The sequence below is a fragment of the Streptomyces sp. NPDC025638 genome, from assembly GCF_055558775.1.
This window is the reverse complement of record NZ_JBVHLX010000010.1, coordinates 1-112,326: the sequence shown is the minus strand read 5'-3', so window position 1 is coordinate 112,326 and position 112,326 is coordinate 1. Positions and strand designations below refer to the sequence as shown.

General features: G+C 70.5%; 102 protein-coding genes and 6 pseudogenes (1 of these 108 only partly in view). 59 read left to right on the top strand and 49 right to left on the bottom strand.

From position 1 onward, the window contains the following. Both ACZ4EG_RS25400 and ACZ4EG_RS25395 read right to left on the bottom strand, forming a co-directional pair. Positions 1-28 carry the beginning of a DUF3311 domain-containing protein gene (locus ACZ4EG_RS25400; protein WP_467792207.1) on the bottom strand. 245 nt of this gene lie to the left of the window's left edge, so the window shows 28 of its 273 coding nt (coding positions 1-28); it begins with the start codon at positions 26-28; its stop codon lies beyond the left edge, outside the window. 232 nt (positions 29-260) lie between these two features. Next, complete coding sequence (locus ACZ4EG_RS25395) at positions 261-1,025, bottom strand: GntR family transcriptional regulator (protein WP_390708826.1); 765 nt, start codon at positions 1,023-1,025, stop codon at positions 261-263. A gap of 408 nt (positions 1,026-1,433) precedes the next feature. Here ACZ4EG_RS25395 and ACZ4EG_RS25390 point away from each other — a divergent pair, with 408 nt between their 5' ends. From ACZ4EG_RS25390 to ACZ4EG_RS25375, 4 genes are all read left to right on the top strand, one after another. Continuing rightward, a complete protein-coding gene (locus ACZ4EG_RS25390) occupies positions 1,434-2,717 on the top strand; it encodes an extracellular solute-binding protein (protein ID WP_453553375.1) in 1,284 nt (427 codons plus the stop codon). Between the two features lie 74 nt (positions 2,718-2,791). Beyond that, positions 2,792-3,778, top strand: coding sequence for a carbohydrate ABC transporter permease (locus ACZ4EG_RS25385; protein WP_363294135.1), 987 nt, complete (start codon positions 2,792-2,794; stop codon positions 3,776-3,778). Beyond that, positions 3,775-4,617 (top strand): carbohydrate ABC transporter permease, encoded by an 843-nt coding sequence (locus ACZ4EG_RS25380; RefSeq protein ID WP_467792206.1) that lies wholly within the window; start codon positions 3,775-3,777, stop codon positions 4,615-4,617. The genes ACZ4EG_RS25385 and ACZ4EG_RS25380 overlap by 4 nt, the downstream gene beginning before the upstream one ends. 9 nt (positions 4,618-4,626) lie before the next feature. Continuing rightward, complete coding sequence (locus ACZ4EG_RS25375) at positions 4,627-6,132, top strand: glycoside hydrolase family 3 protein (RefSeq protein WP_467792205.1); 1,506 nt, start codon at positions 4,627-4,629, stop codon at positions 6,130-6,132. 83 nt (positions 6,133-6,215) lie between these two features. On the opposite strand, the gene nagB is transcribed toward ACZ4EG_RS25375, so the two are convergent. Next, positions 6,216-7,001 carry a glucosamine-6-phosphate deaminase gene (gene nagB, locus ACZ4EG_RS25370; RefSeq protein WP_467792204.1) on the bottom strand — a complete coding sequence of 262 codons (786 nt, stop codon included), beginning with the start codon at positions 6,999-7,001 and terminating at the stop codon, positions 6,216-6,218. A 219-nt stretch (positions 7,002-7,220) separates the two neighbouring features. Between nagB and ACZ4EG_RS25365 the strand changes: the two genes are divergently transcribed. Next, positions 7,221-8,243: an SIS domain-containing protein gene (locus tag ACZ4EG_RS25365; protein WP_467792361.1), complete on the top strand. Its 1,023-nt coding sequence runs from the start codon at positions 7,221-7,223 to the stop codon at positions 8,241-8,243. A gap of 32 nt (positions 8,244-8,275) precedes the next feature. Here ACZ4EG_RS25365 and ACZ4EG_RS25360 read toward each other — a convergent pair whose 3' ends face one another. Further along, positions 8,276-9,028: an SDR family oxidoreductase gene (locus ACZ4EG_RS25360; RefSeq protein ID WP_467792203.1), complete on the bottom strand. Its 753-nt coding sequence runs from the start codon at positions 9,026-9,028 to the stop codon at positions 8,276-8,278. Positions 9,029-9,125: 97 nt separating this feature from the next. Here ACZ4EG_RS25360 and ACZ4EG_RS25355 point away from each other — a divergent pair, with 97 nt between their 5' ends. After that, positions 9,126-9,758 carry a TetR/AcrR family transcriptional regulator gene (locus ACZ4EG_RS25355; RefSeq protein ID WP_467792202.1) on the top strand — a complete coding sequence of 211 codons (633 nt, stop codon included), beginning with the start codon at positions 9,126-9,128 and terminating at the stop codon, positions 9,756-9,758. 347 nt (positions 9,759-10,105) lie between these two features. Further along, entirely contained in the window at positions 10,106-11,572 is a 1,467-nt protein-coding gene (locus tag ACZ4EG_RS25350) for a sensor histidine kinase (protein ID WP_453553782.1), read from the top strand. 276 nt (positions 11,573-11,848) lie between these two features. Here ACZ4EG_RS25350 and ACZ4EG_RS25345 read toward each other — a convergent pair whose 3' ends face one another. Both ACZ4EG_RS25345 and ACZ4EG_RS25340 read right to left on the bottom strand, forming a co-directional pair. Then, complete coding sequence (locus ACZ4EG_RS25345) at positions 11,849-12,106, bottom strand: WhiB family transcriptional regulator (protein WP_003992873.1); 258 nt, start codon at positions 12,104-12,106, stop codon at positions 11,849-11,851. A 319-nt stretch (positions 12,107-12,425) separates the two neighbouring features. Continuing rightward, positions 12,426-13,394 carry a diacylglycerol/lipid kinase family protein gene (locus ACZ4EG_RS25340; RefSeq protein WP_467792201.1) on the bottom strand — a complete coding sequence of 323 codons (969 nt, stop codon included), beginning with the start codon at positions 13,392-13,394 and terminating at the stop codon, positions 12,426-12,428. 116 nt (positions 13,395-13,510) lie between these two features. Here ACZ4EG_RS25340 and ACZ4EG_RS25335 point away from each other — a divergent pair, with 116 nt between their 5' ends. After that, complete coding sequence (locus tag ACZ4EG_RS25335; protein ID WP_467792200.1) at positions 13,511-13,966, top strand: hypothetical protein; 456 nt, start codon at positions 13,511-13,513, stop codon at positions 13,964-13,966. Positions 13,967-14,574: 608 nt separating this feature from the next. On the opposite strand, the gene ACZ4EG_RS25330 is transcribed toward ACZ4EG_RS25335, so the two are convergent. The 3 genes from ACZ4EG_RS25330 to ACZ4EG_RS25320 form a co-directional block, all read right to left on the bottom strand. Next, a complete protein-coding gene (locus tag ACZ4EG_RS25330) occupies positions 14,575-15,648 on the bottom strand; it encodes an RNA polymerase sigma factor SigF (RefSeq protein ID WP_467792199.1) in 1,074 nt (357 codons plus the stop codon). 17 nt (positions 15,649-15,665) lie between these two features. After that, on the bottom strand, positions 15,666-16,079 hold the full coding sequence (locus tag ACZ4EG_RS25325; RefSeq protein WP_004925829.1) for an ATP-binding protein: 414 nt from the start codon (positions 16,077-16,079) through the stop codon (positions 15,666-15,668). A 251-nt stretch (positions 16,080-16,330) separates the two neighbouring features. Then, positions 16,331-16,591, bottom strand: a complete 261-nt coding sequence (locus ACZ4EG_RS25320; protein WP_363294146.1) for a UBP-type zinc finger domain-containing protein — start codon at positions 16,589-16,591, stop codon at positions 16,331-16,333. Between the two features lie 60 nt (positions 16,592-16,651). On the opposite strand from ACZ4EG_RS25320, the gene ACZ4EG_RS25315 reads away from it, so the two are divergent. Then, a complete protein-coding gene (locus ACZ4EG_RS25315; protein WP_453553357.1) occupies positions 16,652-18,247 on the top strand; it encodes a Na+/H+ antiporter in 1,596 nt (531 codons plus the stop codon). Positions 18,248-18,260: 13 nt separating this feature from the next. Here ACZ4EG_RS25315 and ACZ4EG_RS25310 read toward each other — a convergent pair whose 3' ends face one another. Further along, complete coding sequence (locus ACZ4EG_RS25310) at positions 18,261-19,175, bottom strand: 1-aminocyclopropane-1-carboxylate deaminase/D-cysteine desulfhydrase (RefSeq protein ID WP_467792198.1); 915 nt, start codon at positions 19,173-19,175, stop codon at positions 18,261-18,263. A 288-nt stretch (positions 19,176-19,463) separates the two neighbouring features. Between ACZ4EG_RS25310 and ACZ4EG_RS25305 the strand changes: the two genes are divergently transcribed. The 3 genes and pseudogenes from ACZ4EG_RS25305 (at position 19,464) to ACZ4EG_RS25295 (ending at position 22,145) form a co-directional block, all read left to right on the top strand. Beyond that, on the top strand, positions 19,464-20,870 hold the full coding sequence (locus tag ACZ4EG_RS25305) for a family 2B encapsulin nanocompartment shell protein (protein WP_467792197.1): 1,407 nt from the start codon (positions 19,464-19,466) through the stop codon (positions 20,868-20,870). A 112-nt stretch (positions 20,871-20,982) separates the two neighbouring features. Then, a pseudogene (locus ACZ4EG_RS25300) lies at positions 20,983-21,294 on the top strand (polyprenyl synthetase family protein); the annotation flags it as partial. Positions 21,295-21,557: 263 nt separating this feature from the next. Continuing rightward, entirely contained in the window at positions 21,558-22,145 is a 588-nt protein-coding gene (locus ACZ4EG_RS25295; RefSeq protein ID WP_467792196.1) for a GNAT family N-acetyltransferase, read from the top strand. A gap of 33 nt (positions 22,146-22,178) precedes the next feature. On the opposite strand, the gene ACZ4EG_RS25290 is transcribed toward ACZ4EG_RS25295, so the two are convergent. Beyond that, positions 22,179-22,769 (bottom strand): TetR/AcrR family transcriptional regulator, encoded by a 591-nt coding sequence (locus ACZ4EG_RS25290; protein WP_390708842.1) that lies wholly within the window; start codon positions 22,767-22,769, stop codon positions 22,179-22,181. Positions 22,770-22,893: 124 nt separating this feature from the next. On the opposite strand from ACZ4EG_RS25290, the gene ACZ4EG_RS25285 reads away from it, so the two are divergent. The 5 genes from ACZ4EG_RS25285 (at position 22,894) to ACZ4EG_RS25265 (ending at position 25,848) form a co-directional block, all read left to right on the top strand. Next, the gene (locus ACZ4EG_RS25285) at positions 22,894-23,478 is read left to right on the top strand and encodes a dihydrofolate reductase family protein (protein ID WP_467792195.1); all 585 of its coding nucleotides are present in this window, start codon (positions 22,894-22,896) and stop codon (positions 23,476-23,478) included. Between the two features lie 72 nt (positions 23,479-23,550). Beyond that, on the top strand, positions 23,551-23,748 hold the full coding sequence (locus tag ACZ4EG_RS25280; RefSeq protein ID WP_467792194.1) for a hypothetical protein: 198 nt from the start codon (positions 23,551-23,553) through the stop codon (positions 23,746-23,748). A gap of 85 nt (positions 23,749-23,833) precedes the next feature. Beyond that, positions 23,834-24,250 carry a YciI family protein gene (locus ACZ4EG_RS25275; protein WP_390708845.1) on the top strand — a complete coding sequence of 139 codons (417 nt, stop codon included), beginning with the start codon at positions 23,834-23,836 and terminating at the stop codon, positions 24,248-24,250. 47 nt (positions 24,251-24,297) lie between these two features. Beyond that, positions 24,298-25,506 carry an RNA polymerase sigma factor gene (locus tag ACZ4EG_RS25270; protein ID WP_467792193.1) on the top strand — a complete coding sequence of 403 codons (1,209 nt, stop codon included), beginning with the start codon at positions 24,298-24,300 and terminating at the stop codon, positions 25,504-25,506. A 9-nt stretch (positions 25,507-25,515) separates the two neighbouring features. Next, positions 25,516-25,848 carry a DUF952 domain-containing protein gene (locus ACZ4EG_RS25265; protein WP_467792192.1) on the top strand — a complete coding sequence of 111 codons (333 nt, stop codon included), beginning with the start codon at positions 25,516-25,518 and terminating at the stop codon, positions 25,846-25,848. Between the two features lie 30 nt (positions 25,849-25,878). On the opposite strand, the gene ACZ4EG_RS25260 is transcribed toward ACZ4EG_RS25265, so the two are convergent. The 6 genes from ACZ4EG_RS25260 to ACZ4EG_RS25235 all read right to left on the bottom strand — a co-directional run bounded on the left by ACZ4EG_RS25260 (position 25,879) and on the right by ACZ4EG_RS25235 (position 30,671). Beyond that, positions 25,879-26,637 carry a VOC family protein gene (locus ACZ4EG_RS25260; RefSeq protein ID WP_467792191.1) on the bottom strand — a complete coding sequence of 253 codons (759 nt, stop codon included), beginning with the start codon at positions 26,635-26,637 and terminating at the stop codon, positions 25,879-25,881. A 94-nt stretch (positions 26,638-26,731) separates the two neighbouring features. Further along, positions 26,732-27,148, bottom strand: coding sequence for a VOC family protein (locus ACZ4EG_RS25255; RefSeq protein ID WP_363294159.1), 417 nt, complete (start codon positions 27,146-27,148; stop codon positions 26,732-26,734). A gap of 37 nt (positions 27,149-27,185) precedes the next feature. After that, positions 27,186-28,499, bottom strand: a complete 1,314-nt coding sequence (locus tag ACZ4EG_RS25250) for a Clp protease N-terminal domain-containing protein (protein ID WP_467792190.1) — start codon at positions 28,497-28,499, stop codon at positions 27,186-27,188. Then, entirely contained in the window at positions 28,492-29,811 is a 1,320-nt protein-coding gene (locus ACZ4EG_RS25245) for a caspase family protein (protein WP_453553336.1), read from the bottom strand. Before ACZ4EG_RS25245 ends, ACZ4EG_RS25250 begins: the two co-directional genes overlap by 8 nt. Before the next feature lies 1 nt (position 29,812). Continuing rightward, positions 29,813-30,187 carry an effector-associated constant component EACC1 gene (locus tag ACZ4EG_RS25240; RefSeq protein WP_453553334.1) on the bottom strand — a complete coding sequence of 125 codons (375 nt, stop codon included), beginning with the start codon at positions 30,185-30,187 and terminating at the stop codon, positions 29,813-29,815. A gap of 85 nt (positions 30,188-30,272) precedes the next feature. Beyond that, positions 30,273-30,671 (bottom strand): helix-turn-helix transcriptional regulator, encoded by a 399-nt coding sequence (locus ACZ4EG_RS25235; protein WP_363294163.1) that lies wholly within the window; start codon positions 30,669-30,671, stop codon positions 30,273-30,275. 422 nt (positions 30,672-31,093) lie between these two features. Between ACZ4EG_RS25235 and ACZ4EG_RS25230 the strand changes: the two are divergent. The 5 genes and pseudogenes from ACZ4EG_RS25230 to ACZ4EG_RS25210 all read left to right on the top strand — a co-directional run. Further along, positions 31,094-31,330: pseudogene (locus tag ACZ4EG_RS25230) on the top strand (magnesium transporter); the annotation flags it as partial. Positions 31,331-31,499: 169 nt separating this feature from the next. Next, positions 31,500-31,781 carry a CorA family divalent cation transporter gene (locus ACZ4EG_RS25225; protein WP_467792189.1) on the top strand — a complete coding sequence of 94 codons (282 nt, stop codon included), beginning with the start codon at positions 31,500-31,502 and terminating at the stop codon, positions 31,779-31,781. A 193-nt stretch (positions 31,782-31,974) separates the two neighbouring features. Further along, a complete protein-coding gene (locus ACZ4EG_RS25220; RefSeq protein ID WP_467792188.1) occupies positions 31,975-32,523 on the top strand; it encodes a DUF5994 family protein in 549 nt (182 codons plus the stop codon). A gap of 251 nt (positions 32,524-32,774) precedes the next feature. Further along, positions 32,775-33,047, top strand: coding sequence for a hypothetical protein (locus ACZ4EG_RS25215; protein ID WP_453553780.1), 273 nt, complete (start codon positions 32,775-32,777; stop codon positions 33,045-33,047). A gap of 198 nt (positions 33,048-33,245) precedes the next feature. Next, on the top strand, positions 33,246-33,731 hold the full coding sequence (locus ACZ4EG_RS25210; RefSeq protein ID WP_467792187.1) for a DUF5994 family protein: 486 nt from the start codon (positions 33,246-33,248) through the stop codon (positions 33,729-33,731). A gap of 38 nt (positions 33,732-33,769) precedes the next feature. On the opposite strand, the gene ACZ4EG_RS25205 is transcribed toward ACZ4EG_RS25210, so the two are convergent. Then, a complete protein-coding gene (locus tag ACZ4EG_RS25205) occupies positions 33,770-34,030 on the bottom strand; it encodes a hypothetical protein (RefSeq protein ID WP_467792186.1) in 261 nt (86 codons plus the stop codon). A gap of 258 nt (positions 34,031-34,288) precedes the next feature. On the opposite strand from ACZ4EG_RS25205, the pseudogene ACZ4EG_RS25200 reads away from it, so the two are divergent. Continuing rightward, positions 34,289-34,615 (top strand): annotated as a pseudogene (locus tag ACZ4EG_RS25200) (tyrosine-type recombinase/integrase); the annotation flags it as partial. 7 nt (positions 34,616-34,622) lie between these two features. Here the strand turns inward: ACZ4EG_RS25200 and sodN are convergent. Further along, positions 34,623-35,018 carry a superoxide dismutase, Ni gene (sodN, locus tag ACZ4EG_RS25195; RefSeq protein ID WP_020136639.1) on the bottom strand — a complete coding sequence of 132 codons (396 nt, stop codon included), beginning with the start codon at positions 35,016-35,018 and terminating at the stop codon, positions 34,623-34,625. Positions 35,019-35,163: 145 nt separating this feature from the next. Here sodN and sodX point away from each other — a divergent pair, with 145 nt between their 5' ends. Then, the gene (sodX, locus tag ACZ4EG_RS25190) at positions 35,164-35,598 is read left to right on the top strand and encodes a nickel-type superoxide dismutase maturation protease (protein WP_390708988.1); all 435 of its coding nucleotides are present in this window, start codon (positions 35,164-35,166) and stop codon (positions 35,596-35,598) included. Here sodX and ACZ4EG_RS25185 read toward each other — a convergent pair. Then, positions 35,502-36,131, bottom strand: coding sequence for a CGNR zinc finger domain-containing protein (locus ACZ4EG_RS25185; RefSeq protein ID WP_453553324.1), 630 nt, complete (start codon positions 36,129-36,131; stop codon positions 35,502-35,504). The two genes, sodX and ACZ4EG_RS25185, sit on opposite strands and share 97 nt — an antisense overlap. Before the next feature lie 101 nt (positions 36,132-36,232). Between ACZ4EG_RS25185 and ACZ4EG_RS25180 the strand changes: the two genes are divergently transcribed. Then, positions 36,233-37,009, top strand: coding sequence for a class I SAM-dependent methyltransferase (locus tag ACZ4EG_RS25180; RefSeq protein WP_467792185.1), 777 nt, complete (start codon positions 36,233-36,235; stop codon positions 37,007-37,009). Between the two features lie 63 nt (positions 37,010-37,072). Here ACZ4EG_RS25180 and ACZ4EG_RS25175 read toward each other — a convergent pair whose 3' ends face one another. From ACZ4EG_RS25175 to ACZ4EG_RS25165, 3 genes are read right to left on the bottom strand one after another with little or no spacing between them, the layout of a single operon-like run. Continuing rightward, complete coding sequence (locus ACZ4EG_RS25175; RefSeq protein WP_467792184.1) at positions 37,073-37,873, bottom strand: amino acid ABC transporter ATP-binding protein; 801 nt, start codon at positions 37,871-37,873, stop codon at positions 37,073-37,075. Then, positions 37,870-38,799: an amino acid ABC transporter permease gene (locus ACZ4EG_RS25170; protein WP_453560042.1), complete on the bottom strand. Its 930-nt coding sequence runs from the start codon at positions 38,797-38,799 to the stop codon at positions 37,870-37,872. The genes ACZ4EG_RS25175 and ACZ4EG_RS25170 overlap by 4 nt, the downstream gene beginning before the upstream one ends. Positions 38,800-38,830: 31 nt before the next feature. Further along, positions 38,831-39,790: an ABC transporter substrate-binding protein gene (locus ACZ4EG_RS25165; RefSeq protein ID WP_453560039.1), complete on the bottom strand. Its 960-nt coding sequence runs from the start codon at positions 39,788-39,790 to the stop codon at positions 38,831-38,833. 557 nt (positions 39,791-40,347) lie between these two features. On the opposite strand from ACZ4EG_RS25165, the gene ACZ4EG_RS25160 reads away from it, so the two are divergent. The 4 genes from ACZ4EG_RS25160 to ACZ4EG_RS25145 all read left to right on the top strand — a co-directional run bounded on the left by ACZ4EG_RS25160 (position 40,348) and on the right by ACZ4EG_RS25145 (position 43,628). Beyond that, a complete protein-coding gene (locus ACZ4EG_RS25160; RefSeq protein ID WP_453560037.1) occupies positions 40,348-41,571 on the top strand; it encodes an NAD(P)-dependent malic enzyme in 1,224 nt (407 codons plus the stop codon). 189 nt (positions 41,572-41,760) lie between these two features. After that, the gene (locus ACZ4EG_RS25155; RefSeq protein ID WP_467792183.1) at positions 41,761-42,726 is read left to right on the top strand and encodes a zinc-binding dehydrogenase; all 966 of its coding nucleotides are present in this window, start codon (positions 41,761-41,763) and stop codon (positions 42,724-42,726) included. A 135-nt stretch (positions 42,727-42,861) separates the two neighbouring features. Then, the gene (locus ACZ4EG_RS25150; protein WP_018571396.1) at positions 42,862-43,071 is read left to right on the top strand and encodes a helix-turn-helix domain-containing protein; all 210 of its coding nucleotides are present in this window, start codon (positions 42,862-42,864) and stop codon (positions 43,069-43,071) included. Beyond that, positions 43,071-43,628 carry a Clp protease N-terminal domain-containing protein gene (locus ACZ4EG_RS25145; protein ID WP_467792182.1) on the top strand — a complete coding sequence of 186 codons (558 nt, stop codon included), beginning with the start codon at positions 43,071-43,073 and terminating at the stop codon, positions 43,626-43,628. The genes ACZ4EG_RS25150 and ACZ4EG_RS25145 overlap by 1 nt, the downstream gene beginning before the upstream one ends. A gap of 59 nt (positions 43,629-43,687) precedes the next feature. Here ACZ4EG_RS25145 and ACZ4EG_RS25140 read toward each other — a convergent pair whose 3' ends face one another. Together ACZ4EG_RS25140 and ACZ4EG_RS25135 are read right to left on the bottom strand one after the other, a co-directional pair. Continuing rightward, positions 43,688-44,752: a PadR family transcriptional regulator gene (locus ACZ4EG_RS25140; RefSeq protein ID WP_467792181.1), complete on the bottom strand. Its 1,065-nt coding sequence runs from the start codon at positions 44,750-44,752 to the stop codon at positions 43,688-43,690. Position 44,753: 1 nt separating this feature from the next. Then, the gene (locus ACZ4EG_RS25135; RefSeq protein WP_467792180.1) at positions 44,754-45,839 is read right to left on the bottom strand and encodes a DUF4097 family beta strand repeat-containing protein; all 1,086 of its coding nucleotides are present in this window, start codon (positions 45,837-45,839) and stop codon (positions 44,754-44,756) included. 152 nt (positions 45,840-45,991) lie between these two features. On the opposite strand from ACZ4EG_RS25135, the gene ACZ4EG_RS25130 reads away from it, so the two are divergent. Then, on the top strand, positions 45,992-46,849 hold the full coding sequence (locus tag ACZ4EG_RS25130; protein ID WP_467792179.1) for a hypothetical protein: 858 nt from the start codon (positions 45,992-45,994) through the stop codon (positions 46,847-46,849). A gap of 51 nt (positions 46,850-46,900) precedes the next feature. Here ACZ4EG_RS25130 and ACZ4EG_RS25125 read toward each other — a convergent pair whose 3' ends face one another. Continuing rightward, positions 46,901-47,080, bottom strand: coding sequence for a DUF6104 family protein (locus ACZ4EG_RS25125; protein WP_003992906.1), 180 nt, complete (start codon positions 47,078-47,080; stop codon positions 46,901-46,903). Between the two features lie 468 nt (positions 47,081-47,548). Here ACZ4EG_RS25125 and ACZ4EG_RS25120 point away from each other — a divergent pair. The 8 genes and pseudogenes from ACZ4EG_RS25120 to fxsT form a co-directional block, all read left to right on the top strand. Continuing rightward, positions 47,549-48,043 (top strand): annotated as a pseudogene (locus ACZ4EG_RS25120) (CU044_2847 family protein); the annotation flags it as partial. Between the two features lie 689 nt (positions 48,044-48,732). After that, positions 48,733-50,778, top strand: a complete 2,046-nt coding sequence (locus tag ACZ4EG_RS25115) for a VMAP-C domain-containing protein (protein ID WP_467792178.1) — start codon at positions 48,733-48,735, stop codon at positions 50,776-50,778. Between the two features lie 142 nt (positions 50,779-50,920). After that, positions 50,921-51,937, top strand: a complete 1,017-nt coding sequence (locus ACZ4EG_RS25110) for an AAA family ATPase (RefSeq protein ID WP_453560018.1) — start codon at positions 50,921-50,923, stop codon at positions 51,935-51,937. A 7-nt stretch (positions 51,938-51,944) separates the two neighbouring features. Beyond that, on the top strand, positions 51,945-55,343 hold the full coding sequence (locus tag ACZ4EG_RS25105) for an SAV_2336 N-terminal domain-related protein (RefSeq protein ID WP_467792177.1): 3,399 nt from the start codon (positions 51,945-51,947) through the stop codon (positions 55,341-55,343). Between the two features lie 41 nt (positions 55,344-55,384). After that, positions 55,385-55,585, top strand: a complete 201-nt coding sequence (gene fxsA, locus ACZ4EG_RS25100) for an FxSxx-COOH cyclophane-containing RiPP peptide (protein ID WP_467792176.1) — start codon at positions 55,385-55,387, stop codon at positions 55,583-55,585. Positions 55,586-55,724: 139 nt separating this feature from the next. After that, positions 55,725-56,921 (top strand): FxsB family cyclophane-forming radical SAM/SPASM peptide maturase, encoded by a 1,197-nt coding sequence (locus tag ACZ4EG_RS25095; protein WP_467792175.1) that lies wholly within the window; start codon positions 55,725-55,727, stop codon positions 56,919-56,921. Next, entirely contained in the window at positions 56,921-58,384 is a 1,464-nt protein-coding gene (locus tag ACZ4EG_RS25090; protein WP_467792360.1) for an aKG-HExxH-type peptide beta-hydroxylase, read from the top strand. The genes ACZ4EG_RS25095 and ACZ4EG_RS25090 overlap by 1 nt, the downstream gene beginning before the upstream one ends. 140 nt (positions 58,385-58,524) lie before the next feature. Continuing rightward, the gene (gene fxsT, locus ACZ4EG_RS25085) at positions 58,525-61,536 is read left to right on the top strand and encodes an FxSxx-COOH system tetratricopeptide repeat protein (protein WP_453560008.1); all 3,012 of its coding nucleotides are present in this window, start codon (positions 58,525-58,527) and stop codon (positions 61,534-61,536) included. Between the two features lie 86 nt (positions 61,537-61,622). Here fxsT and ACZ4EG_RS25080 read toward each other — a convergent pair whose 3' ends face one another. The 4 genes from ACZ4EG_RS25080 to ACZ4EG_RS25065 form a co-directional block, all read right to left on the bottom strand. Further along, positions 61,623-65,414 carry a multifunctional oxoglutarate decarboxylase/oxoglutarate dehydrogenase thiamine pyrophosphate-binding subunit/dihydrolipoyllysine-residue succinyltransferase subunit gene (locus tag ACZ4EG_RS25080; RefSeq protein WP_467792174.1) on the bottom strand — a complete coding sequence of 1,264 codons (3,792 nt, stop codon included), beginning with the start codon at positions 65,412-65,414 and terminating at the stop codon, positions 61,623-61,625. 281 nt (positions 65,415-65,695) lie between these two features. After that, on the bottom strand, positions 65,696-66,805 hold the full coding sequence (locus tag ACZ4EG_RS25075; RefSeq protein WP_390708871.1) for a sensor histidine kinase: 1,110 nt from the start codon (positions 66,803-66,805) through the stop codon (positions 65,696-65,698). Then, positions 66,802-67,542, bottom strand: a complete 741-nt coding sequence (locus ACZ4EG_RS25070; protein WP_263212538.1) for a response regulator transcription factor — start codon at positions 67,540-67,542, stop codon at positions 66,802-66,804. Before ACZ4EG_RS25070 ends, ACZ4EG_RS25075 begins: the two co-directional genes overlap by 4 nt. A 124-nt stretch (positions 67,543-67,666) precedes the next feature. After that, the gene (locus ACZ4EG_RS25065; RefSeq protein WP_467792173.1) at positions 67,667-68,344 is read right to left on the bottom strand and encodes a spermidine synthase family protein; all 678 of its coding nucleotides are present in this window, start codon (positions 68,342-68,344) and stop codon (positions 67,667-67,669) included. 232 nt (positions 68,345-68,576) lie between these two features. Between ACZ4EG_RS25065 and ACZ4EG_RS25060 the strand changes: the two genes are divergently transcribed. From ACZ4EG_RS25060 to ACZ4EG_RS25050, 3 genes are all read left to right on the top strand, one after another. Then, positions 68,577-69,503 (top strand): rhomboid-like protein, encoded by a 927-nt coding sequence (locus ACZ4EG_RS25060; protein ID WP_467792172.1) that lies wholly within the window; start codon positions 68,577-68,579, stop codon positions 69,501-69,503. 316 nt (positions 69,504-69,819) lie between these two features. After that, a complete protein-coding gene (gene lon / locus ACZ4EG_RS25055; RefSeq protein WP_467792171.1) occupies positions 69,820-72,252 on the top strand; it encodes an endopeptidase La in 2,433 nt (810 codons plus the stop codon). A gap of 210 nt (positions 72,253-72,462) precedes the next feature. Continuing rightward, a complete protein-coding gene (locus ACZ4EG_RS25050) occupies positions 72,463-74,544 on the top strand; it encodes a hypothetical protein (protein WP_467792170.1) in 2,082 nt (693 codons plus the stop codon). A gap of 68 nt (positions 74,545-74,612) precedes the next feature. On the opposite strand, the gene ACZ4EG_RS25045 is transcribed toward ACZ4EG_RS25050, so the two are convergent. Then, positions 74,613-75,437, bottom strand: coding sequence for a lysozyme (locus tag ACZ4EG_RS25045; protein WP_453559989.1), 825 nt, complete (start codon positions 75,435-75,437; stop codon positions 74,613-74,615). Between the two features lie 260 nt (positions 75,438-75,697). Between ACZ4EG_RS25045 and ACZ4EG_RS25040 the strand changes: the two genes are divergently transcribed. Beyond that, positions 75,698-76,189, top strand: coding sequence for a MarR family winged helix-turn-helix transcriptional regulator (locus ACZ4EG_RS25040; protein WP_390708877.1), 492 nt, complete (start codon positions 75,698-75,700; stop codon positions 76,187-76,189). Here the strand turns inward: ACZ4EG_RS25040 and ACZ4EG_RS25035 are convergent. After that, a complete protein-coding gene (locus ACZ4EG_RS25035) occupies positions 76,176-76,985 on the bottom strand; it encodes a protein phosphatase 2C domain-containing protein (RefSeq protein ID WP_467792169.1) in 810 nt (269 codons plus the stop codon). The genes ACZ4EG_RS25040 and ACZ4EG_RS25035 overlap by 14 nt on opposite strands. A 406-nt stretch (positions 76,986-77,391) precedes the next feature. Here ACZ4EG_RS25035 and ACZ4EG_RS25030 point away from each other — a divergent pair, with 406 nt between their 5' ends. From ACZ4EG_RS25030 to ACZ4EG_RS25010, 5 genes are read left to right on the top strand one after another with little or no spacing between them, the layout of a single operon-like run. Further along, entirely contained in the window at positions 77,392-80,535 is a 3,144-nt protein-coding gene (locus ACZ4EG_RS25030) for a sensor histidine kinase (RefSeq protein ID WP_467792168.1), read from the top strand. Beyond that, positions 80,532-81,071 carry a roadblock/LC7 domain-containing protein gene (locus tag ACZ4EG_RS25025; protein WP_467792167.1) on the top strand — a complete coding sequence of 180 codons (540 nt, stop codon included), beginning with the start codon at positions 80,532-80,534 and terminating at the stop codon, positions 81,069-81,071. Before ACZ4EG_RS25030 ends, ACZ4EG_RS25025 begins: the two co-directional genes overlap by 4 nt. After that, positions 81,068-81,493, top strand: coding sequence for a DUF742 domain-containing protein (locus ACZ4EG_RS25020; RefSeq protein WP_390708881.1), 426 nt, complete (start codon positions 81,068-81,070; stop codon positions 81,491-81,493). Before ACZ4EG_RS25025 ends, ACZ4EG_RS25020 begins: the two co-directional genes overlap by 4 nt. Beyond that, a complete protein-coding gene (locus ACZ4EG_RS25015; protein WP_453559978.1) occupies positions 81,474-82,121 on the top strand; it encodes a GTP-binding protein in 648 nt (215 codons plus the stop codon). The genes ACZ4EG_RS25020 and ACZ4EG_RS25015 overlap by 20 nt, the downstream gene beginning before the upstream one ends. A gap of 28 nt (positions 82,122-82,149) precedes the next feature. Continuing rightward, on the top strand, positions 82,150-83,415 hold the full coding sequence (locus tag ACZ4EG_RS25010) for a styrene monooxygenase/indole monooxygenase family protein (RefSeq protein ID WP_453559975.1): 1,266 nt from the start codon (positions 82,150-82,152) through the stop codon (positions 83,413-83,415). On the opposite strand, the gene ACZ4EG_RS25005 is transcribed toward ACZ4EG_RS25010, so the two are convergent. From ACZ4EG_RS25005 to ACZ4EG_RS24995, 3 genes are all read right to left on the bottom strand, one after another. Next, a complete protein-coding gene (locus ACZ4EG_RS25005) occupies positions 83,376-84,512 on the bottom strand; it encodes a C40 family peptidase (RefSeq protein ID WP_453559972.1) in 1,137 nt (378 codons plus the stop codon). The genes ACZ4EG_RS25010 and ACZ4EG_RS25005 overlap by 40 nt on opposite strands. Before the next feature lie 112 nt (positions 84,513-84,624). Further along, the gene (locus ACZ4EG_RS25000) at positions 84,625-84,939 is read right to left on the bottom strand and encodes a hypothetical protein (protein WP_467792166.1); all 315 of its coding nucleotides are present in this window, start codon (positions 84,937-84,939) and stop codon (positions 84,625-84,627) included. A gap of 10 nt (positions 84,940-84,949) precedes the next feature. Then, positions 84,950-85,603 carry a TetR/AcrR family transcriptional regulator gene (locus tag ACZ4EG_RS24995; RefSeq protein ID WP_467792165.1) on the bottom strand — a complete coding sequence of 218 codons (654 nt, stop codon included), beginning with the start codon at positions 85,601-85,603 and terminating at the stop codon, positions 84,950-84,952. A 50-nt stretch (positions 85,604-85,653) separates the two neighbouring features. Between ACZ4EG_RS24995 and ACZ4EG_RS24990 the strand changes: the two genes are divergently transcribed. Further along, positions 85,654-86,115 (top strand): hypothetical protein, encoded by a 462-nt coding sequence (locus ACZ4EG_RS24990; RefSeq protein WP_467792164.1) that lies wholly within the window; start codon positions 85,654-85,656, stop codon positions 86,113-86,115. A gap of 28 nt (positions 86,116-86,143) precedes the next feature. Here the strand turns inward: ACZ4EG_RS24990 and ACZ4EG_RS24985 are convergent, their stop codons facing one another. Beyond that, positions 86,144-87,082 carry an AurF N-oxygenase family protein gene (locus tag ACZ4EG_RS24985; RefSeq protein WP_390708887.1) on the bottom strand — a complete coding sequence of 313 codons (939 nt, stop codon included), beginning with the start codon at positions 87,080-87,082 and terminating at the stop codon, positions 86,144-86,146. A 121-nt stretch (positions 87,083-87,203) separates the two neighbouring features. Between ACZ4EG_RS24985 and ACZ4EG_RS24980 the strand changes: the two genes are divergently transcribed. Continuing rightward, positions 87,204-88,310: a ferritin-like domain-containing protein gene (locus ACZ4EG_RS24980; protein ID WP_467792163.1), complete on the top strand. Its 1,107-nt coding sequence runs from the start codon at positions 87,204-87,206 to the stop codon at positions 88,308-88,310. A gap of 111 nt (positions 88,311-88,421) precedes the next feature. Then, on the top strand, positions 88,422-89,015 hold the full coding sequence (locus ACZ4EG_RS24975) for a Uma2 family endonuclease (protein ID WP_467792162.1): 594 nt from the start codon (positions 88,422-88,424) through the stop codon (positions 89,013-89,015). Here ACZ4EG_RS24975 and ACZ4EG_RS24970 read toward each other — a convergent pair. From ACZ4EG_RS24970 to ACZ4EG_RS24945, 6 genes are all read right to left on the bottom strand, one after another. Beyond that, positions 89,005-89,487, bottom strand: coding sequence for a DUF3291 domain-containing protein (locus ACZ4EG_RS24970; RefSeq protein WP_453559958.1), 483 nt, complete (start codon positions 89,485-89,487; stop codon positions 89,005-89,007). The two genes, ACZ4EG_RS24975 and ACZ4EG_RS24970, sit on opposite strands and share 11 nt — an antisense overlap. Positions 89,488-89,532: 45 nt before the next feature. Next, complete coding sequence (locus ACZ4EG_RS24965) at positions 89,533-90,990, bottom strand: penicillin-binding transpeptidase domain-containing protein (protein ID WP_467792161.1); 1,458 nt, start codon at positions 90,988-90,990, stop codon at positions 89,533-89,535. Further along, on the bottom strand, positions 90,987-92,348 hold the full coding sequence (locus tag ACZ4EG_RS24960; RefSeq protein WP_453559953.1) for an FtsW/RodA/SpoVE family cell cycle protein: 1,362 nt from the start codon (positions 92,346-92,348) through the stop codon (positions 90,987-90,989). Before ACZ4EG_RS24960 ends, ACZ4EG_RS24965 begins: the two co-directional genes overlap by 4 nt. Before the next feature lie 78 nt (positions 92,349-92,426). Then, positions 92,427-93,692 carry an ATP-binding protein gene (locus ACZ4EG_RS24955; RefSeq protein WP_453559950.1) on the bottom strand — a complete coding sequence of 422 codons (1,266 nt, stop codon included), beginning with the start codon at positions 93,690-93,692 and terminating at the stop codon, positions 92,427-92,429. Further along, complete coding sequence (locus ACZ4EG_RS24950) at positions 93,689-94,411, bottom strand: hypothetical protein (protein ID WP_453559947.1); 723 nt, start codon at positions 94,409-94,411, stop codon at positions 93,689-93,691. The genes ACZ4EG_RS24955 and ACZ4EG_RS24950 overlap by 4 nt, the downstream gene beginning before the upstream one ends. A gap of 170 nt (positions 94,412-94,581) precedes the next feature. After that, entirely contained in the window at positions 94,582-95,085 is a 504-nt protein-coding gene (locus ACZ4EG_RS24945) for a protein-tyrosine phosphatase family protein (RefSeq protein ID WP_453559945.1), read from the bottom strand. A gap of 100 nt (positions 95,086-95,185) precedes the next feature. Between ACZ4EG_RS24945 and ACZ4EG_RS24940 the strand changes: the two genes are divergently transcribed. Continuing rightward, positions 95,186-95,989, top strand: a complete 804-nt coding sequence (locus tag ACZ4EG_RS24940) for a nuclease-related domain-containing protein (RefSeq protein WP_453559943.1) — start codon at positions 95,186-95,188, stop codon at positions 95,987-95,989. Between the two features lie 124 nt (positions 95,990-96,113). On the opposite strand, the gene ligD is transcribed toward ACZ4EG_RS24940, so the two are convergent. After that, the gene (ligD, locus tag ACZ4EG_RS24935) at positions 96,114-96,995 is read right to left on the bottom strand and encodes a non-homologous end-joining DNA ligase (protein ID WP_453559941.1); all 882 of its coding nucleotides are present in this window, start codon (positions 96,993-96,995) and stop codon (positions 96,114-96,116) included. 61 nt (positions 96,996-97,056) lie between these two features. On the opposite strand from ligD, the gene ku reads away from it, so the two are divergent. Beyond that, positions 97,057-98,142, top strand: a complete 1,086-nt coding sequence (gene ku / locus ACZ4EG_RS24930; protein WP_453559938.1) for a non-homologous end joining protein Ku — start codon at positions 97,057-97,059, stop codon at positions 98,140-98,142. Positions 98,143-98,197: 55 nt separating this feature from the next. Here the strand turns inward: ku and ACZ4EG_RS24925 are convergent, their stop codons facing one another. Both ACZ4EG_RS24925 and ACZ4EG_RS24920 read right to left on the bottom strand, forming a co-directional pair. Next, positions 98,198-99,463, bottom strand: a complete 1,266-nt coding sequence (locus tag ACZ4EG_RS24925) for a PP2C family protein-serine/threonine phosphatase (RefSeq protein WP_467792160.1) — start codon at positions 99,461-99,463, stop codon at positions 98,198-98,200. Between the two features lie 102 nt (positions 99,464-99,565). Beyond that, complete coding sequence (locus ACZ4EG_RS24920) at positions 99,566-100,324, bottom strand: IclR family transcriptional regulator (RefSeq protein WP_467792159.1); 759 nt, start codon at positions 100,322-100,324, stop codon at positions 99,566-99,568. Between ACZ4EG_RS24920 and ACZ4EG_RS24915 the strand changes: the two are divergent. Then, positions 100,296-102,065: pseudogene (locus ACZ4EG_RS24915) on the top strand (DUF4132 domain-containing protein); the annotation flags it as partial. The gene ACZ4EG_RS24920 and the pseudogene ACZ4EG_RS24915 overlap by 29 nt on opposite strands. Positions 102,066-102,091: 26 nt before the next feature. On the opposite strand, the pseudogene ACZ4EG_RS24910 reads toward ACZ4EG_RS24915, so the two are convergent. After that, positions 102,092-103,070, bottom strand: a pseudogene (locus ACZ4EG_RS24910) (IS3 family transposase); the annotation flags it as partial. 241 nt (positions 103,071-103,311) lie between these two features. Here ACZ4EG_RS24910 and ACZ4EG_RS24905 point away from each other — a divergent pair. Together ACZ4EG_RS24905 and ACZ4EG_RS24900 are read left to right on the top strand one after the other, a co-directional pair. Continuing rightward, positions 103,312-105,240, top strand: a complete 1,929-nt coding sequence (locus ACZ4EG_RS24905; protein WP_467792158.1) for a serine/threonine-protein kinase — start codon at positions 103,312-103,314, stop codon at positions 105,238-105,240. A gap of 658 nt (positions 105,241-105,898) precedes the next feature. Continuing rightward, positions 105,899-106,828, top strand: a complete 930-nt coding sequence (locus ACZ4EG_RS24900) for a phosphotransferase family protein (protein WP_467792157.1) — start codon at positions 105,899-105,901, stop codon at positions 106,826-106,828. A gap of 22 nt (positions 106,829-106,850) precedes the next feature. Here the strand turns inward: ACZ4EG_RS24900 and ACZ4EG_RS24895 are convergent, their stop codons facing one another. Next, the gene (locus ACZ4EG_RS24895) at positions 106,851-108,098 is read right to left on the bottom strand and encodes a hypothetical protein (protein WP_467792156.1); all 1,248 of its coding nucleotides are present in this window, start codon (positions 108,096-108,098) and stop codon (positions 106,851-106,853) included. Positions 108,099-108,510: 412 nt separating this feature from the next. Here ACZ4EG_RS24895 and ACZ4EG_RS24890 point away from each other — a divergent pair, with 412 nt between their 5' ends. The 3 genes from ACZ4EG_RS24890 to ACZ4EG_RS24880 all read left to right on the top strand — a co-directional run bounded on the left by ACZ4EG_RS24890 (position 108,511) and on the right by ACZ4EG_RS24880 (position 109,693). Beyond that, entirely contained in the window at positions 108,511-109,062 is a 552-nt protein-coding gene (locus ACZ4EG_RS24890; RefSeq protein WP_467792155.1) for a bifunctional DNA primase/polymerase, read from the top strand. Continuing rightward, positions 109,052-109,363 carry a hypothetical protein gene (locus tag ACZ4EG_RS24885; RefSeq protein WP_467792154.1) on the top strand — a complete coding sequence of 104 codons (312 nt, stop codon included), beginning with the start codon at positions 109,052-109,054 and terminating at the stop codon, positions 109,361-109,363. The genes ACZ4EG_RS24890 and ACZ4EG_RS24885 overlap by 11 nt, the downstream gene beginning before the upstream one ends. A gap of 132 nt (positions 109,364-109,495) precedes the next feature. After that, positions 109,496-109,693 (top strand): hypothetical protein, encoded by a 198-nt coding sequence (locus ACZ4EG_RS24880; protein ID WP_467792153.1) that lies wholly within the window; start codon positions 109,496-109,498, stop codon positions 109,691-109,693. A gap of 405 nt (positions 109,694-110,098) precedes the next feature. On the opposite strand, the gene ACZ4EG_RS24875 is transcribed toward ACZ4EG_RS24880, so the two are convergent. Further along, positions 110,099-110,572: a hypothetical protein gene (locus tag ACZ4EG_RS24875; RefSeq protein ID WP_467792152.1), complete on the bottom strand. Its 474-nt coding sequence runs from the start codon at positions 110,570-110,572 to the stop codon at positions 110,099-110,101. Positions 110,573-110,707: 135 nt separating this feature from the next. After that, a complete protein-coding gene (locus tag ACZ4EG_RS24870) occupies positions 110,708-111,571 on the bottom strand; it encodes a GntR family transcriptional regulator (protein ID WP_467792151.1) in 864 nt (287 codons plus the stop codon). A gap of 306 nt (positions 111,572-111,877) precedes the next feature. On the opposite strand from ACZ4EG_RS24870, the gene ACZ4EG_RS24865 reads away from it, so the two are divergent. Beyond that, positions 111,878-112,207, top strand: coding sequence for a hypothetical protein (locus tag ACZ4EG_RS24865; RefSeq protein ID WP_467792150.1), 330 nt, complete (start codon positions 111,878-111,880; stop codon positions 112,205-112,207). Positions 112,208-112,326 lie beyond the last annotated feature (119 nt).

The window sequence follows — 112,326 nt, the reverse complement described above, 5'->3', positions numbered from 1 at the left end:
CTCCGGTCACATCCGAGGCATCCGACATCGTGCGACTCCGTCCCCTCGCAGATCACCACTGATCACTACTGATCACACGTGTAATGCGCAGGCAATCTAGGCGACGCCGTCACACAAGTGGAAGACCTCATCCTCCTATCGGCATGTCGATTCTGTGCAGAAGTCGCCGCAACGGCAGCGGAACCGCCGCACAAGACGGTCGTACACGGACTTGCCGGTCAATTCCCCCTATGTACCAGCCGTTTGAGCCGGGCCGGGCGTCACTCCGCGGGACGCTTGAGGCGGGCCACGAACTTGTAGCGGTCGCCGCGGTAGACCGACCGCACCCATTCCACCGGCCTGCCCTCCCGGTCCAGGGAGTGGCGGGAGAGCATCAGCATCGGCAGGCCCACGTCGGTGCCGAGCAGGCCCGCCTCGCGCGGGGTGGCCAGGGAGGTCTCGATGGTCTCCTCGGCCTCCGCGAGGTGGACGTCGTACACCTCGGCGAGCGCGGTGTAGAGGGACGTGTACTTGACGAGCGACCTGCGCAGCGCCGGGAAGCGCTTGGCCGAGAGGTGGGTCGTCTCGATGGCCATCGGCTCGGCGTTGGCCATGCGCAGCCGCTCGATGCGCAGCACTCGCCCGCCCGCCGTGATGTCGAGCAGTTCGGCGAGCCGGTCGTCGGCGGTGATGTAGCCGATGTCCAGCAGCTGCGAGGTCGGCTCCAGGCCCTGGGCGCGCATGTCCTCCGTGTAGGAGGTGAGTTGCAGCGCCTGGGAGACCTTCGGCTTGGCGACGAAGGTGCCCTTGCCCTGGATGCGCTCCAGCCGGCCCTCGACGACCAGCTCCTGGAGGGCCTGGCGGACGGTGGTGCGCGAGGTGTCGAACTCGGCCGCGAGCGTGCGCTCCGGCGGGACCGGCGTGCCCGGCGGCAGCGTCTCCGTCATGTCGAGCAGGTGCTTCTTCAAGCGGTAGTACTTGGGCACGCGCGCGGTACGGACGGTCGCCCCAGCCTCGTTCTCCGCACTGCTGACGTCGGTGCTCATGCTCTGCCTTCCCGGCTCCGTATGCCGAAGCGACCGACATTCCATCGGTCCCGGCTCACATCGTGGCACGGCTTCGTGTGACAGGGGTCCACCCGCACGCTCCGTGATCTCCCTGTATACCTTTGCGCCCCCCGTTGGTCTAGTCCATCGGGGGTCCCCGTCTCAGTGGTCCACCGGAACTGGTCCGTCCGATCTGTCGCTTGCGGAATGAAAGGTCCCTGCATATCTCGGTCCCATCACGGACGTCCGGAGCCTGCTTGAACACCCTTGACAGGCCTATTGGTCTGGGCCAAGCTCCGGGTACTGGTCTACACCATTGGTCCAGGTCCCGGCCCCATGGGCGGTACGACGCGTCGACGGTCACCGCGGGGAGGCAGGGGGGTTTGTGGCATCCCTGAGGAGGGTGGCGTGAAGCGCAAGCTGATAGCCGCGATCGGTATCGCGGGCATGGTCGTCTCCATCGCGGCGTGTGGCAGTGACAAGAAGGACGACGGCAAGGCACAGGGGTCGGACGCCAAGGAGCTGACCGTCTGGCTCACCGTGGACGCCCAGAACAACTGGCCCAACCTGGTCAAGGCGGCCGACGCCGCCGTGCAGAAGAAGCACCCCGGGATCAAGATCAAGCACGAGTACTACGGCTGGCCGGACAAGAACACCAAGCTGGACGCCGTCCTCGCCACCGACAAGGCCCCCGACGTGGTCGAGATGGGCAACACCGAGATGCTCGGCTACATGGTCAAGGGCGCCTTCGCACCCGTCGACGCCGCGCAGTTCGGCAACTCCTCCGCCTGGCTGGACGGCCTCAAGGCCTCCGTGACGTACGACGGCAAGACCTACGGCGTGCCGTACTACGCCGGCGGCCGGGTCGGCACCTGGCGCAAGGACATCGCGGCCGCGTCCGGCATCAAGGCGCCCCCGAAGACCTACACGGAGCTGACCTCCGACCTGGACAAGATCCAGAAGAAGCAGGGCGCCAAGTTCAACGCCTGGTACCAGCCCACCCGTGACTGGTACGCGGCCATGTCCTTCGTCTACGACGCCGGCGGCTCCATCGCCGTCGAGTCCGGCGGCCAGTGGAAGGCCAACCTCTCCTCGCCCGAGTCCCTCAAGGGCCTGAAGGAGTTCAAGACCGTCCTCGACAAGTACATGCACGGCGACAAGACCAAGGACGAGTCCGACCGCTACATCGTCTACGGCCAGGGCAAGTCGGACCTGATCTTCGGTGCGGCCTGGGAGGGCGCGACCGCGGCCGACCCGAAGAACGACAAGACCGGCAAGCTCAAGGACAACCTCGAGAACTTCGTGATGCCCGGCCCGTCCGGCAAGAACTTGCCGGTCTTCCTGGGCGGCTCCGACCTCGCCATCCCGGTGAAGTCCAAGGCCCAGGGCGTCGCCGCCGAGTGGATCAACGCCTTCACCGGTCCTGAAGGCCAGAAGGGCCTGATGGCCAAGGGCAACCTGCCCAACAACAAGACGGACCTCGCCACCCTGAAGAACGACCCGGCGACCGTCGTCCCGGCCACCGCGGCCGAGTCCAACTGGTTCGTCCCGATGGCCCCCGGCTGGGGCCAGGTCGAAAAGGCCCAGATCCTGCAGACCATGCTGCAGAACATCGGCACCGGCAAGAAGTCGGTCGAGGCCGCCGCGAAGGACGCGGACGGCGCGATCGACAAGGTCATCAACACCAAGTGACCTGAGATCGGGGCCCTGTCCGCCGGCAGGGCCCCGCTTCTCGTACGACCCGAGGGACCGCTGAGGAGCGCGCGATGAGTGCCGCAGACACGACCACCCCCGCCAAGGTGCCGCCGCCGCGGCAGGCGCCGCCACCCGACGTCCCGCAACGGCCTCGCGGAAAGCGGACGTCGAGCGGGGCGGCCACCCCCTGGCTGCTGCTCGCGCCGTGTCTGCTGATCCTCGCCCTGGTGATGGGCTATCCGCTGGTCCGGCTGGTCACCCTGTCCTTCCAGGAGTTCGGGCAGTCCCAGCTGTGGGGCTTCAAGCCGGCCGAGTCGGTCGGGTTCGCCAACTTCTCCAAGGTGCTCGGCGACGGCGAGTTCTGGCAGGTCGTCGTGCGCACGGTGGTGTTCGCGGTCGGCTCGGTCGTCTTCACCATGGTCCTCGGCATGCTGGTCGCCCTGCTGCTCCAGCGGGTCTCCGGCTGGGTGAAGACCCTCGTCAACATCGCGCTGGTGGCCAGCTGGGGCATGCCCGTCATCGTCGCCACCACGGTCTTCAAGTGGCTCTTCGACGCCGACTACGGCATCCTCAACGCCCTGCTGAGCAAGCTGCCGGGCGTCGACCTGATCGGGCACAACTGGTTCGCGAGCGGGCCCGAGGGGCTGGCCGTGATCATGCTCCTGGTGGTCTGGGGAGCGGTCCCCTTCGTGGTCATCACGCTCAGCGCCGGTCTCACCCAGGTCCCCAAGGAGCTGGAGGAGGCGGCCCGGCTGGACGGCGCGGGCTCCTGGGGCGTCTTCCGGTATGTCACCCTGCCCATCCTCAAGCCGATCATCGTGATGCTCACGACGCTGTCGGTCATCTGGGACATGGGCGTCTTCCCGCAGGTCTTCGTGATGCGCAACAACCATCCGGAGGCCGAGTTCCAGCTCCTCACCACCTACTCCTACGACCGCGCCTTCGTGGTCAACGACTACGCGCAGGGCTCGGCGATCGCCCTGATCACCGTGGTGCTGCTGCTCGCGGTGGTCGCCGTCTACATGCGTCAGATGCTGAAGATCGGAGAGGTCGAATGAGTGCCCTCGCTCCCCAGGCGCGCCGGCGGCCGAGGCTCGGCTGGAACCTCCTCGGTCTGCTCGTCTTCGTCACCGCGGGCTTCCCCGTCTACTGGATGGTCAACACGGCGTTCAAGCCCGCGAAGGACGCCATCGACCCGGACCCGAGCCTGCTGCCCACGGGCCTCACGCTCGGCAACTTCCGCCGGGCACTGGACATCGCCGACTTCTGGGGCCCGGTCGGCCGCAGCCTGATCGTGTCCCTGACCGTGGTGGCGATCGGCATCGTCGTCGGCATGCTGGCCGCGCTCGCCATCTCCCGGTTCGCCTTCCGCGGCCGCAAGATCGTGATCGTGGGCATTCTGGCGGTGCAGATGGTGCCGCTCGTCGCCATGATCATCCCGGTCTTCCTGCTGCTGAACGACCTCCACCAGTACGACAAGCTCTCCGGCCTGATCATCACCTATCTGACCTTCATCCTCCCCTTCACGGTGTGGACGCTGCGCGGATTCATCGTCAACATCCCCAGGGAGCTGGAGGAGGCCGCGATGGTGGACGGCTGCTCTCGCACCGGCGCCTTCATCCGCGTCGTCTTCCCCCTTCTCGCCCCCGGCATGGTCGCCACCTCGGTCTACGGCTTCATCCAGGCCTGGAACGAGTATCTGTACGCCCTGATGCTGCTCAGCCAGGAGCACCAGACCGCGACCGTGTGGCTCGGCAACTTCACCACCAAGCACGGCACCGAATACGCCCCGATGATGGCCGGTTCCACCATGATGGCCGTGCCGATCGTCGTTCTCTTCCTCCTCGTCCAGCGCAAGATGGCCGCGGGCCTGACCGCGGGCGCCGTGAAGGGATAACGCCACTCGATGACGACATTCGCCAGCGGTACCACTGCGCACAATTCCAAGGACGGCCTGACGCGCGACGCCCTCACCGTCCTCCAGCCCGGCTTCCCCGGCACCACGGCCCCCGACTGGCTGCTGCGCCGCCTCGGCGAAGGCCTGGCGTCCGTGGGCCTGTTCGGCCGCAACATCACCTCGCCGGAGCAACTGTCCGCCCTGACCGCCCAGTTGCGGGCGGAACGGGACGACGTCCTGGTCGCGATCGACGAGGAGGGCGGGGACGTGACCCGCCTGGAGGTGCGGACCGGTTCCTCCTTCCCCGGCAACCACGCCCTCGGCGCGGTCGACGACGTCGAGCTGACCCGGGAGGTGGCCCTCGAACTCGGCCGCCGCCTCGCGGCCTGCGGCGTGAACCTCAACTGGGCGCCGTCCGCGGACGTCAACTCCAACCCCGCCAACCCGGTCATCGGTGTCCGCTCCTTCGGCGCCGACACCGACCTGGTCGCCCGGCACACGGCGGCCTATGTCACCGGCCTGCAGTCCGCCGGGGTCGCCGCCTGCACCAAGCACTTCCCCGGCCACGGTGACACGGCCGTCGACTCCCACCACGCCCTGCCCCGCATCGACGCGGACGCCGCACTGCTCGCCTCCCGCGAACTGGCCCCCTTCCGCGCCGCGATCGAGGCCGGCACCCGGGCCGTGATGAGCGCCCACATCCTGGTCCCGGCCCTGGACCCGGACCGCCCGGCGACCCTGTCGCATCGGGTGCTCACCGAACTGCTGCGCGGCGAGCTCGGCTACGACGGCCTGATCGTCACCGACGGCATGGAGATGCAGGCCATCGCCGCCACCTATGGCATCGAACGCGGCAGCGTCCTCGCCATCGCCGCGGGCGCCGACGCCATCTGCGTGGGCGGCGGCCTCGCCGACGACGAGACGGTACGGCGCCTGCGGGACGCCCTCGTCACGGCGGTCCGCTCCGGCGAACTCCCCGAGGAACGCCTGGCGGACGCGGCGCAGCGGGTCCGCGCTCTCGCGCGCTGGACGGCGTCGGCCCCCACCGACGAGCCCTCCGCCACCGCACGGGTCGACGTCGGACTCGTCGCCGCCCGACGCGCGCTCACCGTCACCCGCGCCGACCCGTACGCGCCCCCGGCCTCGGCCCCCTACGTCGCCGCCTTCACCCCCGTCGCGAACATCGCCGTCGGTGACGAGACCCCCTGGGGCGTCGCCGCGGAGCTGGGCCGGCTGCTGCCCGGCACGGAGACGGGGAGCTTCGCGGGGGAGGACGCGGCAGCGGCGGCGCTGGTCGCGGCGGGCGACCGCCGTATCGTGGCCGTCGTCCGCGACGAGCACCGGCACCCGTGGATGGCCGCGGCCCTCGACACCCTCCTGGCGGCCCGCCCGGACACCGTCGTGGTCGAGATGGGCGTCCCCCGGTCCACGCCACGCGGCGCCCTGCACATCGCCACGCACGGCGCGGCCCGGGTCTGCGGCCGTGCGGCGGCGGAGGTCATCGCGGGCGCGTAGCCCGGGCGGAGCACCCTGCCCACATTGCCGGAAGGCGCCGGACCCCGCGGGGGAGTCCGGCGCCTTCCGGCATGCCGAGAAGGTCAGATCCCCTGCCAGTCCGGCTTGTTGACGTAGGTGTGCCGGAAGTAGTCGGCCAGCTTCAGCTTGGACGCGGCCGCCTCGTCGACGACCACGGTCGCGTGCGGGTGCAGTTGAAGGGCGGAAGCCGGGCAGACCGCGGCCACTGGTCCCTCCACGGTCGCGGCGACCGCGTCCGCCTTGCCCTCGCCGGTGGCGAGCAGCACCAGGTGCCGCGCCTCCAGGATCGTGCCTATGCCCTGGGTGATGACGTGGTGCGGCACCTGCTCGATGTCGCCGTCGAAGAAGCGCGCGTTGTCGATCCGGGTCTGTTCGGTCAGCGTCTTGATTCGCGTGCGCGAGGCGAGCGAGGAGCACGGCTCGTTGAACCCGATGTGCCCGTCGGTCCCGATCCCGAGCAACTGCAGGTCCACCCCGCCGGCCTCGGCGAGCGCCCTGTCGTACGCCTCGCACGCCGCCTGCACGTCCTGTGCCGTGCCGTCCGGCCCCATGAACGCGGCCATCCCGATCCCGAGCGGCTCCAGCACCTCCCGCCGCAGCACCGAGCGGTAGGACTCCGGGTGCTCCGCGGGCAGCCCCACGTACTCGTCGAGCTGTGCGATCCGGGCCCGCGAGGTGTCCACCGCACCGGAGCGCGCCTTGGCCGTCAGCGCCTGGTAGATGGGCAGCGGGGTCGAGCCGGTGGCCACACCGAGCAGTGCTTCGGGCTTGCGCCGCAGCAACTGGGCCATGGCCTCGGCGATCAGCTCGCCACCCGCCTCGGCGTCCGGAACGATGACAACTTCCACGCTGGGCCTGCCGTTCTGGAGAGGGCTGGAAGGTCTATGTGGTTTAGACCAATCTAACATCGACCCCGCACGGGCGGCGCCCCTTCCCAAGGGGTGAAATAGGACCCGTCGACGTTCGGACACCGAGCCGGCAGCGATCCACAGCGCCCCGCGTGCCCCGGAGGACTCACCTTGACCGTCACGACTCCGGACCCCCTCGTCGACCGCCCGTGCCGGATCATGGCCCGCGAGATGGCCGAACAGCCCGCCGTGCTCCGCAGGATCCTGGACGAGGGAGCCCCGGCCGTCCGGCAGGTGGCCCAGGAGATCGCCGCCCGCCGGCCCCGCTTCGTCCTGCTGACCGCCCGCGGCACCTCCGACAACGCCGCCCTGTACGCCAAGTACCTCCTCGAGGTCCGCCTGGGCCTGCCCTGCGGCCTCACCTCCATGTCGACCACCACCGCCTACGGCGCCCGCCCCGACCTCACCGATGTCCTCGTCGTGACCGTCAGCCAGTCCGGCGGCTCCCCGGACCTGGTCGCCTCCACCCGGGCCGCCCGTGCGGCCGGCGCCATCACCCTCGCCGTGACCAACAACCCGGACTCCCCGCTGGCCGGCGTCTCCGAGTACCACATCGACATCCTGGCCGGACCGGAGAAGGCCCTCCCGGCCACCAAGACCTACACGGCGTCCCTCCTCGCTCTCTATCTCTTCGTCGAAGGCCTGCGCGGTGGCGACGGCGCCCCCGCCAAGGTGCTGCCCGACCTCGCCGAGCAGCTCCTCGCCCGGCAGGACGAGGTCCGCGCCCTCGCCTCCCGCTACCGCTTCGCCGAGCGGATGGTCATCACCTCGCGCGGCTACGGCTACCCCACGGCCAAGGAGGCCGCCCTCAAGCTGATGGAGACCAGCTACATCCCCGCCCTCTCCTACTCCGGAGCCGATCTCCTGCACGGTCCCCTCGCCATGGTGGACAACGTCTCCCCGGTCATCGCGGTCGTCACCGACGGCAAGGGCGGGCAGGCGCTGCAGCCCGTGCTGGACCGGCTGCGCGACCGGGGTGCCGACCTGGTCGTCATCGGGCCCGAGGGGCAGGTCGAACAGGCCTCCGCCGGATTCGTCCTGCCCACGGAAGGGGTCGCCGAGGAGGTCCAGCCGATCCTGGAGATCATCCCGCTCCAGCTGCTGGCCTACGAGGTCACCATCGCCCGCGGCCAGGACCCGGACGCGCCCCGCGCCCTGGCGAAGGTGACCGAGACGCACTGAGGGAGAGCTGGGCGTGAGTACGCCGGTTCGCCTCAGATCAGGGAACCCCCCGTCGCGTCCAGCCAGTGCCCCGTCACCCAGCGGCCGTCGTCCGAGGCGAGGAAGGCCACCGCGTCGGCGATGTCGGCGGGCATGCCCACCCGCCCCAGCGCCGAGCGCGCGGCGGCGCCCGCCCTCGCCTCGTCGCTCGCGCGCAGCCAGCGGGCGTTCATATCGGTGTCGATGATGCCGGGCGCGACCGAGTTGACCGTGATGCCCCGGGAGCCGAGTTCCTTGGAGAGGTCCCGGGTGAAGACGTCGAGGGCCGCCTTTGTCATCGAGTAGGCCATGAGGTGCGGCATCGCGGCGGAGCGGGCGAGGCCGGACGATATGTTCACCACCCGCCCGCCGTCCCGCAGTCGCTTCGCCCCGAGCTGGACGATGAAGTGCGGCGCCTTCATATTCACCGCGAACAGCCGGTCGAACTCCCGCTCGTCGATGTCGGCGAACGGTCGCGAGGCGGCGATTCCGGCGTTGTTCACCAGGATGTCCAGGCCGTCCGCGTGCCGGTCGAACTCCTCCCAGAGGCGCTCGGCGTCCCCCGGCACGCCCAGCTCCGCCCTGATCGCGAACGCGGTGCCGCCCGCCTCCTCGATCGCGGCGACCGTCTTCTCGGCCGCCTTCTCGTCGCGTCCGTAGTGCACCGCGACCCGGGCGCCGTCCCGCCCCAGCCGCTCTGCGACGGCGCGCCCGATTCCCCTGCTCGCTCCCGTGACCAGTGCCGTCCTGCCGCTGAACACGCCCATGCCGGCGCCCCCTCCAGATTTTCCTATCGGTCGCTACAGAAAAGACCGTACAACACCCCACCGGCATTTCTCTAGGGCCCGCTATAAAATACCCCCCATGGTGCGTACCGAGGAGACGAAACCGCAGGCCGGGGCCGCGACCAAGCCGCGCGGCCGCCCCCGCTCCTTCGATCGCGGGACGGCGCTGGAGAAGGCCGTCATGGCCTTCTGGGAGCGCGGCTACGAGGCGACCTCCGTCTCCGACCTCACCCGGATCATGGGCATCGGCGCCCCGAGCCTGTATGCGGCCTTCGGGGACAAGCGCTCCCTGTTCGAGGAGGTGGTACGGGTCTACGCCGGGTCGTACGGCTCGTTCACGCGCCGCGCCCTGGACGAGGAGACGACGGCTCGCGCCGCGGTGGAGCGACTGCTGCGCGAGGCGGCGGTGGAGTTCACCGATCCCAGCCATCCGTACGGCTGCCTGGTGACCCATGCCGCCACCAACTGCACGACTCCCGAGGTCGAGGAGGCCCTGCGGCGGCAGCGCAACGCCAACGTGGCCGCCCTGGAGAGCCGTATAAAAGCGGACGTCGCGACCGGTGAGCTGCCGGAGGGGACCGACGCCGGCGCGCTCGCCCGCCATGCGGCCGCCGTCTTCCAGGGCATGTCCCAGCAGGCGCGCGACGGCGCGAGCCGTGAGGAACTGGAGGCAGTCGCGGAAATTGCCATGGCCATCTGGCCCCGCAGGTGACCCGGGCGGGCTAGGCTGCCATCCGTCAACTGTGAACAGCCTCCAACGCATGGACACACAACGTGGTCTAGTCCACAATGCGTAGGGAGGCCTGCGTGCGGTATGACCGCGACGCAGCCGCACTCTTCCGTCTTCCCCGCACAGGAGGGCGGACCGAGGATCCGGAGCTCTCTGCCCTGACTGCCCCGGTTCCTCATCCTTCGGCCGACCGGGACCGCACACCCCACGGCCGATACTGCTCCGGGCTGCGGTGCCGGGAGGGTTGAGGGTCCCTCCCAGGCGCCGCGGCCCGCGGGTGTTTTTCGGCCGTGCACAAATGCCCGGGTACGCTCGCACACGTGCCCTCCATGAACGAACTCGTACGCCAGCACACCGCCCTCGACGACTCCGATCTCGAGTGGCTCCACCTGCTGGTCTCGGAGTGGCAGCTGCTCTCCGACCTGTCCTTCGCCGACCTGGTCCTGTGGGTTCCCACTCTCGACGGCACGCGGTACGTCTCGGTCGCCCAGATGCGGCCCAACACCGGCCCCACCTCCTACCAGGACGACATGGTCGGCCACCTCGTCCCGCGCGGCCGCCGCCCCATGCTGGACGCGGCGCTCGACGAGGGCCGGATCGTGCGCGAGGGCGACCCGGAGTGGCGCGAGGAGGTCCCCGTACGGGTCGAGTCCATCCCCGTACGGCGAGAGGGGCGGGTCCTCGGTGTCATCGCCCGCAACACCAATCTGCTCACCGTCCGGACCCCGAGCCGCCTGGAGCTGACCTACCTCCAGAGCGCGTCCGACCTCGCGCAGATGATCGCGGCCGGTTCCTTCCCCTTCCCCAACCAGCAGGTCGACATGGATGCCTCGCCGCGCGTCGGTGACGGCCTGATCCGGGTCGACGCGGACGGCATCGTCCAGTACGCGTCGCCGAACGCCCTGTCCGCCTACCACCGCATGGGTCTCGCCTCCGACCTCGTCGGCCACCACCTGGGCACGATCACCGCCGAACTCGCCCCGACCCGGGGCCCGGTGGACGAGGCGCTGGCCAAGGTCGCCAGCGGCTGGGCGCCCCGGGAGTTCGAGATCGAGGCGAACGACGGAGTGATCCAGTTCCGGGCGATCCCGCTCAAGCCCAAGGGCACCCGCATCGGTTCGCTGGTGCTGCTCCGGGACGTCACCGAACTGCGCCGCCGCGAACGCGAGTTGATCACCAAGGACGCGACCATCCGGGAGATCCATCACCGAGTGAAGAACAACCTCCAGACGGTCGCGGCCCTGCTGCGCCTCCAGGCCCGGCGCATCGAGTCCGACCGGGGCCGGGAGGCGCTGGAGGAGGCCGTACGGCGGGTCGGCTCGATCGCGATCGTGCACGAGACGCTGTCCCAGAACCTGGACGAGCGCGTGGAGTTCGACGAGATCGCCGACCGGGTGCTCGCGATGGTCGCCGAGATCTCGCCCGGCAAGGTCACCGGCCGGCGCACCGGCGTCTTCGGCGTGCTCGACGCCGAGGTCGCCACGCCGTTGTCCATGGTCCTGACCGAAATCCTGCAGAACGCCTTGGAACACGGCTTCCGGGAGGGCGACACCGGCACCGTCGAGGTCTCGGCGGTCCGCGGCGGCACCAGCAAGGAGGCCCGACTCCTCGTCACGGTCCAGGACGACGGGGTCGGTCTGCCCGAGGACTTCGACCCGCAGACCGCGGGCAACCTGGGGCTGCAGATCGTACGGACCCTGGTCGAGGGCGAGTTGGGCGGCACGTTCGACATGGTCCCGGCGCCGGGGCGGGGGACACGGGTGATCCTGGACATTCCGGTACGAGCGCATAAGTAAGACGCAAGTGAGGCGTCAGTAAGGCGCAAGTAAGGCGGAAATAGGGTGTATTGGGCCGGATGCCGGTCGGACGGCACATCGCCCCGAACAACGGACGGCACATCACCCCGCACAGCAAAGAGCCCCGGACCTTTGTTCAGGTCCGAGGCCAGTGCTCGCTGCTGCTCTTCTACTACTAAGCGCATCGGGGGTACTGCGCGCTGCGGCTCGGGGGCGGGAGATGCGTACTCGCTGTACGCGCCGCCAAGCTCAGGCTGTCAGAGCGGGGTGGGTGGGTCAGGCGGAGGCCTGACGGGCCCGGTTGCGGGCGGCGCGGCGCTTCATGGCGCGGCGCTCGTCCTCGCTGAGACCACCCCAGACGCCGGAGTCCTGGCCGGACTCAAGCGCCCACTGCAGGCACTGCTCGATAACGGGGCAGCGACGGCAGACGGCCTTGGCTTCCTCGATCTGCAGCAGCGCAGGACCGGTGTTGCCGATGGGGAAGAAGAGCTCGGGGTCTTCCTCGCGGCAAACGGCGTTGTGACGCCAGTCCATGGCTGCTACCTCTCCTTGGTATTACGTGCTGATTGCTTGTGAATGTGAACGCTTTCACGAATCCCTCAACAAGGGAAGGGCCGACTGCCAGGTTCACCGGCGTGGTCCTGTGGTTTGAAGAGGGGTTCTGGTGATCAGTGGAGGCCGGTGTTGCGGGCCGTCCCGATCGCCACGTAGAGACTCGCAAACCTCAGCGGCGGATACAACCCCTTCCGGAAAGTTTTTTTTGATTCCTCGGTGTCGACTGGGTCACAGCCGTACTTCCATGGGGTGGATCCTGGCCTAAACGTTCGAGTGAAAGGACTTTTGCCTGTTCCGCTCACACAATCACACGCAGTGCGCGGCGTACGCCTGTGAACGTCACGCTCGTACGCAGCCCGAGGTGGTCTCCGTCCATCTGGAGGGGCAGCGGCACCTTCGAATGCAAGGTGAACTGGTCCAGGTCGTGCAGGGAGGTGGCATGCCTGCCATGGGGGCCGCGCTCGGGGGACGAAGTGAGCAACTGCGTGCCATACCGGGCAACCGCGGCCGTGGACAGTCGGCTGAGACCGAGTACGTCGATGCCTTTATCGAACGAGGCCTTAGGTGACGTGTACATAGGGCGATTGCCGAGATAGGTCCAAGGGGACGTGTTCGAGACTATCGCCACGACGAGATCGGTCACCGGGTCGGCGCCGGGCCGTTCGAGCGTGATCGGGCCGTGCCGCCGGTGCTGCTCGCCGAGGAGTTGCCGGACGACCTGACGGACGTAGAGCGCGTGGGTCGACTTCCTGCCGCGCTCGCGCTGCTGCTCGACGCGGCCGACGACGCCCGCGTCGAAACCGAGGCCGGCGTTGAAGGTGAACCAGCGGGCGGGAACGGCCTCGTCATCCGTGGCGGGAGTGCCCGAGGTGAGTCCCAGGCCGACGATGCGCTCGCGTTCTTCACGCAGCGCGTCCAGCAGGGCGCCGGTGGCCTCCACGGGGTCGTTGGGCAGGCCCAGGGCGCGGGCGAACACATTGGTGGAGCCGCCGGGGACCACGGCGAGGCCGGGGAGGCGCTCGGGATCGGGGCCGTTGTGGAGGAGGCCGTTGACGACCTCGTTGACGGTGCCGTCTCCGCCGAGGGCCACCACCAGGTCTATGTCGTCGCTCTCGGCGGCCTGGCGGCCGAGGTCACGTGCGTGGCCGCGGTACTCGGTGGTGACCGCCTCCAGCTTCATCTCACTCGCCAGAGCGTGGATCAGCACGTCACGCCTACGTGCGCTTGTGGTGGTTGCCGCCGGATTGACCACGAGAAGTGCACGCATGGATTGCAGCGTACCTACTGGGTGGTACTGGGCCCATACCGAGGTAGGGATCAGGTAAGAGACGGGGCCGTGAGCCTGGACACCTGGGGCTGTTCGGCGAGGGCTACCCTTCAGAGGTGAGCAGCGAGCAGAACCCCACCACGGACACCACGGAAGCCGACGGCCCGCGCCCGCGACGCCTGACGTACGCGGCGGCGCTGGCCGCGCTGGAGGGCGCCGCGCTGCTGATCGGGGGCGTGTGGATGCTCGTGCTCGGTGTCACCGGCGCCCCCGACGACCGGCAGCAGGCGGTGACCGGAGGCGTCACGCTGATCGTCCTCGCCCTGCTTCCGCTGCTCGCCGCGCGTGGCCTGCTGCTGCGGCGCGGCTGGAGCCGCGGCCCCGCCGTGATCACCCAGATCATGGCCCTGCCCGTGGCTTACAACCTCCTCCGGGCCGACAGCATGGCCATCCCGGCCGGCATCGCCCTGGCCGTGGTCGCGGTGGCGTCCCTGGTCCTGCTGGTCAACCCGACGACGACCCAGGCCCTGGGAATCCGGGGGCCGGGGCGCTCGGAGGAACCGAAGGGGTAGCCCTGGGCGGTGGCCGACGGAGGTTGCTGTCGGCGGCCGGTGCCGCGAGTGAGCGTGCGGAGAACGAGGTGAGCGCTCCCGGTGGGCAGAGTGCGAGCACTTGTGACCCTATGAGCGCTGCCGGCGGCCGCGCGGGCTGTCGGCGATCGCGTGAATGTTCCGGGTCGGTGGGGTGGGCGCTACCGACGGTCCGTGCGAGAACGCTCGGAGCCTGGGCCGGGGCTTCCGGAGGGCAGGGTGAGCGTGCCCTGTGACGGCACTAGTGCCCGGGGTCGGCCGGTGCGAGTGTGCCTGGCGACAGGGGCGTGCGGTTTCCGCGGGCAGTGTGTGCGTGCTCGGCGATCGCATCAGCCGGGCCCCTGATCAGGCGCGGGCTGTCCGCGATCGCCTGGAGCGCGGGGCGAGGGTGCCTGGTGACTGAGGCGGACGCTCTTAGCGATCGAGGCGAAGCCATGGAGCCCCTCCGGCCGGCATCGGGCAGGCGGGCGTGGGTGTCCCCGGAGGGGCGAGCCGGCCTTGGGTGTGCGGCTCGCGTTTCCTCGTGTTCGCCGGGTTGCTCGCCTGCCCGGTGTTTCCGGTGGCAGCCCCCGCACCCCGTCCGTCGGGTGCTACTCCTCCACCAGCAGCTTTTCCCGGAGCTGGGCCAGGGTTCGGGCCAGCAGGCGGGAGACGTGCATCTGGGAGATGCCCACCTCCTGGGCGATCTGGGACTGGGTCATGTTGCCGAAGAAGCGGAGCAGCAGGATTCGCTTCTCGCGGGGTGGGAGGTCCTCCAGGAGCGGCTTGAGGGACTCGCGGTACTCCACGCCCTCCAGGGCCTCGTCCTCCGCGCCGAGGGTGTCGGCGACGGCCGGCGACTCGTCGTCGGTGTCGGGGACGTCCAGGGAGAGGGTGGAGTAAGCGTTGGCCGACTCCAGGCCCTCCAGGACCTCCTCCTCCGAGATGGCGAGCTTCTCGGCGAGTTCGTGGACCGTGGGGGAGCGCCCGTGCTGCTGGGAGAGCTCGGCCGTGGCCGTGGTCAGCGCCAGACGCAGCTCCTGCAGACGGCGCGGAACGCGGACCGCCCAGCCCTTGTCCCGGAAGTGCCGCTTGATCTCGCCGACGACCGTCGGGGTGGCGTACGTCGAGAACTCCACGCCGCGATCCGGGTCGAAGCGGTCCACCGACTTGATCAGCCCGATGGTGGCGACCTGGGTGAGGTCGTCCAGCGGCTCACCGCGGTTGCGGAACCGGCGCGCGAGGTGCTCGACGAGCGGCAGATGCATGCGGACCAGCTGATTGCGCAGCTCCGCGTACTCGGGGCTGCCATCCTTCAGCTTGCGCAGCTCGACGAACATCGCGCGCGCTCCGCTGCGGTCCTGCGGGTCGTGATGCGCACCCTGCAGACCCGGTACGCCCTGCGCGCCCTGCTCGTCGTCCCGTTCGTGCTCGCTCATCGTCCCGCCCGTCGCCCTTCCCCGAGCCCTCGCCTCGGCTCGGATTGGGGACACGCCCCCGTTCCGCCCTGCCGGAGACGCGCTCTGCACGGCACCTTCGAAGCCGGCCTCCGCGGAGTCGTCCTCCGGATGAGGCCTGGCCTGCTCGGGGATGCCGTCGATGCCGTCAGCCATGCGTCGGGAACCGTCGGCAGAGCCTGCGCCCTCGACCGGCAGCTCCCGTGTGTCGCGCTCTTCGTCCCGCACCGGCCCGTCCCCGTTCCTCACGCCGGCCCGGGTCCCGCGCCGCGCTGTTTGTAGAGGCTGATCGACACGGTCTTGTCCTCGTCGACGGCCGAGGAGACCTTGCCCGCCAGGGCCGACAGCACGGTCCAGGCGAAGGTGTCCCGCGAGGGCGCGTGGCCGTCCGTCGTCGGGGCCGACACCGTGACCTCCAGCGAGTCGTCGACGAGCCGGAAGACACAGCTGAGCACCGAGCCGGGCACGGCCTGCTGGAGCAGGATCGCGCAGGCCTCGTCCACCGCGATGCGCAGGTCCTCGATCTCGTCCAGGGTGAAGTCCAAGCGGGCCGCGAGACCGGCCGTGGCCGTCCGAAGCACCGAAAGGTAGGCACCCGCAGCCGGCAGCCGGACTTCCACGAAGTCCTGGGTCGCGGGCTCGCCTGCGATCTGGGACACCCTCACCTCCATGGTGGTACAAGCTATTCGGGGCCGAGGGTCGCCCCTCGGGGTAAACGCACTACGTGGTTCAGCGGTGACGCTATCGCGCTCCGAACTTTTCTGTCCCCGGGACCCCAACCCCCTGGCGTCACTCACAGTAAAGCTGTGGATACGCTCCGTGTCTAGAGGGTCCGCGGGCCCAAATGGGAAGAGCGCGCGCCGGGTTGACGTACCCAGACGTCAGACCGTCGAACCGTCAGGATCCAGGGTCACACGAGTACATGGTCGACGAAGCACCACCGCCAGTTCTCGCCGGGCTCGAAGGTCCGCATCACGGGGTGACCGGACTGCTCGTGGTGCTCCGTGGCGTGTCTCCCCGGTGAGGAGTCGCAGCAGCCGACGTGGCCACAGCTCAGGCACAACCGCAGCTGCACCGGGTGCGTACCGCGCGCGAGACACTCCGGACAGGTCTCGTTCTGCGGCTCCGGTTCGGGGTGCGGCAGCGCGTCGGCATGCGTGCACTGTTTCATGATTGCCAGATTACGACGGGCGTGCGGGTGGCCGCGCGGAAAAAGAGGGCGGGCGAGGACATGGACGTGATGCCGCTGCTGTTGCTGGTGGCGGGCAGTGCGGCGGTCGCCGCGGCGGCGCGGCGCACCCCGGTGCCGGCGCCGCTGCTGCTGGTCGCGGTCGGCCTGGCCGTCTCGTACGTCCCCGGGGTGCCCGACTACACCCTCGACCCCGAGGTCGTACTCCCGCTTCTGCTGCCCCCGCTGCTGTACACCTCGGCCACCGACAGCTCGTACCTGGACCTGCGCGCGCAGCTGCGGCCGGTGGCGCTGCTGTCGGTCGGGTACGTGCTCTTCGCGACCTTCGTCGTCGGCTGGGCCGTCTATCAGATCGTCCCGGGGATGCCGCTGACCGCGGCGCTGGTGCTGGGCGCGGTGGTCGCGCCGCCGGACGCGGTGGCGGCGACGGCGGTCGCGCGCCGGGTGGGGCTGCCCTCCCGCATCACGACGATCCTCCAGGGCGAGTCCCTGCTGAACGACGCCACCGCGATCACCGCCTACAAGGTGGCGCTGGCCGCCGCCGTCGGCGAGGCCGCCAGCTGGGCCGGCGGGATCCGGGAGTTCCTGGTCGCGGCCGTCGGCGGCGTCGGGGTCGGTCTGGTGCTGATGGCCCCCCTCCACTGGCTGCGCACGCACCTGAAGGAGCCGCTGATCCAGAACACGCTCTCCCTGCTGATCCCGTTCGTCGCGTACGGCGTCGCCGAGCAGGTGCACGCCTCGGGCGTCCTCGCGGTCGTGGTCGTCGCCCTCTATTTGGGGCACCGCGCGTGGGAGGTCGACTTCGCCACCCGCCTCCAGGAGGAGGCGGTGTGGAAGATGGTCGCCTTCATCCTGGAGTCGGCGGTCTTCGCGCTCATCGGACTGCAGCTGCCGGTCGTCCTCAAGGGCCTCGGCGAGTACGAGGGCCCGCAGGCCACCTGGTACGCGGTGGCCGTCTTCCTGGTGGTCGTCGTGGCCCGGTTCGTCTGGGTCTATCCGGCGACCTTCCTGCCGCGGATGCTGTCGGCGCGGATCAGGGAACGCGAGGCGGACCCCACCTGGAGGGGTGCGATGGTCACCTCGTGGGCGGGAATGCGCGGTGTGGTGTCCCTGGCCATCGCCTTCTCCATCCCGGCCACGACACATGGCGGCCACCCCTTCCCGCAGCGCAACCTGATCCTGTTCCTGACCTTCACGACGGTCATCGGGACGCTGGTGGTGCAGGGCCTGACGCTGCCCCCGCTGATCCGCCTGCTGAAGTTCCCCGGCCGTGACGCGCAGGCCGAGACGCTCGCCGAGGCCAACGCTCAGGCGCAGGCGTCCCGGGCCGCCGAGCAGCGCCTCGACGAGCTCCTGTCCGACGAGCGCAACGCCCTGCCGCCGCCGCTCGCCGACCGCCTCCGCACCGTCCTGGAGCGCCGCCGCAACGCCGTCTGGGAGCGGCTCGGGCAGGTCAACCCCGTCACCGGCGAGACGGTCGACGACACCTACCGCCGACTGTCCCGGGAGATGATCAGCGCCGAGCGTGAGGTGTTCGTCAAGCTGCGCGACCACCGCTACATCGACGACGAGATGCTTCGCACCCTGCTGCGCAGGCTGGACCTGGAGGAGGCGGCGGCCTACCGGGAAGCGGCCTAGAGCCGGCCGGGTCCTAGCGTTCGGGGAAGGGGCGGCCGGTGACGACCGCCGCGAGGGTCGCCCCGCGCGGGAAGGCGCCGGCCTCGGCCAGGTTGACAAGTCCGTGCAGCAACTTGGCGACATAGAGACGTTCGACGGGCAGGCCGTGCCGGTCCTCGAAGTCCTCGGCGAAGGCGTCGAGCGCGGGGGTGGTGCGGGCGTAACCGCCGAAGTGGAAGCGGTCGTCGACGGACCAGGTGCCGAGGCGGACGCGGAAGGCCCGCTCCTGCAGGGCCCGTATGTCGGCGGTCAGAAAGCCGCCCTTGAGGACGGCGATGCCGAGAGCGCGCTGCTCCGGGGCGAGTCCGGCGGCGAGGCCGGCCAGTGTGCCGCCGGTGCCGCAGGCGAGGGCGACGACGTCGGCCCGGCCGCGCAGCTCCTCGCCGAGGACCCGGCAGCCGCGCACGGCCGCGGCGTTGCTGCCGCCCTCCGGGACGACGTACGCGTCCTCGGCGCCGGCCGCGCGCAGAACGGCGTCCAGGGTCTCCGGCTCCGCTTTGCGTCGGTACGTCGTCCTGTCGACGAAGTGCAGCCGCATGCCGTCGGCGGCGCAGCGGGCGAGGGAGGGGTTGAGGGGGCGGTCGGCCAGCTCCTGGCCGCGGACCACGCCGACCGTGGACAGACCGAGCAGACGGCCCGCGGCGGCCGTGGCCCGCAGGTGGTTGGAGTACGCCCCGCCGAAGGTGACCAGCGCGCGCCCCGCCGCCGCCTCGATGTTCGGCACGAGTTTGCGCCACTTGTTGCCGATCAGCTCGGGGTGGATCAGATCGTCGCGCTTGAGGAGGAGACGGACGCCGTGACGCTCGAAGCGGTCGTCCCCGATCTCCTGGAGCGGTGAGGGGAGCCGGGGGCCAAGGGCGGCGGGATCGGGGGTGTCGGCGCTGGTCACCCGGCCATTGTCGCCCGCCCGGTCCGCCGGTGGGCGGGCCGCGCTGCGGTCGCCATGGTGAATCCCGTGGGTCGATTCTCCCGGGCTGCCGTTCGAGGTGGCCGATGCCCGAGCGTTCCGTCCACCCGTGCCGGCGGCACTGGACAGGATTGCTCTGCCTGCCCAGTCGTACGATGATCCATTCCCGCTCTTTTGGGTAATTGAGCGAACACGCTCCGTGAGGAAGGCTGGCTAGAGACCGAAGCCCGCGCAGTTCGGCGCTCGGCATGACCGGGAGGGCGTTTCCTTATGTCGGTAGGCGAAGAGGTCCGCACGGATCAGGGCAAGCCGCAGCAGTCCCTGGACACCGCTGCCGCGCGGAACCTGGCCACCACCACCAAGTCCGCTCCTCAGATGCAGGAGATCAGCTCCCGCTGGCTGCTGCGGACGCTGCCATGGGTGAACGTGCACGGCGGCACGTACCGGGTCAACCGGCGACTGACGTACACGGTCGGCGACGGCCGCATCACCTTCGTGAAGACCGGCAACCGTGTCGAGGTCATCCCGGCCGAGCTCGGTGAGCTGCCGGCCCTGCGGTCGTACGAGGACGGGGAAGTGCTGTCGGAGCTGGCCCAGCGCTGCCGGCAGCGGGACTTCGCACCGGGTGAGGTCATCGCCTCGTTCGGCAGCCGGACCGACGAGGTGTACCTGCTGGCCCACGGCAGGGTCGAGAAGGTCGGCACCGGCCCGTACGGCGACGACGCGGTCCTCGGCGTCCTCGCCGACGGGTCGTACTTCGGCGAGCAGGCGCTGCTCGACCCGGACGCCATCTGGGAATACACGGCCCGCGCGGACACCGCCTGCACCGTGCTGATCCTGTCCCGCGAGCACTTCGAGCAGGTCGCCGAGCGCGCCGACTCCCTGCGCGAGCACCTCCGGCAGATGCGCTCGATCCCCGAGCAGCGCACCAACAAGTACGGCGAGAAGGCGGTCGACCTCGCGGCCGGCCACAGCGGCGAGCCGGACATCCCGCACACCTTCGTCGACTACGAGGCCAGGCCGCGCGAGTACGAACTGAGCATCGCTCAGACCGTGCTGCGCATCCACACGCGCGTGGCCGACCTCTACAACCAGCCGATGAACCAGACCGAACAGCAGCTGCGGCTGACGGTCGAGGCGTTGAAGGAGCGCCAGGAGCACGAGCTCATCAACAACCGTGAGTTCGGGCTGCTGAACAACTGCGAGTACGACCAGCGGCTCCAGCCGCACGACGGCGTACCCAGCCCGGACGACATGGACGAGCTGCTCAGCCGCCGGCGCGGCACCAAGCTCTTCCTGGCCCACCCGCGCGCGATCTCCGCGTTCGGCCGTGAGCTCAACAAGCGGGGACTCGTCCCGGAGACCGTCGAGATCGGGGGCAACCGCATCCCCACCTGGCGCGGGGTGCCGATCTACCCGTGCAACAAGATCCCGGTCACCCCGGAGCGCACGACGTCGATCATCGCCATGCGTACGGGCGAGGGCGAGCAGGGTGTCATCGGACTGCGGCAGGCCGGGATCCCGGACGAGATCGAGCCGAGCCTGTCCGTCCGCTTCATGGGCATCAACGAACAGGCCATCATCAACTACCTGGTCACGGCCTACTACTCGGCAGCGGTCCTGGTCCCGGACGCGCTCGGCGTGCTGGAGAACGTCGAGATCGGTCGCTGGAGGTGACGTTCCCGCACTTCGCGGCCGTGTCCCCGCCCCTCGGGGCGGGTAGGTCATCCGGGTACGCGCCCAGTCGGAGCGGAAGCGCCTCCGTCCGCCGGCGCCACGAGGGGGACCCATGGCCGAGTTCATGACGGAGACGAAGCAGCGCCCCGCCGGAGCGCCGCAGGCCAATGGGTCGCCGGAGCCGCGCCGACGCCGAAGGCCCGCCGGGGTGGTCGGGCCGGGCTCGCTCGACGAGCACGAGGCGGCGGTGATCCTGGGCCGGGCCCGGGCGTCGGTGGACCCCCAACTGTGCGCCGCCGTCGAATCGTTGCCCGGCTCGACGCGCCGGATCGCGCTCCACCACTTCGGGTGGGAGCAGGCGGCCGACCGGATGGGCGGGGCGGTGCAGGAGCTGGCCCGCGCGGTCCCCGACCCGGAGTCGGCGGGCGGCGTGTTCGCGCCGGCCGAGTTCGTGACCCGGCGCAGCAGGTGAGGCCGACGCCCGTCGGCACCTGGACCCCGGCGCCTCCGGGGCCATGCGGCTCCTGACTCCGCATGGTCACCGGGGGCGCCGGCCCGGCGGGTCCCGCGCATCCCCACGGCGTGCGGGGCCCGCCGTATCCCTGGAACCCGCTGCATCCCTGGAACCCGGCAGGCTCGGCATCCGTTGGATCGACCGTCGGGCTGTGCACGGGAGGCGGGGTGGACATGGGCGTGGCGATCCGGGCGGCGGATGAGGGCGACCGGGAGTTCGTGGTGCGGTTGCTGGACGCGGCCTTCCAGGACGATCCGGTCAGCGGCTGGATCTTCCCGGGTGCGGAGTACCGCCGTGCGACGCATCCGCGCCTGATGGCCGAGTTCACCGACGTCGTGCTCGACGAGGGCCGGATCGATGTCACCGAGGACGGCTCGGCGTGCGCGCTGTGGCTGTCCGTGCCGGAGGACGACCACCCCGACGACGAGGCCGCGGCCCGGCTCATGGAGGCGGTCGACCCGGACAACGTACGCCTCGACCTGATAGCCCGGCTGACCGCCGGAGTCCACCCCCGCGGCCGCGCCCATGAATACCTCTGGATGATCGCCGTGGCCCCGCAGCGCCAGGGCCGCGGCATGGGCACCGCGCTCCTCGGGTCCGCCCTCGACCGCTGCGACCGCGAGGCCCGCCCGGCCTACCTGGAGGCGAGCAACGCCCGCAGTCGCAGGCTGTACGAGCGACTCGGGTTCGTCACCGGCGAACCCCTCGTCCTGCCGGACGGCCCGCCGATGTGGCCGATGTGGCGCGAGCCGCGCGGCTGAGCGGCTGGGCGGCTGGGCGGCTGAGTCGCCGGGCTATCGCGTGGGCACGATCGTCTCCACCAGCCGCTCGACCAGCCCGTCGGGGACGTCCACCCCGGGCAGTACGCCGTCCAGGACGCCCGGCAGCGTGAGGTGTTCCAGGATCAGGCCGAGCATCGCGAGATAGAGCACGGCGACGGTCTCGTCGCCGCCGGGCAGGCCGGCCTGCCGGTGGAACTCCATGCCGTACTCCAGGTCGCCACGCACCGACCTGGTGAAGGAGTCGCGGAGCTCCGGGCGCCGGGTGGCCTCCAGGCGCATCTCCAGCAGGGCCAGATAGCCCGTGCGGTCCCGGGTCACGCGCCGCATGAGGTCGCGCATCAGCGCCGTCACCAGGGCGCGGTCCTTGGGCGACCGCATCAGCGCGGTGAGCACCTCGGGGTCGGGCGCGAGCCGGGTGTGCAGCCGGGAGTCGATCTGGCGGAGCAGGTCGTCGCGCCCGGTGAAGTAGTTCGAGGCGGTGCCCACCGGCACCCCGGCTCCGGTGTCCACCGCGCGAAATGTCAGCCCGCGCGCCCCTTCGCGCGCGAGCACCTCGATCCCGGCGTCCACCAGGGCGGCCCGGCGCTCCGGATTGCCCGCCATACGGAATCCCCTCTCCCACTTGTCCCGGTCTCCGTCCCGTACCGGAAACACCCTTGCAACCACTACAACCGAAGTACTACAACTGGAGTGGTCAACAGAGCGCAGCCTACGAAAAGAGACCCGCTTGCGAAAGCTCACCTACTTCGTCGCCTGCTCCATCGACGGCTTCATCGGGGACCCGGGCGGCGACGCCTCGTCCATGTTCGCCTTCCTCGACGAGGAGTTCCTGGGGTTCCTGACCTCGACGTACCCCGAGACCATCGCGGCCCAGGGCCGGGAGTCACTCGGCCTCAAGGGCGCCGGGAACAGACACTTCGACACCGTGATCCAGGGCCACGGAAGCTACCGGCTCGCCCTCGACATCGGCGTCACCAGCCCCTACGGGCATCTGCGCGAGTACGTCGCCTCCCGCAGTCTCGGCAACTCGCCCGACCCCAATGTGACGGTGATCGACGACGATCTGGTCGCCGCCGTGCGCGAGTTGAAGGCCGAGGACGGCGAACTCGGCATCTGGCTCTGCGGCGGCTCCCGGATCGCGGGCGAACTGCTCGACGAGATCGACGAGATCGTCATCAAGACCTACCCCCAGGTGTACGGCTCCGGTATGCCGATGTTCGGCAGCGGCTTCGCCGTCACCGACTTCAGCCTGGAGTCCGTGCGCACGTTCGAGAACGGGGTGCTCGTACGGACCTACAGCAGAAAGCGCTGAGCGCCGTCGTACGAGCCGAGCGCCTTCGCACAAGGGGGAGCGCCGCACTCCGGCCCGCCCTACCCTGAGGACATGGACAGCGAAGAACACGTCTGTCCCGTCTGCGGACAGCCCGTCGAAACGGTCGTCCGGCGGCACAAGACGCTGGGCGCCTGGGTCCCGGTGTGGGGTCCCGGCCCCTGCCACAACCCCGACTGCGAGGCCTGCGTCGACCCCGTCGTCGAGCCCCGGCCACCGGAGCCCGATCAGTCCGCCGGGAAAAAATCCTGAGCCCGTGTCGAGAATCCCGGCCCGGCTCCGACGTCCCCCGTGAGAGCCGCCCGCAGCGGGTGGCGAGAGCCGAAGGAGCGGACCGATGAAGTACCTGGTGATGGTGCAGGGCACGCAGGCGGACTACGAGGGCATGCGCGGCAAGGCGTCCGAGCACGCCCCGACCTGGACCGAGGAGGAACTCCAGGCCATGTACGCCTACATGGGCGCGATCAACGACGACCTCGCGGAGTCCGGCGAAATCATCGACGCCCAGGGCCTGGCCGAGCCCGCGAGGACCCGGCTGGTCAGCCGGACCCCCGACGGCGGCACGGAGATCACCGACGGCCCGTACAGCGAGACCAAGGAGCTGATGGCCGGCTACTGGGTCCTGGAGTGCGAGAGCCTGGAACGGGTCACGGAGATCGCCGAGCGCGTCAGCCGCTGCCCCGGCCCCAAGGGCGAGACCGGCCACCCGGTGGTGATCCGGCCCATCATGGACGGCGCCGGAGACATCTGCTGAGCCGTATCGACGGCACGAGCACGGCACGAGCAAGGCACGAGCGCGGTATGAACCGCACGACGGAGACCGAGGACCTGCTGCGCCGCCACGCGCCGCAGGTCCTCGGTGCGCTGGTCCGACGGTACGGACACTTCGACGCCGGCGAGGACGCCGTACAGGAGGCGCTCCTCGCGGCCGCCCGGCAGTGGCCGTCCGACGGGGTGCCCGGCAATCCGCGCGGCTGGCTGATCAGGGTCGCGGCACGGCGGCTCGCCGACACCCTGCGCGCCGACGAGGCCCGCCGGGCCCGGGAGGAGCGGGTGGCGCAGCTGTCCGCGCGGGTGACCGTCCCGGACCGGGCTCCGCGCGAGGACGACACGCTCTCCCTGCTCTTCCTGTGCTGTCACCCTGACCTGACCGCGCCCGCGCGGATCGGGCTCACCCTGCGCGCGGTCGGCGGCCTGACCACGGCGGAGATCGCCCGTGCGTATCTGGTGCCCGAGGCGACGATGGCCCAGCGCATCAGCCGGGCCAAGCAGAAGGTGCGCTCGGTCGGCTTCGGGCGGCCGGACAACTGGGCGCTGCGCCTGCCCGCCGTTCTGCACACGCTGTACCTGATCTTCAACGAGGGCTACACGGCCACCTCCGGCGCGAGCCTCCAGCGCCGGGACCTGGCCGGCGAGGCGATCCGGCTGACCCGCACCGTCCACCGCCTCCTCCCCGACGACGGCGAGGTGGCGGGTCTGCTCGCCCTGATGCTGCTCACCGACGCCCGCCGCGAGGCGCGCACCGGCCCGCACGGCGAGCTCGTCCCGCTCGACGAACAGGACCGCGACCGCTGGGACCGGGGGGCGATCGAGGAGGGTGTCGCCCTCGTCACCCGGGCGCTGTCCCGGGGACCGGCCGGGCCGTACGCGCTGCGCGCGGCGATCGCGGCCGTGCACGACGAGGCGCCGTCCGCCGACGCCACGGACTGGCGGGAGATCCTCGGCCTGTACGACCTCCTGGTCCGCCTGGTCCCGGGTCCCGTCGAACGCCTCAACCGCGCGGTCGCCGTGGCCATGGTGCACGGCCCGCGCGCCGCCCTGACCGAACTGGACGCGCTGGAGGGCGAGTTGGGTGGCAGTCACCGACTGGACGCGGTCCGGGGGCACCTCCTGGAGCGCGCGGGCGAGTACGCGTCCGCCCGGGCCGCCTACGAAGCCGCCGCCGCCCGCACCCTGAGCCTGCCGGAGCAGCGGTATCTGCGGTCGCGGGCGGCGCGACTGACGCCGTAGCGTGGCCGCATGCCGAAACTGCCCTACATCCTCCACATCACCGAGCGCTCCCTGTGGGACGCGTCCCGCGAGCGCGGCACCTACGAGATCTCCACTCGCGGCCGCACCCTCCAGGAGCAGGGCTTCATCCACTTCTCCACCCGCGACCAGCTCCCGCGCGTGGCGTCCTTCGTGTACGGCTCCTACGACGGCCCGGACGAACTGGTCGTCCTGGTCGTGGACCCCGCCCTGGTCGGCGTACCCGTGAAGTACGAGGCCATGGAGCCGGGCGGCGAGGAGTTCCCGCACGTGTACGGCCCCGTCCCGGTCGACGCCGTGGTGGATGTGGAGCCCTGGGGGTGACGCGGGCAGGGCTCATCCTGCTTGCCTCGCCTATCGCTGGGCGTCGCTGACCGACGGCGACGGCAGCGTGCCCGTCTCCGGGTCGCGTCCGGTCAGGCAGTATGTGCCGCCCGCCGGGTCGCGCAGCACCGTCCAGTGGGTGCCGCGGGCGACGAGCACGGCCCCCAGTTCCTCGTGACGGGCGCGGGTCGCCTCGATGTCCGCGCAGGCCAGGTCGAGATGGGCGGAGGCGGGCCGCTCCTCGCCGAGGCGCTGCAGGAGGACACGGACGGGCAGCCCGGACGGCGGCCTGAGCACCCGGAACTCCGGGAGCGAGCCGGTCAGCAGGTCCCAGCCCGTCAGCCCCGCCCAGAAGGCGGCCTCGGCCTCGTACGCGGACGGCGCGATGTCGAGGCACACCTGGTCCAGCCGGCTGCCCGCCACCACCGGCGGCCGCGCCGACTCCCCGTGCCACGGCACCGCGCAGAACAACTGCCCGGCGGGCGACCGCAGTACGGCCCACCCCTCGTGCCCGGCGACCACAGCGGCGCCCAGCTTCCGGGCCGATGTCACGAACTCCGCCGCGTCCTCCACCGAGAAGTCGAGATGCGCGCCGCCCTCGCCGGAGACGACCCCCTGGACCTTCACACAGGCGTCGGCGCCGTCCTCGGGCACAAGGGTCACGAACTCCTGCTGATCTCCCCGGAGTTCGGAAAGCCGGGTGCCGGTGACCGCGGCCCAGAAGGCGTGGGTCCCGGCGAGGCGTGCGGCGGGGCGGTCGACGAAGGCGTAGGTCCAGCGGATTGTCATGGAGTGATCGTAGGCACAGCGGCCCCGCGCACCATCTGCCCGCGCACGATCTGCCCGCACACCTATCCGTACACCTGCCCGGTCACCCGCCCCGTCACTTGTCCGCGCGCTCCATGAACCGCAGCATGTTCCCGGCCGGGTCCCGGAACGCGCAGTCGCGCACCCCGTACGGCTGGTCCATCGGCTCCTGGAGCACATCCGCACCGGCTGCTTCGACCCTGGCGTACAGGGCGTCGCAGTCGGTGGTGGTGAAGATGACCCCGCGCAGCATGCCCTTGGCGAGCAGCTCGGCCATCGCCTGCCGGTCAGCGGGGGAGGCGTCCGGGTTCGCGCCGGGCGGCTCCAGCACGATCTCCACGTCCGGCTGGAGCGGTGAGCCGACGGTGACCCACCGCATGCCCTCGAAGCCCACGTCGTTGCGGACTTCCATACCGAGCACGTCCACGTAGAAGGCGAGGGCCTTGTCGTGGTCGTCGACGGCGATGAAGCACTGTTTGAGTTTCAGGTCCATGGCCTCACGCTAGGGCGGTTGCCCGGGCCGCGCCCGTTCAACTCATGGACCAGACGGAAGGATCGTGCCGGGCGGGGGTGGTGAGTCGGCGGGGCGGGGTCCGGATGCCGGAGTAGGCGGCGAGGGCCTGGGAGACGTCGGCGTCGGTGACTTCCAGGGGCCGGCCCGGGGACACGTCCGCGCGTGCGGCGCGGATCCGGGCCAGGGCTCCGGCCTCGTCCAGCAGGCCGATGGCCGCTCCGGGGAGCGCCTGGTCGGGGACGTGGTCGCGGGCCAGTGCGGCGGCGGCCGCCAGGGCCTCCTCGGTGAGGACCGCGTTGTGGTGGCTCTCCAGGCGTCCCTGGACGGCGCGCAGGATCTCCCGTACGCCCTCCGCGGGTGGCTCCTCGACGAAGATCGGTTGGACGAGGCGGTCGAGGCCGGGGTCCGGGTCCCGGTGCTCGTACTCCGCGCGGCCGCAGTCGCCGAGCACGAACACCTCCGGTGCTTCGAGCACGGAACGGAAGAGGCCGAGCGGCGTGGTCGTGCCCTCGGACAGGTGCAGGGGGGTGAGAGCGCCGCTGAGGTGGAGCACGAGGGGCGCATCGTCCCCGGCCTCGCTCAGCAGCTCCGTGACCAGGGCACTGCCCCGGGCCCGGTGCCGCGGATCGGCGAGAACGGCGGCGAGGTCGAGGGCCCGCACGGTACGGCCCCGCAGGGCCGGCGGTACGCGTCCCTCGGCGATCGCGAGGGCGACTCCCCGGGCCACGGCCTCCTTGCCGACACCGGGTTCGCCGATGAGGAGGGGCACGTTGCGTCGGTGGCGGGTGAGGGTCCGGATGACGCGGTCGACCTCGTGCGTGCGGCCGACGACGGGGGCTGTCACGGCGCCCAGGTCGCGGGTGAGGGACGAGAGGGGGCCGCGGAGCTGTGGGGCTGGGGCAGGGCGGTCGGTCAGCTGCCGCGAGCGATTCAGGTCCGCACCGTTCCGCTGGAGGACGCCCATCACGGTGCCGTTGCCCTGGGCGAGCAGCGCGCGCAGGACGTGTGCCGGCTCGACGGTCGTGGCTCCGAGGCGGGCGGCCTCACGGGGTGCGAGTTCGAGCACGGACCTGGTCTCCGCGGCGAGGGGCATGAACCCCCCTTGCTCGGTGGCCCCCGCACCGAGGGCCTTCCGCATCGAGTCATGTATCCGCGCGGCCGGGGCGCCGGTGAGGCTCTCGATCTCCGCGGCGGTGCCGTCGGGCGTGTCGTCGAGCAGGGCCAGCAGGAGGTGCCCCGGCGCGACGGAGTGGTGACGGAGCCGACGGGCGTACGCCTCGGCGCGCTGCACGACCTGCCGCGCCCGCTCCCCGAACCGGTCGTCAGCCATCCCCGGCCTCCTCCACTCCCGCCAGATCCTCCCGGGCCCTCCGCGTGTGCGGATGCTCCGCCCCCAGCACCCGCTCCCGCTCCACCACCAGCTGCCGCAGCAGTGCCAGCGCCTCGTCCCGCCCGCCCGTCAGGGCGAGGTTGCGGGCCAGGATGTGCCGCGTGCGCAGGGTGTGCGGATGTTCCGCGCCCAGGACCCGGCACCGGTCGGCGAGCAGGACCCGCAGCATGCCGACGGCCTCCTCCCGGTGCCCCGCCTCGCCCAGGTTCACCGCCAGGAACTGCCGGGTGCGGAGCGTGTCCTCGTGGTCCTCGCCGAGCAGCCGCAACTGCTCGGCCAGGAGCTGCCGGAGCAGCCCCGCGGCCTGCACCGGGGTGCCCGCGCCGCCCAGGCTGTGGGCGTAGGACTGGCGGGTGCGCAGGGTGTCGGCGTGCTCGGGGCCGAGGATCCGGGTCTGTTCGTCGAGGATCTTCTGGAGCTGCTCCGCCGCGCCCTTCCAGTCCCCGGCCTTGCCCTGCTCGACCGCGGCGATCTGCTGTCGGCGCAGTTCGGGTCCGGCGGTCGCGGCGAAGGCGCGGTTGATGGTGAGGGCGATCTCGTGCGCGGTTCCCGCGGCGCGGTTGAGCGGGGTGGGCAGGCCCTCGGCCTCCATGATCGCCCGGAGCCGGCGGTAGAGGTCGTCGATCGTGAGCAGCTCGGGCCCGCCGACCACCCCCTCGCGCAGCAGCCGCATGAGCCGCCCGGAGAACGCGGTGTGCTCCTCCTCCGGCAGCGCGAGGGCGACCTGGTCGCGCTGCGCCGAGGTCAGCACGTAGGTGCCCGCCACCGCGAGCTGCCCGAGCCGCTCGGCGTCGCCGCCCCCTGCCAGGGAGTCGCCCAGGGCACGGCCGGAGAAGCAGCAGTCCAGGACGACCAGCTTGGTCCCGGCCGGACTGTCGAGCACGGCGTCGCGCAGCTTCTCGTACTCCAGCGAGTTGAACTCGGGCGCGGCCCACTCGCTGTCCGGCAGCGCCAGATGGAGAGCGTGGCGCCGGCCGCCGACCAGGCCGTGCCCGGCGTAGTGGACGAGGAGCAGGTCCTCCGCCTCGGCCACGGCCGCCCGCAGCCGTCCGCCGACGGTGCGCAGGTCGCCGTCGTCGAGCAGCACCGTGCAGTGACTGTCCGGGACCAGCCCGTAGTACGGGTCGGTGAGGAGTCCGGCCAGGTCGGTGATGGTGCGGTGGACGGACGGGAGGTCGGGCAGGCCCGGGTCGGAGTACCGGCTCGCGCCGATCAGTACGACCCGGGAGCGGTGGGGGTCGGGAAGGCGCACGTCACTCCCGTACGTCCTGGTCCGGCCCGTCGTCGAGGATCCGCCGCAGCAGGCCTTCCAGGTCCTCGCCGCGCACCCGCTTGGCGTCGATCTCCACGCCGGAGCCGTCCGCGCGCCGTACCTCCAGGCGTACGTCGCTGCGGCGCGGCTGGGTGATCCAGGCGCGCAGGCAGGAGGCGAGCACGGTGAGCGGGCCGCCCGCGCCGAGGAGCACGGTCACCGTGTCGAGCGCGGTGCCCAGCTGCCCGGGCTCGGGTCGGGCGCCGTCGAGGCGGACCTTCCCGGCGAGTGCCGGCTCGCCCCTGAGCCAGTCCGTGAGGGACTCGGCGTCCGCGATCGGGTCACGGCTCAGGACGGATATGCGTGCAGTCGCCACGGCTCCCCCGGCTCTCATCAAAGACCTTGACGGGCAACGCTGTTGAGCGATCTCAGTGTAGGGCCCGCGGGGCGGGAGAGGCCGGTCAGTAGGGGCGGCGCCGCGGACGGGTGAAGGTACGGGCGACACAGGACGGGATCACCGCGCTCTCCTCGTGCGACCGGGCCCGGTAGGCGCTCGGGGTCTCGCCGACCAGCTCCGTGAACCGGGAGCTGAAGGAGCCGAGCGAGGTACAGCCGACGGCGAGGCAGACCTCCGTGACACTGAGGTCGCCGCGGCGCAGCAGGGTCTTGGCCCGCTCGATACGACGGGTCATCAGATAGCTGTACGGAGTCTCGCCGTACGCCTCGCGGAAGCTGCGCTGGAAGTGCCCCGGGGACATCAGCGCGGTGCGCGCGAGCTCGGCGATGTCGAGCGGCTCGGCGTACTCACGGTCCATACGGTCGCGGGCCCGCCGCAGCCGCACCAGGTCCTCGATGCTCACCCCTTCAGCTTCGCACAGGAGCGAGCGGGCGGGTCCCCCGGCTTTCGACGGCCCCGACACCCGCCGGCGGACGGCGAAGGGGCCCGGCCGGGTCTTCGGCAGGGCCCCCTCACAACTGCTCCGGAAAGACCGGGAGCCTGATACGGGATCAGGCCTTCTTGGTCTCCTGGTAACGGGCCAGGTCGGTGACCTGCGGGGATCTTCCCTGTGGGTCGCTGACCCGGCCTTTTGGCGATTGGTGGCGATGGGGCGCGACGGTCCTGATCGGGTGTCCTGCGGACTGTGTGCGGACTGCTGTCCCGCCCGGGGGCGTAGGCGGCCGACGCCGGACCCTCGGCGGGCCGGAGCCGGCATGTTTGCAGGGTGCGCCGACCGCCGGTGATCTCCAGAGCCTGCTGTGCCGGCAATAAGGACGAAGCGGGATGATCGAGGCGCGAGAGACTAGCCCTTGGGCTGCCAGTGACGTCTCCGCGCATCTCGCTGACTCGGCGTCGGTCCTGTGGCTGGACCAGTACCGGCCCGGGACCGCCGAGTTCACCATGCTCGGCCAGGAGTTCGGCATCCACGAACTGGCTCTGGAGGACGCCGCACAGCGTGGGCAGGGGCCGAAACTCGACCGCTGTCGCACCCACGAGTTCCTCAGTGCCTGTGCCGTGACCGTCAGCCCGGACGGTGCGGAACTGACGTACAGCGAGATCGCCGTATTCCTCACCGGCCACGGTGTCGGATTCCTGCTGCACGGCCTGCTCGGCCATCTCGTGGACGGCCACTTCGTCGCGGTCCAGCAACTGGACGACAGCATCGAGGAGTTGGAGGGTCTACGACCACGTGCTGCGTGCCACCGAATGGACAGAATCACTGCGGGACCTGGTGGCCTCGGTCATGAAGGCGAACCTCTCGGTCCAGGCCAACAGCATGAACCTGATCATGAAGAAGGTGACGAGCTGGGCCGCGATCATCGCCGTACCCACCGCGATCACCGGCTACTACGGCCAGAATCTCCCCTACCCCGGTTTCGGCCGCCAGTCCGGATTCATCACCTCGGCAGCCGTCATCGTGGTCCTGTCCGCCGTGCTGCAACTGACGTTCAAGCGCAAGGACCGGCTCTGACAAGGTGCGCCTCGGGCACCCGGGACCAGGTCCCGAAGGCAGGAAAATGCCAGGTCATCCGCGGCCTCTTGGGTCAGCGGGCGGAGTAGTGTGAAGGCACCGGGAGTTCTTCGTGCACCGGCTCCGCTGCGGGTGCCGTTTCCGGCGATCGACAACGCCGGGCCGCTCACGAGCCCGGGGGCAGGTTCGCGCCATGTCCGTGACCATCGACCGCACGACATCGAGCAGGCGCGCGCCGCCGCTGCCGGCTCGCCTGTCCCTGACGCCCGCACCGGGCGGGCTGGACGGCATGTGGTGGCCGCGTTCCCGTGCCCTCACCCGTGAGCTGCCCCCCTTGGCGGCCGCACTGGGCGACCTCTGGGGTCGCATCACAGGTATTACGGTGAACCCTGCCCACTGGCCCGTCATCCCGCGTCGGGTGTCCCTCGCCGGGCGCACGGTGCATGTGGGCTGGTCCACCGAGGAGCAGGATCCGCACAGACTGACCTTTTCCTCCACCGATGGCCGCCGGGACGTCCTGGTGATTCCGCCGGAATCCGGTGCGGATGCCGCCGCGCAGCTGATGGCGGGCGACGGCATCGATGCCCCGACCCGGGAGGAAGCAGCAGACAGGATCAACGCCCGGATCAGGGAAGAAGCGTGGGAGACCGACGGCGGAGCAGGTCGGGCCGTCGTGCCTGCCCCGGCACATCGGTTCGGCAGGGCCTTCGCCCGCCGGTCGACGGAGGTGAGAGAACCATGACTGTCGTCGCCGTGGCCGTGCTGCTCCTTCTGACCGCCGTCGGAGTCGTTCTGATCCACCAGCTCAACGCTCAGCACGACGAACGGATCGCTGCCTTCCACTACAGCGATGTTCTGCCGGGGATCGGGCGTCGGCCCCGGAGGCACCGTCGGTCGGCGGTGGACGCGACCGTTGCGACGCGCCCCACCGCGACGGCGACCGCGGATGACATCGACTTCGGTCCGACCGTGGGCAGTAGAGGAAGGCGCGTCATGGCGATATTGCGAGACCGGAAGACGTACCGCGAGAGGATCATGCAGGCTCTGTACCGAGCCGCCGAAGGCAATCGGCTCCTGGGCGTCGATGGGGCGAAGCTCCGCACCGACCTCGGTATCCCTGAGCAGGACATGGCCGCTGCCTGTATGTACCTGGCAGGTGAAGGCTTGGTCGTCGTGGACTGGGGGAGGGGCAACACGCCCGCGATGATCACGCTGACGCACCAGGGGATCCGCCAGATGGAGACAGAAGAGGAAGGGCGTGGCTGAGCCGCCGCGTCGGCTTCTCGGACCGAAGTGAACCTTCGCAAGGATTGTTCATGTCGGATCAATCCCTTTCTGCTTCCGTAACCGCGCCTTGCGGCGAAGCGCTCGCGGGAGCGTCGTGCGGAGTACCGTGAGGTAGCAGGGCCGTATCGCGGTCGCACGCTCTGCGATCGCACTGCTCTCGACGGACGGGCGGACACCATGGCCGACTCCGACACCCCCGACCTCCCCAGGCTCCTGCCGGACGCCGTCCACCGGTCGGTGAAACCCGGGACGGCCCTGCTGAGGCTGGAGACGACACACGCACGCGAGGGAATCCTGGACGGCGCATGGTGGCCGCGGTCCCGGGACATCGGTGCCGAACTCCCCTCGCTGATCACCGCGTTGACCGAGCATCTCGGACCTGTCACCCGAGTCGGCCTGGACCGCAGCGCCTGGGACGAACTGCCGACCCGGGTGATGGTCGACGAACGAGTCGTCCACATCGACTCCTTCCCGGTCGGTGACGACACCGTCCTCATCACCCGGGGCGACCGGGACCATTTCTCCCTGATGCTGATCCCTCCGGACACGTCGCCCGACGCGGCACGCGCCGCGATGGCCAGGGCCGTACGGGCCGACAACGTCACCGAGGCCAAACAGATCCTCATCGATACGGGCAGCGACACGCCTCCTACGCCGGCCTGACACTTCCGTCGCAGATCGACTCCCCATCGGACTGGACGCTAGATGCGGGCGTACTTCTCCGTCTGCTGGGCGAATTCCTGGGCCATGGCGGCGCTGACCGTGGGCTTGGTGTCGCGGATCGTGTCCAGGTAGTCGTCGGTGGTGGGGGTGGTCCGGGTTCCGGTGTCGAAGGTGCGCTCGAACTGGGCCTGGGAGACGGTGCGCGCCGCGTGAGCGATGTCGGCGGGGGTGAACCCCTCGCTGGTGGACGCAAGTACGGCGCTGTCGGCCCGCGCGCCCGCCCTTGCGGGCGGCAGCATCCCCGCCAGACCATCGGCCTGTACGTCGCGGCCCCTCGGTTGTGCGGGCTGTCCGCACACGTCTGCTTGGACCTGGGCGCCCATGACTCCGCCGCCACGCACAGCCGTACCGCCCGGGCGTGCGCCGAGGCGGCAGGCCACGAGGGGATGCCGGCCCGGGTACGCGCTGTGGAGTCCCTGATTGCCTACTGGACCACCGGGCGGGCGGGAGTACCGGGGCTCGGTCGGCGAGCCTGGAGGCGCGGGCGCCGGCCATAGAGCTGCGCCCGCAGGGCGCTCCAGGCGGCGGAGAGGGAGGCAGCCGAGCGCGGGGGTCGTAAGCCCGTAGAGCTGTCCCACATGGTGACCCACGACCTGCGCCACTTCTTCGCCTCCGCCCTCATCGCCGGCGGAGCGAGCGTCAAGCAGGTCCAGCTCGTCCTCGGCCACGCGTCCGCCGTCATCACGCTGCGGATCTACGCCCATCTGTGGCCGGGGGAAGAAGACCGCACCCGGACCGTCATGGACGCCGTGCTCGGCGGCCTGCGGACCGGGTGCGGACAGGTAGACACTGCAACGAAAGAAATCGCAGGTCAGAGGGCGTAAAGGGAGATCACGCCTTCTTGGTCTCCCAGAAGATCTTGTCGATCTGGGCGATGTAGTCCAGGGCCTTCTGGCCGGTCGCCGGGTCGGTGGACGCCTTGGCGGCCGAGAGGGCCTTCAGGGTGTCGTTGACCAGCTGGTGCAGCTCCGGGTACTTCTCGAAGTGCGGGGGCTTGAAGTAGTCGCTCCAGAGCACCGAGACGTGGTGCTTCGCGAGCTCGGCACGCTGCTCCTTGATGACCGTGGCACGCGCCTGGAAGTGCGGGTCGTCGTTGGCGGCCATCTTCTCCTGGACGGCCTTCACCGACTCCGCCTCGATGCGGGCCTGGGCCGGGTCGTACACACCGCAGGGCAGGTCGCAGTGCGCGCTGACCTTGACCTTGGGGGCAAACAGGCGGGAAAGCATGGAGCATTCCTTCCTCGTGATCGTCTTCTCAGGTGGGACATTACTCCCTGAGGGACGGGTTTTCGCGAGTGCCCCCTTGGGCTTAGGACAAAAGTCCGGGGTCAGACTGAGACTGGTGGAGGAACGGACCGGGGAGGTGCCGGGGATGCCGGAGCTGTCGCAGGAGACCGAACGGGGGAGGGCCGTCACGCCCTTCGGACTGGCCGAGGTGACCGGGCCGTCCATGGTGCCCACGCTCCACCACGGGGACCAGCTCGTGGTGCAGTACGGGGCCCGGATCAGGCCCGGTGACGTCGTCGTCCTGCGCCACCCGTTCCAGCAGGACCTGCTCGTCGTCAAGCGGGCCGCCGAGCGACGCGAGGGCGGCTGGTGGGTGCTCGGGGACAATCCGTACGCCGGAGGGGACAGCACCGACTACGGGACCGTGCCGGAGGACCTGATCCTCGGCCGGGTCCGGCTGCGCTACCGGCCGCTCCGCCGCGATCAGCGCTCGCCGCTCGCACTGGTGCGCTGGGCGCTCTCGGCCGCCCGGCCCGTCCTCTCCGGGCGGTCGGCCTCCAGGCGCTTGCGGGCGCGGTAGGCGGCCACGTTGGCGCGGGTCGCGCAGCGGTCGGAGCAGTAGCGCCGGGAGCGGTTCGTCGACGTGTCCAGATAGGCGTTGCGGCAGGGGGGCGCCTGGCACAGGCCCAGGCGGTCCACGCCGTACTCGGTCAGATGGAACGCGAGGCCCATCGCCGCGATCGCGGCGTACCCAGCGGTCGCGTTCGACGGGTGGTCGGTGAGGTGCATGTGCCACAGCGGACGGCCGTCGTCGTCCCGGAAGTCGTGCCCGGAGATCTGCGGGCTCACCGGGAACTCCAGCAGGAGCGAGTTCAGCAGGTCCACCGCGAGCGTCTCGTCGCCCTTGTCGGCGGCCTCGAAGACCGCGCGCAGCCGGGCCCGTACGGAGCGGAAGCGCGTGACGTCCGCGTCGGTGGCGCGACGGGCCGCGGACTGGTTGCCGCCGAACAGATCGCGGACGGCCTCGACCGAGGTCAGGGTGTCCTTGCCCCGGGCCGGTTCCTCGCTGTTGACGAGACGGACGGCGTAATCCGAGTAATAGGCCAGTTCCACTTGTAGTCCTTACGGGGGCGCTCTATGGTCGTGGGGTGCGGTCGGGTAATAGACGGTCGTGCTTACAGGGTATTACGCGATCGACGGGGTGGAGGAGTTCGATGACGAACGCGGACGCACACATGGTGACGGTAGGCGCGGACTGGCCGGCCTGGCAGGAGAGTTGGGACCGGCAGCAGGAGTGGTACATGCCGGACCGCGAGGAACGCTTCCGGATCATGCTCGACATGGTCGAGGCCCTCGTCGGGACCGCGCCCCGCGTGCTGGACCTGGCCTGCGGCACGGGCACCATCACCGCGCGGCTGCTGCACAGGTTCCCGCAGGCCACCAGCACCGGCGTCGACCTCGACCCGGCCCTCCTCGCCATTGCCGAGGGCACCTTCGCCGGTGACGGGCGGGTCGGCTTCGTGACCGCCGACCTCAAGGACCCGGACTGGCCCGCGAAGCTGCCGTACGACTCGTACGACGCCGTCCTGACCGCCACGGCCCTGCACTGGCTGCACAGCGAACCCCTCGCGGCTCTCTACGGTCAGGTCGCGGAACTGGTCCGCGACGGCGGTGTCTTCATGAACGCGGACCACATGATCGACGAGTCCACGCCGCGGATCAACGCTGCCGAGCGCGCCGGGCGTCACGCCCGTATGGATCAGGCCAAGCGGAACGGCGCCCTCGACTGGGCCGAATGGTGGCAGCTCGCCGCCAAGGACCCGGTGCTCGCCGGGCCGACCGCCCGGCGCTTCGAGATCTACGGCGAGCACGCCGACGGCGAGATGCCCTCGGCCGCCTGGCACGCGCGCGTGCTGCGCGAGAAGGGCTTCGCCGAGGCCCGGCCGGTGTGGTGCTCGCCTTCGGACACGCTGCTTCTCGCGCTCAAGTAGCCGAAGGGCGGTACGGCGAAGGGCGGTACGGGAATCCCGTACCGCCCTTCTCGCAGCGGAGTGTCAGAGGACCTTGGACAGGAACGACTTCGTCCGGTCGTGCTGCGGGTTCGTCAGGACGTCGCGCGGGTGGCCGGACTCGACCACCATGCCGTCGTCCATGAACACCAGCGAGTCGCCCACCTCACGCGCGAAGCCCATCTCGTGCGTGACGACGATCATCGTCATACCGTCCTCGGCCAGGTCCCGCATCACATCGAGGACCTCGCCGACCAGCTCCGGGTCGAGGGCCGAGGTCGGCTCGTCGAAGAGCATCAGCTTCGGCTGCATCGCCAGCGCGCGGGCGATGGCGACACGCTGCTGCTGACCACCCGAGAGCTGCGCCGGGTAGTGGCCCTTGCGGTCGCCGAGGCCCACCCGGTCCAGCAGCCGCTCGGCCCGCTCCCGGGCGACCGCCTTGGTCTCGCCCTTGACCTGGACCGGAGCCTCCATGACGTTCTCCAGAGCCGTCATGTGCGGGAAGAGGTTGAAGCGCTGGAACACCATGCCGATGTCCCGTCGCTGCGCCGCGACCTCCTTCTCCTTCAGCTCGTAGAGCTTGTCGCCCTTCTGGCGGTAGCCGACCAGGTCACCGTCGACGTACAGCCGGCCGGCGCTGATCTTCTCCAGGTGGTTGATGCACCGCAGGAAGGTGGACTTGCCGGAACCGGACGGGCCGATCAGGCAGAACACCTCGCGCGGGTTCACCACCAGGTCGATGCCCTTGAGGATGTGCGCCAGACCGAAGGACTTGTGCACGCCCTCGGCCTTGACCATCGGCGCACCGCTCGTCGGCTGTGCGATGTCCTTGCTCAGACCGGTCATCGGGCCACCTCCGGGCGGCGGAAAGAACCGAACAGTCGGAGGTTCTTCTTCAGGCGCTGGAACGGGGTCGGCGGCAGGTTCCGCGTCGAGCCGCGGGCGTAACGGCGCTCCAGGTAGTACTGGCCGACGCTGAAGACGCTGGTGAGGATCAGGTACCAGATCGACGCGACGAAGTACATCTCGACGACCGCCAGTGAGGTGCTGGAGATGTCCGTGGCGCGCTTGATCAGTTCATTGAACTGTACCGCGTAGGCCAGCGACGAGGTCTTCAGCATGTTGATGAACTCGTTGCCGGTGGGCGGCACGATCACCCGCATCGCCTGCGGCAGGACCACCCGGCGCAGTGTCTTGCCGCTGGTCATGCCCAGTGCGTGGGATGCCTCGGTCTGCCCCAGGTCGACCGACTGGATGCCGGCCCGGACGATCTCCGACATGTACGCGGCCTCGTTCAGACCGAGGCCCAGCAGCGCCGCCAGGAACGGCGTCATGACCTGGTTCATCTCGTCCTTGTAGAACCCCAGGTTGAGAATGGGGAACACGAGGGAGAGGTTGTACCAGAGCAGCAGCTGCACCAGCACCGGAGTGCCGCGGAAGAACCAGATGTACAGCCACGCCACGGTGCTGGTCACCGGGTTCGACGACATCCGCATCACCGCGAGGATGACGCCGAGCACGAGGCCCAGCACCATCGCGAGCACCGAGATGTACAGCGTGTGCCAGACGCCGGACAGGATGGTGGCATCCGTCAGGTAGTCCGGGATGATGCTGTAGTTGATGTTCGCGTTGGAGAACGCGAGACCGATCAGCACCAGGACGGCGACGACGCCGACGCCCGCCACCCAGCGGCCGTAGTGGCGCACCGGGATCGCCTTGATCTGCTCCGGCGGCACCGTTGACGCCGGAATCTTGTCGACCTTGTCAGTCACAGAGACAGCCCTTCAGTCTTGCTCGGGCTGCTCAAGAGCCGCCGTTGATCTTCGCCTCGGTGACCGCGCCCTGCGTGACGTTCCACTTCTGGAGGATCTTCTGGTACTCGCCGTTCTTGATGATGGCGCTCATGGCGGCCTGCAGCGCGTCGCGCAGCTGGGTGTCCTTCTTGCCGACCGCGATGCCGTACGGACCGGCCTCGATCTGGTCGCCGACGACCTCGAAGTCCTTGCCGCCGCCGGAGGTCTTGGCGTTGTAGGCCGCGACCGGGAAGTCGTTCAGGTCGGCGACGGACGCGCCCTGCTTCAGACGGAGCAGCGCCTCGGGGTCGGTGTCGAAGGTCTGCAGCGTGATGGCCTTCTTGCCGTCCTTGGTGCACTTGGTGCTCTGCGCCTTGGCGATGCCCTCGGACGTGGTGCCGCGCTGCAGGGCCACGACCTTGCCGCACAGGTCGTCCAGGGACTTGATGCCCTTCGGGTTGCCCTTCTGGACGAGGATCGAGGTGCCGGCGGTGAAGTAGTCGACGAAGTCGACGCCGTTGCCGACCTTCTTGCCGCTGTCGGAGTCGATGCCGTTCTGGCGGTCCTTCGTGTCGTTCATCGCCGACATGATGACGTTGGAACGGCCGCCCTGCAGACCGACGATGAGCTGGTCGAACTTGCCGTTCGTGAACTGGAACTGCACGCCCAGCTGCTTGCCGAGGGCGTCCGCGATGTCGGGGTCGATGCCGACGGCCTTGCCGTTCTCCATGTACTCGACCGGCGGGTAGGCGATGTCGGAGCCCACCTTGATGACGCCCGCCTTCTTGATGTCCGCGGGGAGCTTGTCGGCGAGCGGCGCCGCGGCGGAGGACTTGGTCGAGCCGCCGTCGCTGCCCTTGTCCGTCTGGTCACCGCAGCCGGTGAGGATCAGGGCGCCAGCGACCGCGATCGCACCGACCGCGGCAGTACGGGTGCGGGCGGTCGTACGACGGGTGGAGCTTGCGGTCATGGTTGGTTCCTCCGGCGGAAGGGGGTGGAGATTGCCGTTAGGTCGACGAGAACACACACCTTCGGGTGTCGCGACCTCTTGGGTTTACGGCATCTTGCCATTCGGACTGCGCTATTCAGGGGACTCGCTATGTCAAAATCGGATAACGGGTGACCCCCGAACCGCGTCAGGTCGGCACATCAAGCCGGACCGTCTGCGGAAATCCCTGGTGCCGGCCGAAATTCCTTCGGTGCATCTCACTATGTGGTCGGTGCTTGCCCGGACGTTCCCCGACGTGCGATGGGGCGCTCCATCTCGCCTCGACGTCGCCTCGATGTCATCAGGCCGTGACCTTCTAGTCCCGTGATGTGACCTTGCACCTAATGGACTCGTCGTCGGCCCTGTCCGTCGGGTAAGAAGGTTCTTTACACCCCTCATCCGGGGCTCAGGGCGCGTGTGCGGCGCGCCCGTCGCGTACGACCCGTACGTATCAGGCAATCGGGTCGTATGCGGTCCCGCCCACTCTTCACCAGGAGTGGTCAACCCTCAAACCTTGAATATTTAAGGGGTAAAACGAAGTGGCAGCGGAGATCGTCAATCCTCGCAGCGACAACAGTACGGAGCAGGACGGCGGGGCCGAGCCCCTCGATTCCTTCGATCCGGCGTTCGCGCTGCACCGCGGCGGCAAGATGGCTGTGCAGGCCACCGTGCCGCTGCGCGACAAGGACGACCTGTCCCTCGCGTACACACCCGGCGTCGCGCGCGTGTGCACCGCGATCGCGGAGCAGCCGGACCTGGTCAACGACTACACGTGGAAGTCGTCCGTGGTCGCGGTCGTGACCGACGGTACGGCCGTCCTCGGGCTCGGGGACATCGGCCCCCAGGCCTCTCTTCCGGTGATGGAGGGGAAGGCGATCCTTTTCAAGCAGTTCGGCGGCGTGGACGCCGTCCCGATCGCGCTCGACTGCACCGGCGTCGACGAGATCGTGGAGACCGTCGTCCGGCTGGCCCCGTCCTTCGGCGGGGTGAACCTGGAGGACATCTCGGCACCGCGGTGCTTCGAGATCGAGCGCAAGCTCCAGGAGCGGCTGGACATCCCGGTCTTCCACGACGACCAGCACGGTACGGCCGTCGTGACGCTGGCGGCGCTGCGGAACGCGGCGCGGCTGAGCGGGCGCTCGATCGGTGACCTGCGCGCGGTGATCTCGGGTGCCGGCGCGGCCGGTGTCGCCATCGCCAAGATGCTGGTGGGGGCCGGCATCGGGGATGTCGCGCTGGCCGACCGCAAGGGCGTCGTGTCGGCCGACCGGGAGGACCTGACGCCCGTGAAGCGTGAGGTCGCCGGGTTCACCAACAAGGCGGGCATCAGCGGTTCGCTGGAGGACGCGCTGGCGGGCGCCGACGTCTTCATCGGCGTCTCCGGCGGTACGGTCTCCGAGGCGGCGGTGGCCTCCATGGCCAAGGGTGCCTTCGTCTTCGCGATGGCCAACCCGAACCCCGAGGTGCACCCCGACGTCGCGCACAAGTACGCGGCGGTCGTCGCCACCGGCCGGTCGGACTTCCCGAACCAGATCAACAACGTGCTGGCGTTCCCCGGGATCTTCGCGGGCGCGCTCCAGGTGCGGGCCTCCCGGATCACCGAGGGGATGAAGATCGCGGCGGCCGAGGCGCTGGCCGCGGTCGTCGGCGACGATCTTGCCGCCGACTATGTCATTCCGTCGCCGTTCGACGAGCGGGTTGCTCCGGCGGTGACCGCGGCGGTCGCGGCTGCCGCGCGGGCCGAGGGCGTTGCCCGTCGGTGACGCTTGGAATGGCCCCGTCCGTTCGGGCGGGGCCATTTTTTTGCCCACCCGCCCGGCCGTCCGGGTGATTCCGAGGGTGTTGTCGCCCCGGGGACCGGCGCCCCCGGGCCCCCCGCCGTTGCGCAACAGGGCATGTGTCACAGCGGGCCGTGGTTCCGTCCGGCCGATCGGGAACCTATCGTCGAGCCCATGTTCGCTGTCTACGCCGCCCGAATCGACCGCGACCAGCCGCTCTCCGGCCTTGAATTGGGGGAGCGCCCGGCCCCCGAGGCCCGCCCCGGCTGGAGCACCGTCAAAGTCAGGGCCGCCTCCCTCAACCACCACGACCTCTGGTCCCTCCGCGGCGTCGGCCTCCCGGAGGAACGGCTGCCGATGATCCTCGGCTGCGACGCCGCCGGCGTCGACGAGGACGGCAACGAGGTCGTCCTGCACTCCGTCATCGGCCAGAGCGGCCACGGCGTCGGCCCCGACGAGCCCCGCTCGATCCTGACCGAGCGCTACCAGGGCACCTTCGCCGAGCAGGTCGCCGTACCGACCTGGAACATCCTCCCCAAGCCCAAGGAACTCTCCTTCGAGGAGGCCGCCTGTCTGCCCACGGCCTGGCTGACGGCCTACCGGATGCTCTTCACCAACGCCGGCGTACGGCCCGGGGACTCCGTCCTCGTGCAGGGCGCCGGCGGTGGTGTCGCCACGGCCGCGATCGTGCTCGGCAAGGCTGCGGGGCTGCGGGTCTTCGCCACCAGCCGTGACGAGGCCAAGCGCAAGCGTGCCCTGGAACTCGGCGCCGTGGAGGCGGTCGAGTCGGGGGCGCGGCTGCCCCAGCGGGTGGATGCCGTCATCGAGACCGTCGGCGCCGCCACCTGGTCCCACTCGGTGAAGTCGCTGCGTCCCGGCGGCACGATCGTCATCTCCGGCGCCACGAGCGGCGACCGTCCCTCGCACGCCGAGCTGACCCGCATCTTCTTCCTGGAACTGAAGGTCGTCGGTTCCACGATGGGCACCAAGGACGAGTTGGAGGACCTGCTCTCCTTCTGCGCCGCCACCGGTGTGCGTCCCGTCATCGACGAGGTCCTCCCGCTCGACCGCGCCCGTGAGGGCTTCGAGCGGCTGGAGTCCGGCGACCAGTTCGGAAAGATCGTGCTCACCAACGGCTGATCGTCGAGCGGCTGATCGCCGCCGCAGTCCGCCGACTGCCGCCTCGGTACGACGGCCGGTCCGGTTTCCGGGCCGGCCGTCGGCATTTGTCAATCACGGTTGACGCGAGGGGTCCCGTCAACTTAGGTTGACATCATGACCGAAGCAACGGATCTCGCCGAGCGGGCCGGAGACCGCGATCCACGGGTCGGGCTGCGTGCCGTCGCCGCACTGCGCAGGCTGCTGGAGCAGCTGGAGGCGGTGCAGGTGCGCAGTGCCCGCAACCAGGGCTGGTCGTGGCAGGAGATCGCCGCCGAACTCGGCGTCAGCAGGCAGGCCGTGCACAAGAAGTACGGGAGGCAGTGATGTTCGAACGGTTCACGAAGGATGCCCGTGCCGCCGTACAAGGTGCGGTCGCGCATGCCGAGCGGCTGGGCGACGAGAGGGTGGAGGAGTCCCATCTCCTGCTCGCCCTTCTCGAACGGGAGGGCAGCCGGGGTTCGTTCGCCCTGGCGTCGCTCGGGCTGTCGGCGGGGCGGCGCGAGGGAGTGGCGCGCGCCCTGGCCGAGGCCCGGCGCCGCGGCGGGCTCTCCCGGGCCGACGCGGATGCGCTGTCGGGACTGGGGATCGACATCTCGGAGATCGTGTCCCGGGTGGAGGAGGCCCATGGGGAGGGGGCCTTGGCGGCCGGGCGGAAGGGATCGTTCGGGCGGCGGCCGTTCAGCCGGGGTGCCAAGCAGCTGTTGACCCGGTCCCTTCGCGTCGCCCTCGGGCACCGTGACCGCCACATCGGCGACGAGCACCTCCTCCTCGCCCTGACCTCGTGCCCGAGCGTGGCCGCCGAGGCGCTCGCCGAGCACGGGGTGACGCACGAGTCCCTGACCCGCGTGCTGTACGGCGGGGGAGAGGCGAAGGCGGGCTGACGGCCGCCGCCCCGGCAGCGCGCCCGCCCTTCACGGCGGGCGCGCTGCCGGACAGGCGCTCAGACTTTCGGCCCGCGCAGTATCGCGCCGATGTGTGCCGCCGCCGTCGACAGATGGCGCCGGGCGTCGCGGAGCTGGTCGGCCGTCACACCGTGGTCGCGGGCGGCGTCGCGGATGTCGTCCCGGAAGCGGTCGAGGAGACGGTCCAGGTCGCGCACCGGGTCACCGGTGGTGTCCTCGTGGGCCCAGGCCGGTTCGTAGTCGGCCGGGAAGTCCTCGGGGGCCTGTGTGTACTCCGGCTCCGGTGCGGACCTGCCGGTGGCGGAACCGGCCCCGGCCCCTGTCCCGGGCCGTCCGAATCCCAGGTCCTTGCCGAACTCCTTCCCGAACTCGCCGAATTCCTTGGCCAGTTCGGTCAGACCCTCGCGTACCCCCGTCGGCCAGTCGCCCCGCGCGAAGTGGTCCTGCACATGGTCCTGGACCCGCCGGGCGATGCGCTGCATCTCCTCCTGCGCCTGGGCCCGGGCCCGGTTCTGCGCCTCCTGGGCCTGGCGGCGGGCGCGCTGGGCCTCCTCGCGGGCGCGGCGGCTCTCGTCCTTGGCACGCCGGGCCTGCTCCTTCCACTCCTGCTTGACGCGACGCATCTCCTCCTTGGCCGCCCGCCAGGCCTCCTTGTCGCCCAGGTCGCCGTAGTCCCCGGAGGGGCCGTGTTCCCCGGTGCCGGTCCAGGTGCCGTGCCGGGCCTCGGTGGCGGCCGCGCGCACCTCACGGCGCAGGTCGCCCGCCGCGCCGCGCACGTCGGCCCGGATCTCGGCGGCGAGTTCCGCGACCGACTCGCGGATCTCCAGCTCCAGGTCGGCCAGTTCGCCGCTGCGATCTGCCAGTTCGGCGCGGCCGGCGTCCGTGATGGCGTACACCTTGCGGCCGCCCTCGGTGGTGTGCGTGACCAGGCCCTCGGCCTCCAGCTTGGCCAGACGGGGGTAGACGGTGCCCGCCGACGGTGCGTACAGCCCCTGGAAGCGCTCCTCCAGCAGGCGGATCACCTCATAGCCGTGGCGCGGGGCCTCGTCGAGCAGCTTGAGCAGATAGAGGCGGAGGCGGCCGTGGGCGAAGACGGGAGGCATGTCAGAGCACCTTCTTGTCGGTCGTGCCGTCGGCCGGGGCGTCGTCGCTCGCGGAGTCGTCCGGGCCGGAAACGGAATTCTCCCCCAAGTCGCCCTGTGTTCCGGCCGCCGGGGCGGTCGCCGGGGTGGTCCCCGGGTCGGCCGCCGCGGTCGGCGTGTCTGGTACGGCTTCGGTCGCCGTACCGTCCGTCGACGGGTCCCCCGTCCTCTCGGCCACGGCGTCGGAGACGAACTCCGCCTCCTCGACCGGCGGTTCGGCGTCCCACGCCTCGTCCTTGTCGTCCCTCGGGGGGCGGCGCAGCAGGGCGATCGAGCCGGAGACCGTGGTGGCCCTGAGCCTGCCGGTGCCCGCGCCGAGGCGGCCGGTGATCTTGTGGGCGCCCCACTGGCCGTGGACCCGCAGGCCGTCGAAGGCGTTCGAGATGGTGCCGCTCGCCGTGTTCGCCTCGACCTCGGCGTCCGCCGGGTGCGGGAGCCTTATGGCGATCTCGCCGGAGACGCTGGTCAGTCTGACGTCCGTCGGGCCGTCCGGGTCGAGGTCGATGATCATGGAGCCGCTGACCGAGTCGGCGCGCACGGAGGAGCCCGAGCCGTCGACGACGGTCAGGTCGCCGGAGACGGAGTTGAAGCGCAGGTCACCGGTGACGGACTGGGCCTCCAGGTTTCCGGACACCGTGCTCGCGCGGACCGGGCCGGAGAGGGCGACCAGCGTCGTGTCGCCCGTCACGCCCTTGACCTCCGATTGGCCGCGGATCCCCGAGACGACGGCGCCGGCTCCGACCACTCCGACCTCCACGCGGGTCTGCGCGGGGACCGCGAGGGAGACGACCGCGCTGCGCCGCCAGCCCTTGCGGTCGAGCCATTTGAGGAAGCCCTTCCAGGGCAGGTCCTCGTACGCCACCGTGAGTGTGCCGCCCCCCTGGGTGACCAGCAGGGGTGGGCCCTCCATGTCCGAGATCTCCAGATGCGCGGCACCCTGGTCCGTGCCCATGACGTTGACCGCTCCGTTGACGATGCGTACGTGCAGCTCGCTCACCGGATCGTCGAAGGTGAGCTTCGTGGGCTCGGCGACGGACCACTCGGACATGGTGCTGACCTCCTTCACGGGACGCGACACGCCATATCGCGTCTTCCGTAAAACACGATATATCGCGGCCGTGGAAAGTCAAGACACTCGTTCGCGTGATCGGCGATGCCTCATATCGGGCGTGACATGGATGAATTGCCTAGCGTGTGACCATGTCGACGGATGGGTTTCGGGCCGGTTCACCGGGCGCTGCCGCCCCCGGTGCCCTGCTGCTCTGCCGGGCGGCACCGGACTCGGTCGCCCCGGCCGCCAACCTGCTGCGCGAGCGTCTGCTGCTCACCCGGGCCGGCGACGAATGGAGCGTGCTCGTGCCCGAGGGCACCCCGTGGCTCCACGCCGGTGAGCCGGTCGACCGTGTCGTGAACGGGTGGGCCGCGGCGCTGGCCGTCGGTTCGTCCTGGCCCGTGCTCGCGCTGTGGTGGGACGCCGACCGCGCCGGGTTCACCCTCGCGTCCGGCTTCCGCCGTCCCGTCGGCTACGTCTGGCTGGCCAACGGCACCCCGGTGGGGGAGGACGAGGCGATGAGTACGTTCGCCGCGCGGCTGGGGCTCGATCCCGTACAGGACGTGGCGTCCCTCGGCCTGCTGACCGGGGCGGACTCCGAGGCCGACGGCCGCGATCGGCTGCGCGGGCTGCTCGCCGTACTCACGCGCGCGGGAGTGGCTCTGCCCGCCGGGGTGCTCCCCGGCGAACCCGCCGACCGGCTCCACGAGGCCGCCCTGGTCCCGGCCGACGTGCGCCGGATCGAGGGGCTGGGGGTCGTGGCGGGCTGGCGGGAGGCGGTGCGAGCCGAACTGGAGGTGGTGGAGCGGGGGCGGCTGGCGCCGTGGCTGCCGTGGGCAGGGGATCCGCAGGCCCGTGCGCTCGCCCTGGCCCAGGTGGTGGTGGGCCTGCCGGTCATGGTGTGGGGCGTACGGCGACGCAGTGGAGGGTGGGTCACCGCAGGGGCGCTGCTGGTGGCGCACGGGGCGCTGGGTCTCGCGTACGAGCTGGTGCGCCCGCGCGACTGACCGGGGCCTTCCGGCTGACCGGGGCCTTTTGAGGCAGGCCCCGTCGGCTCGCTACTCGTCGTCCTCGTCGTCCAGGCGGGCCAGCCACGTCGCCAGGCGCTCCACCGGGACCTCGAAGTCGGGGTTCAGATCGACGAACGTACGGAGCTGCTCGGCGAGCCACTCGAAGGTGACCTCCTCCTCGCCGCGCCGCTTCTCCAGTTCCTCGATGCCTCGGTCGGTGAAGTACATGGATGGTGCTCCGGGGGAAGGAAGAGGCGCGGTTTCCCTTGGGGGAAGCCGCGAGGGACGGACAAGAAAAGGATAGGCGTACGGAACAGGACCTCCGTGGGCCGCCCGGCCCCTCGGCATGGGCCTTCCGGCCTGGCGGGAGGCGTTCTCCGCGAGTGCTCGTCTACGACGGTCCGTACCGCCGCGAGTGCCGTCGGCGGCCTCTGGCGCGGGCGGGGCACTTTTCGGCCTCGGTTCGGCGAAGGGGTAGGGCCCGGCTGCCGGGGGAAGGACTCTTTCCCTGCGGGAAAGGTGAGGTCTTCCGGTACGGGCAGTGAGGCCTTGCCGGACCAGCAGAACGGGAAACGACGAGGAGCAGGGGCGTAGGGAGCGCACGGCCTGGCAGAACCCGGGCTGGGCTCTCGTGCCGCGGACACCCCGGAGCCGGTCCGCCCAGCGGGCACCGGCGCGGGGGAACGGGGGATTCGTATGGGACAGGAAGTGACGCGGGTAGCGCGGATCGAGCTGCCGGACGGTACGCCGGTGTGGGCCCGGATATCGGGGGCCGAGGAACTGGCCGTGCCGCCGGGGGAGTTGTCGTACACGGACACCGGGTTCGCCGAGCGGGTGGAGGCGAGCGTCGAGAGCCTGCACTCGCTCGTCACCGGGGTCGCACGGTCACTGGCCGGTCCGCTGCGCGCGGTGCGGCCGGACGAGGTGAGCGTCGAGTTCGGGATCGAGCTGACCGCGAAGGCAGGCAAGGTCGTGGGACTGCTCGCGGACGGCGAGGCCAAGGCCGGCATCACGGTGACCCTGACGTGGAACGGCGGCGGCCCACCGGATCCCTCGTCCCCGGACCCCACCCCGGACCCGACTTCGCACCCGACCCCGACCTCCGGCCCGGACCCCACGCCCCCCGGCGCTGCCCCGATCCCGGCATCCACGGGCCCTGCCCCGTCTCCCGCTCCGGGTTCGCCGTCGGCGTCCGTGGGTCGCGTCCCGGTTCCGGTTTCGCGCTCGGCCTCGGAGGGCACAGGCCCAGCCACGGTCCCGGGGTCCTGCCTCGATTCTGTGGTCCCTGGCGTTGCGCCGGCCTCGGCGCCCGCAGGCCCGGCCGGCGTCACGGCGTCTCGCCCCGATCCTGTGGTTCCCGGCGCTGCCCCGACCCCGGCATCCACGGGCCCTGCCCCGTCTCCCGCTCCGGGTTCGCCGTCGGCGTCTGCGGGTCGCGTCCCGGTTCCGGTTTCGCGCTCGGCCTCGGCGCGCACAGGCCCGGCTGTCGTCACGGCGTCCTGGCCCGATCGTGTGGTCCCTGGCGCTGCCCCGACCCCGGCATCCCCGGCCCCCGCCCCGGCTCCCCCCTCGGGCTTGCCCTCACGGTGCGGGCCGGAGGCCGGGGGCCGGGCGGGGGCGGGCCACCCCGACACCCCCGCCCCGCACCACCCACACCCCACCCCCAGCACCCCCAGCACCCCCACCACCCCCGGCAACAACCCTGCACCCAACCCCGACCGCACCCCACGCGCGGGCGCGTCCACCGGCGCCCCGGTGCATGGGGGCGCCCGGGGGGCCGTCGGTGGGGGCGGGACATGACCGACCGGCACGACGGGGGCGCATCGGATGGGTTTCATGCCGCCCACCATGCTCTGCGTGAACTCGTCATGGCGGCGACCGTGCGCATTCATCGCACAGGTGTCGGGTATGCCCTGGACGAACCCGGCACCTTCCTCGGCAGTGGCTTCTTCATCGCGCCGAACTGGGTTCTGACCTGCGCACACGTCGTAGACGGAGGGGAGGGCGGCGAAGTGTCGGTGGTCTATGAGACCGGACCGGGCCAGGGACCGTCCGCCGTCCACGGGAGGGTCGCGGTGACCCTGCCCGAGCATGTCGAACGCCGGATGCCCGGCAGTTGGCCCGCCCCGGACCTCGCGCTCGTCCGGCTCCGTGAACCCGTCGACCACGACTGCGTCTACGTCTCCGAGCGGCCCACGGCGCACTACGGCGAGGGCAGGGTGTTCTACGCGGGCTGGACCGTGACCGGAGGTCAGCTGCAGATCCTGGACGGGTTCCTCTCCGTGCAGGGAACCATCGGCGGCTGGTCGGCGGGGGTGCAGATGCGGCTCGGGCAGAACGATCTGCCACCCGGTGTCTCGGGCGGGCCCGTGATCGACCCGGTGCGCGGCGAGGTCATCGGCGTACTGAAGTCCCGCGCCGACCACGGCACGGGCGGCACCTCCACGGGGATCGAGCGCCTGCGGACGTTACAGGTGCCGCCGGACGGGGTGCGGACCGAGCACGACGACGTCTACCAGGCCGTGTTCCACGCCCATGACCGCTACCACCGCGACCGGCAGCAGCCCTCCGACTCCCGCCGCCCCACCTGGGCCGACGTGCAGGGAGATCTCGGCACCCGCCCCGGCCGCACGCTCGGCCCGGACGAGCGCAGCGAGTTGCTCGGCCGGCTCGCCGACCTGCCGCCTGCCGCCACCACCCGCGGTCTGCTCGACCTCCTCGACTCCCTGCCGAACTTCCAGTTCCCGTCCCTGATGCCCGCGCCGCGCGGCTGGCGCGACGGCCTCGGCATGCTGTACGAGAACGCCCGGCACGACGGCGAGCTGAAACTCGTCCTCGACTACGCGATGCAGGTCATGTGCGCCGAGCGTCCCGCGACCCCCAGCACGCTGAAGGCCGAACAGGCCCTGTGGGACTGGGTGAAGAAGGCGTCGACGGGGCTCGACAGCGGTTACCGCAACGGCCTGGTCCGGCAGCGCGCCAAATGGCTGGGGCTGCGCCGCCGTCCTGCGACCGCACAGCTCCCCGCGCCGACGCCACCGGGGGAGCAACTTCCCGAGCACCCCCGGGACGCCGGGCCCGCACTGTCCGTGCTGCTCGAAGTGCTGCCCAGGGGCTGGGAGCCCGACCGCTGCGACTGGTCGGTCTGCGTGGCCCGCCCCGACGGCGACGTGACCCGTCTCCACGAGGCCGAGCGCACACCGCTGGACGACCTTCCGGCGCAGGTCGTCGCTCCGCTCGCGGAGGCCTTCCGCCGCTGTGACGAACCGGGGCGGCCCGCGGCCCTGCACGCGGCCCTGCCGCATCAGCTGCTCGGGCTGGCCGTGGACGAGTGGCAGGTGCGGCCGGACGGGCCCCCGCTGGGCGAGCAGCGGCCGGTCGTCGTGCGCTGTTCCGACCGCGACCAGCTGCCCGGTGACGGCGAGTTCGGGATGCCCGGCCCCGAGTGGGGCGAGGACGGCGACGAGGAACACGAGCGCCTGGACCGCTGGCGCCGGCTGCACACCCGTGACGCGCAGGCCGAAGTCCTCGACTGCGACGACGGAGTGCGCGAGCCGGTGCCGACCATGGACGAACTGCGCGGTCTGGGGCCCCGTACGATCCCGGTGCTGTGCCGCTACGGCGACCGGCGCTACGAGGACGACGGCGCCGCACTCGGCAGGATCGTGCACGCCGGCTTCGGCGTGGTCCTGTGGCGCCGCTGGCGAAGCCAACCGGACGCAGTGTGCGGGGAGTTCCACCGTGGAGCCAAGAAGGTCGTCGACGACGGGGACGGCGCGGCGTTCCTGCCCGACCTGGTGCACCGGCTCCGGGTGGATCTCCGCGCGGGTCTCGTCGAGGCCTACTGGGCCGACGGCATCGCGCTGTTGTACGACGATCCGCACCAACCCCTGCCCGGAACAGGCGATCTGCTGGAGGCTCCCTGATGCGACGCCCCCTGACCCGACGCCCCCTGGCGCGACGCGGCCCATGCCCCTTCCGGCCCCTTACCAGCTTTCCCGTGTGTCGATACCGTGATGCACGTTCGACGGCTGCCGTGGTGGTACGAGTGACGACGAGGACCGGACCATGACCGAATCCAGTGAGTGGCTCATCTACCGAGGCGCCGGGGAACCCCACGACGGAATGAGCCGGTTGCCTCCCCCGCCGCCCTGGCGGGACTTCGCCGGCCGGGACGCGGCGCGGGACGGCTCCCAGGACCGCAGGCTGGGCGCGCACCGGCATCTGGCGGAACTGCACCGGCCGGGCGCCGAGGAACTCGAAATGATCAACGCGGCGCTCTATCTGCGCCGCCCCCTTCTCGTCACCGGCAGCCCCGGCGCGGGCAAGAGCACGCTGGCTCATTCCGTGGCGTACGAACTGGGCCTCGGCGACGTCCTGCGCTGGTCCATCGTCAGCCGCTCCACGCTCCAGGACGGCCTGTACCACTACGACGCCATCGCCCGCCTCCAGGACGTGCAGATCGCCGCACAGGGAGGCTATGGCGCGGCGGCCGGCAGCCCCGGAGCCGTCGAGGCGATCGGCAGCTACATCCGCCTCGGCCCGCTCGGCACCGCCCTGCTGCCCTCCGACACCCCGCGCGTGCTGCTCATCGACGAGCTCGACAAGAGCGACATCGATCTGCCCAACGACCTGCTGAACGTGCTGGAGGAGGGCGAGTTCGAGATCCCCGAGCTGGAGCGCCTCGCCGACCGGCTGCCCGACGGCGAGGCGGAGGTGCTCACCGCCGACGGCACCAAGGTCCGCGTCCGCGACGGCCGGGTGCGCTGCCGGGCCTTCCCGTTCGTGGTCCTCACCAGCAACGGGGAACGGGACTTCCCTGCCCCCCTGATGCGCCGCTGCATCCACCTCGAACTGGGACGCCCCGACCACAACAGGCTCGCCACCTTCGTCCGTGCCCACCTCGGCGACGAGGCGGCGCGCGCGGGCGACGACCTGATCAGCCGTTTCCTGGAGCGCTCCCGCAGTGAACTCCTCGCCGCCGACCAGCTGTTGAACGCGATCTATCTCACCGACGCGGCGGCCCCGCCCAGCCGTGACCGCCTCGCCGACCTGCTCATCCAGCGACTCGACCGCCCGAGGTGAGGCGCTGATGCCCGACGCAGCGGCGCGACATGGCCCCGTCCAGCCCGGCAGCGGCCCCGAGGACGGGCCTGCGGGCGCGCCCGAAGCAGGGGGTTCCGCCGTGTCCGGCGGCGATCCGATCGCCGAACTGATCGTCCGGCTGCGGGAGATCGGGCTCGACCCGGACACCGAGGGGCTGTGCGACGCCCTGTGGCTGGCCGGCCGGACGCATCCCACGGGTGCCGCCGAGCCCGAGGACCGGGCCACCCGGCCGGGCGGCCCGGCGGCGGGGTACGGCGGCGAGCGGACCTTCCCGGACCCGGCAACCGCCACGGGCCGGCCCCCGACCCCGGACCGGGCCCCCGAGGCGCCGGAGCCACAGGAGTACGACGCGGGCGTCGACCGCCGTGTGGCCCTGTATCCCCTGCCGTTCTCCAGCGCCCCGCCCAAGAGCGGTCCGGGCCGGGCGGCACCCCTCCCCGTCGGGGTACCCGCTGCCCCCGCCTTTCCCGCTCCACTCGAACTCCAGCGCGCTTTACGGCCGTTGCAGGGCTACCGGAGCCCGGCTCCACCGCTGCGCTCGACGCTCGACGAGACGGCGACGGCGGAGCTGAGCGCGCGGGCGGGCGGACTCGTCATTCCCGTGTTCCGGGCCGTGCGCCGGGCCGACGCGCGGCTCCAGCTGGTGATGGACGCCTCCTCGTCCATGCGGGTGTGGGACCGCATGTTCACCGAACTGGAGCAGGTCTTCGCGCAGTTGGGCGCCTTCTGGGACATCGAGGTCAGTCATCTGCACCAGGGTCCGGACGGTGATCCGGCCGTCAGCCGCAGCCCCGAACCCCATGCCGCCCCGCTGCACTCCGTCGACCGGCTCAGCGATCCCACAGGACGCCGCATCACCCTGCTGGTCAGCGACTGCGCGGGCCCCCTGTGGCGGTCCGGCCAGGCCCACCGGCTGCTCCACCATCTCTCCCGGCAGGCCCCGGCCGCCGTGCTCCAGCCATTGCCCCAGCGCATGTGGAACCGCACCCGGCTCCCGGTGCTCTACGGCGAGTTGATGCGCGGCGAGAGCCTGGGCGGCGCCACTGCGCTGCGGGTGCGCACACACGCGGGAACGCCCACGGAGGCACGCCGCGGTGAGCTGCCCGTGCCCGTGCTGCCGCCCGAGCCGGTGGCCCTGGGAGCCTGGGCGCGGCTGCTGTCCGGGGCCGGCACCGGGCCCGTGGCCGGTGCCGTCGGCTGGGTGCGGGCCGACCAGCCGCCCGTGTCGGCGGGCCGTCCCGGCCGCCGTGCGTCCCCGCTCGAACTGGTCAGCAGGTTCCGCTCCACGGCCTCCCCGGCCGCGGGACGCCTCGCTGTCCATCTGGCGGCCGCCCCGCTCTGTCTGCCCGTGATGCAGCTGGTACAGCGGACCATGATGCCCGACTCCGGTCCCTCCGAACTGGCCGAGGTGCTGCTCAGCGGCCTGCTGGCGCGGGCCCGCGAGGAGCGCGCCCAGGACGGCGTCCAGTGGTACGAGTTCGCGCCGGGCGTGCAGGAGTCGCTGCTGTCGTCGCTGGGACGGGACGAGGCCCTGCTGGTGCTCAAGCACTGCTCGGAGTACATCGAGCAGCGCTTCGGCAAGGGCGGCCCCAACTTCCCGGCCCTGGCCCTCGCCCAGCTCGGCAACGGCGGCGGCGGGCGGCCGTACGCGCCCGGCGGATACCCGGCCGAGAACGGCGACAACGGCGCCGCGACTCCGGTCCCGCAGCCCTTCGCCGAGGTCGCCGCGCGGGTCCTGGAGCGGTTCATGCCGCTGCCGGAACAGTTCGCCCTGTACGGCAGCCGGGAGCGGGAGCAGACGGACCGGGGCCGCCCCGCGCACCCGGCCGTCGTCCGGGCCCGCACACTGGTCGAGCGGTTCGACCGCGAGGGCATGGTGCAGGACATCATCGACGCCGTTCAGCTGCTGCGCGGCGCCACCGAGCACGAACGGCCCGCGGGCCGGGACTCCGAGCTGTGGGCCGAGTACGCCCACTGCGTCCTGCGGCTGTGGGAGATGCAGGGCGGTGCGGAGCTGCTGCGCGAGGCGGAGACGGCCGCCGAGCGCGCGGTCGCCCATCCCCGCGCGGTGCGCGAACGGGCCGTACTGGCACGGGTGTTGCGGGCCGCGGCCACGGACCGCAGGCGCCACGGGGACCAGCGCGCCGCGCTTGAACTGCTGCGCCGTGCCGATCGTGAGTACGCCGTCGCGTGCGGGGCGCCCGACCTGGACGAGACGGAGGCGCTGCGGCTCACCCTGGAACGGGTGGGCGCCCTGGAGGCGCAGTGGCGGCTCGGCGGGGACAGCGCCCTGCTGCAGGGCGCGGTCGGCATGCTGGAGGCCTTCGCCGACGCCTGGCCCGACCGCCGCGGTCGTCCGCCCGAACTCCCCCTCGCGCACGGCCGTGTCCTGCTGCGGCTGTCCGGAGTGACGCCCGACCGGGAACAGGCCCGCCGGTACGCGGACCAGAGCGCGCAGTCGCTGCGCAGCGCTCTTGAGCACGACTCCGACACCGGCGAAGGGCCTCCGCCCGTCAGGGTCCTCCTCGATCTGGTCGACGCGCTCCTGCTGTCGGGCGGAGCGCTGGACGAGGCGCAGGCGCGGGTCGACGAGGCGCTCGCCCTCACCCGTGAACAGAGCCCGCGCTCGGCCCTGTTGGTGCGTGCCGGCCGTATCGGTGCGGCCCGGTACGACGAGTCGGGCGATCCGCGTGAACTCCAGGAGGCGGCCCGGCACTTCGAGCAGGCCGCCCAGCGGATGCCCCGGGACGAGTCGGCCCATGCCGATGTGCTCGCCGAGTGGGGCGAGGTACTGCTGCGCCGGGCCGCGCTGGAGAGGGGGTTCTCCGCCCAGGAGCCCCTGTCCCGGGCGATCCGGGTCCTTCGGGACTGCCGCACGGAGACGCCCGCCGGCAGCGGCCTGCTGGCCGGCCGTCTTCTCCTGCTGGGCCGGGCGCTGATGCTCAGGTACCGGGCCCGCGGCGACCGCGTCGATCTGCGCGAGGCCGAACATCTCCTCGGCCTCGCGGCGGCCGGCGCCGACGATCCGCTGCTGGCCGCGCGGTGCTGGCTGGAACTGGGGCAGGTCCAGTTCGAGGCGTACCAGAGTCTGGGCCGCCCGGCACGGCTGGACGAGGCGGTCGACGCGTTCCGGTCGGCCGCGGAGGCGGCCCGGGAGGCGGAACAGGACGTGGAGACGGACCGCCGCCGTCAGGAATCAGTCGAACTGGGTGCGCAGGCACACCACTGGCGGGGTATGACCTACGAGGCGGCCATGCGGCCACGCGCCGCCCGCGAGGCCTATCGGGCGGCCCGGGCGGAGTGGTCGAAGCTGCCGGACGACCACGTGACCACGAGTGAGCCGACGGCCGGTCAGACGGCACAGCGGCTGGCCGACCTGGAGTGACCCGGTCGTGGCGGGACGCCACGCGATGAAAGGGGGATGGGATGGACGTACGGGACGAGCCGCAGCGGCAGTCGGCCATGCGCCGGACCGAGGCGGAGGAGACGCTCCCGGACATGTCGGAGCTGAGTCTGTCGGAGCTGAGGACCATTCAGCACCCCGTGCTGCGCGAGGTGGTGGAGGATCTGCGCGAGCGGTCCACGCGGCCGAGCGAGATGCTCTGGGGCTTCAACAGTGCGCTCTGAAAACATGTAACGCCGGTCATTTTCGCCATTGAATCGGTCAACGTCGAACGATCTGCGTTTGTCGGGATCACCGGCCAGGGAAGGCGGTTCCGTACGAGCGGGGGCTCGCGGCGCGGACGTACGGCATGGGGGTGCTGGAGTGTCTGGAGAGGGCACACCCGATCCGGCAGCGGCACGCCGCATCCCCTTCCGGCAATTCGTCGTGAAGGTCCACGGCCGCTGCAACCTCGCCTGCCGCTACTGCTACCTCTACGAGGGCCCCGACCGGACCTGGCGCGACCGCCCCGCCGCGGCGCCCCCCGGCGTGCTGGACCGCACCGCCTCCCGCATCGCCGAACACGCCCGCGCCCACGGACTGACCGATCTCTCCCTGGTCCTGCACGGCGGAGAGCCACTGCTGGCCGGTGTGGCCACCCTCGCCCGGTTCACCGGTCTGGTACGCGACCGGGTCCCGGCCGGCTGCACGGTCCACGCCACCGTCCAGACCAACGCCACCCTGCTGACGGAGCGGCGCCTCGCGGCCCTGGCCCGCCACCGCATCCGCGTCGGCATCAGCCTCGACGGGGGCCTGCCCGCCCACAACGCGCTCCGGGTCCGCCCGTCCGGCCGGCCGTCGTGGCCCGACGCCTCGCGCGGTGCCCGGCTCGTCGCCGCCCGCTTCCCGGAGTCGTACGCCGGAATCCTCGCGGTCGTCGATCCCACCCTGGACCCGGTGGAGATGTACGAGTCTCTGGTCGCCCTGGGCCCGCCCGCCCTCGACCTGCTGCTGCCGCACGGGAACTGGTCGACCCCGCCGCCGCGCTGGGACGACTCGGGCACCGTGTACGGCGACTGGCTGTGCGCCGTCTTCGACCGCTGGTGGCAGGCGGGGCGCAGAGAGACCCGGGTACGGCTCTTCGAGGAGTGTCTCGCGCTGCTGCTGGGCCTGCCCGCGGCCACGGAGTCGCTCGGCCTCACCCCCTTCGACGCCGTGGTGGTGGAGACCGACGGGTCGATCGAACAGGTCGACTCACTGAAGTCCGCGTACGACGGGGCCGCACGGACCGGCCTCGACATCCACCGGCACACCTTCGACGACGCGCTGCGGCACCCCGCGGTGGCGGCCCGGCAGGCGGGCGCCGCGTCGCTCGCCGCGACCTGCCGGGCCTGCCCGCTGCTGAACGTCTGCGGCGGCGGCCAGTACGCCCACCGCTACCGCGCCGGGCACGGCTTCACCAACCCCTCCGTGTACTGCGCCGACCTGCAGCGCCTCATCCGACATGTGGCGGGCCGACTCCGTGCGGACACGGTGCGGGCCGCCCCGTCCGCTGCCTCTCGGGAAGGGGGCGTGACGTGATACTTCCGGAGGTCCCGGACCGGATCCTCCTCGAACTCGGCCGTACCGAAGGCGGCCCCGAGTCCCTTGCGTTCCTGGCCCGCGACCAGGACACCCGTCGGCTGCTCCTGCTGCGCGCGGTGCTCGACGCCGTGGCGGGAGCCGACCCGGCGCTGTGCCCGGCCGACGCCAGGCGGCGGCTCCTGGAGGACTGGGCGCTGCTGGAGGCGGCGGACGCGACCGGTGCCGCGGATGAGCCAGTGGGAGACATGTCGGTCACGAAAGGCGCGACGGGTTCACCCGCCCGGGTCCGTCTGCTCACCCCGCTGGTCGGCGCATGGGCCCAGCGGTGTCTGCGCGGTCTCGGCACGGACCCCGCACGGCCGGGCGCGCCGCAGCGGGCCCGCGAACTCCGGCGCGACCTGGGTCACTTCAGCGCACTGGCCGCCGCTGCCGCGGCCCGCGCCGGGCTTTCGTTCGCCGTACGGCTCACCGCCCGGGACGGACTGCTCGTACTGCCCTCCCTCGGGGCACTGCGCACGGCGGAGACAGGGGACACCTCGGTCGAAGTCGTCCACAGGGGCGGGCGGTTGACCATGCGGCAGCGGGGCGCGGCGGATGTCGTCGTCCATGTGGAGCGCGGCACGGGAGCCTGGTCCGGTGCCGCCGCCTGGACGCCCGCGTACGCACTGCCCGGCCTCACGACCGGCGCCCCGCCCATGCCGCTGGACGACCTCGACCCGTACCGTTGGGTGCAGGACAGCGTCCACCACCTCGGGCTGAGCGGTCCGGCGAGCCTCGACGACGCGGAGCGCAAGCGCTGGCTGCACTCCTGGTCGGGGACCGCGGTGGAACTCCGGCTGGGCGGCGAGCAGCGCCTCCTGGAGGCCGTCCGCCTGCTGCGCTGCCTCGTCCCGCTCGCCGCCCCGCCCGGCTCGGAGCCCGGCGACTGCACGGGCACCTGCAGCGGCACCCGGCGCGAGGCCTTCGGCGCCGTGCTCAGCAGCGCCCCGCACGGCCCCACGGTCCTGGCCGCGACCCTGGTGCACGAGCTTCAGCACACCAAACTCGTCGCCCTCAGCGAGGCGGTCACCCTCCACCGGGCCGATGGGCAAAAACGGTACTTCGCCCCCTGGCGCACCGATCCGCGCCCCTACGACGGTCTGCTGCAGGGCACTTACTCGCACCTCGCGCTGGCCGACTTCTTCCAGCAACGCGCGCTCACCCTCACGCGGCCCGCCGACCGGGAGGCGGCCTGGGCCGAACACGCCCGCTGCCGCGAACAGGTGGGCGCGGCGTTGCCCGCGCTCGTCGGATCGCCGGACCTGACCGTGCCGGGACGCCGGTTCGTCGACCAGATGGTGGCCGTCTACGAACGGCTCGACGAGCATCCCGCGCCCCGTGGCCACGCCGTACGGGCACAGGCCTATGTGACAGCGGCGCGTGGCTTGTTCTCGGCCCGTCGAACTCCGCCAACTGAGTGAAATATGTTGCCAGTTCGAGTGAAGATCGTTGCGCTTGCGGGAAGAGATGTGACCGAAGCGCGCGAGTACGACGGATACCTGTCAGCGCCTATCGCGGTGCCGCGCCGAGGTTCTAACATTACGTGCGGGGAGGCCGCTGCATGTCTGGAGTTCGTAGGCCGGTCGGGGCAGCCGACAAAGGGACCGCGAAGCCTACCGTCACGATCAGCTTCGCGGGATTCAACCGGGCCTGGGCGGCCTGGATCGCGGACCGGCTGGAGCGGCGTGGCCTGCGGGTCGTGTACATGCGCTGGGACTCCCCGGCCGAGGTCCCGCTGGTGGACCTGCTGCGTGACCTGAAACTCGCCGAGGGCCGGATCCTCATCCTCGTCAGCGAGTGGTTCTTCCAACTCGGCCCGCGCACCCACGAGGAGTGGAACGCGGCGCTGCGCGAGGTCGTGGCCCCCGACCCGTCCCGGTTCGCCGCCGTCTCGATCACCACCGCGTCCGTACCCACCGCCACCACTGTGCTCGCCCCGGCGCAGCTGACCAACATGGGCGCCGACGAGGCCGAACGGCGCCTGATCGACCGGCTCGGCCTGCCGACCGACCCGACGCCGGAGCCGGCCGAGGGCGAGCGGCGTGGCCCGCGCTTCCCGGCGTCCATGCCCGAGGTGTGGGGCGGCGTACCGCGGCGCAACACCCGCTTCACCGGACGCGAGCCGTTCCTGAACGACGCCTACCACCTGCTGCAGGGCTCCGAGCCGGGCGCCGGCGTCCTCACCCTGCACGGCATGTCCGGGGTCGGCAAGACACAGCTCGCCGCCGAGTACGTCTACCGCTTCGGCTCCGAGTACGACGTGGTGTGGTGGGTCAACGCCGAGGGCCGGGTGACCTACCGCCGGCTGATGGCCGAACTCGCCCCGAAGCTCGGCCTGTCCACCGGCGCCGAATACGGCGAGCGGCTGCGTGCCGTACGCGACTCGCTGCGCCGCGGCGACCCCTACTCCCGCTGGCTGCTGATCCTGGACGGCGCCGACGAACCCGACCAGATCTGGGACCTCGTCCCCACCGGGCCGGGCCATGTCCTGATCACCTCGCGCAACCCCGAGTGGAGCGAGCACAACAGCAAACTGCTGGAGGTGCCCGTCTACGCCCGCGACGAGTCGGTGGCCTTCGTGCGCCGCCGTGCGCCCAGGCTGAGCGAGGAGGACGCCGACCAGCTGGCCGAGGCGCTGGAGGACCTGCCGCTGCTGCTCGACCAGACCGCCGGCTGGCTCAACGACTCCGACCTGTCGGTGGAGGACTACATCGCGCTCCTGGAGGGCGGCATCGACGGGGACGTGGTCAAGGTCTCCGCGGACTTCCCCGTCGCCTTCCAGACAGCCTGGTCGATACTGCTGAACAAACTCCGCGAGACCGTCCCGGAATCCGTCGACCTGCTGCGCCTGTGCACCTTCTTCGCGCCCGGCTTCATCCCCGTACGGCTGCTGCGGGAGATGCCGCGCGAGGAACTGCCCGAACAGATCGCCGGGTTGCTCAACGACCCCCTCCTGTGGAACAAGGCGATCAACCAGCTCCGCCAGTACTCCGTCGTACGCCTGGAGTCGCACGAGGCGGCCGGCGACGAGTCGGTCTCCTCCGGCGAGTCGCTGTATCTGCACCGCATGGTGCACCAGATCGTGCACAAGGACATGCCCGACGAGGACCGGCGCGAGTTCATCGACGTGGTCCGCAGAGCCCTGGCCGCCGCCGACCCCGGCCGGGCCACGGACACCCGCCTGTGGGACGAGTACGCGGAGATCGTGCCGCACCTCAAGCACGCGGACGTGCTGAACAGCAAGGACCGGACCGTGCAGAACCTGGTCCTCAACTGTCTGCGCTACATGTACTTCACGGGCGAGTACCAGTCCGGCATGAAGCTCGGCGAGCGCGCCATGAACGCGTGGAAGTCGCTGCTCGGCGACACCCATCCGCGGATCTGGGAGCTGACCTACCACTACGCCAACCTGCTGCGCGCGGCCGGCGAGTACGGGCGCACCGAGGCCATCGAGCGCGTCGCCGTCGACCACCTCCGGGTGGAGCGCGGCGAGCTGGACCTGGACCATCTGCGCGCGGCCAACGGCCTGGGCGCCGACCTGTGGGGCCTCGGGCGCTACGACGAGGCACGGGAACTGTACGAGTGGCTCTACCCGGCCTACCGCGACCTGCTCGGCGAACAGGACTCGCGGACCCTCAACGCCCTGAACAACCTGGGCTTCGCGCTCAGGCTGCTCGGCCGCTACGGGGAGAGCCTGGAGATCGACCGGCGGACCATGGAGGCACGCCGTCAGCTGCTGAAGAACCGTCACCCCTGGACGCTCTTCTCCGAGATCCACTACGCGGCCAATCTGCGGCTGCTGGGCCGCTACACCGAGGCCGAGTCCGTCCAGGCGAAGAACGTGCGCGAGTACCGCCTCGTGATGGGCGCCGAGAACCCGCAGACCCTGCTGGCCGAGCACAACCTCGCCCTGTGCCTCTACCGCATCGGCGACCGCGGCAAGGCGGGTCCGATGTTCACCCGCGTACTGGAGCGCTATGAGCGCAAGCTCGGCGAGAAGGACCCGCAGACGCTGGCCGCGGCCGTCAGCCACAGCTGCTTCGCCCGCGAGCACGGCGACATCGACCAGGCACGGGAGACCAGCGAGTACGTCATCGCGCGCTACGAGGCCATGCACGCCGAAGGACATCCGTTCCTCGCCGGAGCCCGCACCAACCACGCGCTCATCCTGCGCAGCGTCGGCGAACGCGACCAGGCCCACGCCCTGATCGAGCAGTCGATGGCCGACATGACCGCGGCCGTGGGGGAGAACCACCCCTGGACCGTGGGCTGCGCCGTCAACGCCTCCGCCCTGCGCAACCTGGTCGGGGACACGGAGTCCGCGGCCGGACTCAGCAGGTCCGCCGCCCTGCGCGCCACCGAGATCCTCGGCCGCACCCACCCGCTGACCCTGACGGCCCGTATCGCCCACGCCGCGGATCTGCGCGGGCTTGGCAACCGCCGGGAGGCCGAGAAGACGGAGCAGGAGGCGCTGTCCGACCTCGCCGCCACGCTCGGGCCCCAGCACGTGCACACCCTGTCGGCACGCGCCCGCAACCGGCCCTACTGGGACTTCGAGCCCCAGGTGTCATGAGCGGCCCGGCACCCCGGACATGACCGAAGGGCCCGGCCCCGGAGTTCTCTCCGGGGCCGGGCCCTTGCGCTGTCGTGCCGCGAGACCTACGCCTCGAACACCTCACGGACCAGCTGCTCCTGCTCGGCCTGGTGCCGCTTCGCGGAACCCACCGCCGGGGACGAGCCGTGCGGACGCGAGATACGGCGCAGCCGCTCGCTGTGCGGGACGTCCGGGCCGACGGCCAGGTCGAGGTGGTCGATCAGGTTGAGCGCGATGAACGGCCAGGCGCCCTGGTTGGCCGGCTCCTCCTGGGTCCACAGGTACTTCTCGGCGTTCGGGTACTTGTTGACCTCCGCCTGGATCTCCGCACCCGGCAGCGGGTACAGCCGCTCGATGCGGATGATCGCCGTGTCCGTGACACCGCGCTTCTGCCGCTCGGCCTCCAGGTCGTAGTAGACCTTGCCCGCGCAGAAGACGACCTTCTTCACGGCCGCCGGGTCGGTGATCGACGCGTCGCCGATGACCGGGCGGAACTCGCCGCTCGTGAACTCCTCCGCCTTCGACGCCGCCGCCTTCAGACGCAGCATCGACTTCGGGGTGAAGACGATGAGCGGCTTGTGGTGCGGGTTGTGCACCTGCCAGCGCAGGAGGTGGAAGTAGTTCGACGGGAGCGTGGGCATCGCGACCGTCATGTTGTTCTGGGCGCACAGCTGGAGGAAGCGCTCGACACGGGCCGAGGAGTGGTCCGGGCCCTGGCCCTCGTAGCCGTGCGGGAGGAGCAGGGTGACGCCGGACGTCTGGCCCCACTTCTGCTCCGCCGCCGAGATGTACTCGTCGACGACCGTCTGGGCGCCGTTGACGAAGTCGCCGAACTGCGCCTCCCACATCACGAGCGCGTCGGGGCGGGCCAGCGAGTAGCCGTACTCGAAGCCCATGACCGCGTACTCGGACAGCAGCGAGTTGTAGACGTTGTACCGGGCCTGGTCCTCGGACAGGTAGAGCAGCGGGGTGTAGTCCGCGCCCGTCTCGCGGTCGATCAGCACCGCGTGGCGCTGGCCGAAAGTGCCGCGCTGGGAGTCCTGGCCGGACAGCCGGACCGGCGTGCCCTCCAGGAGCAGCGAACCGATCGCGAGCGTCTCGCCCATGCCCCAGTCGATCGTGCCGTCCTCGACCATCGCCGTCCGGCGCTGGAGCTGCGGCAGCAGACGCGGGTGGACGGTGAAGTGGTCGGGGATGTTGACCTGGGACTCGGCGATGCGCTTGACGACCTCGGAGGAGATCGCGGTCGGCACCGCGATCGGGAAGCCGTCCTGCGGCGCCTGCGCCTCCACGGAGATCGGCTGGGAGGTTGCCTCACGGACCTCCGTGAAGACCTTCTCCAGCTGGCCCTGATAGTCCTGCAGTGCCTGCTCGGCCTCTTCCAGGGTGATGTCGCCGCGACCGATCAGGGACTCGGTGTAGAGCTTGCGGACCGAGCGCTTCTTGTCGATCAGGTCGTACATCAGCGGCTGGGTGAAGGCCGGGTTGTCCGACTCGTTGTGACCGCGGCGGCGGTAGCAGATGAGGTCGATCACCACGTCCTTGTTGAACGCCTGGCGGAACTCGAAGGCCAGACGGGCCACGCGGACCACGGCCTCCGGGTCGTCGCCGTTCACGTGGAAGATCGGGGCCTCGATCATGCGGGCCACGTCCGTCGCGTACATCGAGGAACGCGAGGACTCGGGGGCCGCGGTGAAGCCGACCTGGTTGTTGATGACGACGTGGACCGTGCCGCCCGTGCGGTAGCCGCGCAGCTGCGACATGTTCAGGGTCTCGGCCACCACGCCCTGGCCCGCGAAGGCCGCGTCGCCGTGGATCGCCACCGGCAGGACCGTGAAGTCCGTGCCGCCCTTGTTGATGATGTCCTGCTTGGCGCGGGCGATGCCCTCGATGACCGGGTCGACGGTCTCCAGGTGGGACGGGTTGGCCGCCAGCGAGACCGTGATCTGCTCGCCGTCCAGGCCCGTGAAGGTGCCCTGGGCGCCCAGGTGGTACTTCACGTCGCCGGAGCCGTGCATCGACTTCGGGTCGAGGTTGCCCTCGAACTCGCGGAAGATCTGGGCGTACGACTTGCCGACGATGTTGGCGAGGACGTTCAGCCGGCCGCGGTGGGCCATGCCGATGACGACCTCGTCCAGGCGGGACTCGGCGGCCGAGTCCAGCACCGCGTCCAGCAGCGGGATGACGGACTCGCCGCCCTCCAGGGAGAAGCGCTTCTGGCCGACGTACTTGGTCTGCAGGAAGGTCTCGAAGGCCTCCGCCGCGTTCAGCCGGCGCAGGATGCGCAGCTGCTCCTCGCGCTCCGGCTTGGAGTGCGGGCGCTCGACGCGGTCCTGGATCCACTTGCGCTGCTTGGGGTCCTGGATGTGCATGAACTCGATGCCGGTGGTGCGGCAGTACGAGTCGCGCAGCACGCCGAGGATGTCGCGCAGCTTCATCATCGACTTGCCGGCGAAGCCGCCGACGGCGAACTCGCGCTCCAGGTCCCACAGGGTGAGGCCGTGCTCGACGATGTCCAGGTCGGGGTGCTTGCGCTGGCGGTACTCCAGCGGGTCGGTGTCGGCCATGACGTGGCCGCGGACCCGGTAGGAGTGGATCAGCTCGAAGACGCGCGCGGCCTTGGTGACGTCGTCGTCGTGCGAGGCGTCGATGTCCTTGAGCCAGCGGACCGGCTCGTAGGGGATGCGCAGCGACTCGAAGATGGCGTCGTAGAAGCCGTTCTCGCCGAGCAGCAGGTTGGCGACCTGGCGGAGGAACTCGCCGGAGGCGGCGCCCTGGATCACCCGGTGGTCGTAGGTCGACGTGAGCGTCATGACCTTCGAGATGCCGAGCTTGTTCAGGGTGTCCTGGCTGGTGCCCTGGAACTCCGCCGGGTAGTCCATGGAGCCGACGCCCATGATGACGGACTGGCCGGGCATCAGCCGAGGGACGGAGTGGACGGTGCCGAGGCCGCCGGGGTTGGTCAGGGAGACCGTGACGCCGGTGAAGTCGTCCATCGTCAGCTTGCCGTCGCGGGCGCGGCGGACGATGTCCTCGTAGGCCTGCCAGAACTCGAAGAAGTTCAGGGTCTCGGCCTTCTTGATGGCGGCCACGACGAGCTGGCGGTCGCCGTTGGGCTTCACCAGGTCGATGGCCAGGCCGAGGTTGACGTGCGCCGGCTTGACGAGGGTCGGCTTGCCGTCCTTCTCGCCGAACGAGAAGTTCATCGACGGCATGGCCTTGATGGCCTGGACCATCGCGAAGCCGATGAGGTGCGTGAAGGAGATCTTCCCGCCGCGCGCCCGCTTGAGGTGGTTGTTGATGACGATGCGGTTGTCGAACAGCAGCTTCACCGGGACCGCGCGGACCGAGGTGGCCGTCGGCAGCTCCAGCGAGGCGTTCATGTTCTTGGCGACCGCGGCGGAGGGGCCGCGCAGCGTCACGAACTCGGGGCCCTCGGGCGCCTCGGTGGCGGGCGCGGCCTTCGCGGCCGGCTTGGCGGCCGGGGCCGCGGCGGCGGGCTTGGGCGCGGCCGGAGCGGCGGGCGCCGGGGCGGCGGCCGGCTTCGGGGCCGCGGGCGCCGGGGCGGCGGGCGCGGCCGGGGTCACCGGAGCCGCGGGCCGGGCCGGAGCGGCCGTCGTGGTGGTTCCTGCGGCCCCCGCGGCCGCAGCACCCGACGGAACCTGAGCGCCAGCGACGCCCGGCTTGTAGTCGGCGAAGAAGTCCCACCAGGCTCGGTCTACCGAATTCGGGTCCTGGAGGTACTGCTGATAGATCTCGTCGACGAGCCACTCGTTGGGACCGAACGCAGCGGCGGGGTTCTTCCCGGCTTGGTCTTCGGTCGAGATGCTCGAGTTACTGGGGGACTGTGGCGACACGGCGGCAACCGCCCTCTTCCGCTTCACAAGGTGATGGACAGCGGAAATAAAGGCTACGCCTCCCTGAGGGTGAAGGTCAGGTCGGGCCCGTTCATCGTCGTGTAAGTCACATCAGAAAGTGCGTTTCGGCGGTTGATATGGCGGGAAACAAGCGTGGTTTGCCTGTGGCAGGGATGAGTCGGCCACGGCCTCGGCGCCTCACGGGCGCGGGCCGTCCCTGATCACACGTGTCCGTCAGTGGGGACGCTCGTGGATCTTGTGACTCCGGTTCGAACTTTACGTCAACTCGGCAGGGATCGCTCTCCCGGAAGGGTGACGAGAATCCGGCAACCCCGCTCGGATTCGGCCACTCCGATCCGGCCGCCGTGCAGATCCACCGCCCAACGGGCGATCGCCAGCCCCAGACCCGTACCGCCGTCGCTGCCCGGACCGTGCGGGCGGCTGACGGCTCCCCGGTTGAAGCGTTCGAAGACCTTGTGCCACTCCGATTTCGGGATGCCGGGGCCCTCGTCCAGGACCTCCAGCTCCAGCGACTCCGGCTGCGGCCCGCGCCGCGCCTTCACCGTGACCCGGCCGTGCGGCGGGCTGTGCTTGACCGCGTTGTCGATCAGATTGGCCACCACCTGGTGGATCCGCTCCGGGTCCGCCTGCGCGGTCAGCTCCGGCGGGGAGACGTCCAGGTGCAGATGGACGTCCGTCCGCGTGTGGTTCCCGGAGCCCGACGCCATGCCCCCGCGCGCGGAGGCGACCATGTTGGCCTCCTTGAGCACGCCGGAGAGGTAGGGCCACACCTCGAAACGCCGCTTGCGCAGCGGTACGACGCCGTTGTCCAGCCGGGACAGGTCCAGCAGCGTCTCCACCAGCCGCCCGAGCCGCTCGGTCTGCTTGAGCGCCGTACGCATCGTCTCGGTGTCCGGCTCGGCGATGCCGTCCACGACGTTCTCCAGGACGGCCCGCAGGGCGGCGATGGGCGTGCGCAGCTCGTGCGAGACGTTCGCCACCAGCTCCTTGCGCTGGCGGTCCTGGGCCTCCAGCTCGTCGGCCATGACATTGATCGTCCCGGCCAGGTCGCCCAGCTCGTCCCGGCGGTTCTCCCGCACCCGGCGCGTGTAGTCGCCCTGCGAGATCGACCGGGCCACCGCGTTCATCTCGTCCAGCGGCGAGGTGAGCGAATGCGCCACGAACTGCGTTATCAACAGTGTGGCGATCATCGAGAAGACCGTGATGAAGCGAAGCTCCGTCTTGGTGTGCACCGCGATCATCGACAGACCGGTGGTGATCAGCACCGAGATGACGACGAGCGCGCCCAGCTTGGTCTTGATCGAGAACGGACGTACGCCGCCCCAGGGCTCCTCCCCGGGGCTTCTCCGCGCGGCCGGCCCGTCGCTCATGGCGTCGGGGTCTCCAACGCGTAGCCCACGCCGTGCACCGTGCGGATCCGCTCGGCGCCGATCTTCCGGCGCAGCGCCTTGATGTGGCTGTCGACGGTCCGGGTGCCGGAGGCGTCCGCCCAGTCCCACACCTCGGCAAGCAGCTGCTCACGGGAGAGCACCGCGCGCGGGGTGTTCGCCAGACAGACCAGCAGGTCGAACTCGGTGGGCGTGAGGTGGACGTCCTCGCTGCGCACCCGCACCCGGCGCTGCGCGTGGTCGATCTCCAGCTCGCCGAGGCGCAGGATTCCGGAGCGCGGCGTGGCCGCGGCGATGGCGGCCCGCTCCACGCGGCGCAGCAGGACGTGCACCCGCGCGGCCAGCTCCCGCATCGAGAACGGCTTGGTCATGTAGTCGTCGGCGCCGACGCCGAGCCCGACCAGCATGTCGGTCTCGTCGTCGCGCGCGGTGAGCATCAGCACCGGCACCGGGCGCTGGGCCTGCACACGGCGGCAGACCTCCAGGCCGTCGAAGCCGGGCAGCATGATGTCGAGGATCAGCAGGTCGGGCTGCCAGGCCTCGGCGGTGTCGACCGCGGAAGGACCGTCGGCCGCGGTTTGCACCAGGAATCCCTCGGCGCGGAGCCGGGCCGCGATGGCGTCCACGATCGTCGGGTCGTCCTCGATCACCAGCACCCGGCGCTGTGCGCCCGGAGTAGCCGCCGCCGTACCGCTGTGCGAGGTGTGTGTCTGCTCCATCGCCCGCCCCTGAGTGTGCTTTCCGGAACCAGTGGGGTGGTTCCTCGGTCTGCGCATGGTTTGCGATTGACGCTTGAATGATCCGCGTCAGGGAAGCACATTACGGGGACCGGAGGCACCGTCGCTATCCAGGGCGTACGGCGAGGTGCACAGCGTCCGGAACGCCCCGGGCAACCGGGATCTCTTCGGTACGCACCTGTTGGAACCCGGCATTCCGCAAGGTTCCCTCGAAATCCGGAGAGGGCTGCGCCGACCATACGGCCAATACCCCTCCGGGGGCCAACGCCCTTGCGCAGCTTGCCAGTCCGGCCGGTGAGTAGAGACCGTCGTTGTCCTCGGTCACGGTCCAGCCGGGGCCGTTGTCGATGTCCAGGCACAGGGCGTCGTACGTGGCGGAAGTCTCATTGACGTGCATCAACAGGTCGGCTTCGACGATCTCGGTGCGCGGGTCGTCGAGCGCGGCGGCGGACAGCCCGGACAGCGGGCCCGCGCGGTGCCAGCCGATCACGGCGGGCTCGCGCTCGACCACGGTGATCCGTCCCCAGCGGGGGTCGGCCGCGGCGTGTGCGAGCGAGAATCCGACGCCGAGGCCGCCGATCAGCACGTCCGGTTCCGGCCGTCCGTCCAGGGCGTCGTACGCGGCGTCGACCAGCAGCCGCTCCGAGCGCCCGTCGGAGGTGTCCATGAGGAAGCAGCCGTTGGCGATGATCTGCAGTGACTCACCGTGTCTGCGCAGCACCACCTCCCCGTGCGGGCCCTCGTGTCGGTCCAGGACTACGGGAGTGTCGTACGTGGCGGCCATACGCCCATCCTGCACGAACACGGCTTTGCGGCAACGGAAATTACGGATGGCGGGCAGGTCGGCGCACATCACTCGTTCGAGCGCTCCCGCTTCTGTCGAATCTTTCGAAACCCCAGCGTGGGTCGATCGGTTCCTCAGAAAATCCTGTGAATCGGGGTCTCGCGTGGCGTCGGTCATAGACAGGGGCCCGTGCGGCGCGAAGTGTGGGGCGGGACGGAAGGAGCGCCTCACCGTGGAACCGACCGCGACGGCCGGCACGACGGCCTCGCCCCCGCCCCCGGGCGCGCCTCCTTCCGACGACAGCGCACTGTCGCCCACCGGGCTCGCCGACCTGCTGGACGGGATGCCGCGCCAGCGTGGTGCCCTGGCGGGCGGTGCCGCACTCGACGCCCCAGCGGTCGCCCTTGCGGCGGCCACCCCGGCAGCCGCGCCCTTTCGGTCCCGGACCGCCGCGCCGGCGACCATCGCGCCGGTCCCCGCACAGTCCTTTCCCGCACAGTCCTTCCCCGCCCCGCACCGCCTCCTCGCCCGGCGGCTGCGCGCCCTCCACCCCTGGCGGCTGCTGCCCACCCCCACGGGAACGCCGTTCACCTTCGCCTACGCGGCCCTGCTCGCGGTCACCTCGCTGATCGCCGCCGACGCCGCCCCCGGGCTGGTGCACAGCCTCTACCAGGCCTCCAGCACCGATGTCGCGCACCTGGTGCGGACACCCGTACAGGTCCTGCTGGCGAGCGCGCTGTGGATCGCCGGTGGGGTCGTGTCGCCGTACGCCATGTGCTTCCTGGTCGTCCTGACCGCGCTGGAGCGGCGTATAGGAGGACTGCGCGCGGCCACCGTCTTCCTGCTCGGGCATGTGCTCGCCACCCTGGCGACCGAGGTCCCCGTCGGGATCGCGGTCGTGGCGGGACACCTGCCCGGCAGCTCTCTGCACCGCCTGGACTACGGCATCAGCTTCGGCGTCGCCGCCAGCACGGGCGCCCTGGCCGGACTGCTCACCCCCTGGCTGCGCTGGCCCGTCGTCGCGCTGTTCGGCGGCATGCTCCTGCAGGACCTGGTCGCGTACACGGACCCGATGACCAACTGGGGCCACCTGATCTCGCTGACGATAGGGATCGCAATGTGGCCCGCACTCCGCCGCTGGAACCGAGCCCGGGCGTAGACCCTCCGGGCGGCCGCCGGGCGCAGCGCCGGGGCGGTGCGGCGAGCCCGCGCTCCCGCGCCGAACGTGACGTGGCGGCGATTTCCGCGCAGCCGGCGGGTGCGGCATGGCCTTGTCCAGGCGCCGGGTGCGCATGGCCTTGCCCTGATCGAAGTGCCCTGCCCTCCGCCAGGGCATAACCGCGCCCCCACCCCCGTTTCCGCTGGTAGTGCAGGGTGATTTGGTGATCGCTCAGAGCGAACGCGGTCGGGGGAACATCCGAGGGCTCCCATGCATTGAGTCGGCATAGCTCAACTTGACTGCCGAAGGGGAGATCATGGCTGCTGAGTCCACGGCGTTCACACCGCTCACTCTGCCTGTGCTGCCGCTCGACGACGAGGTCGTGCTGCCCGGGATGGTGGTTCCGCTGGACCTGAACGACGCCGACGTACGCGCCGCGGTGGAGGCCGCCCAGGCCGCCGCCCGGGCGGAGCCCGGAAAGCCGAAGGTTCTCCTGGTGCCGCGCATCGACGGGACGTACCCGAGCACGGGTGTGCTCGGCACCGTCGAGCAGGTCGGCCGGCTGGCGGACGGTGACCCGGGCGCGCTGATCCGCGGCCGCGGCCGGGTGCGGATCGGCGCCGGGACCACCGGACCGGGCGCCGCGCTCTGGGTCGAGGGCACGCGCATCGACGAGAAGGTGCCCGAGCCGCTGCCGGGCCACGTCGCCGAACTGGTCAAGGAGTACAAGGCGCTGGCCACGGCCTGGCTGCGCAAGCGCGGCGCCTGGCAGGTCGTCGACCGGGTCCAGGCCATCGACGACGTCTCCGCGCTCGCCGACAACTCCGGCTACTCGCCGTTCCTGACCACCGAACAGAAGGTCGAACTGCTGGAGACGGCCGACCCGGTGGCCCGCCTCAAGCTCGCCGCCCAGCAGCTGCGCGACCACCTCGCCGAGCAGGACGTCGCCGAGACCATCGCCAAGGACGTCCAGGAGGGCGTCGACAAGCAGCAGCGCGAGTTCCTGCTCCGCCGTCAGCTGGAAGCGGTCCGCAAGGAGCTGCGCGAGCTGAACGGGGAGAACGGCAAGGATTCCGCCGAGGAGTCGGACGACTACCGCGCCCGTGTCGAGGCCGCCGACCTGCCCGAGAAGGTCCGTGAGGCCGCGCTCAAGGAGGTCGACAAGCTGGAGCGGTCCAGCGACCAGTCGCCCGAGGGGTCGTGGATCCGCACCTGGCTCGACACCGTCCTCGAACTGCCGTGGAACGAGCGGACCCAGGATGTGTACGACATCCAGGGCGCGAAGGCCGTCCTCGACGCCGAGCACGCGGGCCTGGAGGACGTGAAGGAGCGGATCACCGAGTACCTGGCGGTGCGCAAGCGCCGTACCGACCGCGGTCTCGGCGTGATCGGCGGCCGGCGCGGAGGCGCCGTCCTGGCCCTCGTCGGCCCGCCCGGCGTCGGCAAGACGAGCCTTGGCGAGAGCGTCGCGCACGCCATGGGCCGCAAGTTCGTCCGCGTCGCCCTCGGCGGCGTCCGCGACGAGGCCGAGATCCGCGGCCACCGCCGTACTTACGTCGGGGCGCTGCCCGGCCGGATCGTGCGCGCGATCAAGGAGGCCGGGTCGATGAACCCGGTGGTCCTGCTGGACGAGATCGACAAGGTGGGGTCCGACTTCCGGGGCGACCCGGCGGCCGCCCTGCTGGAGGTCCTCGACCCGGCCCAGAACCACACCTTCCGGGATCACTACCTGGAGGTGGAGCTGGATCTGTCGGACGTCGTCTTCCTCGCCACCGCCAACGTTCTGGAGGCCATCCCGGAGGCCCTGCTCGACCGTATGGAGCTGGTCCGCCTGGATGGCTACACCGAGGACGAGAAGGTCGTCATCGCCCGTGACCACCTGCTCCCGCGCCAGCTGGAGCGGGCGGGCATCGGCAAGGACGAGGTGACCCTCGACGAGAGCGCGCTGCGCAAGCTGGCCGGCGAGTACACGCGGGAGGCGGGCGTCCGCAACCTGGAGCGGTCCATCGCCCGGCTGCTGCGCAAGGTCGCGGCCCAGCACGAACTGGGCGAGCGCGAGCTGCCGTTCACGATCAGGGACGAGGATCTGCGGGCCCTGGTCGGCCGGCCGCACCACGTACCCGAGTCCGCCCAGGACCCGGCGGAGCGCCGCACGGCGGTCCCCGGCGTGGCGACGGGCCTCGCGGTGACCGGCGCCGGTGGAGACGTCCTGTTCGTGGAGGCGTCCCTCGCCGACCCGGAGACGGGCGCGGCGGGTCTGACCCTGACGGGCCAGCTGGGCGACGTGATGAAGGAGTCGGCGCAGATCGCGCTGAGCTTCCTGCGCAGCCACGGTGCCGAACTGGAGCTGCCGGTGGCCGATCTCAAGGACCGGGGCGTGCACATCCACTTCCCGGCGGGCGCGGTCCCCAAGGACGGTCCGAGCGCCGGCGTCACGATGACCACAGCCCTGGCCTCGCTCCTGTCCGGACGCCTGGTGCGTACGGACGTGGCGATGACCGGCGAGGTCTCGCTCACCGGCCGGGTCCTCCCGATCGGCGGCGTGAAGCAGAAGCTGCTGGCCGCGCACCGGGCCGGGGTCACGACCGTGATCATTCCCAAGCGCAACGAGCCCGACCTGGACGACGTCCCGTCGGAGGTGCTGGACAAGCTCGACGTCCACGCCGTCACGGACGTCCGGCAGGTCCTGGAACTGGCCCTGTCGCCGGCCACGAACGGCGCGGCGCCGGAGGTTCCGGTGGCGGCGTGACGGACGTCATCGGATGAAGGAAAGGCCCGGGTCCCGTGAGGGAGGCCCGGGCCTTTTCGGTGCCCCAAGGCAAGGTCAACCCCGCACCAATGCAAGGTGAAATAATTCCGAGCGCCAGATGTACAACTCTTTACCCCCCTTCTCTGTCGAACTGGCGAACAACGGCTTTTGGCAGACCGTGTGCAATCCCGTGGGGGGAACGCCTTGTCCGTGATCATTCGTCGGTTGTGCGGTGTCCTGCGGGTACGCGGGACGACCGACCTGCTCCTCGTGCTCCTGCTCGGTGCCGGCTTCGCCGCGCTGCCCGTCTTCGCGTTGCTGCCGTCGGTCGCGGGGTTCGCCGTGGCGTCGGCCGTGACCTATGTCGTGGACGAGGTGCTGCACACCCGGGCGCCCGGCTTCGTCCGCAGGCTCGCGACGCTGCAGCTCAACCGCACCCTGCGGTTCGCGGTCCGCACCGTGATGCTGCTCGCGCTGGCCAGCCGGACGGACGCGCCGGACCGGGTGCTGGTCACCGCGCTGGCCGTCTTCAGCGCGCACTTCGCGCTGGTGATGCTGTACTCGGCCGCCCACCACGCCATCCGGCTGCGGCGGGTGCTGCCGCTGGTGGTGCGCAACCTCGATCTGAGCGCGCTGGACGTCCCGCGGCGTCCGCCCGCCGTCCTCTACCGGCGTTTCCTGCGCAAGCTGCTCCACCTCGACGTGCCGGCCCACGCGGGACTGCTCACCGCGCTGGCGGCGGGGGTCTGGTATCCGGCGGGCGTCGGCTTCGTGCTGACGGCCGGGCTGTCCGTGGCGGCCGTGGCGGCTCTGCTGGGGCAGTACCGCCGGGTCCGCCGGATGCCGGCCCGGGACGAGGTGTTCGCCGAGGTCAACCGGCAGCTGGCGGCGTACGGGCCCGAAGTCGCCCTGTACTTCAGCTTCGCCTCCGTGTCCCGGGACTTCATGTACCAGGTCAACATGTGGATCGAGACGCTGGAGCGGCTCGACCTGCGCCCGGTGATCGTGCTGCGCGAGCGGGCCTCGTTCCGCCATCTGAGCCGCACCTGGATCCCGGTGGTCTGCGTGCCCAAGGCCGACGACCTGGCCGAGCTGGAACTGTCCGGCGTCCGAGTCGTGCTGTATCCCGGCAACGCCGGCAAGAACGTGCACATGCTGCGCATCGCCGAGGCCAAGCACGTGTTCATCGGCCACGGCGACAGCGACAAGCTCGCCAGCAGCAACCGGGTCAGCAAGGTGTACGACGAGATCTGGGTGGCCGGACGGGCGGGCCGCGACCGCTACCGGAGGGTGCGGCACGCCATCAGCGACGAGGCCATCGTCGAGGTGGGCCGGCCCCAGCTGGCCCCGATCCGGCTGCACGCCGACCACACGCCGGGCCCGCTGCCGACCGTGCTCTACGCCCCCACCTGGGAGGGCTGGAGCGACGACGACTGCCACACCTCGCTGATCCCGATGGGCGTGGCCCTGGTCGAGCGCCTTCTCACGGAGAACGTGCGCGTCGTCTACAAGCCGCACCCGCTCACCGGCAAGCGCTCGCCCGAGGCGGCCGAGGCCGACCGGGCCGTCCGGGAGCTGCTGCGGGCCGACAACGAGCGGCGCGAGGCCGCGGCGGAGGAGGCGGCCGTCACCGCCGCCGCGCCCCGGCTGCGGGAGATCAGGGCCCGGCTCGACGAACTGGCCGGACACCACGACGGTGACGACGCCCAGCAGATCCGTGACGCGCGGGTCCCCGACCGGGACGGCGCCGCCGAGTGGCGGGAACTGCACGCCGAGTGGCACCGCCTGTACTGGGAGAGCCGGGGCCCGGTCCGGCACCACGTCGTCCTCAAGCAGCTGCCGACGCTCTACGAGTGCTTCAACCAGGCGGACGTCCTCATCAGCGATGTCTCCTCCGTGGTCGCCGACTTCGTCGCCAGTCTCAAGCCGTATGTCCTGACCAACGCCCACGACCTGCCCGACGAGGAGTTCCGCGCCGCGTACACCACCGCCGGGGGCGCCCATCTGCTCGACCGCGCCTGTGAGCGGCTGCCGGAGATCCTGCGCTCGGTCCGTGAGCCGCGGTACGACCCGATGGCCGCGGAGCGCCGCACCCTCAAGGAGTACGTCCTGGGTCCGGACCGCCCGACCTCCCTGGAGCGGTTCAACGCTGCCGTCAACGCCCTGGCCGACCGGGCCGCGGTGGAGCGGGCGGCGGACCGCCCGGCGGGAGCCGCGGACCTGGTGTTCCCGCAGCAGCGGACGTCCCCGGCCGGCGACGCGCCCCGGGACCCCACCGGCCTGGTCGGCTGAGCGGCGTACACAGAACGGGAGTACCGGGTCGGCGTCCTCGCGCCGGCCCGGTGCTCCGGTGTGCGCGATCAACCGTTGGCGAGCGCCACCACCCGGTCCAGGGCCCCGTTGAACTTGTCGTGGTCCCCGACCGTCGGTCCGGAGGAGGTGTACTGCCACATCGTGTAGTACGACCATCCGGCGGGCAGCGTCCCGGGGTCCGAGGCGTACCGGGCGATCCACAGCGGGTTGTTCGCCGCGAAGCCGCCGTAGTTGCCGGTGCACTGGGTCCACCAGCTGGTGGCCGTGTAGATCACGGCGTCCCGGCCCGTGCGCGCCTTGTACGTGTTCAGGAAGTCGGCGATCCAGCTCACCATCCCGGCGGCCGACTTCCCGTAGCAGGCGGCGCCGTACGGGTTCCACTCGATGTCCAGGGCGCCGGGCAGGGTCTTGCCGTCCCTGGACCAGCCGCCGCCGTGGCTGACGAAGTAGTTGGCCTGGGTCGCGCCGCTGGTCGTGTCCGGGGTGGCGAAGTGGTACGCCCCGCGGATCATGCCGACGTTGTAGGAGCCGTTGTACTGCTGGGCGAAGTACGGGTTCGTGTAGTACGTGCCTTCCGTCGCCTTCGTGTAGGCCCATCGGACCCCGCTGTTCCACAGCGTGGACCAGGCGACGTTGCCCTGGTAGCCGGAGACGTCGACGCCTTCGGTCTGGGTGACGTCACCGGTGCTGGGCGTGCCGTCCCGGCCGTCGTGGGCCAGGACGCCCATGCCCATGTACGCCGAGCCGCGCGTGGGGGTGGTCGCGGCGTCGGCGGTGGACAGCGGGAGGGTGAGGGAGAGCGCCGCCAGGAGCACGGCCACGACGGCCGAGAGCGGGCGCGGGCGGATGGAACCGGGTCTGTGCACGGGCATGACGTGCCTCCGAGGATGGGGTGGGGGACCCAGAGGATGGGGTGGGGGACCCCGAAGATGGGGTGGGGGACCGCGGATGACCCACTGGCGTGGGCATGCCATGAGTTGCCTGTCAAGGAAACTACGCACGTAGACGGGCAGGTGGAAAGGGGGTCCGGAGGCTGCCGTTGGTCTACGCCTGCGAAATACTGACGGAGCTGCGGCAACGGCGGCGTTTGGCAGAAACTTTCAGGACCGCGAAACCGATCAGGGGTGCTGACGTGCACGAGGACGGAAACGGCGACGGACGTCACGTCGCCGGCCAGGTGACACCCAGTGGTGCAGACCAGGAATTCCTGGCGCTGGAACGCGAGTTGACGGTGTTGCTGCGGCGTGCCCGCGCGAGTCAGGGCGAGATGGCCCGCGAGGTCCACCCCGACCTGGAGTCCGCCGCGTACGGCCTCCTGGTCCGCCTCGACGAGCACGGCGGCCATCGCGCCACGGAACTCGCCGCCTACATCGGCGTCGGCAAGGCCACCATGTCCCGCCAGCTGCGTGCCCTGGAGGAGCTCGGCCTGGTCGCCCGCGAGCCGGACCCGGCGGACGGGCGGGCCTGGCTGGTGGCCCTCACCGCCGAGGGCCGCCGCCGCGTCGGCAAGGTCCGTGAGGCCCGCCGCGCCCGCTACGTCAGCCAGCTCGCCCACTGGGACCGGCAGGAGGTCGCGGAACTGGCGCGGCTGCTGCACGAGTTGAACGGCGTCATGGACAAGTAGACGGACAGGTCAGCTCCACGTACACCACCGTCGCGTCGTCGTGCGTCTTGCTCCGCCGCAGGAACGCCCGCTCCTCCCGGTCCGCCGCCTCCAGCGCCCGTACGCGCTCCACCAGCGCCCGCGCGCCCTCCTTCCGTACGACGGTGAAGCAGTCCCGCCAGTCGCCCTCACGGAACTTCTCCACCCAGCGGGTCGCCCCGTCGGTGAGGGTGGCCAGGGCGCGGACCCCGTCGCGCGGGAGCGTGCCCGTGACCGCCCGGGAGGCGACCGAGGGGTCTGCGGCGGCCGTGAAGAAGCCGCCCTCTCTGTTGCGGACCGTGGCGTCGGCGACGGCGTCGCTCACCAGGGACGCGCGGGGCAGCCGGGCGAGGCGGTCGTCCAGGACGGGGGTGACCGTGCCGTCCGGGGACTCCAGGAGGAGGGCGGAGTCGGAGAGGACCAGGTACTCGACGGAGTCGGTGGACCAGCGGGCCAGGACGACCGTGGCCTGGGGCGTACGCGGGTGAGAAAGGTCACAGGTCGTCGCGTGGGTTTCCGCGGTGCGCGCGATCGCCGCGGAAAGAATCTCCGGCAGCGTCAGATCTCGGTCGGAAACGGTCAGTTCGGTCAGGGCTCCGCCGAGTCGCGCGGTGAACCAGGGGACCGAATGGAGACAGCCCGTACCGCTGTCCGGCGGGGTCACCCCGTCCAGGACGATCACGCAGCCCCCCTGCCCGGAGGCCGGTAGTGCGACACCGGCGAAGTCCTCGTTGGGGCGGTCCGCGCTGCCGGGCTCCGATACGACTTCAGTACGCATTCGGCCAGTCTGCACGAGGCCTTCACAGTGTTCGCCAAAGGCTGGCAACGGTCCCGGAATTGCCACCGCGGCGCAGGTCAGGCGCCTGGTTTGGGATGGAATGACGCACTCCGAGAAGGCGTGTCGGCGAATCCTGTCAAAGCCTGCGTCCCGCGTCCAACCGGCCCGCCGGTAGTCACCCCCGCACCCGCCGCGGCAACTTGCCCGCCAACTCCCCTCCGATGTTCACTCCTTCGGGTGGCCGGTCAGGTGATGCACGACCACTGCCCACCGGCGCTGGGAGGGTCGGGGACCGATGGGGGCGTCCCGCGCGTGAGCTGAAGCCGAGCGTGGGGGAGGGTGAACGCATTGCTCGGCACCGGAACGACGGGGTGCCACCCGGGCCCATGGGTAGACGAGTTCAGGAATGCGAGCATCGGTGCAGAAGAAGCGGTCTCGGGGCACAGCCAGGCAGACGGCCTCCGAAGGGGGCGTCGAGCGCACTCCCGTCGGCACCGGACGCCCGACCCACGTACGCAACCGGCTGATCGTCGCGGTGGCCGTGGTGGCCGCCGCCATCGCCGGGGCGGGAGCCCCGTCCGTCCTCGCCGCCTCCGGGCAGCTGAGTGACTCCCAGGATCTGGTGACCCTCGCCGGGCGCACCCAGGACGCGCTCGCCCTCGCCCACTCGCTCGCCGACGAGCGCGACGAGGTCACCTCCTACGTCGCGGCCGGCCGCCCCAAGTCCAAGGCGCCCTCCGAGCAGCGCAGCGCCCGTGTCGACCGGCAGGTGGAGGATCTGCGCGCCGACACCGACACGCCCGCCTGGCTGCGCTCGGACCTGGACGGCATCGCGGCCGTGCGCAGGGCCGCGCTCACCGGCAAGAGCACGGCGCTGGAGGCGCACCAGGCCTACTCGGCCGCGATCGGCGAGCTGCACCGGCTCGCCGAGGACCTGGCCGAGCAGATGCCCCCACGGGCCGGCGCCGGCGCCTATGCGCTCGCCGAGCTGGACTCCGCCGTCCAGCAGTCCGCCGCCGCCCGCGGCCTGCTCCTCGCGGCCCTCAACGTGCCGAGCAGCACCCAGACGGTCATCGACCCCCTCACGGGCCTGCCCAGCACGACCTCCACCACCTCCGCGGCCGACAAGAAGCAGCGCGACGCCCTCAGCGCCGCCGCCCAGCAGGCCCGGCTGCGCTCCGACGTCGCCCTCGCCGACTTCCGTGACACCGCGCCCAAGTCCGCGGTCGACTCGTACGACTCGACGGTCACCGGCCCCGAGGTGAACTCCGCCGAGAAGTACCTCGCCCAGCTCACCGACGGGCCGACGCTCTCCGACAGCGACCTCGGCATCAGCGCCAAGAAGCTGGACGCCGCCCTGTCCGCCCGCGTCGACCAGATGCGCGGCGCCGAGGCCGCCCTCTACGACCACCGCACCAAGGACCTCGCCCAGCTGCGCGACGACGACGTCACCGCGTGGGAGATCCGTATCGCCGTCCTCGGCGCCCTGATGCTGGTCGCCGTCGGTGTCGCGACCGCCATGGCCCGCACCCTGACCCGCCCGCTGTCGGTGCTGCGCCGGGGCTCGGCCCGGCTGGCCGAGTCGGAGAACCCGGCCGCCGAGGAACCCGTCAAGTTCACCGGCCGCAACGACGAGTTCGCCCAGGTCGTCCGCTCCGTCAACGCCCTGCACGCGCACGCCGCCGCCCTCCACGAGCGCATCGCCACGCTGGAGTCCGACCGCAAGCACCTGGTCGGCCAGCGCCAGAAGATGGCCGATGCCCGCGAGGAGCTGCGCACCGAGGTCGCCGACGCGGCGGCCCAGCTGGAGCGGCTGCGGGCCAGCATCGGCGGCACCTTCGTCAATCTGGCCCTGCGCACCCTCGGCCTCGTGGAGCGGCAGCTGGCCGTCATCGAGGGCCTGGAGGAGCGCGAGCAGGACCCCGAGCGCCTCTCCACGCTCTTCAAGCTCGACCACTTCGCCACGGTCATGCGCCGGCACAGCGAGAACCTCCTGGTCCTCGCCGGTACCGAGCACGTCCAGCAGCACCATGGGCCGGTCCCGCTGGTGGACGTCGTACGGGCCGCGGTCAGCGAGATCGAGCGCTACGAGCGGGTCCGCATCGCGGCACTCCCGCCGCACGCGCACGTCGCGGGCTTCGCCGCCGACGACCTCTCCCACCTGCTGGCCGAGCTGATGGAGAACGCCACCTCGTTCTCCCCGCCCGACGTGCACGTCGAGGTCTCCGGCTGGCTGCTGGAGAGCGGCGAGGTCATGCTCTCCGTGCAGGACGAGGGCATCGGCATGACCGGCGAGCGCCTGGCCCGCTTCAACTCCCGGCTCGCCGACTTCGACCCGGACTCCCCGTACGAGCAGGAGGGCGAGGAAGGCCTGGGCCTCGGCCTGTACGTCGTCGCCCGCCTCGCCCACCGCCACGGCGCCCGCGTCCAGCTGCGCGAGCAGAAGCAGGGCGGCATCGCGGCGGTCGTGGTTCTCCCCGGCGCGCTGCTGGCCCAGGCCCCGGCCACGGCGGTCCCGCCGACCGCGACCGTGCCCGGCGGCACCCACACCTTCTCCCTGCCCGGCGTGGACGCCGAGGTCAACTCCAACGTCCTGCACGGCCGCGCCAAGGACATCGATCCGCTGGTGGCACTGGCGGAACAGGCCACACGGGAAACGCCCGACGAGAAGCCGGCCACGGCCGGGACTCCGTCCGGTACTTTCACCGAGTCTCCGGACCAGGCTTCTGCCGAGACTTCGGACCGGGCTTCTGCCGGGACTCCGGCCGGTGCTTTCGCCGAGGCTGCGTCCGGGACTGCCGCCGGGGCTGCGGCTGGGACTTCGGGCGGTGCTTTCGCTGAGGCTGCGTCCGGGGCTGCGGCTGGGACTTCGGCTGGTGCTTTCGCTGAGGCTCCGTCCGGGGCTGCGGCTGAGACTTCGGGCGGTGCTTTCGCCGAGGCTGCGTCCGGGACTGCCGCTGAGGCTGCGGCCGGGGCTTCTGCTGAGACTTCGGCTGGTGCGTTCGCCGAGGCCCCGGACCAGGCTTCTGCCGATACTTCGACCGGTGCTTTCGCCGAGGCCCCGTCCCGGCCTGCCGCTGAGATCCCGGCCGGGCCTTCCGCCGCGGCCCCGGCCCGGCCTGCCGCCGAGGTCCCGGCCGAGGCTCCCGCCGAGACCACGATGGAGCTGCTGGCCCCGGTGCCCGTCACCGACCCGTACGCCATCGGGCCGGACGCGCACGAGCGGACTCCCGACGAGGCCGCCGTGCCCGCACCAGCGGCGGAAACCACGGAAGCGGCGGACATCGAGGACGAGGTCACCAGCAAGGGCCTCCCCAAGCGAACCCCGAAGATCACCTCCCCGGACCGGGCCCCGCGCCAGCGGACCGGCTCCGTCGACGCCGAAGCCCTCCGGCGGCGTCTCGGCGGCTTCCGTCGGGGGGCGGAAGCGGGCCGCAGGGACGTGGAGGCGGAGATCGCCGAAGAGACGGCCCAGAACGAGCGGCCGGACGCAGCACCAGCACACGCCGGAGATGTCACGGGGGGCACAGTCGAGGAGGCAAGCAGTTGACCGCGCCGAGTACCTTCGGACTGAGCAGTGAGGCCCGCAACCTGCACTGGCTGCTGACGAACCTGGTCGAGGAGGTGCCGGGCATCCAGTTGGTCGCCGTGGTCTCCTCCGACGGCCTGCTCCTGCTCTCCTCGGACCCCGGCCTCCCCCACGCTCGAACACCCGCGCGCGGGGGGACCCCCATCGCCCAGGCCAGAGAGGCCCGCACCGAGAGGCGGACCGGCCCCCGCGGCTCCTCCGCCGACCTCGCCGCCATCGTCTCCGGCCTCGGCAGCCTCACCGTCGGCGCCGCCCGGCTGATGCAGTTCGGCGGGGTCAAGCACACGATGGTCGCGATGGACGAGGGCAGCCTCTTCGTGATGTCGATCAGCGACGGCTCGCTGCTCGGCGTGCACGGCTCCGCGGACTGCGACATGAGCGTCGTGGCGTACCACATGGCGCTCTTCGTCGGGCGGGCCGGCCATGTCCTGACGCCCGAACTCCGCAGCGAGCTCCGAAAATCCCTGGAGTCGCAGGCGCCGGGGAGCGCCCGATGAGCGACTCCTCGAAGAAGAGGCAGCTCCCGGTGCGCGGCGGCGACCGCAAGCCCGCCCGGGTCCGCCCCTACTCGCTCACCGGCGGCCGCACCCGCTTCGGCCACGTCCTCCTCGTGGAGACATTCGTAGCCAGCACGGCGGCACTGGAGGCCCCCGAGGGGCGCAAGGAACTGACGAACGGTTCGCTCAACACCCGGGTCATGCCGGAGATGCGGGCCATCGTCGAACTGTGCCGCCGTATGCGTACGGTGGCCGAGATCGCCGCGCTGCTGCAGATGCCGCTCGGCGTGGTCCGCGTCCTCCTGAGCGATCTCGCGGACCAGGGAAAGATCCGTGTGTACGGAACCGGCACCGGCCACGGGGTGGGCCGCCCGGACCGCGCTCTGCTGGAAAGGGTGCTGAGTGGACTCCGTCGTCTCTGACGCCGCTCATGGCGTCGCTCCCCTCGTCGGTCCCGACGAACCCGACGAGGATCTGAGGTCCTGGCAGACGGACCGCACCCGAGCCCCGATAGCCACGAAGATAGTCGTGGCGGGTGGCTTCGGTGTCGGCAAGACGACACTGGTCACCGCCGTCTCGGAGATCACGCCGCTGCAGACCGAGGCGCTGATGACCGAGGCGAGCGAGGCCACCGACGACCTCACCGCCACGCCCGAAAAGCTCACCACCACCGTGGCCATGGACTTCGGCCGCATCACTCTCGACGACGACCTGGTGCTCTACCTGTTCGGCACGCCGGGTCAGCAGCGGTTCTGGTTCATGTGGGACGATCTGGTGCGCGGCGCGATCGGCGCCGTGGTCCTGGCCGACACCCGCCGCCTCAAGGACTGCTTCCCCGCGCTGGACTACTTCGAGAGCTGCGGGCTGCCGTACATCGTCGCGGTCAACCACTTCGACGGCAGCGAGCTGTTCGAACCGGAGGACGTTCGCGAGGCGTTGACGATCCCCGCGCACATCCCTGTAATGATCATGGATGCGCGCCACCGGATCTCGGTGATCGAGACCCTCCTGGCCCTCGTCGCCCACGCGCTCGAAGAAACCCCCGAGTAGCCCCCAAGCCGTAGGAGGCACCACCCGCATGCGCAAGATACTCGTCGTCGGAGCCGGCCAGTCCGGACTCCAGCTCGCCCTCGGACTCCAGTCGCACGGGTACGAGGTCACCCTGATGTCGAACCGGACCGCGGACGAGATCCGCTCCGGCCGGGTCATGTCGACGCAGTGCATGTTCCACACGGCGCTGCAGCACGAGCGCGATCTCCAGCTGAACTTCTGGGAGTCCCAGGCCCCGAAGATCGAAGGACTCGGTGTCTCGGTCGCGGCCCCCGGCTCCTGGAGCGAGGGTCCCGCGGCCCGCGCGATCGACTGGGTCGGCAGGCTCGACGGGTTCGCGCAGTCGGTCGACCAGCGGGTGAAGATGGCCGGCTGGATGGAGACCTTCGCCCAGCGCGGCGGCCAGCTGGTCATCCACGGCGCGGCGGTCTCCGACCTCGACTACTTCTCCCGCGCCTACGACCTGGTGCTGATCTCCGCGGGCAAGGGCGAGCTGGTCTCCATGTTCGGCCGGGACGCCGCCCGCTCGCCGTACAGCGAGCCGCAGCGCGCGCTGGCGGTGGCGTACGTGCACGGCATGGGCCCGCGCCCCGAGCACCCGGAGTTCTACGCGGTCCGCTGCAACCTGGTCCCCGGCGTCGGCGAGCTGTTCGTCATGCCGACGCTGACCACGTCGGGCCGCGCGGACATCCTGTTCTGGGAAGGCATCCCCGGCGGCCCGCTGGACGTCTTCAACGGCGTCAAGGACCCGGCCGCGCACCTCTCCCTGACCCTGGAACTCATGGAGAAGTACACGCCCTGGGAGCACGACCGGGCCAAGGGCGTCGAGCTGACCGACGCGGGCGGCACCCTCGCCGGCCGTTACGCCCCCACTGTCCGCAACCCCATCGGCCGCCTCCCCGGCGGCGGCCTCGTGCTGGGTGTCGCGGACGTCGTCGTCGCCAACGACCCGATCACCGGCCAGGGCTCCAACTCGGCGTCCAAGTGCGCGGCCTCGTACCTCGCCTCGATCCTGGAGCAGGGCGAGAAGGAGTTCGACGAGGTCTGGATGCAGCAGACGTTCGACCGCTACTGGAACACGGCCCAGCACGTGACCAAGTGGACGAACGCCATGCTGGCCCCGCCGCCGGAGCACATCCTCAACCTGATCGGGGCGGCGGGCCAGCTCCAGCCGGTGGCCGACCGGTTCGCCAACGCCTTCAACGACCCGGCCGACTTCGAGAACTTCTTCTACGAGCCCGAGAAGACGGAGGCCTACCTCGCCGCCGTGGCCGGAGCCGCGGCCGGGGCGTAACCCTGGTCGGCGCCCTTCAGGGCACCGCGGGGGAGCTTCGGCGGCGTGTAGCGCGGCAGGGGCTCCCCGCCCGGGTCGGGGCGTACGGCGCCGAGCACCGGGTTGGCCGCGATCGGCGACACCTTGACCTTGGCGCCGGGCCGCGGTGCCTGTACGACCTTTCCGTCGCCGAGGTAGAGGGCGACGTGCGTGGCCTGCGGGAAGTACACGACGAGGTCACCGGGCCGCAGCTCGCGCAGCGGAACGTGCCGCAGCCGGGCCCACTGCTCCTGGCTGGTCCGCGGGATGGGCGTCCCGGCGTGCTCCCAGGCCTGGGAGGTCAGTCCCGAGCAGTCGTACGCCGACGGACCCACCGCACCCCACTGGTACGGCTTGCCGAGCTGGGCCACCGCATAGCGCACGGCCTCGTCGCCCTGCTTCGAGGGGGCCCGCACACTGCTGAGGGCGCCGGACGCCATGACCTTCTGCTGCGCGCCCGCGATCCCGATGCGCTCGAACTCGGCGAGCGCGGCGAGCTGGTCGCGGCTGAGCGAGGCGAGCATCTCCTCGACGTCGCCGAGCCGCTTGCGCACGTCGTCCCGCTGCTTCTTCTGCCGCTCGGCGAGGCTGAGTTGCCTGTCGAGGGCCTTGCGGGCCTCCCTGGCCAGGTCCTCCTTCCTCTTCTCGCTGCCCACGAGCCGCCCCACCGTCTCGGCCCGCTCCCGTGACAACTGCCCGATGACATGTCCCGCGTCGAGGGCGTGCTGCGGGTCGTCGGCGAGGAGGAGGCGTACGTACGAGGAGATCCCGGTGCTGCCCTGGTACTGCTGCCGGGCCAGCCGTCCGGCCGCGCTGCGGCTGCCGAGCAGCGCGAGCCGGGCACGGGCGAGTTCGCCGTCCAACCGTTCCACCCGGGCGCGCTGCTTCTTCAGCTTCTCCCCGGTGGCGTTGTAGGTCTCGGTGGCCTGTTCGGCCTGCCGGTACAGCCGCTGAAGGTCCGTCAGCAGCTGGGACACCGGGCGCTGCGGGCCGGGCGCGGCCGCCGCGGGGACGGGCGCGAGCATGGCCTGGGCCGCCACCGCGGCCGTGCAAGCCAGGCGCAGAAACCTTTCTGACACGTCGTCACCTCCGGACCGGGGAGGGCGGGCCTTCCGCTTCTCTCCGCACCGTGAGAAATAGACGTGGTGGTGCGACTCGCGCGTCGAATGTACGCGGTTCGGTGCAACGGCTTCACCCGTGGGTGTCATCCCGGTTGCCGGACGGCGTGGCGTCTGGCTCGATGCCGGGTTTCGACCAGGGCCACTTCAGCCGGCCGCCCTTCCTGCCCTCCGGGTCGTACGCGTACTTCCACGACTGGACCAGCCCGAGCCGCTTGCTGTGCTCCCGGGGGACACGGCGGTAGACGAGGACGGTGGGCCTGCCGCCGTGCGCGTCCGGGACCGGGATGCGGTACGCCTTCGGGGGGTGGCCGGTGGGTCCCACCAGCACGGGGAGCACGCGCCCGTCCATCGGCCCGCCCTCGAAGGGGGTGTCCTGTGTCTTCACGGCACCAGTCTCAGCCATCCGTCGACAGCGCCGCGACGAGGGCGGCCGTCTGCGGGTCGCGGCCGGCGGTGACCGTCAGGACGGCCACGAACTGCTCGACCAGCCAGTCGCGGAGCTCGTCGGCGGGGGGCTGCTTGTCCTCGTCGAGCCAGATCAGGGAGGCCGCCTCCACGGCCGTGATCCACATCCGCACGGTCATGCGCAGACGCGGGCCGGGGTCCGTGACGCCGAGGTGGCTGAGGATGTGCTCGGCGGCGGCCCGGCGCACGCCGTCCACGATGGCGGTGGTCCGCGAGGTCTCGGCGACGCTGCCGCCCTGGAGCAGCGCGCTGAAGCCGGCGTCGTGCTCGTCGACGAAGGTGAGGTAGCGGTCGAGGGCGCGGGCGAGGCGGGGGAGGAGGGAGCCCTGGCGGGGCTCGTCGAAGCACTGCTGGAGCTCCTCGGCGGCGGACCTGAGTGCGGCCTCGTACAGCTGCTGCTTGCCGCCCGGGAAGTACCGGTAGACCAGCGGCCGCGAGACTCCGGCCGCCTCCGCCACGTCGTCCAGCGACACGTCCTCCGGGGCGCGGTGCGCGAAGAGCGAGAGCGCCGTGTCGAGCAGCTGGCGCCGCCGCTCTTCGACACTGAGGCGACGGTAGGCGGGCGTGGCGGCCGGCGGGGTCATGTCCCGCAGCGTAACCGTGGCGGCGCTACGGTGACGGCCGGAGGTGGGGGATGAGCGACAACTGGCTGATCGTGATCCCGGAGGATCCGTACTGGCAGCCGGAGCGCGCGGCGGCGGACCGAGCCGCCGCGGCATTCGCCGGGATGCTCTCCGAGCAGGGACGACGGGGCCTTGAGGCGCTGTGGCACGACAAGGTGGAGGTTGTGCACTGCTTCGGGAACCTGGAGCGGGTCACCTGCCCCCGCTGCGGCGCGGACCTGCACACCGGGAGCTGGCTGGGCGAGGCCATCACGGAGCGTTTCGAGGACGGCTACGCCACGCTCGACGTCACCGTCCCCTGCTGCGGTGCCGGAGTCTCGCTGAACGACCTGGTCTACGACTGGCCGATGGGGTTCGCGAGATTCCGGCTCGCCGTCCTCTACCCTGACCGGGCCTGGCTGACGGACGCCGAGCTGACCGAGATCGCCGACGCCCTCGGTCACCCCGTACGCCAGATCCTGGCCCATCTGTGAGTCCGGGCGGACAGGCCCCGGGCCGGCCCTAGGCCAGCAGCCCCGAGGACTTCCACAGGCGTCGGCCCACGCCCCGCAGCACTCCGATGTCGTCCAGGAAGTCCGTCAGGCGCTTCGCTCCCGTCTGCATCACCTCGCGGCGGTGGGCGCTGGCCTTCACCTGGGCCATCGCCTCCCGCTTGTCCAGGCCCACGTTGGTGTAGACCTCGGGGTTCACGAAGGCCACCGAGAACACACGGGCGAACTCGCCGGAGGTGACCCGGGTGAACTCCTGGGACCACCGGGGAGCCGTCAGCATCTGGCGGCGGAGCTCCTCGCGGGCGTAGCGGACGTGACGGGCCTCCTCGACCACGTGGATACGGGTCACCCCGCGGATGAGGGGCTGGACCCGCTCGTCGGGGAACGTCAGCCGCTGCATCCAGTCGAGGACCTCCTCGCCGAGCAGCGTGGCGGTGAAGGAACCCGGGGTGGTGGAGATCGTCTTGAAGACGCGGCCCAGCGCCAGGTGGGCCGGGCTCACCGGATACCAGGGCGCGTCGCCCCGCGAGATCAGCCGGGCGAACATCTTGGAGTGCCGGCACTCGTCCTCGATCTCGGTGAGCGCGTACCGGACGTGCGCGCTCGTCGCCGCCTTGTCGTAGATGTGCCGTACCAGCAGCTGCATGAGGATGATCTCGAACCAGATGCCCAGCGAGGCCAGCGCCGCCGACTCGTGCTGGGAGAGCAGGATCCGCTGCTCCTCGCTCATCCGCTTCCACAGCGGCGTGCCGTACAGCGACACCAGCTCCGGCGGCCAGAACCACTTGCCCTCCTCGAAGGGCGCGTCCCAGTCCAGCTCCTTGTCGGGGTCGAAGGAGTGCTTGGCGGAAGATACGAGCAGCCGCTCGGCCACCTGCTCGCGGTCCTTGAGCAGGCCCAGCGCGTCGCGCAGACCCTCGACCGCGTCGGCTTCCGTCAGGGTCGTCATAACTCCCTCATCTCGTTACCCGGGGGTAAGTAGTCGACTCTTATGAGACTGCCTGTCAGTAAGACCGTCAATCCCTTGCGCATGACTTGTTGACTCGCCGTCTACGTGTGAGCCTGCGGGTATGCCGACCAACGACCTGTACGCCAAGCACCCGGGAGACCCCCACTGGCAGGTGCCCGCGACCGGAGCGGCCCGGTTCAGCTGGGAGTACGACGAAGGCCGTGACCGCCTGCTCGCCCTTTACCAGAAGGGCAAGGACAAGCAGTGGGACGGACAGAGGCGGATCGACTGGCACCTGGAGGTCGACCCGTACGACCCGCTCGGCACCCCCGACGAGGCGATGTCCCTGTACGGCAGCAAGTACTGGGCGAAGCTCACCGACAAGGACAAGGGCGACCTGCGGCAGCACTACGCCTCCTGGCAGTTCAGCCAGTTCCTGCACGGCGAGCAGGGCGCGATGATCTGCGCGGCGCGGATCGTGGAGTCCGTCCCCGACCTGGACGCCAAGTTCTACTCCGCGACCCAGACGATGGACGAGGCCCGGCACGCCGAGATATACGGGCGTTTCCTGCACGAGAAGATCGGGATGCTCTACCCGATCAACGACAACCTCCAGTCCCTGCTCGGCGACACCCTCCGCGACAGCCGCTGGGACATGCCCTACCTGGGCATGCAGGTCCTCATCGAGGGGCTCGCGCTGGCCGCCTTCGGCATGATCCGGGACACCACCGACAAGCCCCTGCCCAAGCAGATCCTGGCCTACGTCATGCAGGACGAGGCCCGGCACGTGGCCTTCGGCCGCATGGCGCTGCGCGACTACTACAAGCAGCTCACCGACGCCGAGCTGCGTGAGCGCGAGGAGTTCGTCATCGAGGGCTGCTACCTGATGCGCGACCGGCTGCGCGGGGTCGAGGTCCTGGAGAACTTCGGCATCCCGAAGGCGGAGGCGGAGGAACTCAGCGAGCGCTCCGAGTTCCTTCAGCTCTTCCGCAAACTGCTGTTCAGCCGCATCGTGCCCTGCGTGAAGGACATCGGCCTGTGGGGCGAGCGCCTCCAGCGGGCCTATGTCGACATGGGCGTACTGGAGATGGGCGACTCCAACCTGGACCTGCTGATGGCCCAGGACGAGGAGATCGCCGAACACCTGGACGCGGAGCGCTTCGCGGTGGAGGAGCGGGAGCGGGTGGCGGAGGTGGAGGAGGCGATTGAGAGGGGGGCGGACGTCTGACCGTTCCGGTCGTCAACGGCGCGTTCCGTTATCACTCTACGGAACGGCGCATTGGCGTTCGCGCTGGGCAGGCTGGCTATGCCCGTAAGACCCTGTCGCATGGGAGTAATCATGAGTGCCGCACGCGAGTACGGGCTGGACGACGACTGCGAATGGCCCCGTCCGCCGGTCGGCGGGTGGACGGCCGACGACCTGGACCGGCTCCCGAACCTGCCTCCGCATACGGAGCTGATCGACGGGAGTCTCGTCTTCGTGAGTCCGCAGACGCTGTTCCACGTGCGCGCGATTCGCCTGCTGGACCGAGCCCTATACGATCAGGCGCCGGACAAGTTCGAGGTCTACCGGGAGTTCACGGTCACGCTCGACGACCAGAACCGCCCCGAGCCGGATGTGCTGGTGGCCCGAAGCGGCGCCGACACGGGTCCCAAGGACACCCGGCTCCTGCACGAGGACGTCATCCTGGCTGTCGAGGTCGTCTCCGAGGACTCCCGCGCACGGGATCGGGAGGTCAAGCCCCGCAAGTACGCGGCTGCGGGTCTTGCGTACTACTGGCTGGTCGAGGAGAGCGACGGACTCCCGGTGGTCCACGTCTACGAACTGGATCCGATCACCAAGGCGTACGTGCCCACCGGCATCTTCCACAACCGGCTCAAGCTCACCCTTCCGTTTCCCATCGACATCGATCTCACGGCCATCAAGCCCTGACCACCGGTTGCACCTGCCCCGGAGAGAACGACGTGCGCAGAGTGAACGCATACCCCGTCGGACCATGCTCCCGAAGATGCAGCAACCGCTCCTCCGCCTCCCCCACCGTAGGCCGATGCCCTGCCGGCACCCACCACAGCGTGGCCATGGCCTCCTCGACGCGCTCGAACCACTCCCTGCGCCGGGCGAGCAACTCCCGGTGCTGCCCCTGGTACATGAACGCCGTGAGCGCGTTCGTGTCCCGCCACACCGACATGTTGATGACCAGCCACTCGTCCCCGAGCACGGGGATGTCGGTCGCGTTGCCGGAGTCGCTCTGCAGGCGCCACACGAACCCGTCGGCGGCGTCCGCCACGGCGTTCACGGGGTCGAGCGCATCGACGAAGTACTTCAACTCCGGTGAATCCAGCGGGAACTTGAGGCGGGCGATATTGACCTGGGCGAGTTCGTACGCGGCTGTGGATGCGGTCATGACCGAACGGTAGGTCGGGCCACCCGGCCCGCGGTACCCCCCGTCTCACGAGTCGAGAACCGCCCGCATCACCGCCTTCGCGATCGGTGCCGCGTCCCCGCCCCCGCTGATGTCACCGCGGTCCGCCGCCGCGTCCTCCACCACCACGGCCACCGCCACCCTCGGCTCCAGCTGGTCGTCGCGCTGCGCCCACGACACGAACCAGGCGTACGGCACACCGGAGTTGCCGATGCCGTGCTGGGCGGTGCCGGTCTTGCCGCCGACCGTGGCGCCGGGGATCGCGGCGTTGGCGCCGGTGCCCTCCCGCACCACGTCGGTCATCAACTCCCGCATCCGCACGGCCGTCGCCGGGTTCATCGCCTGGCGGATCGGACGGGAACCGGTCGTCGCGACCGTCTCGCCGCCCCGGCGGACGGTCCGCTCCACCAGATACGGCGTCCGCACCTGCCCGCCGTTGGCGACGGCCGCCGCGACCATCGCCATCTGGAGCGGCGTGGCCCGCGTGTTGTACTGGCCGATGGATGACAACGCCAACTGCGCCTTGTCCACCTGGGTGTCGAAGGTGCTCGGCGCGACCGAGAAGGGGATCCTCAGGCCGGTGTCGTTGAAGCCGAAGGCCTGGGCCGTCGAGGCCATGGCTTCGAGCCCCACGTCCACGCCCAGCTTCGCGAACACCGTGTTGCACGACCACTCGAACGCGGCCCGCACCGAGCTGTCCTCACAGTCGTCGGACTCGTTCGTCAGACGCGTCCTCGTGCCCGGCAGCTTGTAGGGGTCGGGGGAGTCGGTGGGCGCGTCCAGGTCGCTGACGACCCCCGCGTCCAGCGCCGCCGCCGCGGTGACCACCTTGAAGGTGGAACCCGGCGGATAGGTCTGCCGTACGGCCCGGTTGAGCATCGGCTGCTCCGGGTCGTCGTTGAGCCGCGCCCAGGCCGAGGTCACCCGGTCGCCGTTCCCGGACAGCTCGGCGGGGTCGTACGAGGGGGTGGACACCAGCGCCAGGATCCGGCCGGTCGACGGCTCGACGGCCGCCACCGCGCCCTTGCGCGCGCCGAGCCCCCGGTACGCCGCCTCCTCTGCGGCCCGGTTGAGCGTCGTGACGACGTCCCCGGGCCGGTTTCGCGCCCGCGTGACGTCGTTCCACAGGGGGAACAGCGACAGCATCGGGTCGGTGCCGGACAGGATGCCGTCCTCGGCGTGCTCCAGGAACGTCGTGCCGTACACCTGCGAGGCGAAGCCGGTCACCGGGGCGTACAACGGCCCGTTCCGGTAGGTCCGTTCGTGGCGGAGCTGCTCGCCGGTGTCCTTGGAGCCGGTGACCGGGATGCCGTCGACCAGGATGTCGCCGCGCGGCTGGCCGTAACGGGCGATCGCGGAGCGGCGGTTGGCCGTGTTGCCGTCGTAGGAGGGGGCCTGGACGACCTGGACGCGGGCGGCGTTGACGAGCAGCGCCACCATCAGCAGGGCGCAGAACGCGGCGGCGTGCCGCATGTACTTGGTCACGGGGCCACCCGGCCGTCGTACTGGCTGCGGGCCGAGTCGCTGACCCGGATCAGCAGGGCCACGATCGTCCAGTTGGTGACGACGGAGGAGCCGCCCTGCGCCAGAAACGGCATCGCCATGCCGGTCAGCGGGATCAGCCCGGTCACCCCGCCCGCGATCACGAACACCTGCAGCGCCACGATCGAGGCGAGGCCGAGGGCGAGCAGCCGGCCGAAGGGGTCGCGCAGCGCGAGCCCGGCCCGGTAGCCGCGCTCCACGAGGAGGCCGTACAGGATGAAGATCGCTGACAGGCCGGCCAGGCCCAGCTCCTCGCCGGCCGTCGCCAGGATGAAGTCCGACTTGGCCGCGAAGCCGATCAGGATGGAGTGGCCGAGGCCCAGCCCGGCGCCGAGGATCCCGCCCGCCGCGAAGGCGAACAGGGACTGGGCGAGCTGGTTGGGGCCGAGGCCCGCCTCGATCGTGGCGAACGGGTGCTGCCAGTCCTGGACCCTGCTGTGCACATGCGGTTCCAGCCAGCCGACGGCGACCGCGCCGAGCACCGCGAGCAGCAGGCCGACCGCGATCCAGCCGGTGCGGCCGGTCGCCACGTACAGCAGGACGACGAACAGGCCGAAGAAGAGCAGCGAGGTGCCGAGGTCCCGCTCCAGGACCAGGACGCCCACGCTGATCAGCCAGATGGCGAGGACCGGGCCGAGGACCCGGCCGGTGGGCAGCTGAACGAACCAGATCCGGCGGCCCGCGTAGGCGAGCGCGTTGCGGTTGGCCGCCAGGTACGCGGCGAAGAACACCGCGAGGAGCACCTTCGCGAACTCGCCCGGCTGGATGGAGAATCCGGCGAACAGGATCCAGATGTGGGCGCCGTTCACGGCCGGGAAGAGAATCGGCACCATCAGCAGGGCAAGGGCGGTGACCACGCTGACGTACGCGTAGCGCTGGAGCACCCGGTGGTCGCGCAGCAGCAGCACCACCACGATGAACAGCGCCACGCCGAGCGTGGACCAGACGAGTTGGGCGGGGGCGGCCCGGTCGCCGGGGGTCTCCAGGTCGAGCCGGTAGATGAGGACCAGGCCGAGGCCGTTGAGCAGCACGCCGATGGGCAGCGGGAGGGGATCGGCGTACGGGGCCCGGACGCGGACCGCGATGTGTGCGAGCAGGGCGAGCACGCCGAGCCCGGCGCCGTAGCCGACGGCACCGGGCGGGACGGTGCCGGTCTTCGCCAGGCCGACGTCGCAGTAGCCGTACACGCACAGCAGCACGGCCAGCACGATCAGGGCGAGTTCGATGCCACGGCGCCGGGGGAGACGTACATCGGGCGCGGGGGCCTGCCTCGCCGTCACAGTGGTTCCGGCCTTCGTCATGTCCGGAACTTACCTAAACGGGGCGCCTTGCGCGCCCTGTCACCGATGCCAGCGTGGCGAGCCCCGCCCAGGGTCCCGTCACACCGCCTCGGACGCCCCCGGACCGGCCGACGGCAGCGTCAGCGTGGCCACCGCGCCGTCGTCGAGGGCGTTGGTGAAGGTCAGCCGGGCGCCGAGCACCTCCGCCTGGCCCAGCGCGATGGTCAGCCCGAGCCCATGGCCCTTCGCCCCGCCCTCGGTGCGGAAGCGCTGCGGTCCGTGCTCCACCAGGTAGTCCGGATAACCGTCCCCGTGGTCCCGTACGACCACGACCGGACCGTCCACCGTCAGCACCACCGGGCCCCGCCCGTGCTTGTGCGCGTTCGCCACCAGGTTCCCGAGCACCCGCTCCAGCCGGCGCCGGTCGGTCTCCACCCGGACGTCGCGTACGACCTTCACCTCGGTGTCGGTGCCCGACCCGCACACCACCCGCCGGGCCAGCGCGCCCAGCTCCTCCGTGTCCAGGTCCAGCCGCTCCCGCCCGGTGTCGAGCCGGGAGATCTCCAGCAGGTCCTCGGTGAGCGTGCGCAGCGCCGCCACCCGGTCCCGCACCAGCTCCGTCGGCCGGCCCGGCGGCAGCAGCTCGGCCGCCGCGTGCAGCCCGGTCAGCGGGGTGCGCAGCTCGTGCGCCACGTCCGCGGTGAACCGCTGCTCGCTCAGCAGCTTGCTCTGCAGCGACGACGCCATCGAGTCCAGCGCGGCGGCGACCGCGGCCACCTCGTCGTGGGAGCGCGCCACGTCCTTCGTCCGCGGGTCGTTCACGCGCGCGTCCAGGTCGCCCGCGCTGATCCGCCGGGCCACCCGTGCCGTGCCGTGCAGCCGCCGGGTCACCCGGGTCACCGCGAACGCGCCGATCAGCAGGGTCACCGTGATCGCCAGCCCCGACGACCACAGGATCGACCGGTCGAGTCCGGCGATGGTGCGGGCCTGCTGCGAGTAGTCGACCTCGACGGCCAGCGCCCGCCTGCCGTCGGCCGGGCCCGCCGCCCACATCGTGGGACGCCCGCGATGGACCGCGACCATCGTGCCGCGGTCCCCGGCCACCGCCAGCGTCCGCAGCGGCTCCGGCAGCCCGGCGGGGTCCACCCCGGCGCCGGGCAGCAGCGCGTCCCCGGCCTGGTACGCCCTGGTCGCGTCCGCCAGCCGGTCCAGCGCCTGGTCCCGGGCCTGGCCGACGGTCTGGTTGGTCACCGAGACATGCACCAGGATGCCGAGCAGGGCGGCCAGCGCACAGCACATCACCGAGATGAACGCGGCGGACTTCGCCGCGAGCGTCCCGGTCCACTGGGGCAGGCTCATCCTCATCGCCCGCTCGCCGAGGGGGAGGCGGACGGGGTGGGCGACTGCTTGCGCCGGCCGGTGCGCAGGAACTCGTCGCGCGTGAACACCATCGCGTGCTGGCTCTGGTCCCACTCCCAGGTCGTGCGGTACTCGTAGCCGGTGATCCCGGCCGGAGAGCGCACGATCACCGCCCGTCCGGCGAGCTCGACCCCGATGATCGCGTCGTTGTCGGACATGACCTGGACCAGCCGGTCCCCCTCGAAGGCGTAGACGCGCACGGCGGTCTGGTTGGTCGGCAACAGCCGGAAGCCCAGCGTCAAGTCCTCCCGGCCGTCGCCGGTCAGGTCCCGGTAGTACGCCTTCAGCAGCGGGCACCGGCCGCGGCTGCCGCCCTTGCCGCACTCGTCCATCCGCGCGGCCGTCTCGTGGTACGGGCCCTTGGCGCCGTAGTCGGCCGGGTGCGCGGCGATCTCCGCCCGTACGACGGCCACCGGATCGATCTTGCGGATGTCCCGGCCGGGATCGGTGAAGCCCTTCACCACCTCGGTCGACCCCTCGTCGTACTTATAGGCGGGGCTGGACGCCGGCCGCAGATCCGGCCAGAGCTTCACGGGGCTGATCGCGGTGGGGGTCGCACCGTCGCGTCGCAGTTCGCCCATGTCGCCGCAGGCTGCCGCCGTCGCCGCGAGAAGGCCGACGGCGACGGCGGAGAGAGCGGTGCGCGCGGGACGGCTGAAAGGCACGGTACTCCTGTGGCTCGGATCGATCGGTGGCGCCGTACACCCTATTCGTCCGGAGAAACGGTTATCCCGCTACTTGGCTACTTGGCGGTCCCGGCGGCGGGCTCTGCCGTGCGTGGCAGGATCCGCCGGTCGGCGGGCTCAGCGGCAGGGCTTCGAGCGGCAGGGCTTCGCTACTCGGCCAGTTCCTCCAGGAGCCGGACGGTCGGCAGGCCCGTGCGCAGATAGTCGACGAACAGCTCGTTGTGCAGGGCCCAGGGGGAGCGGCGGCTGCGGATGAGCCGGATGGCCTCCTCGGCGGAGTGCCCCCGGCCGACCAGGGCGTGCGCGACCACCAGCCCCGAGCGGTTGTAGCCGCTGTAACACCGCACGAGCACGCTCCGCCCCGCGTCCAGCGCGTCGCCCGCGGCCCGGGCCAGCCGCATGACACCGGCGAGCTGGGTGCCGTCCAGCGGACCGTCCGGTATCGGCCACACATGGTGCTCCACACCGGGGTCCGGCCCGTGCCCCGGCAGCCTCAGCAAGGTCTGCACAAGATCGAACTCGTCCCGGACGACGGCGAGCTCCAGCCCCGAGGGCCCCTTGAACTCGTGCCCGCCCATCCACAGACCGGGCACTATCTCGCTCCATGGGCTGTCCGGAGCCGGTACGTCGGGTTGCTTCCTGCGGGTCCGCAACGGCGCCTCCCCACCTGCCCCTCCCAACTGGTCTCAAAGGTAGCCGGGTTCTTGCCCCTGAAGCACGCCTCCTGTTCCCATGGTCGAGGGGTGATGGCACATGAGCGGACTGCGCGTCGTGCCGGTCTGGCGGCACGGCCAGGAACGGCTGTACGTCTGTCTCACGGACGGAAGGAACATCGCCTGGTACGACCGTGAGGCGGCCCGGGTCAACCTGCTCAGCGAGGAGAGCAGGGAGGACGTGATGGAGGCGCTGGGCCCCTTCCTGACCGGCCCGGTACTGGTGGGCCCGCCCCCGGTCCCGACACCGGCGGAGCTCGCCCGCCTCTCGCTCCACCCCGACGACGACCTGGCCCCGAACCGCCCCGGCGAGGCCCTCCTCGTGGCCCTGGACCGGGACCCGGCCCCGCCCCACCGCCTCCGCCCGGACCCGCGCCGCCGGGCCCTGCTGGCCGAGCAGGCCGTGGGCGAGGTCCTGGACCGCCTGGACGGCGTGGGCTGGCACGCGCTGCACTCGGTCCCGCTGCCCGGCGGCGACCGCATCCACCATCTGCTCATCGGCCCCGGCGGGCTGTTCGCCCTGCACGCCCTCTACGCCCGGAAACAGCGGGTCCTGGTGGCCGACCCCATGGTCGCCCTGGGCCGCCGCGAGCCGCGCCCGCTGCTGCGCCGCGTCCGCGCCGACGCCGACCGGGCGTCGTACGCGCTGACGGCCGAGGTCCGCCCGGTCCTGGCCCTGGCGGGCCCCGCGACCCTCTCCGTCCCGGCCCCGCTCCGCGAGATCCGCGTCCTGCAGGACACCGAGCTGGCGGGGCTGGCCCGGCTGGGGGGTGTGCTGAAGCCGGCGGATGTGGAGGCGTTGCATGCGATGGCCCGGGACCGCAACACGTGGTCGAGGGTGTGAGGGCTGGTCGTCGAGGGTTCGGCTGCGGGTGGTCGGGCTGGTGCCGGGGAGGGTGAGCGCCTTCCGGTGGGTCGGGTGGGTCCGGTGGGCTCGGTGAGTTCGGTCAGTCCGCTGAGCGCGGCGTTCACGGCAAGGAGCTCGCGCGCCCCGCATCCAGCAACGGCGCCATCAGATCCCCGAAGTCCTGCAACCGCGGCGCGATGTCCCCCGCCCGGAAGGCCAGCCGCCCCGCCTCCCGGCACTCCTCGACCTCCTCCCACGTCACCGGAGTGGAGACGGCCGGCTCACGCCGCGCACGAAGGGTGTACGGAGCCGCCGTGGTCTTCCGCGCGGCGTTCTGGCTCCAGTCCACGAACACCTTCCCGGGCCGCAGACTCCGCGTCATCCGGTGCACCACCAGCCGGGGCAGCGCCCGCTCCGCCTCCACGGCCAGCCCCTTGGCGTACTCCGACGCCCGCTCCGACGACACCCCCCGCACCGCCGCGAGCAGATGCAGCCCCTTCGACCCGGACGTCTTCGCATACGCCTCGACCCCGTCGTCGGCCAGCCGCGCCCGGAGCCACAACGCGACCTCACAGCAGTGCACGATCGTCGCCGGGGCACCGGGATCGAGGTCGAAGACGAGCCGGTCCGCCTCCCCGGGCGCCTCGATCACCCACTGGGGCGTGTGGAACTCGGTGACGAGGTTCGACGCCCACATCAGCGAGGCCAGATCCTGCACGAGCACCATCCGCGCGGGCCCGTCCGACCGCGGCACCTCCGCGGTGGTGACCCAGTCGGGCGTACCGGGCGGCACGTTCTTGGTGAAGAACACCTGACCGTCCGGCCCGTCCGGGTACCGCAGGAAGGACACCGGACGGTCCCGGAGATGCGGAAGAAGAGCCTCCGCGACGGTCGCGTAGTAGTGCAGCAGCTCGCCCTTGGTGAAGCCGGTTGCCGGATACAGCACCTTCTCCAGATTGCTGAGCGCGACCCGTCGCCCCTCCACCTCAGTGATCGGCGTCATACGATGAGAATCCCACGAAACCGCAATAAACCGGCGTTTACGGATCGGAAGGGTGCTGCACGTGCGATCCATATGGAACGGCGCCATCTCCTTCGGCCTGGTCAGCATCCCGATCAAGCTGGTGAACGCCACCGAGAGCCACGCGATCTCGTTCCGCCAGATCCACACCGAGGACGGCGGCCGCATCCGCTACCGCAAGGTCTGCGAACTGGAGGACCGTGAGGTCAGCGGCGCGGAGATCGGCAAGGGGTACGAGGACGCGGACGGCTCGATCATCCCGATCACCGACGAGGACCTGGCCAACCTTCCGATCCCCACCGCACGGACCATCGACATCGTCGCCTTCGTCCCGGCCGACCGGATCGACCCGCTCCAGATGGACGCCGCGTACTACCTCGCGGCCGGCGGCGCCCCGGCCGCGAAGCCGTACACCCTGCTGCGAGAGGCCCTCCAGCGCAGCAACAAGGTGGCCATCGCGAAGTACGCGCTGCGCGGCCGCGAACGCCTGGGCATGCTGCGCGTGGTCGGCAACGCCATCGCGATGCACGGTCTGCTGTGGCCGGACGAGGTCCGCGCTCCCGAGGGTGTCGCCCCGGACGTGGACGTCACGGTCCGCGACAAGGAACTCGACCTCGCGGACGCCCTGATGGACACCCTCGGCGAGGTCGACCTTGAGGACCTGCACGACGAGTACCGCGAGGCCCTGGAAGAGGTCATCGCCGCGAAGGCGGCCGGCGAGGAGCTACCCGAGGCCCCCGCTCCCGCGCCCGGGGGCAAGGTGCTCGACCTGATGGCGGCCCTGGAGAAGAGCGTGCGGGCAGCGAAGGAGTCCCGGGGCGAGGAAGTGGCCGGTGAGACGGGGGAGACGGCCGAGGCAGCCGAGGCAGGAGCCGAGGTCACCCCGCTCCCGCCGCGCAGAACGACCCGGGCCGCACCCAAGGAGACGGGCGGCAAGAAGACGACGGCCGCGGCGAAGAAGACGGCCGCGCCCGCGAGCAAGTCGAAGAGCGCCGTGAAGAAGACGACGGCCAAGCAGACGACCGCGAAGAAGACGGCAGCCAAGCAGACGACCGCGAAACAGGCGCCCGCCAAGAAGGCGACGAAGGCGGCAGCGAAGAAGGCCACGCCCCGCAAGCGCACCGCGTGAACGGCGAGCCGTCGGCCCGACGCCCTGACGCCCGACGCCCCCACGTCCCCCGGCGTCAGTGCTGGAGCACGACCTTGGCGGCGGTGGCCTTCCGCTCAAGGGCCTGCTCAGACTGATCCACCACACGGGCAACATCGCCCACGTCGGCCACACCAGCCACGTCGGCCACGTCGGCCACATCGGCCGTGTCGGGCATGCGAAGCAGAAGCAGAGCCGCGTCGTCGTGCAGCCGGCCGCCCACGTGGGCCAGCAGATCGTCGTGGAGTGCGGTCAGCGTACGGGCCGGCTCATGGCACACGTGCCGCGCCAGACCCTCGGCGAGCGGATAGAACTCACGGCCGTGGTCGCGGGCCTCGGTGACCCCGTCCGTGTAGAGCAGCAGCTGGTCCCCGTCGGAGAAGGACAGCACCTGGAGGCGGGGGTTCTCACCGCTGAGGGCGCGCAGCCCGAGGGGCGGGGCGGGCTGGGTGGGCTCGACGGCGATGACCTCGGAGTCGCGCACCAGCAGCGGGGGCGCGTGGCCGCAGTTGACCACCTCCAGCCGCCCGGGCTCGGGATATCCGGCGACCACGGCGGTGACGAAGTCGTCCTGACCGAGGTTGCGCGCGAGGCTGCGTTCGATCCGGTCGACGACGGCGAGGAGATCGGGCTCGTCGTAGGCGGCCTCGCGGAAGATGCCCAGGACGAGAGCGGCGGTCCCGACGGCCGGCAGTCCCTTGCCGCGTACGTCGCCGACGATGAGTCGTACACCGTGCGGGGTGGGCACCAGGGCGTAGAGATCGCCGCCGATACGGGCCTCCGCGTCGGCCGCGCTGTAGCGGACGGCCACCTGGAACGGGCCGACGGCCGCCGCTACGGGCTGCAGGAGCGCGTGCTGGGCGGCCTCTGCCACGGAGCGGACGGCCGCGAGCACCAGCTCCCGGCGCCTGCGCAATGCGCTGGCCAGGACACTCGCCAGGGAGACGGCCACCAGTCCTGCCAGTACGATCGCCAGCTCGTGGCTCGGCGCACGGTCACGGATGCCGAGGGCCGTACCCAGCCCCGTGGCCAGCAGGCCCACGCACAGGACTCCGCGGGGACCGTTCGTGGTGGCGGCCAGCGCGGGCCCGGCGGCGAGCAACGGCACCCAGCTCAGCCCCGCGCCGTAGACGAGGTCGACGGTCACGACGGCGGTGACGACCAGCACGGGCAGGAGCGGCAGCAGGGCAGTGACCGACTGCTCGGTGGTCCGCCCCCGGACCGACAGCACGGGACCGGCCACACGGCCCAGGAGGGGCCACGTCCGCCGGCCTTCGCCACCATGGTGTCGCCTCTGGCTCATGATCGGTCCGCAGTCCTCACCTGTACGAGGGCGATGCTCGCCCGGAATGTCCTTTCGATCCAGATAAAGGGTTCGACTGGGGCCGCCACAAGCCGCGGAATTTCAGATAGTGAGCGACAGACTCCTGGTCACGCGGCTCGCGGTCGGGATCAACAGGGCCCTGGCCTTCTCCAGCCGGGAGAGCTGATCCGCCCGCAGCGAGACGCCGAGCGAGCCGAGGGTGTCCCCGCTGTAGACGGGCACCGCGACGCACACCGTGCCGAGCGAGTACTCCTCCAGGTCCGTGACCGCCGGTGCCAGGGGCGCGTCGTCGATCCGCCGGAGCAGCTCCGGGCGATCGGTGATCGTCCGAGGGGTGAGATCGGCCAGCGAGTGACGGGACAGGTAATCCATGCGGGAGTCGTCGTCCAGCTCCCGCAGCACGGACTTGCCCAGCGCGGTGGCATGCCCGGCGTCCTCGAACCCCACCCACAGGTCGACCCGCGGCGCACGCGGCCCGTCGACGATCTCGGCGACCCGGATCTCGCCCTCCTCGTAGAAGGTGAGGTAGGCGGCGGCCGAGAGCTCGTCGCGCAGCGTGGCGAGGGTCGGCCGAATCCTGCTGAGCAGCGCCTGCCCGCCACCGGCGTCGGTGAGCACCCGCAACCGGTCCCCCAGCACGAACCCGCCGTCGTCCAGCTTCCGCACATACCCGTCGTGCACGAGCGTGCGCAGCAGGTGATAGGCGGTGGCCAGAGGCAACCCGGTCTCCCGTGCCAACTGCTTGGCCGGTGCCCCGTTCACGTGCCCGCTCACGGCCTCCAACAGCCGAAACGCCCGCTGCACGGATCCAATGAGCGTGGGCCCCTCATGCGCACCCATGGCACCAGGGTGCGCCGGGGCAGGAGGAGAGGCAAGACAAGCCCGCCCCGCGGCAGGAAGCACCAGCCCCGGCACTCCCGCCAGCGGCGGTCACCTTGTTGATCGCATTGTCAGTCCCCCCTGCCATCATCCCGCCATGCTTTACGACGCCTTGGTGGCCGAATCCCGCAGGAACGACTCGCTCGACGACGTGAGATCCGCGGCGCTGCACCGCGTCCGTTGGCTCGTCGACCTCCTGGAACGGCAGCGGACCGAGTTCCGGCTAGCCATACACCAGGACCACCGGCGATACGAGGCGGCGGGCGCGGCGACCCGGGCCGAGATCGACAGGCGGCTCGCGGCCTGCGCGGACGAGGAGGGCAGGGCCGCGGTCCTGTGCCTCATGCTGGCCGCCTGCTTCGACGACACGAGCCTGTGGCAGTACGACGCCGAGATCGGGGCCCTGATCGCGCGGGTGCGTGGCTGGACACCCGACGAGGTCGCGGTGATGCTGCTCCGCGCCACCGAGTACGACATGGGCCACTGGTTCGCCGGTGAGCTGGGGCTGGTGCTGAACGCCGCGGAGCAGCTCGACGCCGACGGCCGCCGCGCGGTCATGCCCTGGCTGCGGCACGCACACACGGAGCTCATGGACACCACCGTCGGGGCGAGCTCGCACGCATCGCTCGCCCAGCGCCTGCGCGCGCTGCTCGCGAGCGTGGACGAGGCATGCATCCCCGAGGGACTGATCCCCGCCGACGCTCCCTGGGCCGTCCCGCTGAGCGACCGCGCGAAGACCGCTCCGACACCGGAACTGGCCTGCTTCGTACGGCACTTGGCGAGCCTGTCGGGACCGCGTCCCACGCAGAGGTGGCGGCGTACGTGCCTCGAACTCGCGGACGCGGCGTCGGCGCGGGACCTCGTGGCCGACGTCCTGCGGGTGCTGGCCGAGGACGATCCGCTGTGCAGCAGGAGAAGCGGTGCGCACACCGGCTGGCTGCACGGCGATCACCACTACCACTACGTCCTCCACCAGAACGACGGCGACCTGGCGCGCGGTGCCGTCTGGGCGGCCGCGCTGACCGGCGGCCCGGCCGCGGTGCGGCACCTCGGCGCGCTCGCCCTGCGGACCGGCGGCCCCCGAAGCGACGTGACGCAGGACCTCAAGCTCGCGGGCGCGGCGATCAACGCGCTGGCCGAGACCGGCGATCCGGCCTCTCTGGAGGCCCTGTGGCGGTTGCGGTTCCGGATCAAGCACCGGGCTCTGCGCAAGCAGCTCGACACCGCGCTGGTGAGGGCAGCCGGGAAGCAGGGCATCACGGCGGAGCAGCTCGTCGAGCGCAGCGTGCCGGACCACGGCCTGACGCCGGACGGCTCGCTGGAGCGGGAGCTGGGCGGACACCGGGTACGGGTGGCGATCGAGGAAGCGGCGACCGTGCGGCTCACCTTCACGCGCCCCGACGGGGGGACGTCCCGCACAGTTCCGGCGGCGGTGAAGGACGGCTTTCCGGACGAGCTCCAGGAGTTGAGGACCCTGGCCAAGGAGGTGCGGGGGACACTGTCGGCCGAGCGGGCCCGCGTCGAGGCGCTGATGTCGGCCGGGCGCGAGTGGTCGTACGACGAGTGGTGCCGCCACTACCGCGACCATCCGGTCACCGGGACTCTCGTCCGCGGCCTGATCTGGGAGTTCCAGGACTCGGACGGCGAGTGGCGTGCGGTGGTACCGATGGCCGAGCCGCCCGGCGAGCCCGAGCGCGTCCGGTTGTGGCATCCGATCCGGGCGTCGACGTGGAAGACCTCGATGTACTCGAAGATCGCGTTCGCCAACTCGACCCGGGTCTTCAACCGTCTGCGGTTCAACAGCTCGATCTGCATCGAGGACCAGAACGACTCCATCATCGCGTTGTCCAGGCCGTCTCCGACCGTGCCGAACGATGGCAGGAGCCCGGCGGAGCGGATCCTTTCCCCGAAGACCCAGGAGGTGAACTGGGTGCCGTGATCGGCGTGCACTATCCCGCCTGGTTCGGGGCGCCGGTTGCGGAGGGCCATGTCTAACGCGTTGACCACGAGGGTGGAGTCCTGTCTGGAGTCGATCGACCAGCCCACGATCTTGCGGCTGAACGCGTCCAGGACCGCCGCGCAGTACACCCACCCTTCTCTGGTGCGGTGTTGCGTGATGTCGGTGACCCACAGCTCGTTGGGACGCAGCCGATGGAACTTCCGGTTGACCAGGTCGTCGGCGGTGACGACACCCCGAAGGCGCTTGATCCGTACCGGTCCGGGCAGTCCGTAGATCCCGGCCTGTGTCATCAGCACCGACACGGTCCTCGAGCACACCTGGATGCCCATGCCCGTCGCAGCTGCCGCGGTGTGGTCGGGGTGCGCTTGTGTTTGTAGTAGTTCTGCCGGGCGACTCCGAGGGTCCGGCAGCATCGGCCGACCGGTGCCCCGGCATCGACGAGGTGGTCGATCACCGGGTAGAGCCTTTTGGGGCCGGCTTGTCCTCGCCGAGGAACGTGGCGGCCTTGCGGACGATCTCGAGCTCGGTTTCCAGCTCGCGGATTCGTCGACGCGCTGCACTCAGCTCTGCGGACTCCTCCGAGATCCTGCCAGGGCGCCGTCCGTTGTCGATGTCGTCCTGGCGCAACCACTTCGACAACGTGACCGGATGGATGCCGAGTTCAACGGCGGTCTGCTTCTGTTCTTTTCCTGCCCGGACCAACGCGATGGCGCGGGCGCGGAACTCAGCGGGGTAGGCGCGGGGCATGTCCGGCTGCCTTTCGTGAAGGCCGTCAGTTAGCCAGCAGAACTGGAACCTGAGAGGTGGGGCAGGTCAAGATGTCACCCGATCGTGCAGCAGACCCGTGCGCAGGGCGGCTGCGTCGCAGACGCAGGAAGTCGGACGTGTGTCAAGCCACGGTTCCTGACGTGAGGCGCAGCGTTGGGGCAATGCGCCTCAATATGCACTTAGCTGGAGGCAGAGAGAAGATTGTTTTGTAGAGCCGTCCATGTTCGACCAGGCGGAAGCTGGTATGGAGATAGGTGACGCCGCAGGCCGCGTGGTTGCCGGACGCTACCGACTGCTAGGCAGCCTAGGCGCCGGTGGGATGGGTCGCGTCTGGCTCGCCCACGACCAAGAACTCGACTGTAAGGTCGTGCTCAAGGAACTAGCCGTACCACCAGATCTCCCCGAACATGAGTTGAACGCACGCATCGCCAGAGCCCGCGGCGAGGCACGGCACGCCGCCCGGCTCCGCGGCAATCCACACGTGGTGACCGTGTATGACTGCGTCCTCGACGATGGCTTGCCGTGGATCGTCATGGAGTACGTGCCTGGGGCCCGAGACCTTGAGGCAGTGGTCCGCGATGATGGTCCGGTGTCGCGGGCTGCTACGGCTCGCATCGGCTTGGCGCTACTTGATGCTTTGGCCGCGGGCCACCGACTGCGCATTTTGCACCGGGATGTCAAGCCCTCCAACGTCCTGGTCACCAGTACCGACCCCCACGAACTCAGCAGTCAAGGGGACGGACGGGTGCTGTTGACCGACTATGGCATTTCGCTTCGGGTGGACGCCGGCGAGCCGCGCTTGACCACCGTCTCGGGAATCATCGGAACCCCCAGCTACCTGGCTCCGGAACGTGCCCGCGGTGAGGACCCGACGCCCGCATCGGACATGTTCTCGCTTGGAGCAACTCTCTACTTTGCAGTCGAAGGTCACGGCCCGTTTGATCGCGGCTCCCCCGTGGGCACGCTTACGGCGCTTCTCACCGAAGAGCCCACACCACCGCGCCGGGCAGGCAATCTGGCACCCATCCTTCTCGACCTGCTAGCCAAAGACCCGCCCCAGAGACTTCGCCCCGACACAGCAACACAGCTGCTCGCCCAACTTACAATCGAAGGCCCGCAAACACGGCAGGCAACCGTCACACAGGTAAGCCATCCGCCTGCAAAGCGCTCCTCCCCCAAACGCCAGCACCAGCCCGAAGTGCCTCCAGCAAAACCACGCATCTCAAAAGTGGTTTGGCCGCGACGTCCGCGCAAATCGGCTGATCCCATATCCGACCGGACGAAGGGGCGCAGGCTACGCCACATCATCGTCCTGACGGCCGCAGCACTCGTCATAGGCCTTGTTTCGTGGCTTGTAGTAGCGAATTTCAGCTCCTCAACAAAGAGGCCGAATTCCAGTGCCACCCAAAGTCCCTCCGCAACTGGCCCTGTGAAACCATACGGCAACGCTGTCGGGCTGACCCGAGAACTGCGCCCCGGAGACTGCGTCACGGCCCAGTGGACAGGCCTTAAGTTCGAAACTGAGCCACCACAGTTGACCTTGGCGGTCTGCGCGAACGGCGCCCCGGATGGCCAGGTACTCGCATCCAACGCCGCAACCTCACTCTCGGATGCACAAGCCAATGGATACGATCGATGCGCGTCAGAATCGATAGACACAGTCAATGCGATGGCCGACGCCAAATATTACTCATTGCCGCCAACGGAACAAGGATGGAGGAGCGGCGTACGCAACACCGCATGCCTTATCTTCAACAAGACTGCAAACATTTGGGGGCCTGTAGGGAACTTCCGGAAGATCGGCGACCAGATCTCACCGCAAAATGCCGAAATAGGCGACTGCTACAAGGTCACAGAAGACAAAAGCTGGGAGTACCTATACCTAGCAAGGTGCAATACCTCGCACGATGCGCAAGTGGCGGGTTTCTGGAAGGCACCCCCTGACAGAAGCTACTCGACAGAGCAATATACACAAAGCGACGATTGCGCTAAAAAGTACGGATCCGCTTACGACTCCAGTAGGTACACAGTCGGAACCATTCTGCCTGACGAAGAAACCTGGAAACAGGGATTCCACTACGTGATCTGCGATGTTTATCGATCCGACAACCAGAAACTTACTTCCAGCCTAACGCACGCTTCGCCGTAAGTCGCAGAGAAACAGATCCATCCATGCGGCGCGGGAGCATAGGCGCGTGGGTCGCAACTGACAGGTTGAATGGACCCTTTGAAGTGCATGGGTGGCCTACCCGGATCGGGCACCATCACACGCCTGCCAGCCAGAGGCATGTGCAGCTCCGCCGGACCCCGGCCGCACAGCAGGGAAGCACAGCAACCTCAGCAACGGACCCATCCAGCAAGGTCCGCTCAGGGGCGTTGCGTGACCGGTTTGACTGCCGGTGACCGGTCCGCATGGAGGTACGGATGAAGCTCCCCTGCCACACCCGTGCCAGATCTAGCAGTGAGCCACGAGGAAGGGTGGTGGCCGGCGAGTGTGTGGCCCACACGCTCCTCACACGCGATCGGTGCGCAACAACGAGAAAGAGCGGGAGACAGTGAGACTGTCTCCCGCTCTTTCGTGTCGGCATCCACCCTGGTCAGCGCTTGATTTCTGCTGATCCTGGGCGAGTGCCCCCGGCAGGATTCGAACCTGCGCACACGGCTCCGGAGCCCAGGTGAGACCGAGAGACCTCCCGCAGCCTGACCTGCGGCGGAGGCTCTGGCTGGGCGAGTCCCAAGCAAGATCATTACGCCCCTATTACGCGGGCGGCCTGTTGGGCGGTCGGCGTGGGCCGTATGGTCGAAGCATGATCTCGGGCAGCGGCGGGGGACTGGACGGCGGCGGCGCGGAGTTCACGGCGGAGGGGCTGGCCCCCGCCCTCCGGGAGGCCTGCGCGACGGCCGGACTCGACTACCGCGATGCCGAGTTGCTGCGGCTCGGATCGAACGCGGTCTACCACCTTACGTCGTTACCCGTCATCGTCCGCATCGCGCGTGATCCGGCGGTTCTTACAGAGATGGAACGGGCCGTGGGCGTAGCCCGCTGGCTTGAGTCGCAGGACTTCCCTGCCATGCGCGCGCTGGCCTCGGTAGCTCAGCCGCTCCTCGTCGGCGGCCTGGTGGTCACCTTTTGGGAGAGCGTCCAGGAGAACGAGGAGTACGCGACGGTTGGCGAGCTGGCCGACCTCCTGCGCCGCTTGCACTGGCTCGAAGAACCTGAATCCCTGGGCCTCCCGTACTTCGATCCGCTGGCCAAGCTGGCGGCGTCCCTCGAAGGGCTGGACGACATCCCGGGGGAGGACCGGACGTTCCTGGAGGAGCGAGCGGTGAGACTCGCCAAGGACTATGACCGGCTGGACTTCGTCCTTCCCTTCGGCCTGATCCACGGTGACGCCAGCATCGGGAACATCCTCCGGCATCGGGACGGGCACGCTGTGCTCATTGACCTGGACGGCTTCGCTCTCGCTCCGCGCGAGTGGGACCTGATCCAAACGGCGATCTTCTACGACAGGTACGGCTGGCACACAAAGGCGGAGTACGCCGAGTTCGTGCACCGGTACGGCTTCGACCTGATGAATTGGCCGGGCTACGAAACGCTCGCTGATCTGCGTGAGCTGATGATGGTTGCCTGGCTCGGCCACCAGGTCACGACGAGTGACCGGTCTGCCGCCGAATTCGATCGGCGAGTGCGGTCTCTCCGCACAGGGGAGGGCCGAGACGAGTGGGGCCCGTTCTGAGCGCACGGTTCGCGTCCTGGTGTCAGAAAGTGACGTGAGCGTCGGAGGCAACCCAGAGCCTGTGTTCTCTGACCTGCTCAGTGAAGGCGCGTGTCTCTGCGCTGTCGCCGATGGCTGCGAGGTCCTGCCGGAACTCGGCGAGGTAGCTGACGCATCGAGCTGACTTCAGCTGTTCGCCAAGATCGAGCGCATCGAGGGCTACGCGGCACGCCTCCTCGACGTCGCCGGCGCGTAGGTGGGCGTCGGCGAGAACCATGGTCGCGAAGAAGTCGCTACGCACATGGTCGCCGCTCATGGCGTTCTCAGCGTGGGTGACGGCCTGCCGTGCGCTGTTGACGTCGCGGAAGCAGTGGGCGGCCTCCGCGGCGAGCTCGGTTTCGTCGAAGTAGCTGATCCATTCGGGCTCGTCGTCGCTGTTCCGGCTCTCCAGCGCTTTCGTGGCCGCGCCCAGGGCGGCTTCGCAGGCCCCTACGTCGCCGGTTCGGGCAAGGGCGCGGGCTTCCATGACGTGAAACTGGGCGCGCAGGGTCGGGGTGGCCACGGGCGAGATGCCCATGAGCGCCGCGCGAGCGAGGGTCGCGGCCTGCGTATAGCGGCCCAGGAACGTCGCCTGATGGCTCATGGCGGACAGGATGCTTCCGGCGAGTCGGCGGTCATTGGCGTCCTGCGCCAACCGAAGTGCCTGAAGGAAGTACCGCTGTGCCAAGCCGTGGCGGCATGCGTCGTAGGACATCCAGCCGGCCAGAAGCGTTGCCTCGGCCACAGTGGAGAACAAGGTTCGCCCGACGCGTTCGGTGTACTGGCCGCGCAGCAGTGGCGTCACTTCGGTACTGAGGTACTGGATGGCCGCGTGTCGCGCGTGATCACCACCGAAGCGGTCGTCCAATTCAGAGAACATGTCCGCGGTCGTCTTGATAGCGGCTACGTCTCCGAGACCGACGCGCATTCCGTCCTGACGCTGCCGGGGAATGGCCGGTCCGGGCGCGACCAGCCACCGGAGCGAGGCTTCGTTCCATGCGGGTTCGGACGGCTCTGCCTGCAAAAGGGGCTCGTACTGGTTGAGATCGGCACGCCACAGCTGGCCGACCGTTTCAATAGCGCCCTCGGGACTTGCTGGATAGCTGGCATCCAACAGTCCTGTGTCGCGAACGCCTTCGTAATTCAGCCCGAGTTCGGCGGCACTGAGGCCGTACACCTCGCACAGCAAAGGACCATAGAAGTCGTCCGGGGCGCTGTGCCCGTTCTCCCAACTGGCGATACGACGCTTCACGCTGGCGTCCGACGGGAGTTGGTGGCCACGGCGGGCCGCAGCCTGGCGTAACTCGCGCACCAACCGCGGCTGACTCCAGCCTCGGCCCGCACGGGCTTGCCGTAAGTGGATGCTGGTGGGCTCCATCGAGGACGTGATCGTTCCCTCCCCACGCCTGCTCCGGTGTGAAGGCTGTAGCTCACAGCTCCCTGACCCTACGACCGAATGTACGCGTCGTTCACCGCCGGGCGCTCCAAGTAGCCGTAGATCGGCGGTGATTGACCCATGACGGGGGATGACACGTCCACGCGCGACGCGTCATCCCCCGTCACTCCTCGTCATCTCCCCTGGCCAGGGCGATGGCCTTGAGGCTGGAGGCAGAGCGGCAGCGGCCGCGATTCTGACCTGACCGAGGTGAGATGACGTGCAGAGGATGACCACCAGGGGTGTCGAATGGCTCTCCGCGGCGGCAGACGATCCGGCCGGTTGCCGGGAGACGTGGGCGGACGACCCACGCGCACCGTACGCGCTGGGGGCCGGCCGCTTCTTTGACGTGGTGACGGTAGAGCAGCGGGTCGGTATCGAGACCTTCGATCAACTTCTGCATCGGGGGCTTCCGTTCGGCCCGGTGGTACTCGATCACAGAGCTCGCCGAGTGGGATTCTTCCTCGGTTCGCGCAGTGAGGAGACCTTCCTTCACTACCTCGCTCAGGAAGCAGGAACCCCACCGCCGTACCGCTACCTCGGCCGAAGCTCGGTGGTCGTCGTCCCCGGTCCGATGCCCATGACCGGCGACCGTTACCAGTGGCTTCGGGCTCCGACTCGGCGTCCCATCGCCAACCCGCTCCGCCCGGTGGCTCTGGCGACCATGCTGATCGCCTCGGCCGAGCTGCTCGCCCGCGTGGATCGGTACAGCGAGCGTTACCCGTCCGCGGCGGCCCTCACGTTTCCCGCTTTCGAGGGGACCACGACCGATGCGGGATGACGCCACCCAGCGGGAAGACGCTGCTACCTGGTCGCCCCTTGTCAGCGACGACTGGTACGCCGCGCGGGATGCCACCACTGCCCTGCGGGACGCTCTGGTCCGTGCCGGTCTGGAGAAGGACTTCCCTTACCTGCGCGCCGACTTGAACGCCTTCGGGAATGGCTTCGTCGAGCTCGGCCGGGTGTCGCCGGCCACTGCGGAGCGTCTGGCGGAACTGCTGCGACTGGCGTTGGCCTCGGGAATGCAGCGCCTTGAAGAGTCCGGTGGCGGTGCCGCCGAACACGATGCAGGAAGGGACTAACGCCATGACCGACCGACGGGGAGTCGTCGCGAAGCGCGCCGAAAACTTGATGCCTGGTGTGCCCTACGTCCGCGGCTGGGCACGGGCTCGGCGTAGCGCCGATGCTCTGCGTCTCAGTTGACTGTCCTGGGCTTGGAGCCGGACTTCCCCGGCCTCGCGGCCGACGTGAACGTGTCAGGCGACGGCATCGTACGCCTCGGTATCGTGCGGCCCGATGCGGCTCTGATGCTGGCTGAACTGATCGTGTCGGGTCTTACGGCGGAGAAGCTGATGCACGCCGAGATGCCGCAAGGGGCCGGGAGTACTCGGGCTAGCCAGTCTGCTGCCTGACCATGTCGTCTCAGAGTCCCCGGCCGGTTGCGGTTTGAGCAGGCTCCCGCGACCAGCCGGTCCGGCCCCGCACATCGTCGTTCCCCCGATGGTCGGTGTGCGGGGCCTTCTGCTGCACGGCATGCCTCCTCGTCCGTCCGTCTGCCGCTCGGCCGGGACCGGCGCCCCAGCGCCGCAGCCCGGACGAAGCGGCAGACCAGCACGCGCGGTGAGGGCTGGCCGCCTCGCGCGGGCATTCAGAGAGAAGCCATCAGCTTGGGAAGCTTGGGTTCTCTGGTGGTGAGGACATGACTGACCTGCGGCGGAGCCGCGTTGGTGTCCGGTGGGCGGTTGGCTGGTTCCCCGGTGTTCCCCGTGGTTCCTCGCACCATCTGGCACGGGTCTGGCACGACCTTGCTGTCAGACCTAGTCGAAGGCAGGGCCCAGTGAGACCCGCATGGCAGCACGGAGCTTGCGCAAGGCCATGTCGTACGGAGTGTGCAGCGCCTGCCACTCGACTGAGTCATCACCTACCACGACGTTGGTTGTCGCGATGGCAACTCGCATCGCCCTCAGGAGGTCGTAGGCCTCACGGGCGGCGTCGTAGACGCTAGCTGGCGCCACTAGAAACAACTCGTACCTGGCCGCAATCACGCCGGTCGAGCGGAAAGCAGCCACCACATCGCTACTCGCGATCGGCGTTGGGTGACTCAACGCGAGTGTTTGTAACGCTGTCTCGGTCTCGGTCAGCGCAGTGAGGTACCGGACATACGCGGTCCGGCGTAGCTCTCCATGCCGGAGTCGTTGGTCTCGCTTCGTGCGTACTGATTCGACGACCAGCGTTGAGCCAACGCCGAGCACGCCGCCGGCCAAAGTACTGATCAGCGTCAGCCATCCCATGAAGGCACGCTATGAGCCTGGGGCGCCGCGCGGTAGGGCGCCTAGCCGACCTGCTGTGCTCTCCGCCGACACGGGCAGACACGACCGTGGCCCAGCGGTGACACCACTACGTCGAGAGAAGAGCTGTGTTGCGAGCTAATGAGAATAAACACGCCAAGCGGAATCGAACCACTCCTGCATGGTTTCCACGAGCGTCGTTCCATGAGAGTGGGGATCGTCATCTTTGGCGTAGCGAACGAGTCTGTTATCGAGACCAAGGACGTCAATAACCTCGCTCTCATGGCCATCGTCCCGCTCAACGGGACGCGGGACCGGCTTGTATTGGCCGAGCACCGCCTCCACTCTGTTGATCAGATAAAGCTTGCAGGTCGGTAGCATTTGGAGCGTGCGGACCTCGAAGTCCACTGAGGACACTAGCCTCATGATCTCCAGGTTGCTCAGTACCATAGGTATTGTGTGCTGACGCGTGCTGCGGTGAGCCCACTTCCTCAGGGTCTCGTTATCCGAGGCGTTCTCGAACCACGGGTACACAAGGTCGTCCGACTCGCGGGGCAGCAGCATGCGTAGGGCGATGTGCTGTGGCGCTATCTCGCCGGCCCGGATTCGTTCTGCCTGCACCTGGATGTGCTCAGCCATGAATTGCGACGTCAGTGTCATGACATCGAGGGTCACTTCGGGTTGCTCGAAGGCTCGGTTGATCAGCGATCCCAATGTGACCACGCGGTCGTGTTCCTCGGCGTCTCCTGGCGCATGGGTTCGCTGCGCCCTGATGACCCGGGATCCGCTGCCCTGCTGTGTCTCGATCCAACCCTCGCTCCGCAGCTTCCTGAGCACGCTCTGCACGATGTCGCGAGAGACGCCGAACTCCTCAGCCAGTTCGCGCTGTGACGGCAGGAAGGAGCCCAGTGGATAGTGACTGCTGGCCACACGGGCCCGCAACTCAGCCGCGACCTGCTCGAAGCTTCTGCCGCCGCTATCACTGGTGTACTGGTCGCTCACACGGCGACCGTACCGTCCGCCCTGGCTGAACAAAACAGTCCGCCACAATTGGTGCGTGAGGCTTCGAGCCAGCGCAACTTCTGGACCTACGCGCTTGGACAGCTCACCAGCACGCTTTCCAACTGTGGTGGTGGTCCTGGGAGCATCGAACGGGGCCGTTCACCTGCGTTCATGGGCGGCCGGTCGGGAGAGCGGCTAACGTCTTGGGTCTCGTCTGACCGTCCGTGAACGGCGCTGAATGAGACGGAAACTGAGACGGACGGCGGGGCCGGGCTCGCTACCATCTTCACTGGTGAAGGGGGAGTCATGGCACTGGTCCGCAAGGGATCACGACGGATTGTTGTCGACGGTACGGCCTACCGCTGGCGGCTGCGAGGTAGGCCGACGTACTTCCAGGGCCTGGTCTGGTCGCCGTGCACCTTCGCGGTCGAGCATGCGGATACGCCGGGCATGACGCTCGTGGTCACCACCGACCAGCCCCATCCGAGCAACTGGATCGGCCGCGAGGCTGAGCCAGTACTGCCGTCCGGTGTTGCCGCGGCTGTTCGCCTTGCCCTGCGTAAAGGCTGGTCCCCGACGGCTGCGGGCTCCGCGTTCCACCTCGACCAGTCCGCCGGCTTCACGCCCTTGTCTTGAGCCGTGTAGCGACTGAACACCGCTTTAGAAGTCATCTCATTTGGTGAGTCGGTGGTAGCAGATCAGGGTGCAGGCGATGCTGGTGAAGGCGAGGAAGTGCTCGGCTTTGCGTTCGTAGC

Bases quoted from the DNA above. Each gene is read 5' to 3' on its own strand.
- ACZ4EG_RS24905 (WP_467792158.1), top strand. From the start codon at position 103,312: ATGTTCGACCAGGCGGAAGCTGGTATGGAGATAGGTGACGCCGCAGGC.
- ACZ4EG_RS25180 (WP_467792185.1), top strand. From the start codon at position 36,233: ATGACGAACGCGGACGCACACATGGTGACGGTAGGCGCGGACTGGCCG.
- ACZ4EG_RS25305 (WP_467792197.1), top strand. From the start codon at position 19,464: ATGTCGGTAGGCGAAGAGGTCCGCACGGATCAGGGCAAGCCGCAGCAG.
- ACZ4EG_RS24920 (WP_467792159.1), bottom strand. From the start codon at position 100,324: ATGGGTGCGCATGAGGGGCCCACGCTCATTGGATCCGTGCAGCGGGCG.
- ACZ4EG_RS25355 (WP_467792202.1), top strand. From the start codon at position 9,126: ATGGTGCGTACCGAGGAGACGAAACCGCAGGCCGGGGCCGCGACCAAG.
- ACZ4EG_RS25105 (WP_467792177.1), top strand. From the start codon at position 51,945: ATGCCCGACGCAGCGGCGCGACATGGCCCCGTCCAGCCCGGCAGCGGC.
- sodX (WP_390708988.1), top strand. From the start codon at position 35,164: ATGCCGGAGCTGTCGCAGGAGACCGAACGGGGGAGGGCCGTCACGCCC.
- ACZ4EG_RS24900 (WP_467792157.1), top strand. From the start codon at position 105,899: ATGATCTCGGGCAGCGGCGGGGGACTGGACGGCGGCGGCGCGGAGTTC.
- ACZ4EG_RS25140 (WP_467792181.1), bottom strand. From the start codon at position 44,752: ATGCCTCCCGTCTTCGCCCACGGCCGCCTCCGCCTCTATCTGCTCAAG.
- ACZ4EG_RS25260 (WP_467792191.1), bottom strand. From the start codon at position 26,637: ATGACAATCCGCTGGACCTACGCCTTCGTCGACCGCCCCGCCGCACGC.
- ACZ4EG_RS25255 (WP_363294159.1), bottom strand. From the start codon at position 27,148: ATGGACCTGAAACTCAAACAGTGCTTCATCGCCGTCGACGACCACGAC.
- ACZ4EG_RS24980 (WP_467792163.1), top strand. From the start codon at position 87,204: ATGCCGACCAACGACCTGTACGCCAAGCACCCGGGAGACCCCCACTGG.
- ACZ4EG_RS25385 (WP_363294135.1), top strand. From the start codon at position 2,792: ATGAGTGCCGCAGACACGACCACCCCCGCCAAGGTGCCGCCGCCGCGG.
- ACZ4EG_RS25035 (WP_467792169.1), bottom strand. From the start codon at position 76,985: ATGCGTACTGAAGTCGTATCGGAGCCCGGCAGCGCGGACCGCCCCAAC.
- ACZ4EG_RS25175 (WP_467792184.1), bottom strand. From the start codon at position 37,873: ATGACCGGTCTGAGCAAGGACATCGCACAGCCGACGAGCGGTGCGCCG.
- ACZ4EG_RS25250 (WP_467792190.1), bottom strand. From the start codon at position 28,499: ATGGCTGACGACCGGTTCGGGGAGCGGGCGCGGCAGGTCGTGCAGCGC.
- ACZ4EG_RS24890 (WP_467792155.1), top strand. From the start codon at position 108,511: ATGACCACCAGGGGTGTCGAATGGCTCTCCGCGGCGGCAGACGATCCG.
- fxsT (WP_453560008.1), top strand. From the start codon at position 58,525: ATGTCTGGAGTTCGTAGGCCGGTCGGGGCAGCCGACAAAGGGACCGCG.
- ACZ4EG_RS25030 (WP_467792168.1), top strand. From the start codon at position 77,392: ATGCGAGCATCGGTGCAGAAGAAGCGGTCTCGGGGCACAGCCAGGCAG.
- ACZ4EG_RS25275 (WP_390708845.1), top strand. From the start codon at position 23,834: ATGAAGTACCTGGTGATGGTGCAGGGCACGCAGGCGGACTACGAGGGC.
- ACZ4EG_RS25270 (WP_467792193.1), top strand. From the start codon at position 24,298: ATGAACCGCACGACGGAGACCGAGGACCTGCTGCGCCGCCACGCGCCG.
- ACZ4EG_RS25130 (WP_467792179.1), top strand. From the start codon at position 45,992: ATGTCGACGGATGGGTTTCGGGCCGGTTCACCGGGCGCTGCCGCCCCC.
- ACZ4EG_RS24940 (WP_453559943.1), top strand. From the start codon at position 95,186: ATGAGCGGACTGCGCGTCGTGCCGGTCTGGCGGCACGGCCAGGAACGG.
- ACZ4EG_RS24960 (WP_453559953.1), bottom strand. From the start codon at position 92,348: ATGACGAAGGCCGGAACCACTGTGACGGCGAGGCAGGCCCCCGCGCCC.
- ACZ4EG_RS25320 (WP_363294146.1), bottom strand. From the start codon at position 16,591: ATGAAACAGTGCACGCATGCCGACGCGCTGCCGCACCCCGAACCGGAG.
- ACZ4EG_RS25110 (WP_453560018.1), top strand. From the start codon at position 50,921: ATGACCGAATCCAGTGAGTGGCTCATCTACCGAGGCGCCGGGGAACCC.
- ACZ4EG_RS25340 (WP_467792201.1), bottom strand. From the start codon at position 13,394: ATGCGTGCACTTCTCGTGGTCAATCCGGCGGCAACCACCACAAGCGCA.
- sodN (WP_020136639.1), bottom strand. From the start codon at position 35,018: ATGCTTTCCCGCCTGTTTGCCCCCAAGGTCAAGGTCAGCGCGCACTGC.
- ACZ4EG_RS25205 (WP_467792186.1), bottom strand. From the start codon at position 34,030: ATGCTGCCGCCCGCAAGGGCGGGCGCGCGGGCCGACAGCGCCGTACTT.
- ACZ4EG_RS25345 (WP_003992873.1), bottom strand. From the start codon at position 12,106: ATGGACTGGCGTCACAACGCCGTTTGCCGCGAGGAAGACCCCGAGCTC.
- ACZ4EG_RS25380 (WP_467792206.1), top strand. From the start codon at position 3,775: ATGAGTGCCCTCGCTCCCCAGGCGCGCCGGCGGCCGAGGCTCGGCTGG.
- fxsA (WP_467792176.1), top strand. From the start codon at position 55,385: ATGGACGTACGGGACGAGCCGCAGCGGCAGTCGGCCATGCGCCGGACC.
- ACZ4EG_RS24865 (WP_467792150.1), top strand. From the start codon at position 111,878: ATGGCACTGGTCCGCAAGGGATCACGACGGATTGTTGTCGACGGTACG.
- ACZ4EG_RS25020 (WP_390708881.1), top strand. From the start codon at position 81,068: ATGAGCGACTCCTCGAAGAAGAGGCAGCTCCCGGTGCGCGGCGGCGAC.
- ACZ4EG_RS24990 (WP_467792164.1), top strand. From the start codon at position 85,654: ATGAGCGACAACTGGCTGATCGTGATCCCGGAGGATCCGTACTGGCAG.
- ACZ4EG_RS25315 (WP_453553357.1), top strand. From the start codon at position 16,652: ATGGACGTGATGCCGCTGCTGTTGCTGGTGGCGGGCAGTGCGGCGGTC.
- ACZ4EG_RS25350 (WP_453553782.1), top strand. From the start codon at position 10,106: ATGAACGAACTCGTACGCCAGCACACCGCCCTCGACGACTCCGATCTC.
- ACZ4EG_RS25375 (WP_467792205.1), top strand. From the start codon at position 4,627: ATGACGACATTCGCCAGCGGTACCACTGCGCACAATTCCAAGGACGGC.
- ACZ4EG_RS24975 (WP_467792162.1), top strand. From the start codon at position 88,422: ATGAGTGCCGCACGCGAGTACGGGCTGGACGACGACTGCGAATGGCCC.
- ACZ4EG_RS25365 (WP_467792361.1), top strand. From the start codon at position 7,221: ATGGCCCGCGAGATGGCCGAACAGCCCGCCGTGCTCCGCAGGATCCTG.
- ACZ4EG_RS25280 (WP_467792194.1), top strand. From the start codon at position 23,551: ATGGACAGCGAAGAACACGTCTGTCCCGTCTGCGGACAGCCCGTCGAA.
- ACZ4EG_RS25065 (WP_467792173.1), bottom strand. From the start codon at position 68,344: ATGGCCGCCACGTACGACACTCCCGTAGTCCTGGACCGACACGAGGGC.
- ACZ4EG_RS25215 (WP_453553780.1), top strand. From the start codon at position 32,775: ATGGCGATATTGCGAGACCGGAAGACGTACCGCGAGAGGATCATGCAG.
- ACZ4EG_RS24970 (WP_453559958.1), bottom strand. From the start codon at position 89,487: ATGACCGCATCCACAGCCGCGTACGAACTCGCCCAGGTCAATATCGCC.
- ligD (WP_453559941.1), bottom strand. From the start codon at position 96,995: ATGACGCCGATCACTGAGGTGGAGGGGCGACGGGTCGCGCTCAGCAAT.
- ACZ4EG_RS25290 (WP_390708842.1), bottom strand. From the start codon at position 22,769: ATGGCGGGCAATCCGGAGCGCCGGGCCGCCCTGGTGGACGCCGGGATC.
- ACZ4EG_RS25265 (WP_467792192.1), top strand. From the start codon at position 25,516: ATGCCGAAACTGCCCTACATCCTCCACATCACCGAGCGCTCCCTGTGG.
- ACZ4EG_RS24995 (WP_467792165.1), bottom strand. From the start codon at position 85,603: ATGACCCCGCCGGCCGCCACGCCCGCCTACCGTCGCCTCAGTGTCGAA.
- ACZ4EG_RS25075 (WP_390708871.1), bottom strand. From the start codon at position 66,805: ATGAGCGACGGGCCGGCCGCGCGGAGAAGCCCCGGGGAGGAGCCCTGG.
- ACZ4EG_RS25045 (WP_453559989.1), bottom strand. From the start codon at position 75,437: ATGCCCGTGCACAGACCCGGTTCCATCCGCCCGCGCCCGCTCTCGGCC.
- ACZ4EG_RS24885 (WP_467792154.1), top strand. From the start codon at position 109,052: ATGCGGGATGACGCCACCCAGCGGGAAGACGCTGCTACCTGGTCGCCC.
- ACZ4EG_RS25395 (WP_390708826.1), bottom strand. From the start codon at position 1,025: ATGAGCACCGACGTCAGCAGTGCGGAGAACGAGGCTGGGGCGACCGTC.
- ACZ4EG_RS25070 (WP_263212538.1), bottom strand. From the start codon at position 67,542: ATGGAGCAGACACACACCTCGCACAGCGGTACGGCGGCGGCTACTCCG.
- ACZ4EG_RS25220 (WP_467792188.1), top strand. From the start codon at position 31,975: ATGTCCGTGACCATCGACCGCACGACATCGAGCAGGCGCGCGCCGCCG.
- ACZ4EG_RS24925 (WP_467792160.1), bottom strand. From the start codon at position 99,463: ATGAGCCAGAGGCGACACCATGGTGGCGAAGGCCGGCGGACGTGGCCC.
- ACZ4EG_RS25125 (WP_003992906.1), bottom strand. From the start codon at position 47,080: ATGTACTTCACCGACCGAGGCATCGAGGAACTGGAGAAGCGGCGCGGC.
- ACZ4EG_RS25135 (WP_467792180.1), bottom strand. From the start codon at position 45,839: ATGTCCGAGTGGTCCGTCGCCGAGCCCACGAAGCTCACCTTCGACGAT.
- ACZ4EG_RS25010 (WP_453559975.1), top strand. From the start codon at position 82,150: ATGCGCAAGATACTCGTCGTCGGAGCCGGCCAGTCCGGACTCCAGCTC.
- ACZ4EG_RS24985 (WP_390708887.1), bottom strand. From the start codon at position 87,082: ATGACGACCCTGACGGAAGCCGACGCGGTCGAGGGTCTGCGCGACGCG.
- ACZ4EG_RS25210 (WP_467792187.1), top strand. From the start codon at position 33,246: ATGGCCGACTCCGACACCCCCGACCTCCCCAGGCTCCTGCCGGACGCC.
- ACZ4EG_RS25360 (WP_467792203.1), bottom strand. From the start codon at position 9,028: ATGGGCGTGTTCAGCGGCAGGACGGCACTGGTCACGGGAGCGAGCAGG.
- ACZ4EG_RS25155 (WP_467792183.1), top strand. From the start codon at position 41,761: ATGTTCGCTGTCTACGCCGCCCGAATCGACCGCGACCAGCCGCTCTCC.
- ACZ4EG_RS25295 (WP_467792196.1), top strand. From the start codon at position 21,558: ATGGGCGTGGCGATCCGGGCGGCGGATGAGGGCGACCGGGAGTTCGTG.
- ACZ4EG_RS25150 (WP_018571396.1), top strand. From the start codon at position 42,862: ATGACCGAAGCAACGGATCTCGCCGAGCGGGCCGGAGACCGCGATCCA.
- ACZ4EG_RS24955 (WP_453559950.1), bottom strand. From the start codon at position 93,692: ATGAGGATGAGCCTGCCCCAGTGGACCGGGACGCTCGCGGCGAAGTCC.
- ACZ4EG_RS24875 (WP_467792152.1), bottom strand. From the start codon at position 110,572: ATGGGATGGCTGACGCTGATCAGTACTTTGGCCGGCGGCGTGCTCGGC.
- lon (WP_467792171.1), top strand. From the start codon at position 69,820: ATGGCTGCTGAGTCCACGGCGTTCACACCGCTCACTCTGCCTGTGCTG.
- ACZ4EG_RS25165 (WP_453560039.1), bottom strand. From the start codon at position 39,790: ATGACCGCAAGCTCCACCCGTCGTACGACCGCCCGCACCCGTACTGCC.
- ACZ4EG_RS25145 (WP_467792182.1), top strand. From the start codon at position 43,071: ATGTTCGAACGGTTCACGAAGGATGCCCGTGCCGCCGTACAAGGTGCG.